Here is a 115,343-nt window from a genome sequence, read left to right as displayed (position 1 = left end):
CCGCCGTTCCCGTTTCCGGGCAGGGGCGGGAGGGTGAACCCGCCGGGGAAGCCGCCCGGCAGCCCGCCGGCCTGGCCCGGGTTGCCGCCCTGCTGCGGCGGCGGGGGGTTGCCGCCGGGCTGCGGGGCGTTCGGGTCGGCGGCGGGCGGGGCGGGCGGGGCAGGCGGGGTGCCGCCGGCCGCGGGGGTGCCCGGCGCGGGAGCGGCCGGCTGCGGGTCAGGGATGTTGGCGGTCTGGATCGGCTCCAGCGGGGTGCCCTTGAGCGCCTGGTTCATCGCCATCGCCCAGATCGGGCCGGGGCCGTCGGCGCCGAACACCTCGGTGAAGGGCTTGCCGCCGATGGTGATGTTCTTCATCTTGACGCCGCCGGCCGGGCCGCCGAGCCAGACCGCGGTGGCCAGCGACGGGGTGTAGCCGCTGAACCAGGCGGCCTTCTTCTCGTCGGTGGTACCGGTCTTGCCGGCGATCTTGCGGCCGTCGTCCATGGTCAGGGCGGCCGCGGTGCCCTTCTCGGTCACGTTCAGCAGGACGGCGTTGAGCGAGTCCGCGGTCTGCTCGGAGAAGGCCTGGCTGCACTGGGACTGCGGGACCGGGATGTCCTTGCCGTCCACCGTGGTGATCTTGTTGATCGCGATCGGGGTGCAGTACTTGCCGCGGGCGGCGAAGGTCGCGTAGACGTTCGCCATGGTCAGCGGCGAGAGCTCCAGGGTGCCGAGCACCATCGAGGGCACCTCCTGGAAGGCGTCGCCCTTGGCGGACTGGGTGATGCCCAGCTTGTTGGCCATCTGCTTCATCGCGCAGAGGCCGACCTGCTGCTCCATCTGCACGAAGTAGGTGTTGACCGAGCGGGCCATCGCCTCCTTCAGCTGGTACGGCCCGACCTCGCTGTCCTGCTCGTTCTTCACCGTCTCCTTGGGCTTGACGGTGTTCTTCCAGGTGCCCGAGCAGGTGGACATCTGCGGGTACTCGATCTTGTTCTCGGACGGGAACGCCTGGGTGTTCGACATGCCCGACTCCAGCGCGGCCGCGGCCAGGATCGGCTTGAAGGTCGAACCGGTCTGGAACCCGTTGCCGCCGCCCATCGCGGCGTCCACGTTGAGGTTGACGACGGTCTGGTTCTTGTTGGAGTCCAGGCCGTACGGGCGGGTCTGGGCCATCGCGAGGATCTTGCCGGTGCCCGGCTCCATCATGGTCGCGGCGGCCGACACCGTGTCGGTCACGTAGACCTTCTTGGTGACGGCGTTCTGGGCGGCGGCCTGCTTGTCCGGGTCCAGCGTGGTGTAGATGTTCAGACCGCCGGTGTTCCACACCTTCTTGCGCTCGTCGGCGCTCTTGCCGAACGCCGGGTCCTGCTTGACCACGTGGCGGACGTAGTCGCAGAAGAAGCCCATCCCGGCCTGGGCGGTGATGCAGCCGTTCTGCGGGTCCTTGTACTTCAGACCCAGCGGGGCGGCCTTCGCCTCCTTCGCCTGGTCGGCGGTGATGTGCTTGTTCTCCAGCATCTTGTCGATCACGACGTTGCGGCGCTTGACCGTGTTCTCGGGGTAGCGCACCGGGTCGTAGGACGACGGGTTCTGCACCATGCCGGCCAGGGTGGCGGCCTCGGCGATGGTCAGGTCCTTGTTGCTCTTGCTGAAGTAGCGCTGGGAGGCGGCCTCCACCCCGTAGGCCTGGTGGCCGTAGAAGGTGATGTTGAGGTAGTTGGTGAGGATCTGGTCCTTGGACAGGTCCTCCTCCAGCTTGATGGCGACCTTGAGCTCCTGGATCTTGCGGCCCAGGGTCTTGCGCTGGGCCTCCAGGACGGCCGCCTGGTCGTCGCCGGCCTTCTCCACGTTGACGTTCTTCACGTACTGCTGGGTCAGCGTCGAAGCGCCCTGCGCGGTGGTGCCGCTCTCCGCGTTCTTGCTGATCGCGCGGAGCACGCCCTTGAGGTCGACGGCGCCGTGCTCGTAGAAGCGGGCGTCCTCGATGTCGACCTGGGCGTGCCGCATGAACGGCGACATCTGGTCGGCGGTGATGACGGTGCGGTCGCGCTCGTAGACCTTGGCGATCAGGCCGCCCTTGGCGTCGAAGATCTGGGTCGCCTGGGTCAGCGGCGGCGTCTTGAAGTCGTCGGGGATGTTGGAGAAGCTCTCCGCCGTGTCCTTGGCGGTCAGCCCGATGGCGCCGACGGCGGGCAGGGCGAGGCCTGCCAGCAGGACTCCGGAGAGCACGCTGACGCCCAGGAACTTCACGCCGTTGCCGACGTGCTCCATCGGGGATCCGTCGGCCTTGCCGCGCGGAGCTCCGGTGTTGCCTGGGGGCTGGGATGCCTGAGGGCGCTTCGGTGCCATGAGGAGAACCCTACGTTGCGGATTCCCGCACACCGGGGCAGGTGTTCGCCTAGGCTTGTCACAAGCTTGCGACAGCTTCGGTGCGTCAACATCATTCACTCTTGTGGGCGAGGAGAGTTGCCCGGATTGCCCGCTGATGGCCGGGTTCTGAGGCGACTGTGGCCTGTTGTGCCCGTGTGGTCGGTCGCGCTCCGTGACGACTCCTGTGGCGAGCGTGGGGGTTCCGCTCTTGGCAAGGTGTGCGACCTGCGATCACTCCAACGAGTGAGCTGATCGCCACCCATAGTCCGATCGGGTCATTCGAGATTGAGCCCGAAGGGGCTGTTGCAAGCTCTCGTTCTTCCGTAACGTCCTCAACTGGCAACGGTGAATATGCCGTTGCCGCCGTGGGGGAGCCTCGAATACGGGAGAGGACGGCGCCAGCATGGGCTGGGTTGACGACTGGAGTGCGCAGGCCGCCTGTCGCACGAGTGATCCGGACGAACTGTTCGTCCAGGGGGCGGCACAGAACCGCGCGAAGGCGGTGTGCAGCGGTTGCCCCGTCCGGACGGAGTGCCTCGCGGACGCCCTGGACAACCGGGTGGAGTTCGGGGTGTGGGGCGGGATGACGGAGCGGGAGCGCCGGGCGCTGCTGCGCCGCCGCCCGACCGTCATCTCGTGGCGGAAGCTGCTGGAGACGGCGCGCACCGAGTACGAGGAGTCCCTCGCGACCGGGGTGATACTGACGGACTACGCCCAGGCGGGCTGAGCCCGGCCGCACCGCGCGGTCCGGGCCGGTCGGCCCTCGGGTGCGGACCACCGCGCACCGTCGGTCACACCCGTGCCGTCAGCCGGGCCGTGCCCACGGCGAGACCGTGCCCACGGCGAGACCGCGCTTTCGGCGAGACCGTGCCTCCGGTGAGAGGTCACACCGAACCGCCGGCTACTCGGCGCCGTTGAGCCGCTCCCCGATGGCCCTCAGGCCGTCCAGGTCGTGCACGTCCCCCGGCAGCGCCGGCACCTCCACGATCGGCACGTCCGGGTACACCGAGACGAAGCGGTCGCGGGTACGGCGTTCGCGCCCCATGATCTGCATCCGCTCGGCGTGCAGCCGCAGCAGCCCGGCCGCGAGCAGCTCGGCCTCCGGCGAGGCGTGCTCCGAACCGTTCTCCTCCAGTGCCTCGGCGGCCGCCAGCGCCCGTTCCGCGGTGAGCTGCGGTGCCCCGCTGTCGTGCACCCGGTTGAGCACCAGCCCGGCCAGCGGCATCCGGTCCGCGGCCAGCCGGTCCACGAAGTACGCCGCCTCGCGCAGCGCGTCCCGCTCCGGTGCGGCCACCACCAGGAACGCCGTGCCCGGCGCCTTGAGCAGCTGGTACGTGCGGTCCGCGCGCTCCCGGAAGCCGCCGAACATCGAGTCCATCGCGCTGACGAAGGTCTGCACGTCGGTGAGCAGCTGGGCGCCGAAGATCTTGCCGAGGGTGCCGGTGAGCAGGCCCATCCCGGCGTTCAGGAAGCGCATCGCGCTGCGCCCGCCGACCTTGGCCGGGGCGGTCAGGATCCGGATCACCCGGCCGTCCAGGAAGGACCCGAGCCGGTTGGGCGCGTCCAGGAAGTCCAGCGCCGAGCGGGACGGCGGGGTGTCCACGACGATCAGGTCCCACTCCTCGGCGGCGCGCAGCTGCCCGAGCTTCTCCATCGCCATGTACTCCTGCGTGCCCGCGAAGCCGGCCGACAGGGACTGGTAGAAGGGGTTCTCCATGATCGCCCGGGCCCGTTCGGGCTCGGCGTGGGCCAGCACGACCTCGTCGAAGGTCCGCTTCATGTCCAGCATCATGGCCTGGAGTTCGCCCTCACCGCTGACGCCCTTGACCACCCTGGGGGTGTTGTCGAGCTCGGTGAGGCCCATCGACTGGGCGAGCCGGCGGGCCGGGTCGATGGTCAGCACCACGACCTTGCGGCCGCGTTCGGCGGCCCGCAGGCCGAGCGCCGCCGCGGTGGTGGTCTTGCCGACGCCGCCGGAGCCGCAGCAGACGATGATCCTGGTCTTCGGGTTGTCGATCAGCTCGTCCACCGCGAGCCGCCGCCCGGTGCTCCGCACCCCGCTGTTCGAGGTCATGCCGCCCCCTGCCGCTTCAGTTCGCCCGCCAGCCGGTACAGCCCGCCGAGGTCCACGCCCTCGCCCAGCAGCGGAAGTTCGTACGTGGGGAGCCGCAGCTGCTGGATGTCGGCGCGCTGCGCGCGCTCCAGCTCGACCCGCTCGGCGTGCTCCCTGGCCTGGTCCAGCAGCGGGTCGAGCAGCGGCTCCACCGCCGCCCTGACCTTCTCCGCGGTGCGCGTGCGGCCGCCGAGCCCGGCCTCCCCGAGTGCCAGGGCGACCTCCTCGCGGTGGTCCCCGTCCACCGCGGCCACCGCCGCCGCGTCCAGCACCGGGGGCCGGACCATGTTGACCATCACCCCGCCCACCGGGAGCTTCGCCTCGCGCAGCTCCGCGATGCCGTCGACCGTCTCCTGCACCGGCATCTCCTCCAGCAGGGTGACCAGGTGCACCGCGGTCTCCGGCGACTTCAGCACCCGCATCACGGCCTGCGCCTGGGTGTGTATCGGCCCGATCCTGGCCAGCCCGGCGACCTCGGAGTTGACGTTCAGGAACCGGGTCAGCCGCCCGGTCGGCGGGGCGTCCATCACCACCGCGTCGTAGCGCCGCCGGCCGTCCTGGTCCTTGCGCCTGGTCGCCTCGCAGGCCTTGCCGGTGAGCAGGACGTCCCGCACGCCGGGCGCGATGGTGGTGGCGAAGTCGACGAAGCCGACCTTCTGGAGCGCCTTCCCGGCCCGGCCGAGCTTGTAGAACATCTCCAGGTACTCCAGCAGCGCCAGCTCGGTGTCGATCGCCAGCGCGAAGACCTCGCCGGGCCCGCCCTCCCCGGCCGGTAGCCCCAGCTGGGGGCGGGAGACCGAGGCGATCCGGCGCTCCTCGTACGGGAGTGCGGCGATCCCGAACAGCTCGGCGATGCCCTGCCGGCCCTCGACCTCGATCAGCAGCACGCGTCCGCCGTCCGCGGCGAGCGCCAGGGCCAGCGCTGCGGCCAGCGTGGTCTTCCCGGTGCCGCCCTTGCCGCTGACCACGTGCAGCCGGACGCCCTCCCAGTCGGGGTCGCGCCGGGCCGCCTGGCCGGGGGTGCGTGCCACGCTCCGTCTCCGTCCGTCTCCGTCCTACGGGCGTCCCCTCCTGACGAGGGTGCCCCTCACCAGGGTGCCCTCCCGCGAGGGTAACCAGGGAGCGCACCGGATGCCCGGAGCACCTGGGCCGTCAGGCCCGATCATGCCCTCTTTGTGCCCCACCTCACACGCTCGGGGGCGGGTGGCGCGGTTCGCCGCGACGGCTCGTCTAGAGTCTGGCCATGACCAAGTGGGAATACATGACGGCGCCCCTGCTGGTGCACGCGACCAAGCAGATCCTGGACAACTTCGGCGAGGACGGCTGGGAGCTCGTCCAGGTCGTGCCCGGCCCGAACCCGGAGCAGCTGGTGGCCTACTTCAAGCGGGAGAAGAACGCATGAGCAAGGTCGAGGAGAAGCTCGCCGAGCTGGGCCTGGCCCTGCCTCCGGTGGCCGCCCCGGTCGCCGCCTACGTGCCGGCCGTGGAGTCCGGCGACCTCGTGTTCACCTCCGGCCAGCTCCCGGTCGTCGGCGGCAAGCTGCCGACCACGGGCAAGGTCGGCGCCGAGGTCTCCCCGGAGGAGGCCAAGGAGCTCGCGCAGATCTGCGCGCTGAACGCCCTGGCCGCCGTGAAGTCGGTGATCGGTGACCTCGACCGGATCGAGCGGGTCGTCAAGGTCGTCGGCTTCGTCGCCGCCGCCCCCGACTTCATCGCCGTCCCGGCCGTCGTCAACGGTGCCAGCGAGCTGCTCGGCCAGGTGCTGGGCGACGCCGGCGTGCACGCCCGCAGCGCCGTCGGCGTCGCGGTGCTGCCGCTGGACGCCCCGGTCGAGGTCGAGCTCGTGGTGCGCGTCAAGGCCGCCTGAGCCTGATCGCGGAGGCGGGGCCGGACACGTTCCGGCCCCGCCTCCGTGTGGCCGGAGGGTGTCCGATCGACCGGTGAGCCTGGCGGGAATCGTCGGACACGCCCTAGCATCCGGGCATGGACCATCGAGCGACGACGCTCCCGATGCCGCCCGGCTGGCCCGCCCGGATCCGGGCGGTCGAATCCGGCGCGGTGACCCCGCCGGTGCCCAAGGCCGCCGCGACGGTCGTGCTGCTGCGCGACGCCGCCGACGGGCCCGAGGCCTACCTGCTGCGCAGGCGCACCTCGATGGCCTTCGCGGCCGGGATGTACGCCTACCCGGGCGGCGGGGTGGACCCGCGGGACGCCGAGGTCGAGCCGGGCTGGGCCGGGCCGGCGCCCGAGGAGTGGGCCAGGCGGCTCGGGGTGGACGCCCGGACGGCGCGGGCGGTGGTCTGCGCTGCGGTGCGCGAGACCTTCGAGGAGGCCGGCGTGCTGCTGGCCGGCCCGGACTCCGACAGCGTCGCCGCGCCGCGCGACTGGTCCGCCGAGCGGGCCGCGCTGGAGGCCCACGAGCTGTCCTTCGCCGAGTTCCTCCGCGACCACGGCCTGGTGCTGCGCAGCGACCTGCTGGGCGGCTGGGCTCGCTGGATCACCCCGGAGTTCGAGGAACGGCGTTACGACACCTGGTTCTTCGTCGCCGCGCTGCCGGCCGGCCAGCGCGCGGCCCTGGAGGTCGGCGAGGCCGACCGGGTCGCCTGGCTGACTCCGGCCGAAGCGGTGCGGGGCCACCGGGAGGGCCGGTTCGGCATGATGCCGCCGACCGTGACGGTGCTGCGCGAGCTGTCCTCGGCGCGGACCGCGGCCGAGGCGCTGGCCGCGGCGGCCGGCCGTCCGCTGGCGCCGGTCCTGGGCCGGGCCGAGGTCCGCGGCGACCGGCTGACGGTCCGCTGGCCCGGTTACGAGGAGTTGACCATCGACGGGGAGTTCCCGGAGGACTCCTGACCGTTCCACCCGTCGGGACCATCCGTACGACCCGCGGGACCTGTGGGGGCCGCGGGGCGCACGACCCCGCGAGGCCCGTACGACCGACGCGAGGCCCGTAGGACCGCGCGAGCCCGTGCTCGCGCACGACGACGCGACCGACCCGTACCCGACGCAGAGAAAGGACCGACGCCCGATGACCCACAACGACGTGGCTCGCCGGACGGCGCCAGAGATGCCCGCCCGCCGCCTGACTCCCCGTACCCCCGCCTGTGACAGCCAGGTCCCGTTCGTCGAGGTGGCGCAGCGCGCCCTCGCCCGGGCGCTGCCGCTGCGGGCCCTGCAGCGAGACGGCGGAGGCGGCCGGTGAGCGGACTCCTGCCGGGCGACCCCGCCGCCGTCGTCGGCGGCGAGGCCTCCCCTCGGGCGCTGTGCGTGCTGGCACCGAACCCGTCGCCGATGACGTTGGACGGCACCAACACCTGGCTGCTCTCCGAGCCCGGTTCGGACCTCGCGGTGGTGGTCGACCCGGGCCCGCTGCACGAGGGCCACCTGCGCCGGGTGATCGACCTCGCGGAGGAGCGGGGCAAGCGGGTCGCGCTGACCCTGCTCACCCACGGCCACCACGACCACTCCGAGGGCGCGGCCCGCTTCGCCGAGCTGACCGGCACCGAGGTGCGGGCCCTGGACCCGGCGCACCGGCTGGGCTCGGAGGGCCTGGTGGGCGGCCAGCGTCTGGACGTCGGCGGCCTGGACCTGCGGGTGGTGGCCACCCCGGGGCACACCTCGGACTCGCTGACCTTCCACCTGCCGGACGACGGCGCGGTGCTCACCGGAGACACCGTGCTCGGCCGCGGCACCACGATGGTCGCGCACCCCGACGGCCGGCTCGGCGACTACCTGGACTCGCTGCGCCGGCTGCACACCATGGCCTCGCACCACGGCGTGCGGACCGTGCTGCCGGGCCACGGCCCGGTGCTCGCGGACGCGCTCGGCGCCGTCGACTACTACCTGGCCCACCGGGCGGCCCGGCTCGCCCAGGTGGAGACGGCGGTCGAGACGGGCTGCCGGACCGCGCCCGAGGTGGTGGCCAGGGTCTACGCGGACGTGGACCGGGCGCTCTGGCCGGCCGCCGAGCTGTCGGTGCGGGCCCAGCTGGACTACCTGGAGGAGCACGGGCTGATCCCCGAGCTCGACTGACCCGCGAACGCCGAAGGGCCCGTCCGATCCGGACGGGCCCTTCGGCGTTCGCGGTCGTCAGCGCGAGCGGCGCGACAGCCGCTCGACGTCCAGCAGGACCACCGCGCGGGCCTCCAGCTTCAGCCAGCCGCGGCCGGCGAAGTCGGCGAGCGCCTTGTTGACCGTCTCGCGGGAGGCGCCGACCAGCTGGGCCAGCTCCTCCTGGGTGAGGTCGTGGGCGACGTGGATGCCCTCCTCGGACTGCACGCCGAACCGGCGGGAGAGGTCCAGCAGGGCCTTGGCGACGCGGCCGGGCACGTCGGAGAAGACCAGGTCGGACATCACGTCGTTGGTACGGCGCAGTCGGCGGGCGATGGCCCGCAGCAGCGCGATGGAGACCTCGGGGCGGGCGTGCAGCCAGGGCTGGAGGTCGCCGTGGCCGAGGCCCAGCAGCTTGACCTCGGTCAGCGCGCTGGCGGTCGCGGTGCGCGGGCCCGGGTCGAACAGCGACAGTTCGCCGATCATCTCGCTGGGGCCGAGCACGGCCAGCATGTTCTCGCGGCCGTCCGGCGAGGCGCGGTGCAGCTTGACCTTGCCCTCCGCCACGACGTACAGCCGGTCGCCCGGGTCGCCCTCGTGGAACAGCGACTCCCCACGGGCGAGGGTGACCTCGGTCATGGAAGCGCGCAGCTCGCCGGCCTGTTCGTCGTCGAGTGCCGCGAAGAGTGCGGCGCGCCGCAGAACGTCGTCCACGTGCTTCCTCCTTCTCGGCCGAGCGGCGGGTGGGCCGTCCGGCGCAAGTTCCGTTCAGTGTTCTGCGTCACCAAGCATGGCGCATGTCGCTCCGATCATATGAGGAGGGGGTGTGCCGAGGTGTGCCGTGCGGGGCCATTCGTACCGGCCGGTTACCGGGCGGGGCCGGTGGCGGGAGCCTGTGATCGAACCTCTGTGCGATTTGATCGAACGGACGGTCGCCCCGCGGCACCGGCCGTGCGTCAGGCGTAGAACGCCACCAGTTCCGGCGCCAGCACCTCGGCCACCACCTCGTGGGTCTGGCCGTCCAGCGTCCGGTGCTCGGCGCCCGGCACGGCCGCCGCCACCGCGCGGGCCGGGGCCCGCAGCATCTCCGGGCTGTCGCCGCCGTCCAGGGACAGGGTCGGTACGGTGACGGTGGCCAGCAGGTCGACCGGGACGGCCGAGTCGGTCCGGTCGCCGAGCGCCGCCGCGTCGTAGGCCAGGGTCGGTGCGACCGCCTCGAACAGCGACCACCCGGGCGCGCCGCGCATCCCCTCCACCGCCTTCGCCGGTGCCCCGGCGTAGGTCATGAGAGCCGCGACGGCGTCCCCGCGGCGCCCCTCGGCGAGCGCCGTCGTCAGCTCGGCGACGTACTCGCGGAAGCGCTCGCTCTGCGCCTCCTCGGTGCTGAACGGCGGCTCGTAGACGGCGAGCCGGGTGATGCCGATGTCCGTGGCGGCGGCCCGCAGGGCGAGCGCGGCGCCGGCGGAGTGGGCGAAGACGCGGGCCGAGCCGCCCGCCGCCGCGATGACGGCGGCCAGGTCCTCGATCTCGCGCTCCACCGCGAAGGACCCGTTGTCCCCGCTGTCGCCGCGGCCGCGCCGGTCGTAGGTCCACACGGTGTGGTGCGCCGCCAGCTGCTCGGCGATCGCGGCGCTCGGCCCCACGCCGCGGTGGCACAGCGCGCCGTCGACCAGGACGACGGCCGGGCCGGAGCCGGTCACGGAGCAGGCGAGGACGGTGCCGTCGGTGGAGACCACGGTGCTCATCGGGTGTTCCTTCTGTCGTGCGAGTCGGTCATGGGGATGGACCGGGGTTCGCCGCGCAACTCATCGGTCCGGCGGCAATCTACTGTCCGGGGCCGGGTGCGCGCGGGGTGTCCGAGAGGATGTCTTTTACAGATAAATTACCTGCTAATCTTTTCGTATGGTCACAACCGCCCAGTTCCGTCAGGCAGTTCGGGTCGGTCCGGCCGGAGACGGCTGGCACAAGCCCGCGCTCAGCGCCGTGGTCACCATGGGCGCGCTCAACCTCACCCTGCTCGGCCTCGGCCGGCTCGACCTCGCCCTCTACACCTCGGCCGGAGGCCTGGGCGCGCTGTACGGGCACGGCCTGCCCTACCGGGCCCGGGCCCGGACACTGGCCGGCGTGCTGCTCGGCACCGTGCTCAGCACCGGCGCCGCCCTCACCGCCGCCGCGCTGACCCGGGACGCCGCCGTCCTGGTCGCGGTGGCGGCGGCGCTCGCCGCCCTGCACAAGCTGCTCTGCGACGCCGCCAGGGTCGGCCCGCCCGGCAGCCTGATCATCACCTTCACCTCCGCCAGCTGCGCCTTCGTCCCGCAGCGGCTCGCCGAGGTGCCGCCGCACCTGGCACTCACCGTGCTCGGCGCCGCCCTGGCCTGGCTGGTCTGCATGGCCCCGGCCCTGGTGCGCCCGTACGGGCCGGAGCGGATCGCCACCGCCCGCGCGCTGGAGGCCGCCGCCCGGCTGCTGCGGACCGGGCCCGACGCGTCGGACGCCGCCGCCCGTACCGCCCTGGTCGGCGCGGTCGAGGCGGCCTGGCAGAGCCTCGCGCTCTCCACCCGGGACCGGCGGCGCGCCCTCGGCGACGCGCCCGAGCGGCTGCTGGTGCGCGCGGAGGCCGCACTGGCCGGACCGGCCCGGCCCGAGGACGCCGCGCGGTACCTCGGCTGGGCCCGCGACCTGCGGCGCGGCCGCCCACTGCCGTCGCCGGACCTCACCGAGGCGGAGGCCGCCGAGCCGGCCGCCCGCCGCCCCGGCCCCCGGCCACCGCTGCGGCGGGCGCTGCGGCCGGGGTCGGCGCTGCCGCCGATCGCGCTGCGCGTCGCGGTCGGCTGCGCCGCCGCCGGGTGGCTCTCGCTGGCGCTCGGCGTCGGCCGGCCGTACTGGGCGGTGGTCACCGCGGCCTCGGTGTTCCAGGCCAACAGCACGCTGTCCTGGCAGCGCGCCCTGCAGCGGGTGCTGGGCAACCTGCTCGGCCTGCTGCTGTTCACCGCCGCCCTGCCCGTCGCGCACTCGGCCCCGGTGGCGCTGATCGGGCTCGGGCTGGTCTGCCAGTTCGGCGCGGAGGCGACGATCGCCCGCAGCTACTGGCTGGCGACGGTCTTCGTGACCCCGATGGCGCTGCTGATGACGGAGTTCGCGGGCCCGCAGCCGGCCGGGGCGCTGGTCGCCGACCGCTGGCTGGACACCTGCGTCGGCGCGCTCACCGGCCTCGCGGCCTGCCTGCTGGTCACCAACCGCCGCACCGCCGCCCGGCTGGCCCGCGCCCTGGCCGGAGCCGAGGCCGCCGGACAACGGGCACTGGCCGCCGTCCGAGCCGGCCAGGCCGTGAGCGCCCCGGAGGCGCGCGCCGCCCGTACCGGCCTCGCCACCGCCCTGCTGGAACTGCGCGAGGCCACCGACACCGCCGCCGGCGAGTGGCGCCGCCCCGCCCTCCCGCACCAGCGCGCCACCGCCACCGAGCAGCAGGCCCACCACCTGCTGGCCGCCCTGCTGGAACGCCGCGGCCGCGGCCGCCTGCCGGACCCGGCCGGGCCCCTGCCGGACACGGCCTAGGATCGAAGCCGATCGGCCGGCCGCAGAACGGGAGCAGCACGCGTGGAGGACGTCGTCGCAGGTGTGCTGCGCCAGTGGGAGCGGGCCTACCCGGGGCTGGACACCGGGCCGATCGCCGTCCTCGGCCGGATCAACCGCTGCGCCGCGCTGCTCCAGCAGACCCCCGACCCGCTCACCCGGGCCGGCCTCACCCGCGCCGAGTTCGACATCCTCGGGGCCCTGCTCCGCCTCGACCGCGAGCTGACCCCCACCCAGCTGGCCAGGGAGAGCTTCGCCTCCGGCGCCGCCGTCACCAAGCGGCTGCGGCTGCTGGAGGAGCGCGGCCTGGTCAGCCGCCGCACCGACGACCGGGACCGCAGGGTCGCCCACCTCGCGCTCACCGAGCAGGGCCGGACGCTGGTGGACGGACTGATCCAGGAACTCGTCGCCCACGACCGCGCCCTGCTGTCCGGCCTCACCCCCGCCGAACAGGACCGGCTCGCCGAGGCCCTCAGCGGGCTGCTGACCAGCCTCGAGGGGACGATCGGCCGCACCCTGGGCTGAGCCGCCAGGGGATGACGAGGCGTCAACGGCGCCGCCCCGGCGCCGGCGGTGCCCGGATTCCTTGCCGAGGAGACCGAGCGTGCGGGCGGCGAACGCGGCGCGCGGGCGGGCGCGGCGCACCAGTCCGGCGAGGAGCGGCCTCCGGGCCGGCGACGGGCTCCGGGCCCGCCTCGTACGTGAGGAGGGCCGTCAACGCGCCGCGCACCATGCCCGGGCCCTCCACCGGCAGGACCCCGATCATCCGCGCCCTCCCCCTCTCAGGTGACGGTCGCGGGCGGAGTTCATCGGACAACAGGCCTTGCCAGGGCCGGTTTCCGTGCTTGATCGGCCACGAGCGGTCCGCCGGTCGGCGTAGCCTTCGTGCATGGCAGAGAGCAAGGTCCGGAAGGCCGCGGCGAAGAAGCCGGTGGCGAAGAAGGCGGCGGTGAAGCCGAGGAAGCCGGAATCGCACCTGGCGATGGTGCGTCGGGCCCGGAGGATCAACCGCGAACTGGCGGAGCTGTACCCGTACGCGCATCCGGAGCTGGACTTCGAGAACCCCTTCCAGCTGCTGGTGGCCACCGTGCTGTCGGCGCAGACCACCGACCTGCGGGTGAACCAGACCACCCCGGCGCTGTTCGCGAAGTACCCGACGCCGGAGGACATGGCGGCGGCGAACCCGGAGGAGCTGGAGGAGATCATCCGCCCGACCGGCTTCTTCAGGAACAAGGCGAAGTCGCTGCTGGGCCTCTCGATAGCGCTGCGCGACGAGTTCGGCGGCGAGGTCCCGGGCCGCCTGGCCGACCTGGTGACCTTGCCGGGCGTCGGCCGCAAGACCGCCAACGTCGTCCTGGGCAACGCCTTCGGTGTTCCCGGCATCACCGTGGACACCCACTTCGGGCGGCTGGCCCGACGGTTCGGCTGGACCACCGAGGAGGACCCGGTGAAGGTCGAGGCGGCCGTCGCCGAGATCTTCCCGAAGTCGGAGTGGACGATGCTCTCGCACCGGGTGGTCTTCCACGGCCGCCGGATCTGCCACTCCCAGAAGCCCGCCTGCGGCGCGTGCCCGATCGCGCCGCTCTGCCCCTCGTACGGCGAGGGGGAGACCGACCCGGAGAAGGCACGCAAACTGTTGAAGTACGAGATGGGCGGCCAGCCCGGGCAGCGGCTGCGGCCGCCGGCCGACTTCCCCGGTGAGGCGGCCGCCCGCGCGGACGCCGCCGTCCACCAGGGGCGGGTCGCGGACCTGGCGGTGGACGCGTGAGCGGGCGGTGCGGGCACCCCGGGCCGGAAGCCGGGGGAGTCGCGCGGGGCATCGAGCCGGACGGGCTGCCGGCCTGGCTGGAGCCGGTCCGGGTGGCGGCCGAGCGGGTGCTGCCGGAGCAGCTGAGCCGCTTCCTGCCGCCGGCCGAGGGCGGCCGTCCGGCGGCCGTGCTGATGCTGTTCGGCGAGGGACCCCAGGGGCCGGACCTGCTGTTGATCGAGCGGGCCCGTTCGCTGCGCTCGCACGCCGGGCAGCCGTCCTTCCCGGGCGGTGTGCTGGACCCGGAGGACGGCGATCCGAACGGCCCGGGCCCGATCGCGGCGGCGCTGCGCGAGGCCTGGGAGGAGACCGGCCTGGACCCGGCCGGGGTGCAGGTGTTCGCGGAGCTGCCCCGGCTGTACATCCCGGTGAGCAGCTTCGTGGTGACCCCGGTGCTCGGCTGGTGGCGCGAGGAGACGCCGGTGCGCCCGGTGGACACGGCCGAGACCGGCGCGGTGTTCCGGGTCCCCGTCACGGAGCTGGCCGACCCGGCGAACCGGGTGCGGCTGCGGCAGCCGTCCGGGCACCTCGGCCCGGCCTTCTCGGTCGCCGGGCGGCTGGTCTGGGGCTTCACCGCCGGGGTGATCGACCGGGTGCTGCACCACAGCGGCCTGGAGCTGCCCTGGGACCCGTCCCGGGTCGTCGACCTCCCGGACGACGCGCTGGCGCTGGTCCGGGGCGACCTCGAACACACCCGGGTGCTGCCGGGCGGCGACGCCGACGCTTCGTGACCGGCCGTCGGCGCGTCCGGCGCGCGGACCGTGGGAGGGTGTCCGAGTGAACGTCCTGGATGTGCTGCTGATCGCCGCGGCCGTGGCATTCGCCGTGTCGGGCTACCGGCAGGGCTTCGTGGTCGGCGTGCTCTCGCTGGTCGGTTTCCTCGGCGGCGGCCTGCTCGCCGTCGAGCTGCTGCCGCTGCTGGTGCTCGACCACATCGGCCCCGGCACCACGGCCTCGGTGGTGGCGGTCGTGGTGGTGATCGTCCTCGCCGCGATCGGCCAGGCGATCACCGCGCACTACGGCTGGAAGCTGCGCGGGCACATCGGGCGGCGCCCGGCCAGGGTGCTGGACGCGAGCGGCGGCGCGGTGGTGAACGTCGTCTCGATGCTGCTGGTGGCCTGGCTGATCGGCTCGGCGCTGGCCGGGGCGTCCCTCCCGACGGTCTCCCGGCAGGTCCGCTCCTCGGCGGTCCTCGGCGGGGTGCAGAACGCGCTGCCCGACGACGCGCCGAACTGGTTCTCGGACTTCTCCAAGGTGCTCGCCCGCAACGGCTTCCCGCAGGTCTTCAACCCCTTCGAGCACGAGCCGATCACCCAGGTCGACAGCCCCGACCCCGCGCTGGCCGCCAGCCCGGCGGTGGCGCGGGCCCGGCAGAGCCTGGTCAAGGTGGTCGGCACCGCGACCTCCTGCGGCAAGACCCTTGAGGGCAGCGGCTTCGTCTTCGCCCCGCACCGGGTGATGACCAACGCCCACGTGGTCGGCGGGGTCAACGAGCCGACCGTGCAGATCGGCGGCGTCGGGCAGCTGTACGACGCGACGGTGGTCCGCTACGACTGGCAGCGCGACATCGCCGTCCTGGACGTGCCCAAGCTGAACGCGCCCGCGCTGGCCTTCGCGGGCGAGGCGAAGACCAACGACAGCGCGATCGTGGCGGGCTTCCCGGAGAACGGCGCCTTCAACGTCCAGCCGGCCCGCATCCGCGGCCGGATCCAGGCCAACGGCCCGGACATCTACCACCGCGGCCAGGTGGTCCGCGACGTCTACTCGGTGCGCTCGGTGGTTCGGCAGGGCAACAGCGGTGGCCCGCTGCTCACCCCGGACGGCGAGGTGTACGGCGTGGTCTTCGCCAAGTCCCTGGACAGCGCGGACACCGGCTACGTGCTGACCGCTTCCGAGGTGCGCGAGGACGTCGAGCAGGGTGGCGCCGCGACCGCCCGGGTGGACACCCAGGGCTGCGCGCTCTGACCGGGCGGGGCCGGGGTCTGGGCCGAGGTTGGGTCCGAGGTTGGGTCCGGGGTTGGGGCCGAGGTTGGGTCCGGGGTCGGGCCGGAGAGGGTGCGGGCCCGGCTCCGGCTCCGGGAGCGGTCGGCGGGCGCGCCGGGCCGGACCGTCCGATATCCGTCGCTCCGTCAGGTGGCCCTGGTAGCGTCGGCCGCGCTCACCCGTTCGGCTCAACCGGGCGCCGTCCCGGCGTGGGCCGACGGGAGGGACCGGCAGTCCGATGATGGGTCATTCGCACGCGGTGAGCGGGGCGATGCTGTACGCCGCCTCGGCCCCCTTCCTGCCCCCGCTGCTGTTGCACACCACCCTGCAGCCGGCGGACATACTGATGGGCACGGTGCTGTGCGCGGGCGCGGCCCTGCTGCCCGACCTCGACCACCACGACGGCTCGATCGCCAACTTCCTCGGGCCGGTCTCCAAGGTGCTCTGCCGCTTCGTGGCCTGGATCTCCGGCGGCCACCGGCACGCCACCCACTCGCTGCTGTTCGTCGCGCTGATGGGCGGCGGCACCTGGGCCGGGGTCACCTACCTGGGCCGCAACTTCACCCTCGGGCTGACCTTCTTCCTGCTGGCGCTCGCGATCCGGGCCCTGCGGCTCTGCCCGCCGGGCGACGGCCCGGAGGCGTGGATCACCGTCATCGGCCTGGCCGCGCTCGGCACCTTCGGGATGAACACCTGGATGCCCACCTCGCCCGGCTGGCTGCCGTACGCGGTGGCCCTGGGCACGCTGGCGCACCTGCTCGGCGACTGCCTGACCAAGAAGGGCGCGCCGCTGCTCTGGCCGCACAAGGAGCGCTACGAGGTCGTGCTGATCAAGCGCAGCGGCAACAGCGTCGAGACCAAGGTGCTGGTGCCGATCATGTCGGTGGCGACCTTCGTCCTGCTCTGGTTCACCGCGCTGTCGCCGACGATCGTCAACTGAACGGGGTGCCGGGCGGGGCGCTCGGCCTGCGGGCGGCCGGTGCGTGTGGCCCGGTGTGCGTGGCCCGGCGTTTGTGGCCCGGCGTTTGTGGCCGGTGCGTTCCGGCCGGTGGATGGATGCGGCGCGAGGCCTCAGGTCTCGCGCCGCAGTCGTGCGCCCACCCAGCGGGCGCGCCGGCCGAGGATGCGGGGGATGCCGAGCTGCCGCCGCTCCGAACGCTGACGGCCGTCGGGGCCGTCGAAGCCGAGGTCGTCCGCCCGGTCGGGACGGTGGGCGGAGCGCTGGGGGCTGTTGTGACGTCGGCCGCGCGGGGCGCCGCCGCTTTCGGGCATCCAACTCATACCGGAATGGATGCCCCTGGGCCGGTGGGGGTAACCGCCCGGGCTTCGCCGAAATTGGCCTATGCGGTTGTCATATGAGCGACAAAGTAAGGGAGTTGGGGTCAAGGGCCCTTCCGCCCGACCGCGCGTACGGCCGTGTCGGGCCCCGTGCGGGGCCCCGTGCCGGGCGTTGCGCCGGGCGTTGCGCCGGGCGTTGCGCCGGGCCCGGTACCGGGCCCGGGCGGGTCACTCCTTGTGGCGGCCGACCCAGTCCAGCAGCTCGGCGGTGAACTCCTCCGGCGCCTCCTCGTGCGGGAAGTGCCCGACCCCCGGCAGCAGCCGCCAGCGGTACGGCGCCGCGACGTACTCGCCGCCGCCGAGCGCGGTGTGCGACAGCAGCACCGGGTCCGCCGCGCCCTGGACGTGCAGGGTCGGTGCGGTGATCGGCTTCTTCATCCGGCGGGCGAACTGGATGCCGTCCGGCCGGGCCATCGAGCGCAGCAGCCAGCGGTAAGGCTCGATCGAGCAGTGCGCGGTGCTGGGAATCTGGATCGCCTGCCGGTACGCGTGCAGCGCGGCATCGTCCAGGCCGTTCGGGCCGGTCCAGGACGTCAGGTAGTGGCCGACCAGCTCGGCGTCGTCGGCCACCAGGCGGCGTTCCGGTATCCACGGCCGCTGGAAGCCCAGCACGTGCTCGAAGGCGGCGAACTGCCGGCGGTCGGTCAGCAGCGCCCGGCGCAGGTCCCTCGGGTGCGCGGCGGAGACCACGGTGAGGCTCTGGATGACGGACGGTCGCATCACCGCCGCCACCCAGGCCAGGGTGCCGCCGGAGGCGTGCCCGACCAGGTGGGCCCGGCGCTCGCCGAGCGAGCGGATCACCCCGGTGATGTCCAGGGCGAGGTTGCCCGGGTCGTACCCGCGCGGGGTGCGGTCGCTGCCGCCGATGCCGCGCAGGTCGAGCGCCACCGCGCGGTAGCCGGCCTCGGCGAGCGCGGTCATCTGGTGCCGCCAGGCCCACCAGTACTCGGGCCAGCCGTGCACCAGCAGCACCAGCGGGCCGGAGCCCAGCTCGGCGATGTGGAAGCGGGCGCCGTTGGCCGCGAGGTCGCGGTGCGTCCACGGGCCGGGCTGCCGGATGCTCCAGGCCTCGTCGCCGTTCGCCGGGGACCCGGCGGATGCCGCCGCGCGGGGCTCCCGGTCGGGCTTCCGCGCGGGTGCCAGGCCGGTGCCCTCGGGGCCGGTGCCCTCGGGGGCGGCGCCGGGCTCGTCGGGGCCGACGGAGCCTTCGGGGGTGAGTCCGGCGCCGGAGTCGGGGCCGGAGTCGGCGGACGGCTGCGCGGGCACGGGCTTCTGGTCAAGCGGCATACCGAGAGCGTGTCACATCCGCGGGCCCGACACGTGCCCGGCACTCGCTGTCGGCGGGTTCGGTGCCTTCGGTGCTTGTCGACGCGGGGCCGCTGGGGGCGCTGGGGTCGCTGGGGCCGTCGGGACCATCGGGGTCGCCGGGGCCGTCGGGGTCGCCGGGGTCGCCGGGGTCGCAGGGCCGCCGGGCCGCCTCGGCAGGCCCGGGGCGTCCGGGGTGCCGAGGCCGACGCACCGACGGCCCGGCAGGTGCCGGGCCGTCGGTGTGCCGGTGCGCGCTTCGCCCTGTGCGTCAGTGGGCCGGGCTGGGCCGGGCCGGTTACGGGATGCGGCCGAAGGCCCGGTCGATCTCCTCCTGGGTGGCCGGGCGCGGCCGGGCGTTCTTCAGCACGTCGGCGGTCTTCTGAGCGCCCTCGATGGTGCGGACCGGCTTCTCGATCTTCTTGAACGAGCGCCAGGCCAGCATCCCGAGCAGCACCGCGAGCAGCAGGTAGGCGCCCGCCACGACCAGGAACGACCAGCCCAGCGACAGGCCGAGCGCGTGGATGCCGAAGGCCGCCGCGGCGCTCAGCATCGGGATGGAGAACAGCGCCACCACGCCGGCGACGATCAGCGAGACGCCGCCGGAGACGCCGCGCTTGACGTCCGCGCGGATCTCGGCCTTGGCGAGCGCGATCTCGTCGTGGACCAGCGCGGACAGGTCGGCGGTGGCCGCCGCGAACAGCTGCCCCACCGAACGCTCGCCCTCGTAGGGCACCCGGCCGTTGCTGGACGGGTCTGCGGCTCCTGTGGGCATCAGCTGTTCTCCTCTGCGGCTGTGCGGCGTGACGCCGCCGCGGGTAGCGGTTCCGGGGCCGGTGGGGGGTCCGGAGGCGTCTGTGGGTTGTCGACAGCTCAGAATCATGCCCCTACCGGTCAGTCGGACACCACTCCGGGGCCCCGCGGGAGGGATGTGTCCCGGCGGCGGAAGGCTTCCGGGTGCCTTCGCGGGGGGCCTGCGGGCGCCTCAGTCGGGCTGTCCGGGGCGGCCCCGGTAACCGGAGCCGGAACCGGAGCCCGGGTCGGCGCCGGAGCCCGGGCCGGAGCCGGAGCTCGGGTCGGACGCGTGGCCGGAGTCGGGGCTCGGGTCGGGGTCGGAGCCCTGTCCCTCGCCGGCCCGGTGGGCGAACTCGCCGACCCGCGCCCGCCAGGCCGGGTCGTCCTCCTGGTAGATGTCCGGGATGCCGTCCCCGTCCAGGTCGCGGTCCTCCTCCTCGCACAGTGCGCGGTAGTGCCGGTTGCGCAGCTTCAGCAGCACCGTGGCGACCACCGCGGAGAGCACCGAGCCGACCAGCACGGCCGTCTTGGCCCGGGCGGCGAGCGCCGGGTCGTCCGGGAAGGCCAGCTCGCTGATCAGCAGCGAGACGGTGAAACCTATGCCCGCGAGCACCGAGACCGCGACCATGTCGGCCCACTTGAGCTGCGGGTTCAGCTCGGCCCTGGTGAACCGGGCGGTCAGCCAGGCGCCTCCGAGCACGCCTATCGACTTGCCGACCAGCAGACCGATCACGATGCCGAGCGGGGCGGCCTGGGTGAACACCTCGCGCAGCTTCGGACCGGAGACGGCCACCCCGGCCGAGAACAGCGCGAACACCGGGACGGCCAGGCCGGCCGAGAGCGGGCGGACCAGGTGCTCGATGTGCTCGCCGGGGGAGTGCTGCTCGTCGCCCTCCCGGTGGCAGCGCAGCATCAGGCCCATCGCGACGCCCGCCACCGTGGCGTGGATGCCGCTCTCGTGCATCAGTGCCCAGGTCACGAAGGCCAGCGGTACGAAGAGGTACCAGCCGTGGACGCCGCGCCGGTGCAGGAACCAGAACAGCACCAGGCCGGCGAAGGCGAGGCCGAGCGCCCAGAACTTGATGCCGTGGCTGTAGAAGATCGCGATGATCAGGATCGCGATCAGGTCGTCGACCACCGCCAGGGTGAGCAGGAAGGCGCGCAGCGGGGAGGGCAGGTGGCTGCCGACCACGGCCAGTACCCCGAGTGCGAAGGCGATGTCGGTGGCGGTCGGGATCGCCCAGCCACTCGGGTGCCCGCCGCTGCCGGAGTTCACCAGGACGTAGAGGATCGCGGGCAGCGCCACCCCGCAGACGGCGGCGACGACGGGCAGCAGCGCGGCACTGGGCGTGCGCAGCTCACCCGCGACGAACTCGCGTTTGAGCTCGATCCCGGCGACGAAGAAGAAGATCGTCAGCAGGCCGTCCTTGGCCCAGGTGGCCAGGGAGAGGTCGAGGTGGAGCGGGGCGGAGGGGCCGACGGTGTAGTCGAGCACGCTCTGGTAGGCCTGCGGCCAGACGTTGGCCCAGATCAGTGCGACGACGGCGGCGCCCAGCAGCAGCATGCCGCCGACCGTCTCGGTGCGCAGGGCGTCGGTGATGAAGGTGCGCTCGGGTAGTGACAGCCGGCCGAGGAACTGCCGGCGGCGGGTCGTCGGCTCGTGGACGGGCGGCTGATCGGTCACGGGGACCTCCTGGGGCTGGGAGCGGCAACGGATGCACGGGTGGTGCAGTTGCCGACCAGACTTCCCGGCGCGCCCTGTGACGCCCGCGATTCCCGTCAAGGGCCTTGATGCGTCCTTAATAGTCTAGCGGGACGTTTGGGTGACATCCGGATAGTCCTACCAAAGGACTTAAACCCTGTGGACTGGTTCTGCACCCCGGGGGCGCAGCGGTCACAGGCGTGCTGATGTAACGGCTGTCGGATCCGGCTACGGGAAACGGCTGTGGGAAACGGCTGTGGGAAACGGCTGTGGGAAACGGCTGTGCCCCGGGCGGTGGTCGCCGCCCGGGGCACAGCCGTTCTCAAGGGGTTCGGCCGTCACCGGCCGGGTGGGTTCAGCCGTTGCCGTTGTCCGAGGACGGCAGCTGGGCCTGGATCTGGCTCATCACCGTGCTGTCGGCCAGGGTGGTGGTGTCACCGACCTCGCGGCCCTCGGCGATGTCGCGCAGCAGGCGGCGCATGATCTTGCCGGAGCGGGTCTTCGGCAGCTCGCCGACCACCTTGATCTGCTTCGGCTTGGCGATCGGTCCGAGCGTGCGGCCGACGTGCGCCCGCAGTTCCTCGACCAGCTCGGGGCTGTCGGCGACGCTGCCGCGCAGGATCACGAAGGCGACGATGGCCTGGCCAGTGGTGGCGTCGGTCGCGCCGACCACGGCGGACTCGGCCACGGACGGGTGGCCGACCAGGGCCGACTCGACCTCGGTGGTGGAGATGTTGTGGCCCGAGACGAGCATGACGTCGTCCACCCGGCCCAGCAGCCAGATGTCGCCGTCCTCGTCCTTCTTGGCGCCGTCACCGGCGAAGTAGCGGCCCTCGAAGCGCGACCAGTAGGTGTCGATGTAGCGCTGGTCGTCGCCCCAGATGGTGCGGAGCATGGACGGCCACGGCTCGGTGAGCACCAGGTAGCCGCCGGAGCCGTTCGGCACCTCGACGGCGTTGTCGTCCACCACGGTGGCCGCGATGCCCGGCAGGGCGCGCTGGGCCGAGCCCGGCTTGGTCTCGGTGACGCCCGGCAGCGGACTGATCATGATGGCGCCGGTCTCGGTCTGCCACCAGGTGTCCACGATCGGGCACCGGCCGCCGCCGATGTGCTCGCGGTACCAGACCCACGCCTCGGGGTTGATCGGCTCGCCGACGCTGCCCAGCACGCGCAGCGAGGACAGGTCGAACTTCGCGGGGATGTCGTCGCCCCACTTCATGAAGGTGCGGATCGCGGTCGGCGCGGTGTAGAGGATGGTCACGCCGTACTTCTGGACGATCTCCCAGAACCGGCCCTGGTGCGGGGTGTCCGGGGTGCCCTCGTAGATGACCTGGGTGGCGCCGTTGGAGAGCGGGCCGTAGACGATGTACGAGTGGCCGGTGACCCAGCCGATGTCGGCGGTGCACCAGTAGACGTCGGTCTCCGGCTTGAGGTCGAAGACCGCGTGGTGGGTGTAGCTGGCCTGGGTGAGGTAGCCGCCCGAGGTGTGCAGGATGCCCTTGGGCTTACCGGTGGTGCCCGAGGTGTAGAGGATGAACAGCGGGTGCTCGGCGTCGTGCGCCTCGGGGGTGTGCTCGGTGGACTGGCGCGCGGTGATCTCGTGCCACCAGACGTCGCGGCCCTCGGTCCACGGGATGTCCTGTCCGGTGCGGCGGACCACCAGGACGTGCTCGACGCCGTCGGCCTTGGTGAGCGCCTCGTCGATGGCCGGCTTGAGGGCGGAGGGCTTGCCGCGGCGGTAGCCGCCGTCGGCGGTGATGACGAGCTTGGCCTGGGCGTCCTGGATGCGGGAGGCGACGGCGTCGGAGGAGAAGCCGCCGAAGACCACCGAGTGGGTGGCGCCGATCCGGGCGCAGGCGAGCATCGCGATGACCGCCTCGGCGATCATCGGCAGGTAGACGGCGACCCGGTCGCCCTTGCGGACGCCGAGCTCCAGCAGCGCGTTGGCCGCCTGCGAGACCTCGTCCTTGAGCTGGGCGTAGGTGATCGAACGGCCGTCGCCGGGCTCGCCCTCGAAGTGGATGGCGACCCGGTCGCCCAGGCCGTTCTCCACGTGGCGGTCGACGCAGTTGTACGCGACGTTGAGCTTGCCGTCGGCGAACCACTTGGCGAAGGGCGGGTTGGACCAGTCGAGGGTCTCGGTCGGCTCGACGGCCCAGGTGAGGCGGCGGGCCTGCTCGGCCCAGAAGCCCAGACGGTCCTCGGAGGCCTGCGCGTACGCGGCCGCGGTGACGTTGGCGGCTGCGGCGAGCTCTGCCGGCGGGGCGAAGCGCCGCTCCTCCTTGAGCAGGTTGGCCAGGCTCTCGTTGCTCAACGCGCACTCCTCATCGAGTCATGATCGGGGGCGATCCCGTGCGTGGGGATTGTCCCGTGTGTCCCAGCGCACAGCTCACCAGGCGAACGGGGCAGTTGACAAGAGGCTCCTGGGAATTGGTGTAGACCTTTGATCGGCGGCCGACCGGCCTCCGGTGCGATCCGCCCGGGAGGACCGGACGACCGCGCGGGGGTGGGTGGGCCCGTGCCCCGGCCCGCCCGGCGGGGACACGGACCCGGCTCTCAGGCAGCCAGCCGGGGATCCCCCTCACTGCCCCCGGCCGGAACCCGATCGTCCTCATTCACCCGTTCGGCCGATGCCGCGTTCGGCCGGACGCCGGGGTCGGTTCCGACGGCTGCCTCGGCGTGGCGTTCGATCGCGTTCGGGTGCTTCCCGGGGCGGGCCTCGACCGGGCTGAACGTCCCGGCGGCCCGGTCCAGGACGTAGGCCTGGGCCGTCGCGAAGTCGAAGTACATCCCGACCAGCCGCAGGGTGCCCTCCTCGACCCGGCGCTCGACCGCCGGGTTCGCCATCAACTGGTCCAACTGCTGGACCACGTTGGTGATGCAGAGCTGCTCCACGACATCCACCACGGGCCGGGAGGCGAACTCCGCCGGGACGCGTCGGAGCCGGTCCAGCGAGCCGCGGCCGTTGCGCAGCCAGCGGGCCAGCGGGGTGGGTGGCCCGGGGCGCTCGTGCACGCCGTCCAGCAGGGCCTGCATCGCACCGCAGCCGGAGTGGCCGCAGACCGTGATCGACCGGACCTCCAGCACCTCGACTGCGTACTGCACCGCGGCGGCCACCGAGTCGTCCGCCGCGCCGGGTTCGTGCGGGGCCGGCACCAGGTTGCCCACGTTGCGCACGGTGAACAGGTCGCCCGGACCGCTGTTGGTGATCATGCTGGTGACCATCCGGGAGTCCGCGCAGGTCAGGAAGAGCTGGGAGGGCGTCTGCCCCTCGCGCGCCAGCCGGGCGAGTTCCGGCCGGATCAGCGGGGCGGTGTGCAGCTGGAACACCCGGACGCCGTCCAGCAGTCGGCCGTGCGGGTCCTCCTGCTGCTCGATGCAGTGGTGGCCGACCCAGGGCGTCCAGGCCCGGCAGCGGTGCGGGCCCGGTGAACTGCCCGCGCGCACGGTGCCGTCCGGGTCGAGCACCTCGTCGTCCTGGCGGCGCGTCACCAGTGAGACCCGGCCGCCCGTGTCCTGGTGCCCGGCCCGCCAGGTGTGCAGCGTCTCGTACGCGGCGTGGTCCAGGAAGGAGCCGTCGTGGACCACGGTGACCTCGGCCCCGGCCGGGATGCCGGCCAGCGCCCGGCCGAGCCTGGGCACGGTGGTGAAGGTGAGCGGGCCGTGGGTGTGGACGGTGAACGTGCCGCCGGGGCCGGTCTCCACGTCCACGTGGGCGCGGGTCAGCCGGTAGAGGGCGAGCAGCATGGCGGTGCCGGCGCCGATCGCGACGCCCCACAGCACGCCGGCGGCCACCACACCGAGCACGGTGACCAGGTAGACGGGGAACTCGCGGTGCCGGTGCACCTTGCGGATGTGCGCGAAGTTCACCATCTGCAGCCCGACCGCCAGCACCAGCGCGGCGAGCGCGGCCAGCGGGATCCGGCGCAGCCCGCCGGTCAGCGCCAGTGCGGCGGCCAGCACCCAGACGCCGTGCAGTACCGAGGCCCACCTGGTCTGGCCGCCGGCCCGTACGTTGGCGGTGCCGCGCACCGCGCCGCCGGCGACCGGCAGTCCGCCGACCAGGCCGCTCACCAGGTTGGCGAGGCCCTGGCCGCGCAGTTCGCGGTCGAGGTCGCCGGTGCGGCGGGACATCCGGTCGATCGCGACGGCGGACAGCAGCGACTCCACGCTGGCGACCGCGGTGACGGTGAGGACGGCGGCGAGCAGCCCCAGCGCCGGGCCGTGCGGCAGCGCGGGCAGGAACGCCTGCGGCCGCCAGGCGGGCAGTTCGATCCGGGCGAGCCGCAGGTCCAGGGCGAGCACGAGGGCGGTGGCCAGTGCGACCCCGGCCAGCGGACCGGGCACCTTGGCCAGTCGGGCGCCGAACTCGCCCGCGCGGCCCGGCAGTCGGCCGAGCCGGGGCCAGCCGAGCAGGACGGCCGCCGTCACCGCGCCGGCCAGCAGGGCCGGCGGGTGTGGGCCGGCCAACTGCCCGGGAAGGGCCCGGAGGTTGGCGATCGTGGAGCTCTGCGGCGAGCCGCCGAGGACGACGTGCAGCTGCGCGACGGCGATGGTGATCCCGACGCCGGCCAGCATGCCGTGCACGATCGCGGGCGAGACGGCGAGCGCCGTCCGGGCCACCCGGCGTGCGCCGAGCAGGAGTTGGAGCAGACCGACGGCGACGGTGACGGCGCAGGTGGCCTGCCAGCCGTACTGGGCGATCAGCCCGGCGGTGATCACCGTCAGCGCCGCGGAGGGGCCGCTGACCTGGAGCGGTGTGCCGCCGAACAGCCCGGCGACGATCCCGCCCACGGCCGCGGCGGCCAGTCCGGCGGTGAGCGGGGCGCCGGTGGCGAGCGCGATGCCGAGGGAGAACGGCACGGCGATGAGGAAGACCACGAGGGAGGCGGAGAGGTCCTGGGCCCAGCGGATCCGGGGGCCGGGGCCCGGCGGTGCGTGGTCGGTGGTGTCGGAGGCGATGGGGGCACTGGAGATGTCGAGGGTCATTGTCTTCCCGTCTGTCCGGGGGAGCGAACGCAGTCAGGTCCGGCGGTGGGTCCGGGGGTGGGGCTCCGGGGCGGATCGGCTGTCGTGGGCGCGACGGTGTGGCGGGATGGCGTGGGCGCGGCGGGGGAGTGCGGGCGCCACCGGCCGGCGTTGACCATCAGGCCCGCCAGGACTCCGGGCGAGGTGCGGGACGTCTCACCGGGGCCGCCGGACGAACCATCAAGACTCGGTAAACCGAGGGTAATGAAAGCTTTGCACAGCGTGGTTCCGGGAGGGAAGTGGAAAACCCCCTGGTTCACTCCAATGGGTGGTGGCCGAACGGTCGGGAATCTGCTGGTGGCGGTGGGTCGGCCGGTCGCGGGAGCGCGGCGGCGTGTGGACGCGGCCGGGTACAGGGGACGGGCCGCGGCCTCCCCGGGGTGGGGAGGCCGCGGCCCGTTCGGCTGCGGCGGTGCCGGTCAGACGTGGGCGCCCGCCGGGGCCGTGCGCTCGCCGTCGTCCGCGAGCCCGCCCAGGACGAAGTCCTCGTCCACCTGGGTCGCGAGGTCGATGCCGACCTTGGAGTTGGCCCAACTCTCCGCGTTGCGGCGGTGGAAGAGCACCGCCTGCTCGGTGTAGCGGCGGGCGTCCCGCCGTCCGTACGCCGCGTCGGCCTCGATCCGCAGCTCCTCCAGCACCGTCCGGTTGGCCGGCTCCAGGGACTTCAGCGGCGGTTCGGCGCCCTGCTCCAGGCGGCGCACCCAGTCCGACTGCCCGAAGGTGGCGAGCAGGTCGTCGCCGACCTCGCGGCGCAGGAAGGCCAGGTCGTCCGGGCCCTGCACCTTGTTGCCGATGACCTTCAGTCGCACGCCGAAGTCGCGGGCGTAGTCCCTGTACTGGCGGTAGACGGAGATGCCCTTGCGGGTCGGCTCGGCCACCAGGAAGGTCAGGTCGAAGCGGGTGAACAAGCCGGAGGCGAAGGAGTCCGAGCCCGCTGTCATGTCGGTCACCAGGTACTCGTCCGGGCCGTCCAGCAGGTGGTTGAGCAGCAGTTCCACCGCGCCGACCTTGGAGTGGTAGCAGGCCACCCCGAGGTCCTCCTCGGTGAACGCGCCGGTGGCCAGCAGCCGGACCGAGCCCTCGTCCAGTGCGATCGGGCGGGCGCAGGAGGCGTAGACCGGGTTCTCCTCGACGATCCGCAGCAGTCGCGAACCGCGCCCGGGCGGCGTGGTTTTGATCATCTCGTCGGAGGAGCGGATCAGCGGGTTGCTGCCGCGCAGGTACTCCTTGATCTCCGGCAGGTGACTGCCCAGCGAGGGCAGTTCGGCGGCCTGGTCGTCCGTCAGGCCGAGGGCCGGGCCCAGGTGCTGGTTGATGTCGGCGTCCACGGCGATGACCGGTCGGCCCATGGCCGCCAGGTGGCGGATGAACAGTGCGGACAGCGTGGTCTTCCCGCTGCCGCCCTTGCCGACGAAGGCGATCTTCATCTGGGGACTCCGGCTCTCGCTCAGGGCCCTCGGGGTGGGCCGCCTGCCCAGGGCGCGCGACGCGTTCCCCAGTTGGAAATCGTTATCGTCTCCGATAGTGGTCATGCTAGCCGGGGTTTGGGTTTCGCCGGGGGCGGGAAGTGAGGATTGCCTCTAACGGGTGATGCGGGGTTGCTGTTCCGGGAGGGGCGGCCCGTTCATTACTCTCGGGTAGGTGAGCACTGGAACTGATCCCCTCGCCCCGCTGGCCCAGCTCCCCGGGGTGCCCGACGCGGTGGCCGAGGTGCGCAAGGCCGTCGACCGGCTCTACGGCCACCGGGTGATGCGCCGCCGCGCGGCCGAGGTCACCTCCGAGTCCGCGCTGCGCGGCGCCCGCGCGTCGGCGGCCCTGGCCGGGGCCGACTGGCCGCTGGAGGAGGTCCGCCGCCGCAGCGACTTCGGCGCGGACCCCGAAGCCCGGACGGTCGGCGCGGCCCTGCGGATCGCCGCCGAGGCCGGCCAGCTGCTCAGCATCTGGCGGCACTCGCCGCTCCAGGTGCTGGCCCGGCTGCACCTGCTCGCGGTCGGCGACGGCGATCCGGCCGCCGGCCGTCCGCGGCGGGCCGGGGAGGGCGCCGACGAGCTGTTCCCGCTGGAACTGGAGCCGGTGGAGAGCGTCGAGGTCGACGCCGCGGACGGGCCGCTGCCCGTGCTGCCGCCGGCGCCCGGCGCGGAGGAGGTCGCGGCCCGGCTCGACCAGCTCTCCCGGCTGCTGGTGGCGCGTGCGGAGGGCCAGGGCGTGGGCACGCCGGCCCTCGTCGTGGCCTCCGTGGTGCACGGCGAACTGCTCGCGCTGCGGCCGTTCGGCACCCACAACGGGGTGATCGCGCGGGCCGCCCAGCGGATCGTGCTGATCGCCGAGGGGCTCGACCCGAAGTCGATCTGCCCGGCCGAGGTAGGCCTGGCGGAGCTCGGTACCGCCGCCTACCGCCGGGCCCTGGCCGGCTACCTGGCGGGCACCCCGGACGGGATGGCGGCCTGGATCGCCCACTGCGGCCGGGCGCTGCGGCTCGGCGTGCGGGAGAGCACGGCGGTCTGCGAGGCGATGCAGCGCGGGATGGTCTGAGCGGCCGGACGTCGAGCGGCGCGCACGCCCCGAGAGGGGCGTGCGGACGCCGGGAAGCGCGCGGAAACCGTGGAGGCGTGCGGAAACCGTGGAGGCGCGCGGGGATCGCGGAGGCGCGCGGAGACGGAGATGCGGCGGCACCTGATCCTGCCGGGTGCCGCCGCTGGTGCAGATACCGGGTGACCATGCATGCACCGGAAGTGCCGATCAGACGGGGATCCTGCCCGTTCGTCTGGTCCGGCGGCCCGACAGCGGGTCGGCTGCATGTGGGTGCCCGGATATCTGTACATGCGGTCCGTGGGGCCTGAACTGCGTTGTCGGTTTGACCTCTTAGGTCCTGACCGGGTCTCGCGGGCCGTGCTTCATTTGTATCGCGTTTCGGGCGAAAGGGGAACCCGAAACGAGAAGTCTGTCCCGATTGCCCGTTTTGGCCAAGGAATCCGGGGTGCGGGCCTCGGAGCCTCAGGCGAGCGGGCGCCGCCGGTGGGCCAGATACCAGATCACCCCGGCGGTCACCGCGGCCGTCCCGACCGCCACGGCGGTCAGCACCGAGCCGCTCGGAGCGGAGAACTCGGGCAGCCGCCGCCGCAGTTCCACCGGCTTGTCGAAGACCAGCACCGGCCACTCCCGGGCCTGCGCCTCCTTCCGCAGCGCGCGGTCGGGGTTGACCGCCGACGGGTGGCCGACCGCCTCCAGCAGCGGCAGGTCGGTGGAGGAGTCGCTGTACGCGTACGAGGCGGCCAGGTCGTAGCCCTCGGTCGCGGCCAACTCCCGGATGGCCGCGGCCTTGTTCTCGGCGTAGGCGTAGTACTCGATCTCGCCGGTGTAGCAGCCGTCCTCGACCTTCAACCGGGTGGCGATCACATGGTCCGCGCCGAGTAGCCGGCCGATCGGCTCGACCACCTCGGAGCCGGAGCTGCTGACGATCACCACGTCCCGGCCGGCCGCGTGGTGCTGCTCGATCAGCGAGGCCGCCTCGTCGTAGATGATCGGGTCGATCAGGTTGTGCAGCGTCTCGGCGACGATCTCGCGGACCTGCTGGACGTTCCAGCCCCGGGTGAGTGCGGAGAGGTACTCGCGCATCTTCTCCATCTGGTCGTGGTCGGCGCCGCCGACCAGGAAGACGAACTGGGCGTACGCGCTGCGCAGTACGGCCCGACGGTTGATCAGCCCGCCCTGGTAGAACGGGCGGCTGAAGGCCAGCGCGCTCGACTTGGCGATGATGGTCTTGTCGAGGTCGAAGAAGGCCGCCGTGCGTGGCCCGCCGGGCCTCGGGCGAACGGGCGGGCGGAGTTCTTGCGGGCGGAGCTCTTCGGGGCCGGTGGTGTCGCCCTGGGACTCGTCGGCGTGGTCGTCGGCGTTCTCGGTGGTGTCCACGGGAACCGAGGATAGAGGGAGCCGCAAAACACCCCGCCATTCGGCGTACTCGCGGGCGTGCGGGTTTGTGTTTCTGGCCGCTCGGGTACACCATGGAAGTCACGGATCGTTCGCGACCGTGCTAACCCGGTCCGGCTCCTCCCCCCCGAGCCGGGCTGTGGATAGACGACCCCCGCTCTCCCCCCCGGCGGGGGTCGTCGCACGTCCGGGGCCATTTTCAGGGCCTGAACGCCCCTCGCGACGGATCCGCCGTCGCGGCCTCGGCGGCCTACAGGGGGTGTCGACACCTCGGCCCGCCGATCGACTTCCGTCACTCTGCGTTGCCATTTGCTCATGTCCGTCGGGGATCGAACGGCTGGTTCCGATCGGTGCCGCGAGCCCGCCCGGAAGCGGTGTCCGGAAGGCGGCGGGTGGGGTCGGAGAGACCGGGCGAACGGGATGCGAGGGGCCGCCGGTTCATCTCGGTGACCCCCTTTCGTCAATTCTTCGCCGATTAGCCCCCCGCCCGGGTGAACGTTTTCATCCACAGCCCACGAGTTATCCACAGGCAATCGAATGCCGGATGACGAAATCCGGATCTCCCCCCACCGTGATGACCGGCGGCGGTCGCCGGGCAGGGCTCACCCCTTCCTCCCTCAGAGGCCTGTCGGGCGGCCGCCCGCCGGAATCGTCCGACGTGCGCCGCCGGCCTGGTGGCAGGCGGCGCAGAGGGGAGCATCCATGTCGACGCCGATCGCCGACCACATCACCGCCGAGGGCCCCGCGGTCGCCGGGCCGCTCATCGTCACCGAGGACGAGGGCCTGGCCGAGCACCTGCTGCGGGTCTGCGCGGCGGCGGGCACCGAGCCGAGGCTGGTCCGGGGCGCCCCGCCGACGCGGGCCCTCTGGGAAGGGGCCTCGCTGGTCCTGGTCGGGGACGACCAGGCCGTCCGCTGCTCCGCGTTGGGGCGGCGCGGCGGGGTGCTGCTGCTCGGGTTGGACCTGGATGACCCCGGGGTGTGGGTCAGGGCCGTCCAACTCGGGGCCGAACACGTGCTGTTCCTGCCCGACGCCGAGGCCTGGCTGCTCGACCGGATCGCCGACGCGGCCGAAGGCGTCGGCTGCCCGGCGGTCACCGTCGCGGTGCTCGGCGGCTCGGGCGGGGCCGGTGCCTCGACCCTGGCCTGCGCGCTGGCGGTCACGGCCGCGCGGGCGGGCCGGCGGACGATGCTGCTGGACGGCGATCCGCTGGGCGGGGGCCTCGACATCCTGCTCGGCGGCGAGCGGGTCAGCGGGCTGCGCTGGCCCGATCTGGCGGGCTCCCGCGGCCGGGTCAGCGGGGCCGAGCTGGCCCGGGCGCTGCCGGTGCTCAAGCGACTCTCCTCGCTGTCCTGCCTGTCCTGGGACCGCGGCGACACCCTGACGGTGCTGCCGGAGGCCATGCGCAGCGTGCTGGCCGCCTCCAGGCGGCGCGGCGGGCTGGTGGTTGTCGACGTGCCCCGACACCTCGACGCGGCCGCGGGGCAGGCGCTGGAGCAGTCCGACCTGGCGCTCCTGGTGGTGTCGGCCGAGCTGCGCGCGGTGGCCGCCGCCGACCGCGTCGCCGCGGCGGCCCGGATGCGGCTCGGGGACGTCCGGGCCGTGGTGCGGCCGGTGCGGGCCGGCGGGCTGCCGGCCCGGCAGATCGTCCGAGGGCTGCGGTTGCCGCTGGCGGGGGAGCTGGAGCCGGAACCGGGCCTGGCCCAGGACGTCGTGAAGGGCGTTCCGCCCGGAATCCGGGAGAGCGGCCCGCTCGCGCGCTTCTGCGCGAGCTTCCTGAACGAGGTGCTGCCGCCGGTGCCGGCGGTCGGGGGAGGCGTGTACTGATGGTCCGTCTGCGTGGAACGGTCCTCCGGGGCGGCTCGCCCGGCCAGGATGGCGGTGCACGGGAGCACCGGCCGCTGCGGAGCGTGCCGCTGCCCGGCGTGCCGCCGGAGCCCGGGCACGGGCCCTGCCCGTACGGCCGGACGGCCCGCGAGCAGCGGACGGCGGCCCTGGTGGACGCGGTCCGGCTGCGACTGGCCGAGTCGGGGGCCGCCCCGACGGCGGGCTCGGTCGCGGCCGCGCTGCGGGCCACCCGCCCGCCGCTTGGCGGGGACGAGGTCCTGGACACCGTGCGCTCGCTGCGCGCCGAGCTGGTGGGTGCGGGCCCGCTGGAGCGGCTGTTGGCGGCGCCCGACGTCACGGACGTCCTGGTGAACGGCCCGGAGGAGGTGTGGGTCGACCGTGGCGGCGGCCTGCAGCGAGCCACCGGTGTCCGCTTCGCCGACGCCGAGGCGGTGCGGCGGCTGGCCCACCGGCTGGCCACCGCGGCCGGCCGGCGGTTGGACGACGCCCGCCCCTGGGTGGACGCCCGGCTGCCGGACGGCACCAGGCTGCACGCGGTGCTGCCGCCGATCGCGGCCGGCTGCACGCACATCTCGCTGCGGGTCTGCCGCTCCCGGCCGTTCACGCTCGACGAGTTGGTGGCGGGCGGATCGCTTCCACCGGAGGGCGCGGAGCTGCTCGCGGGCATCGTGCGGGCCCGGCTGTCACTGCTGGTGTCCGGCGGGACGGGCTCGGGGAAGACCACGCTCCTGTCAGCCCTGCTCGGCCTGGTCGGGCCGGACGAGCGGATCGTGGTCGCCGAGGACTCCGCCGAGCTGCGACCGGCGCATCCGCACGTGGTCCGGCTCCAGGGCCGGCCGCCCAACCAGGAGGGGTTGGGCGAGTTCACCCTGCGCGACCTCGTCCGCCAGGCGCTGCGGATGCGCCCGGACCGGCTGGTGATCGGCGAGGTCCGCGGGCCCGAGGTGTCGGACCTGCTGGCCGCGCTGAACACCGGGCACGAGGGCGGCTGCGGCACGGTCCACGCCAACACGGCGGCGGACGTGCCGGTCCGACTGGAGGCCCTGGGCGCGCTCGCCGGTCTCGACCGCGCGGCGCTGCACAGCCAACTGCGGGCCGCGCTCGACGTGGTGGTGCACCTGGTTCGCGATCCGGGTTCGGGGCAGCGCCGGGTGGCGGAGATCCACACCTTGGCCGGGGCGGGGGACGGTTCGGCCGTGACCACACCCGCCGTGGCCTTCCCCGCGGCCGGTGGCATGCGTCCCGGCGCGGGCTGGGCGCGGCTGGTCGGACTGCTGGCGGCGCGCGGGGTGTCGCTCAGACCGGGGCGGCCGTGATCGCGGTGGCGAGGGCGGTCGGCGCGGACGTGCGGGTGGTGGAACTCGCCTTTGCCCTGCTGCTGGGCGGGTGCGCCGTGGGCGCCCTGGTGCTGCTCGGCGGCCGGGGCCGGAAGGGCTGGAGGCAACGGAGGTGATCGACATGACGCAGGGTCAGGTGGCGCTGTGCTGGACGGTGGTGCTGTGCCTGGTGGCCGCCGCCGCGTGGTGGGCGGTGCAGGAGCGGTTGCCGGGCGGGCGACGCTCCAGGCTGGTGTTGGCGGGCAGCGGGCCTCCGGTGCGGTGGCCGGGCCCGGAGGTCCTGGAGTGGGGTCAGGGGCAGAGGCGGATTCGGGGTCGGAACCGGGGCCGGTTGCCGGGGTTCCTGGTGCCCGAACTCCTGATCCTGCCGCTGGGGTTGGTTGCCGGGAAGGTCACCGCATCGGCGGTGCCGGCGCTCGCGGCGGTCCTGGCCGTCCTGCCGCTGCGAAGCTGGCGGCTACGGCGGCGCCTGGCGGTGGAGGCCGGGCACCGGGCCGCGGCCGTGGTGGACCTCTGTGCGGGCCTGGCAGGGGAGTTGCGTGGCGGGGCGACGCCGGAGCAGGCGCTGCACCTGGTCACCGCGCGGCTCGCCGCCGCCCCGGAGGCGCTGCGCAGGCTCGGCGAGGAGCCGGTGGCCCGGTTGGCGGCGGGCCGGTACGGCGGGGACGTGCCCGCCGCGCTGCACCTGCTGGCCGAACTGCCGGGCGGGCGTGGGGCCGCGGCCATCGCGGCCTGCTGGCGGGTGGCCGCGGACAGCGGGTCAGGGCTGGCCGCCGCCCTGGACCGGGTCGCGGAGGCGCTGCGCGGCGAGCGGGCACTCGCGGAGGAGATCGCCGGGGAACTGGCCGGGCCGCGTGCGACGATCGCCGTCCTGGCCGCCTTGCCGGGCGTCGGACTGTTCCTCGGCGCCGCGCTCGGGGCGCGCCCGCTGGAGGTCCTGTTGCACACCCCGTCCGGGCTGGGCTGTCTCGCGGCGGGGGCGGTCCTGGAGGGGCTGGGTGTGCTCTGGACGGCACGCATCGTCCGGGCTGCGGCCCGAGGCGCGCTGGAGGAGCCCCCGGAGCGGGGCGGGCGGCGTCGACTCGCCGACCGTGTCGCACCGGCTCCGCGGGCGGGCGAGCGGCACTGCGGGCTGTCCCGGGTGCGCGCACGAGTGCTCGGGGCGGGGGCGGGGTGATCCGGGGCATCGAGTGGGCGACAGTCGTCCTCCTGGCGGGTGCGGCTGTCCTGGGGTGGGTGTGGGCGCGTGGCCGGGTGAGGCGCCGAGGGGTGTTCACCCGGGCCCGCGAGCGCCAGGAGGCTCGGAACCGAACCAGGCTGACGGCCTTGGGGGTTGGGCGTCGACGGCAGGTGGTGGCGGCGGTCGTCGTCGGGCTCGCGGCGGCGGCACTGCTCGGTGGCGGCACCGGGCCGGCCGTCGGGGTGTTGCTGGCAGTGGGCGTCCACCGGTGGTCGGCTCGGGCGCCGTCGACGGGCGACCGCAAGGCGGCCCGCGAGGAGGAGCTTCTGACGAGGCAACTCCCCCTGGGTGCCGAGCTGTTGGCCGCCTGTCTCGGCTCGGCGGCGCTGCCCTCGGAAGCCGTGTCGGCGGTGGGCCGGAGCGTGGGGGCCCCACTGGGACCCCGGCTGGTGGCGATCGGGGCCGAACTGGCCCTGGGCGCCCCGCCGGAGCTGTGCTGGCATCGACTGGGAGAGCAGCACCCGTCGCTGGCGCCGCTGGCCCGTTGCCTGGAGCGCAGCAGCCTCGGCGGTGTCCCCGCCGCCGGCCCACTGATCGGGCTGGCCCAGGGGCAGCGCACGGCGGCCGCCCGGGCGGCCCACGCCCGGGTCCGTCGGGCCGCGGTGCTCGCCACCGCGCCGCTGGGGCTCTGCTTCCTCCCGGCCTTCGTGCTGATCGGTGTGGTGCCGGTGGTCGTCGGCCTCACCAGCCGCTTCGCCCAGGCGATGTGAACAAGAGCCGGGCGCGGGACAGCAGCAGACGACGACCGACAGCAACAGACAGCAATGGACATCGAGCGACAGGAGAGTTTCATGACCGCAGTGATCGCGACCGGGCCCGGTGCAGGGCGCCCGCTTCGCCCGTCGGCCGACACGTGGCGGCGGAGGAGGCGGCGGGTGGCCTGCCGGGTGCGCAGGGTGGCCCGGCTCCGGGGCCGGTCGGACGCCGGGATGACCACGGCCGAGTACGCCGTCGGGACGCTGGCCGCGTGCGCCCTCGCGGCCGTGCTGTACAAGGTGGTGACCGGCGAGGCCATCACGAGTGCGCTGACCGACATGCTGGTACGGGCGCTCCATGCGGCCTAGGGCCGGGAACCCTTGGGGCGCGGTTGGCGTCGGCCGTCAACTTCCGTTGGCCCGCCGGGCGATGGGCGGCCCCGCCGCCGCCGTGCGTGGCAGGCACCTCGACCCCGCCCCGCCCGCGCTCCGGACGGGTGGCGGGGGCCCGCACACAGGCCGGGGCCGGGCGGGGGAGCGCGGCGTCCGCCGGTCGTGGTCGCTGCGCCCGACGCGGCGCGGCGACGCGGGCTTCGTGACGGCGGAGACGGCGGTGGCACTGCCGGCACTCGTCCTGCTCGCGGCGATGCTGATCTGGGGCGTGCTCGCGGCGGCCGCACAGATCCGCTGCGTGGACGCCGCCCGGGTCGGTGCCAGGGCGGCCGCGCGCGGGGAGGCGGACGCCGCCGAACTCGCCCGCGCGGCGGCCCCACCGGGCGCACAGGTCCGGGTGGCCGTGGCGGCCGACACGGTCAGGGTCGACGTGGAGGCGCCGTGCGCGGGGCCGGGCAGGCTGGGCGAGTTGTTGGCCGTCCGGCTCGGTGCGGCGGCCGTGGCGGCGCGGGAGGACGTCCTGGTGGCGGCCACGGAGGGCGGTGGTGGTCCATGGCCGTCCTGACCGGGCTGCGGGAGACGGCGGAGCGGGTGCTGCGCACCCGTGTGGCCCGAGCGGCGGCGCTGGGCGGACGAGGGCCGGACGCCGGCTCGGCGACGGTCTGGCTGCTCGCCCTGGCGATGTCGGGCACGGCGGTGTTCGCCGGGACACTCGCGGTCGGCTCGGTGGTCGCCGCTCGGCACCGGGCCGAGTCGGCGGCCGACCTCGCGGCCCTCGCCGCGGCGGACCGGCTGCTGCTGGACCAGGACGGCGGCTGCGGCCGGGCCGCCGGGATCGCCGCCGCACAGGGCGCCGGGCTGGTGTCCTGCGCGGTCGACCGGTCGGCGGACGCCGTCGAGGTGGTGGCCGAGGCGGAGGTCCGTGGGCTCCCGGCCCGAGTGCCGGTCGGCCCGGCCCGGGCGAGGGCCCGAGCCGGGCCGGTACGGGCTCCGGTCACCGGCCCAGAGGACGCCCCGGGCGACGGGCCGGGCGGAGCCCCGGCCGGGGCCCCAGCCGGGGCTCCGAGCGCAGCGGCGGCGGCCTCATGAGCCGGTCCGCGCTCCACCGTCCGGTCCCGAGGGCGCCTCCGGCTGGTCCGTCGCGGGCTCCCGCCCGCCGGCCGGCTCCGGTCCGTCGTCCGGTGCCTCGGCTGCTCCGGGGGCTCCGGCCAGCAGGACGTCCAGGAGCCGGACGGCGGCGGCCTTGTCCAGCGGGTCGTTCCCGTTGCCGCACTTGGGCGACTGGACGCAGGACGGGCAGCCGCGCTCGCACTCGCAGGAGGCGATCGCCGTCCGGGTGGCCGTCAGCCACTCGACGGCCCGCTGGAAGCCGCGTTCGGCGAAGCCGGCCCCGCCCGGATGGCCGTCGTAGACGAACACGGTCGGCAGCCCGGTGTCCGGGTGCAGCGGGACGGAGACGCCGCCGATGTCCCACCGGTCACAGGTGGCGAACAGCGGCAGCAGGCCGATCGAGGCGTGCTCGGCGGCGTGGGCGGCGCCGGGCAGTTGGTCGGGCGGGATGTCCGCGTCGAGCAGCTGGTCCTCGGTGACGGTCCACCAGACCGCGCGGGTGCGCAGCGTGCGGGGCGGCAGATCGAGCTTGGTCTCGCCCATGATCTCCCCGGTGGAGATCCGCTTGCGGAGGTAGCCGACCACCTGGTTGACCACCTCCACCGAGCCGAAACAGAGCCGGCCCTCGCCCCAGTCCACGGTGGTGTCGGTGTCGAGGACGGAGACGGAGGTGATGTCGCGGGCGGCCGTGGTGTACGGAGGGTCGGCCGGTTCGACCAGCGCCACGGAGTTCCCCAGGTCGAACTCCCTGACCAGGTACGTGCGGCCCTGGTGCAGGTGGACGGCTCCGGTGTGGACGGTGGTGTGGGCGGCCGCGGCGTCCACCGTGCCGAGCAGCCGGCCGGTGTCGGCCTCGACGATCTGCACCGGGCTGCCGCCGCTGCCCCGCAGGTCCACCGCGTCGGCCGCGCGCTCGCGGCGGGTCCAGTACCAGGAGCCGTCGCCGCGCCGGCGCAGCAGGCCGCGCCGCTCCAGAACCGGCAGCAGCGGCTCGGCGGAAGGCCCGAAGAGCTCCAGGTCGTCCTCGGTGAGCGGGAGTTCGGCGGCGGCCGCGCACAGGTGCGGGGCGAGCACGTGCGGGTTGTCGGGGTCGAGCACGGTGGCCTCGACGGGGGCCGCGAACAGCGCCTCCGGGTGGTGCACCAGGTAGGTGTCCAGCGGGTCGTCCCGGGCGATCAGGACGGCGAGCGCGCCCTGGGCCTCCCGGCCCGCCCGGCCCGCCTGCTGCCAGAGCGAGGCCCGGGTGCCGGGGTAGCCGGCCATCAGGACGGCGTCGAGACCGGAGATGTCGACGCCGAGTTCGAGAGCGGAGGTGGAGGCGAGGCCGAGCAGTCGGCCGGTGTGCAAGTCGCGCTCCAGGGCCCGGCGTTCGTCGGCGAGGTAGCCGCCGCGATAGGCGGCCACCCGCCCGGCGAGCGGACGGCCGAGCTGGTCCTGGGCCTGGAGCGCGACGAGTTCGGCGGCCCGCCGGGAGCGCACGAAGACGACGGTGCGGGTCTCCCGCTCGACCAGGTCGGTCAGCAGGTGCGCGGCTTCGGCGGTCGCGGTGCGGCGCACGGGCGCGCCGTGCTCGCCGACGTTCTCGGTCAGCGGCGGTTCCCAGAGGCCGAAGACCATCGGCCCGCGCGGCGAGGCGTCCTCGGTGACGGCCTCGGCGGGCAGGCCGGTCAGCCGCCGGGCGGTCGCGGCCGGGTCGGCGGTGGTGGCGGAGGCCAGCAGGAAGGTGGGTGACGAACCGTAACGGGCGCAGATGCGGCGCAGCCGCCGCAGCACCTGGGCGACGTGTGAGCCGAACACGCCCCGGTAGCTGTGGCACTCGTCGACGACCACGTAGCGCAACGCCTTGAGGAAGGAGGACCAGCGGGCGTGGCCGGGCAGGATGCCCCGGTGCAGCATGTCCGGGTTGGTGAGCACGTAGGAGGCGTACTGGCGGACCCACTCGCGCTCCTCGGGCGGGGTGTCGCCGTCGTACAGGGCGGCGCGGACCCTCGGCGGGGCGAGTTCGGCGGCCCGGCGGCGCTGGTCGGCGGCGAGCGCCTTGGTCGGGGCCAGGTAGAGCGCGGTGGCGCCGCGGCCGTTGCGGGCCTCGGTGCCGTCCAGCAGGTCGCTGAGCAACGGGGCCAGGTAACCCAGCGACTTGCCCGAGGCGGTACCTGTGGCGATCACCACAGTCTGGTCGCTTTTGGCCAGGTTCATCGCTTCTGCCTGGTGCGCCCACGGCTGTTCCACCCCGACGGCGCGCGCCGCGGCCACCACCTCCGGACGGATCGAGTCGGGCCACGGTGAATAACGTGCGGGCCGGGCGGGAAGGTGCTCCGTATGGGTGAGCCGGTCGGACCGCCCCCGGCTGGTGGCCAGGGTCGTGAGCAGTGCCTCGGGCGGGCTGTGTCGGGGCGGCATGAGGACCCAGTGTGTCACCGGCGTGACGGAGAATCGTCGTAAGCCATCGTGCGGGCATGGTCGCAGGTGGTTGAATGTGGCCGTGACGGCCGTATGGCCGTGGGTCGCAGCGCTGAGGCTTGCCACGCGTTGGCTGGGCGCGCCCGGGCTCGCGACCATGCGGTGGCGGCCGTCCGGCCGAGGATCGCACATGACGTAGCAAGGCAAGGTGCTGGAGGTTCCGTGGACCTGTCCCTGTCGACCCGTTCAGTCGGCGATCGTACGGTCGTCGAGGTTGGCGGCGAGATCGATGTGTACACCGCCCCGAAGCTGCGGGAGCAGCTGGTCGAGCTCGTCAACGACGGCAAGTACCACCTCGTCGTCGACATGGAGGGCGTTGACTTCCTCGACTCGACCGGCCTCGGTGTGCTGGTGGGCGGTCTGAAGCGGGTGCGCGCTCACGAGGGCTCGCTGCGCCTCGTCTGCAACCAGGAGCGCATCCTGAAGATCTTCCGCATCACCGGCCTCACCAAGGTCTTCCCGATCCACACGTCGGTGGACGACGCGGTCCAGGCGACCGACTGACGCGGCCGGGCCGGCCCGTGCGGCCGGCCCAGCTCGTTACCTCGCGTCCGGGTGTCCGGGCCCGTGTGGCCCGGCGTCCCCCGGGCGCCCCTGGGTCGGTTCCGCCGGCCCGCAGGGGCCGGATCTCCGGCCCCGGTCGGAGCACCCCGAGGGGGAGAGATGGCAACCGTCGAACTTCGATTCAGCGCGCTTCCCGAGCACGTGCGGACGGCCAGGCTGGTCGCCGCGGCCGTCGCCAGACGGGCCGGGGTCGACGAGTCGGTGCTCGACGAGGTGCGGCTCGCGGTCGGTGAGGCCTGCTCCCGTGCGGTCGGGCTGCACCAGCGCGGAGGCATCGGTGGCGCGGTCCGGGTCGCGCTGATCGATCAGGAGAAGCGTTTCCTCATCGAGGTCGAGGACGAGGCCGGCCCCGCCGCCGTCCCGGCCTCCGGCGACGCCGAGGGCGGCGAGCCGGACGAGGACACCCTGGGCCTCGCGGTGATCACCGGCCTGGTCGAGGACCTGGAGGTCACCAACGGCACGGACGGTGGCCTGATCCGGATGAGCTGGCCGGTTTCGGTCGCTTCCGTCGCTGTCTGAGGCGCCTTTCCCGAGTTCGGCGTTTCACGTTTCCGCGTGCCCGTGTTTCCTCGCTCCCTCGTTCCCTCGCCGTGCCGGGGCTGGAGTCCGTTCGCCGGGCACGGGTGACGACTCGGTGATCCCGGCGATTCACCGCTTCCGGCAGGTCCGGTCCCGGTGCTCCGCCCACGCCCGTGGCCACCTCCGGTGCGTTGGACGAGGATGCCCGGGTGCCGCCGCGGACGCGGCTCGGTCGGGGCTCGGCCGACGGGCGGGCAGCGGGGGCAGGGAACCGGGGGACGGACACCGGCCGTGTAGGTTCGACGACCGATGACGACCGAAACCGAAAGGCCTCTCCCGGTGAACAAGCGACTGCTGGCCGTACCCGCCCTCGGCGTGCTGCTCGCGTTCGGCGCCGTCGGCTGCGGCGACGACAACAACAGCAAGCAGCTGGAGTCCTGGGCGTCGACCGTCTGCGGCGCGGCCAAGGACCCGATCGCCCAGGCACAGGCCGCGCTCGCCGACACCGGCCAGGTGAAGACCGGCGAGGCCCCGGCCGACCTCCAGAAGCGACTCTCCACGGACATCGGGCGGTTGGCCAAGACCAACCAGGACATAGCCGCCGCCATCGACGCGGCCGGGGCGCCCAAGGTGCAGGACGGTGCGGCCCTCCAGAAGGACACCGTCGACGAGCTGAAGAAGGCGGCCGACGGCTACGTGGAGGTCCAGAAGAAGCTGGACGCGCTGCCCAACGCCGACCAGGCCAAGTTCGCCGACGGGCTGCGCAGCGTGGCCGACCAGGTGCAGCAGCTGGCCTCGCTCTCCACCCAGGCGCAGAGCAAGCTCCAGCGCGGCGACCTCGGCGCGGCGATGGCCAAGCAGGAGGGCTGCAAGCCGTCCTCGACGACCGCCCCGACCGCTGGTGCCAGCGGCGGCGCGGGTGCCGGCGCGAGTGGCACCCCGGCGCCGGGCGGCGCGGCCACGACCCCGGCGGCCCCCGGTACCCCCGGTGCCACCGACACTCCTGCCGCCCCGGCCGCCACCCCGGCGCCCGGTGCGACCGACAGCGCGAACCCGGCCGCGCCCGGGGCGACCACCGCTCCCGCGGCGCCGCCCGCCACTGGGGCGAACCCCGCGCCCAGCGCGAGCTGAGTCCGGGCGGGCTGGACGATCCGACGCGTCCGTTCCGGCACCGGCCATGCCCGGTGCCGGGTGGCGCGTGTGCCACAGCGGGTGGCGCGGGCCCGTGGCCCGCGCGGAGGTGGTGTCCGTGGTGGGCCACCGCCCCGGAAACGCCGTTTCCGCGGGCCCCGGCGCCCGGTGCGACTGCCGCTCCTGCGATGCCGCCTGCCACTGCGGCGAATCCCGCCTCCCAGTGCGAGCTGAGCCTGGGCGGGGCGGGTTGGACGATCCGCCGCGTCCGCCCCGGGGCCGGGGGCACGTCCGGAGGCGAGCGGTGCGTCGGCGACGGTGGTGGTGCGGGTCGGTGGCCCGCGCGGAGGCGGTGTTCGCGGTGGGGCAGCCCGGAGCCGTCTTCCGCGGGCCCCGGCACCCGGCGCTACTGATGGTGCGAGCCCGGCCGCACCCGGGGCGACCACCGCTCCCGCACCGCCGCCCGCCACTGGGGCGAACCCCGCGCCCAGCGCGAGCTGAGTCCGGGCGGACTGGACGATCCGACGTGCCCGTTCCGGTACCGGGGCCATGTCCGGTGCCGGGCGGCGCGGGCCGGCGCCGTGGGAGGCGCGGTCCCCGAGAGTCGGCAGGCCCGGGGCAGTGGCGGAACGACTTGGTGTGCGCGGTGGGGCGGCGCGTGGGGGCTTTCGGGGGCGCGCGGGGTGGTGCGGGCTTCTGTTGGGTGGGCGCGGGGCGCAGGGGCGGCCGCGGGGTGGGCGGCGGGGGACAATGGCGGGGTGATCAGTAGCCCCGTTCTCGACCCGACCCGCCTCGCCAAGTTCCGTGAGGCGCTGCTCGCCGCCTCGTTCACCGCCGACGGGTGCCTGGACCTGCTCGGGCCCACCGGCTATTCGGCGTTGGCCCGCAGCGAGGCGGTCCCGGCGCTGCGGGCGACCCGTGGGGGCAGCCCGCTGGAGACGCTGGTGCGGCTGTTCCTGCTCCAGCAGCCGGTCCCGTACCGGGCGGCCGCCGCCGCGCTGCCGGTGGAGGACTGCCTGGCGGACGGCTGGCTGCGCTCCGACGGCGATCTGGTGCGCGCCACCGTCGACGTCCGTCCGTACGCCAACGAGGTGGCCGGGATGCCCAGTTCGGACGCCTGGGTGGTTTCCGACCTCGGCTGCGCGGTGGGCGGCGCCGGCGGCATCGGCTCCGGCGAGACCGCGCACGGGGTGGCCCGCAAGGACCTGGTGCTGGGCGTCGGCGGTGCCTCCACCACGCTGGCCAACATCACCGTGCGTCGCCCCGTCCGGGCCGCGCTGGACCTCGGTTCGGGCTCCGGCGTGCAGGCGCTGCACGCGGCCCGGCACGCCGGGACCGTCACCGCGACGGACCTCAACCCGCGTGCGCTGCGCTTCACCGAGCTGACCCTGGCACTGTCCGGCTTCGACAACACCGAGGCGTCCGCCGGAAGCCTCTTCGAGCCGGTCGGGGAGCGGAAGTTCGACCTGATCGTCTCCAACCCGCCGTTCGTCATCTCGCCGGCCGGCCGGTTCACCTACCGCGACGGCGGCATGGCCGGCGACGACCTGTGCCGCAGCCTGGTCCGCTCGGCCGCCGAGCACCTGGAGCCCGGCGGCTACTGCCAGCTGCTCGCCAACTGGCAGCACGTCAAGGGCGAGGACTGGCACGAGCGGCTGGCCGGCTGGGTCGCGGGCACCGGCCTGGACGCCTGGATCGTCCAGCGCGAGGTCCAGGACGTGGCCCAGTACGCCGAGTTGTGGCTGCGCGACGGTGGGGACCACCGCGGCCCCGGCGGCGACTACCAGGCCCGGTACGGCGAGTGGCTGGACGCCTTCGAGGCGGGCCGGGTCGAGGGCATCGGCATGGGCTGGATCACCCTGCGGGCGAGTGGCGCCGAGCGTCCGACCGTACGGGTCGAGGAGTGGCCGCACCCGGTGGAGCAGCCGCTCGGCCCGCACATCGAGGCCTGGTTCGACCGGCAGGACTTCCTCCGCTCGCACGACGACGCGGGCCTGCTCGCGGCCCGCTACGTGCTGGCCGACGAGGTGGTCCAGGAGCAGGTCGGCGCGCCGGGCGCGGAGGATCCGGAGCACGTGATCCTGCGTCACAACCGCGGCATGCGGCGGGCCACCAAGGTGGACACCGTGGGTGCCGGCTTCGTCGGGGTCTGCGACGGGACGCTGTCGGCGGGCGAGATCGTGGACGCCATCGCGCAGCTGCTCGGCGAGGACCGGGTGGTCCTGCGGGACCGGGTGCCGGAGTCGCTGCGTCTGCTGACCGAGCAGGGGTTCATCGACCCGGTCCGCTGATCCCGGGCGCGCTGATCCCGGGGCGTCGAGGCCGGTCCCGTCGAGGTGAGCCCTCGCCGGGGCCGGCCCTGCCGTTGCCAGGCCGGTTCACCCGCCCGTACCCCCTGGTTCGTCCGGTCGCCGCCGAGCGGCTGTCTCCCGTTGGCTCTCCGCTGTGAAGCTCTGTCCACAGGCTGTGGACAGAGTTGGGGAGCCGGGGGCCAGGGGTGGACACGACGACGGCGATGGTGGGCGGGTCGGTGCTCGCCCTCTTCGGTGGCGTGCTGCTGCTCTGGTGCGCCGCCGAAGTGAGCCTGCGCCTGCGGGTGCGCCGCCGGGGGACGCCGACGGTGGCCACCGTGGTCGCCAAGGACGACGTGCACGGCCGGCTGGACAGCGCGCCGCTGCTGTCCTTCTCGGTGCCGCCCTCGGTCGGGGAGCCCGGCGCGTTCGGGATCGCGGGGCTCGTGATCGCCCGTCCGCGCGGTCACACCCCGCTGCGCCGTCCGGACCGTTTCGCGCCCGGCGCCTCGGTGCGGATCTGTTACGACCCGCGGCACCCGAGCCGGGTGGTGCTGGCGGCGGAGGAGGTCGGCCGGGCGGTCGTCGTCGACCTGCTGTGGAGCGTCCTGGGCATGGGCTGCCTGGCGGCGGGCGCCGGGCTCCTGGCCGCGGCCGGCGGCTGAGCCTCCGGCCGCCCCTGAGCACGCCTTCGAGCGAACCCCTGCTCACAGCGCACAACCCCTGTTCACACCCCAGGAGCACATCCGGCCGCTGTGATCCCCGAGCACCACCCCCGAGCACCACCCCCGAGCGCGACCCCGGGTGCCCCGGGTATCCGCGGGCGATTCGCGGGCGAGTGCCCCGTGTCCGTCCGTCGATTTTCCGTTGACAGATCTTGAAATCCGTCATTCCATCCTCCGGAACCTGCCGAAGGCCCCCCTCCGCGGGGCGGGAACCTCCGTCATCGGGTTACCGTTCGAGTGGCGTCGGTGAGCCCGGCAAGTGAAAAAGCGGGATCCGTCCGTTTGACAAGGGTGGCCGGGGTACGGTCACACTCCGCTGGTGGGGGTGTCGTGCCGCGGCAGCCCCGGGACGGTGAGGGGGTCGGGCGGAGCGCAGCCCGTGCTGCCGCGCCGACCAGTCACATAAGGACCGGGAGAGAAGAGCGAAGGTGTCCCCGAGCAGCGAGACCGCGCACGGACAGCGACTCGTCATTGTCGAGTCGCCGGCCAAGGCGAAGACGATCAAGGGCTACCTGGGCCCCGGCTACATCGTCGAGGCGAGCGTCGGGCACATCCGCGACCTCCCCAGCACCGCGGCCGAGGTGCCGGACAAGTACACCGGCGAGGTGCGCCGCCTCGGGGTGGACGTCGACCACGACTTCGCGCCCATCTACGTGGTCAACGCGGACAAGAAGTCCCAGGTCAGCAAGTTGAAGTCGCTGCTCGCGGAGTCCGACGAGCTCTTCCTCGCCACCGATGAGGACCGCGAGGGCGAGGCCATCGCGTGGCACCTCCAGCAGGTGCTGAAGCCCAAGGTGCCGGTGCACCGCATGGTGTTCCACGAGATCACCAAGTCGGCGATCCAGGAGGCCGTGGCCAACCCGCGCGAGCTCAACCAGCGCCTGGTCGACGCCCAGGAGACCCGCCGCATCCTCGACCGGCTGTACGGCTTCGAGGTCTCGCCGGTGCTGTGGAAGAAGGTCATGCCGAAGCTGTCGGCGGGCCGCGTGCAGTCCGTCGCCACCCGTCTGGTGGTCGAGCGCGAGCGCGAGCGGATGGCCTTCCGCACCGCCTCGTACTGGGACCTGGTCGGCACCTTCGGCACCGGCCGCACCCCGGTCGACTCCGCCAACCCGGAGACCTTCGGCGCCCGGCTGGCCGCCGTCGACGGCAAGCGGATCGCCAGCGGTCGCGACTTCGGCCAGGACGGCCGGCTGAAGGCCGCCAGCGCGAACACCCTGCACCTGGACGAGCAGGCGGTCCGTCAGCTGGCCGCCGCCCTGGAGCAGACGGCGTTCGCCGTCCGCAGCGTCGAGTCCAAGCCGTACCGCCGCTCGCCGTACGCGCCGTTCCGCACCACGACGCTCCAGCAGGAGGCCAGCCGCAAGCTGGGCTTCGGCGCCAAGCGGACCATGCAGGTGGCCCAGAAGCTGTACGAGAACGGCTTCATCACCTATATGCGTACCGACTCCACCACGCTGTCGGACACCGCGATCAGCGCTGCCCGGGCCCAGGTCACCCAGCTGTACGGCGCCGACTACCTGCCGGACGCCCCGCGGACCTACGCCAGCAAGGTCAAGAACGCCCAGGAGGCGCACGAGGCCGTCCGCCCGTCCGGCGACCGCTTCCGCACCCCCGCCGAGACCGGTCTGACCGGTGACGACTTCAAGCTGTACGAGCTGATCTGGATGCGCACCGTCGCCTCCCAGATGAAGGACGCGGTCGGCCAGTCCGTCACCGTCCGGGTCGGCGGCACCTCGGCCGACGGCCGGGACGTCGAGTTCTCCGCCTCCGGCAAGATCATCACCTTCCACGGCTTCCTCAAGGCCTACGTCGAGGGCGCCGACGACCCGAACGCCGAGCTCGACGACCGCGAGCGCCGGCTGCCGCAGGTCGCCCAGGGCGACCCGCTGGCCGCCGAGCGGATCACCCCGGAGGGCCACGCCACCAAGCCGCCGGCCCGCTACACCGAGGCCTCGCTGGTCAAGGAGCTGGAGGACCGGGAGATCGGCCGCCCCTCCACCTACGCGTCGATCATCGACACGATCATCCAGCGCCGGTACGTCTTCAAGAAGGGGACGGCGCTCGTCCCGTCCTTCCTGTCCTTCGCCGTGGTCAACCTGCTGGAGAAGCACTTCGGCCGGCTGGTCGACTACGACTTCACCGCCAAGATGGAGGACGACCTCGACCGGATCGCCGCCGGCGAGGCGCAGTCCGTGCCGTGGCTGAAGCGCTTCTACTTCGGCGAGGGCGAGGGCCACGCCACGGGCGGGGCCGCCGAGGCCGGCAACGGTGACGGCGACCACCTGGGCGGCCTGAAGGAACTGGTCACCGACCTCGGCGCGATCGACGCCCGGGAGATCAGCTCGTTCAGGGTCAGCGACGACATCACCCTGCGGGTCGGCCGCTACGGCCCGTACGTCGAGCGCGCCTCGGCCGTCGAGGGCGAGCCCGGTCAGCGCGCCGACATTCCGGACGAGCTGCCGCCGGACGAGCTCACCGTCGAGCTGGCCGAGGAGCTGCTGGCCAAGCCCAGCGGCGACTTCGAGCTCGGTCCGGACCCGGTCAGCGGCAACATGCTGGTCGCCAAGGACGGCCGCTACGGCCCGTACGTGACCGAGATCCTGCCCGAGGGCACGCCGAAGACCGGCAAGAACGCGGTCAAGCCGCGCACCGCCTCGCTGTTCAAGACGATGTCGCTGGACACCGTCACGCTGGAGGACGCGCTGCGGCTGCTCTCGCTGCCGCGGGTGGTCGGCACCGACGCCGAGGGCGCGGAGATCACCGCGCAGAACGGCCGCTACGGCCCGTACCTCAAGCGCGGCACCGACTCCCGGTCGCTCACCAGTGAGGACCAGCTCTTCACGATCACCCTCGACGAGGCGCTGGCGATCTACGCCCAGCCCAAGCAGCGCGGCCGGGCCGCCGCCGCCCCGCCGCTCAAGGAGCTGGGCAACGACCCGGTCAGCGAGCGCCCGGTGGTGGTCAAGGACGGCCGCTTCGGCCCGTACGTGACCGACGGCGAGACCAACGCGACGCTCCGCAAGGACGACGACGTCGAGACCATCACGCCCGAGCGCGGGTACGAGCTGCTCGCCGAGAAGCGGGCGCGCGGACCGGTGAAGAAGGCCGCGAAGAAGGCCCCGGCGAAGAAGGCCGCGGCCAAGAAGACGACCACGGCCAAGACCGCGGCGACCAAGACCGCGGCGGCGAAGAAGACCGCCGCGAAGAAGACCACCGCCACCAAGACGGCGGCGGCGAAGAAGACGGCGGCCAAGAAGACCGCCACCGGCAAGACGGCCGCCAGCAAGACCACGGCCACCGACGAGGGCTGAGCCCAGGTCACGGCAGCCGGGCCCGTGCCCCCGATCCCGGGGGTGCGGGCCCGGGGTCGTCCGGGTCCGTGCGGGGTACGTCACAACCCGGTGATGGGCGGGATCCGGAAGCCCGTTCGTCTCATTCCGGCCAGGCCCCGCCCGCTACGCTGACCGTATGACGAGCGAGGAGCAGCCCACCCCCAGCGCCGCCCCGGCCGCCAGAGCCTGGGCGACCGACCTGCCCGAGGTCGCGCCCGCCGGGACTCCGATGGACCGTGCCCGGGCACTGCTGCGGACACGTGCCTACCGGCGCCTGTGGACCACCCAGCTGATCGGCGGCACCGCCGACCGGCTCGGTCTGCTGGTGCTGCTCGCGCTCACCGTGATCGCCGCCGCCCAGGGCGGCCAGTTCGGCAGCCTGCCGCGCAGCCTCGCCTTCGCCCTCGCCGCGGTCCTCGCCGTCCGGGTGCTGGCCACCGGGCTGGTCGGCGTCGCGTTGCTCGGCCCGGTGCACCGGCTGGTCGCGGGCCGACTGGACCGGCGCTGGACGATGTTCGGCGCCGACGTGCTGTGCGCCCTGCTGATCGGCCTCGCGCCCTGGTGGAGCGTCTGGCTGGGCTCCGCCGCCAAGCCCTCCGGGGCCGCCGCCTACGTCCTGCTCGCCACCGTGTTCGTGACCGGTGCCGCCGAGCGGGTCCGGGGGATCGCCAGGTCCGCCGTCGTCCCGGGCCTGCTGCCGTCCGCCAACCCCCACCTCCCGGTCGCCGAGCAGCGCCCCTCCGCCGCCAACCTGGAGAGCGTCCGGAGCATCGACCGCTTCACCGGCTGGGTGACGGTGCCGCTCGGTGCCGTCGGCCTGGTGGCCTTCACCCTGCTCAACAACATCGGCGCGGCGCTCGGCTCCGACTGGCTCCGGGCCCACCAGCTCACCTTCGCGGCGCTCGGCGCGGCCGGGCTGTTCGCCGCCTCGGCGGTCCGCGGCTACCTCCAGCAGCTGCCCGGCGGCCCGGTGTCCGTCGCGCCGGTCTCCCCGCTGCAGGGCCTGCGCGCCCCGACCGACGCGGCCCCCGGCCCCGCGCTGAGCAAGGGCCGCACCGGCAGCGCCCCGTACTTCACCTTCGCCGTCGCGGCCGGCTACGCCTCGATGGCGGGCGTCGCCGCGCTCGCCCTGCTCACCGCCGCCGAGCACCGCGCCGGGCCGATCGGCTACGGCCTGCTGGTGCTCGCCGCCACCGCGACGCCCGCCCTGGGCGCCCGGCTCACCCGGGCCACGCTGCCCTCGCTGTCCCGCCGCCGACTGCTCGCGCTGGCGCTGCTCACCCAGGGCGTCGCGCTGATCCTGGCCGGGCTGGTGCTCGACTTCGTGCTGGTCCTGCTGCTCACCGTGCTGGCCGGCCTGGCCACCGGGATCGTGGTCTCGGCCGGGCGCACCCTGCTCGCCCAGGAGGTCGAGGAGGCCCGGCTGCCGAAGGTCACCGAGCACCTGTTCGCGGTGCTCCGGGCCGTGGTCGCCGCCGCGCTGGTCGCCGTGCCGCTGATCGCCGCCGCCTACGGGGACGTCGAGTACGGCACCGTCGAGCCCGGCTCCTTCACCTTCATCCACGGCGGCGCGGCCCTGGCCGTCGCCACCGCGGGGCTGCTCACCCTGGTGCTCGCCGCGGTCGTGCTGCTGCGCACCGACGACCGCCGCGGCACCGCGCCGTTCGTCCGGGATCTGGTGGACTCGGTACGCGGACCGGGCGGCCCGGTGCCGCACCGGGGCACGGGCACCGGCTTCTTCATCGCGCTGGAGGGTGGCGACGGCGCCGGCAAGTCCACCCAGGCCCAGGCGCTCGCCGAGTGGATCCGCGGCAAGGGGCACGAGGTCGTGCTCACCCGCGAGCCCGGCGGCAGCCCGGTCGGCCAGCGGCTGCGCGGCCTCGTGCTGGACGTCGGCAACACCGGCCTGTCGCACCGCGCGGAGGCGCTGATCTACGCCGCCGACCGCGCCGAGCACGTCGAGAACGTCATCCGGCCGGCCCTCGCCCGCGGCGCCGTGGTGATCACCGACCGGTACATGGACTCCTCCATCGCCTACCAGGGCGCGGGCCGCGACCTGGCCGCGACCGAGGTCGCCCGGATCTCCCGCTGGGCCACCGGCGGGCTGCTGCCCGACCTGACCGTCGTCCTGGACGTCGACCCGACCCGGGCCCGCGAGCGCTTCACCGAGGCGCTGGACCGCCTGGAGTCCGAGCCCACCGAGTTCCACCAGCGGGTCCGGGCCGGCTTCCTCGCCCTCGCCGCCGCCGACCCGGCGCGCTACCTGGTCGTGGACGGCAGCCAGGCCCCCGGCTTCGTCACCACCGCCATCCGCCACCGGCTCGACCGCGAGCTGCCGCTCTCCGAGCAGGAGAAGGCCGCCCGCGCCGAGCGGGAGCGGCTGGCCAAGGAGGAGGCCGAGCGCCGCGCCGCCGAGGAGGCCCGCAAGAAGGCCGAGGAGGAGGCCGCCGAGCGCAAGCGGCAGGAGGTGCTGGCGCAGCTGCGGGCCGAGCAGGCGGAGCAGGAGCGGCTGGCCAAGGAGGAGGCCGAGCGGGCCGCCGCCGAGGCCCGGCGCAAGGCCGAGGAGGAGGCCCGCCGCCGGGCGGAGGAGGAGGCCGAGCGCCGCGCCGCCGAGGAGGCCGAACGCCGCAAGGCCGAGGAGGCCCGACTGGCCGCGGAGGCCGCCGAGCGCAAGCGGATCGCCGACGAGGCGGCCGCCCAGGCCGAGCTCCAGCGGCAGCGCGAGCTGGCCCGCGAGGAGCAGCGCCGCCGGGCGGAGGAGGCGCTCCAGCGGGCCGAGGAGGCACGGCTGGCGCAGGCCGCCGCGCTGGCGGCCGCGGCCGCGGCGGCGGAGTCGGCGGAGGGCCGGGCCGAGGGGCGGCCGGGTTCGGGGCCGGCTGCGGGTTCGGGTTCGGGTTCGGCTGAGGGTTCGGGACCGGCTGACGGTTCGGGCTCGGGCTCGGGTCTGGGCTCGGCGGCCGGGGAGACGACCACCGAGCTGCGGGCGGTCCGGGACGTCCCGAAGGAGGCTCCGAAGGACTCGGCTGAGCCGTCGGCTCAGGCGCCGTCGGGTGGCGGGCTCGGGGACGAGGCGACGCGTGAGCTGTCGCCGCGGGACCGGCAGGCGGCCGTCCGGGCGGCGGAGGCCGTCGAGGCGCGCAAGGCTGCCGAGGCGCGCCGGGCCGCGGGCGCGGACGCCGGCGCGAGCGCCGGTGCGGTCGACGAGACCGCCAAGCTGCCGGTGGTGCCGGCCTCGGCGGTGGACGAGACGGCCGTGCTGCCCAAGGTCCCGGCGGAGGCCGACCGCACCGCGGTGCTGCCGCGGATCGAGCCGGGGCGTACCGAAGGCCGTCCCGAGAGTCGTACCGACGAGGGCCGTCCCGAGGGCCGGCCGGGGCAGGGGCCGCGGCGCGCGGAGCCGGTGGACAGCACCCGCGAGCTGCCGGTGGTCGGCGCGGAGCAGGCGGCCGAGCCGCAGTCGCAGCAGCAGCCGGGCGCCGATCGGCCGCGGCCGGAGTGGGCCGAGGAGACGCCGCTGGACGACCTGCCGAGCCTCACCGACACCCTGCTCGGCTCGCACGACGAGTGGACGCGCTGGGAGCGCGGCGGCCCCGGCCAGGACGCTCCGTACGGCGGCCCGCAGGGCGGCGCGGAGCGGCCCGAGGGCCGTGGCGACGCCCGGGACAAGGGCGACGCCCGGGACAAGGGCGACGGCAAGGGCAAGGGCCGTCGCTGGGGCCGCCGGGGCTGACCGGACACGCGTGGGCGGCGCCGTCGGGACCGGTTCCCGGCGGCGCCGCCGCGTTCCGGGCGGGCCGCCTCCGGTGGGGTCGCCTCCGGCGGGGCCGCGCTCCGTCGGGCACCGGCCCGGCGTCCGTGAGCCGGTCCCCCCGCCCGGCGTGACCCGGACGGAGCAGTGGGTGTCGGAGCGGAGACGTATGCTCGACGGCGGGGAAGAGGCGCCACGAGCGCTGCCGTACGGAGCTTGGGAGCAGCAGTGGCCGTCTGGGACGACCTGGTGGGCCAGGAGCGGGTGGTCGAGCAGCTGACCGCCGCAGCCCGGGCGGCCGGGGCGACGGTCGAGGTCGGTCGCGGAGCCGCCCCGGTCGAGGGCGCGAACGCCTCCCTGATGACGCACGCCTGGCTGTTCACCGGCCCGCCCGGCGCCGGGCAGGTCACCGCCGCGCGTGCCTTCGCCGCCGCCCTCCAGTGCACCAGCCCCGACCTCGCGCTCGGCGGCACGCCCGGCTGCGGGTTCTGCGACGGCTGCCACACCGTGCTGGCCGGCAGCCACGCCGACGTGAAGTACGTCCGGACGGACGGCCTCTCCATCGGCGTCGGCGACATGCGCGACCTGGTGATGCGTGCCTCCAGCTACCCGACCGGCGGCCGCTGGTCGGTGATCCTGGTGGACGCCGCCCACCGGCTCACCGAGGCCGCCGCGAACGCGCTGCTCAAGGGCGTGGAGGAGCCCTCCCCGCGCACCGTCTGGCTGCTCTGCGCCCCCTCCGTCCAGGACGTGCTGCCGACCATCCGCTCACGCTGCCGCCTGCTGGTGCTGCGCACCCCCGCGGCCGAGGCGGTCGCCGACACCCTCGTCCGCCGGGACGGCGTCGACCCGGAGACCGCCCGCCTCGCCGCGCTCGCCGGGCAGGGCGACATCGAGCGCTCGCGCCGCCTCGCCGTCGACGAGCAGGCCCGGACGCGCCGGGCGGAGGTGCTGCGCATCCCGCTGGAGGTCGGCGACATCGGCGGCTGCCTGGCCGCCGCCCAGCGCCTGGTCGACACCGCCAAGGCCGACGCCGAGGCGCTCGCCGAGACCCAGGACGCCAAGGAGACGGACGACCTCAAGGCCGCGTACGGTGCCGCCGAGGGCAGCAAGGCGCCGCGCGGCATGGCCGGCGCGGTCAAGGAGCTGGAGAAGCGGCAGAAGAGCCGGGCCACCCGCACCCGCCGGGAGACCCTCGGCGTCGCCCTGCTCGACCTGCTCGGCTTCTACCGGGACGTGCTCGCCATCCAGCTCGACTCCACCGGCACGCTCGCCAACGAGGACCAGCGGCAGGCGCTGAACCGGGTGGCCCAGGCGGGGCCGGCGGAGAGCACGCTGCGGCGGATCGAGGCGGTGCTGGCCTGCCGTCAGGCGCTGGACCGCAACGTGGACCCGCTGCTCGCGGTCGAGGCGATGACGGTGGCGCTGCGCGCGGGCTGAGCCCGGGCCGAGCACGGGCCGAGCACGGGCCGAGCACGGGCCGCGGGCCTGGCGCCCGTACGCCTCCCGGAGGCGGTGCGCCGTCCCACCTTCGAGTGAACGAGCGACACTCGCCGGGAACACCGTCGTGTGACCGTCGGCCCGTTGTGCACGCTGGGGGCCGACTGCGCCCGCTGCCGGGGCGGTCGTCTCCCCTACGCGCCGGTTCCGGTTCGGCGCGGCCCCTCCAGAGGCGGTGCGTCCCGTGGTTCGTTCGCTCCTCGTCATCCCCTTGCTGGCCGCCGCCCTAGGCGGAATCTGGCTGGCCAGGGGTGCCCAACAGCGCTGGCGCGACCTACGCGCCGCCCAGACCTACGAACTGGCCGGCGACCGCTGGCCGATGCTGGCGCGGGCGGCCGGGGCGATGGTCTGCGGGGTGTGCGTCACCGCGCTGACGGTGCTCACCGCGCTCGGCGCCTTCGGCGGCCTCGGCCGGGGCAGCCAGGAGCCGGACCGGGCGGAGCCGGTCATGGACACCGCGGGCTCCGGCTCCGGGGTGGGTGAAAGTGCGGGCGCGGGTGCGGACCTCGGGTCGGGCGGCGAGTCGGGTGCGGGGGCGGCCGTCCGGCAGCAGCAGGCGGTGCCGCCCGCAGCCGCCGAGCCCGCCGCCGCTGCCGCGGCCGCGGCCACCGGAGGGGCCGCACCGGCCCCCGTTGCCGCCAGCCGCTTCGACAGCGTCGGCCACCCAGGCGGCGGCGAGCTGCTCCAGTCCGCCGTGCTCGGCCCGGACGGCCAGCCCCGCAACATCCGGGTCTGGCTCCCGCCGCAGTACGCCAAGGAACCGAACGCCCGCTTCCCGGTCGTCGTGATGCACGCGGCCACGCCCCAGAAGACCGCCGACTCCGAGGTCCCGGACGTCTTCGAGGGCGTCGGTTCGGCCCTCCAGAGCGGCAAGACCCACCCGTTCATCCTGGTCGCCCCCGAGGCGCCGAACGGCACCGCGCACCCCTGCGAACTGGTCGCCGCCGCCCCGGCCGCCGTCGCCGACGACGCGGTGCTGCGCACCACCGTCGCGACCTCCTTCCGCACCCTGCCGCCCGGCCCGGCCTCCTGGGGCGTCCTCGGCGTCGAGGGCGGCGCGCCCTGCGCGGCCGCCGCCGGACTGTCCCGGCCCGACCTGTACGGCGTGGCCGCGGCGGTCTCCGGCCGCTACGACGCCCTCGCGCTCGCCCAGACCGGCGCCGAGGCCCCGGCCGGCAGCACGGCCAGGCTGCTGCTGGCCGCCGCCAAGGGCGACTCCGCCGGGCTGGACGCCGCCCGCAAGCTCCAGGCCGCGCTGAAGGCCGGGCCCGGAGCGGCGGCCAGGGCGGAGGTGCGGATCTCGGACAACGTGCAGGACTTCACCCCCGACCGGGAGCGGCTGCGGCTGGTCCGGCAGGCGGCGCAGTTCCTGGCCGAGGCGCTGGCCAAGGCGTCCTGAGCGCGGGTTCGGCGGCGCTACGCTGCCCGGTACCCCGGGGCGGGGTGCCGGGCAGCGGCGTTTCCCCAACGGGGCTTCCCCGGTTGTTCCACGTGCTGGTCGATGGCGGAGAGGTGGCGGATGAGGACCTTCGAGCGGGCCCGGGTACCGGTACGGGCGCGAGCGCGAGCACGGGCGCGGGGATCGGCCGCGGCGCTGGTCGTCGCCGGGCTGCTGGCGGGCGGGTGCAGCCCGGACCCGTCCGGGGCGCCGACGGCGTCCGCCTCGGGCTCGGCGACCCCGGCGGACCCGGCGGCCGTCGCGGGCTCGGCGACCCCGCTGGAGCCGCTGCCCGCCGCCGTCCCGGCCGCGCTCGCGCCGTACTACGCGCAGCGCCCGGTCTGGCAGCCCTGCGACAGCGGGTTCGAGTGCACGACGTTCCGGGTGCCGTTGGACTACGACCGCCCGGGCGAGGGCGACCTCACGCTCGCGGCCGCCCGCGCGGCGGCGGAACCGTCGGGCTCCGCCTCCGCCGCTCCCGCTCCGTCCGGCTCCTCGTCGGCCTCTCCGGGTGGCACACGGCTCGGCTCCCTGCTGCTCAACCCGGGCGGGCCGGGCGGCTCGGCGATCGAGTACCTGGAGACCGCCGCCCGGACGTACGACCGCGGCGTGCGGGCCCAGTACGACCTGGTCGGCCTCGACCCGCGCGGGGTGGGCCGCAGCAACCCCGTCAGCTGCCTGAGCGGCGACCGGATGGACGCCTACACCGCCGTCGGCCTGACCCCCGGCGACCAGCCCGGGATCGACGCGCTGATCGCGGCCGACCGGGAGTTCGCCGAGGGCTGCCGGAAGCAGGCCGGGGCGGCGCTCGGCCACCTCAGCACCGTGGAGGCCGCCCGCGACATGGACGTGCTGCGCGCCCTGCTCGGCGACGAGAAGCTGAACTACGTCGGCAAGTCCTACGGCACCTTCCTCGGGGCCACCTACGCCGGGCTGTTCCCGAGCCGGGTCGGGCGGCTGGTGCTGGACGGCGCGATGGACCCGGCGCTCGACTCCGTCACCGGCAACCGCACCCAGGCGGGCGGCTTCGAGACCGCCTGGGCCGCCTTCGCCCAGGACTGCGCCAGGCGCGAGGGCTGCCCGCTCGGCCGTACCGAGCAGCAGGTCGGCGAGCGGCTCTCCGCCCTGCTCGCGGGCGTCCGCGCCGCCCCGCTCCCCACCACCGCCGGCGGCCGCCGACTCACCGAGTCCCAGGCGACCACCGGCGTCATCCAGGCCATGTACGCCGACTTCCTCTGGCCCGAGCTGCGCACCGCGCTCGCCGACGCCGAGGCCGGCGACGGCACCGGGCTGCTGAGGCTCTCCGACGACTACTACGGGCGCGAGGCCGACGGCTCGTACCCCAACCTGATGTTCGCCAACACCGCGGTGAACTGCCTCGACCTGCCCGCCCCGTTCCGCGGGCCGGAGGACGTCCAGCGGGCGGTGCCGGAGTTCGAGCGGGTCTCGCCGCACTTCGGGCGCGACATGGCCTGGATGGCGCTGACCTGCGCCTACTGGCCGGTCCGGGCCACCGGCGCGGCGCACACCATCCGGGCCGTCGGCGCCGCCCCGATCGTCGTCATCGGTACCACCCGCGACCCGGCCACCCCGTACGCCTGGGCGCAGTCGCTGGCCGGCCAGCTGGAGTCCGGCCGTCTGCTCACCTTCGACGGGGACGGCCACACCGCGTACGGGCGGCACAGCGCCTGCGTGGACGGCGCGGTGAACCGCTTCCTGCTGGCCGGGGAGGCCCCCGAGCCGGACAAGCGCTGCGAGCGGTAGGGCGGGCCCGGCGCGGGCCGTCCGACAGGTGGTTTCCCCTTCAACCGATTGCCGGTACGACGTTACGATGAGCGCCCCCTGCCACCCTCCCCTGCACCGGAGCTCATCGTGCTCGGAGTCAACGACCTGGCGACCTACGTCCTCGGCGCCCTCGTCATCATCCTGCTGCCCGGCCCCAACTCCTTGTACGTCCTGTCCGTCGCGGCCCGCAAGGGCATCCGCACCGGCTACCGGGCCGCGGCCGGCGTCTTCATCGGCGACCTCACCCTGATCAGCCTCACCTCGCTGGGCGCGGCCTCCCTGCTCAAGGCCAACCCGGCCGTCTTCGCGGTGGTCAAGTTCGGCGGCGCCGCCTACCTGCTCTGGATCGGCTACGGCATGCTCCGCGCCGCCCGCCAGCTCTGGCGTGAACGCCGGGCCGCGGCCGACCCCAGCGCCGAACCGGCCCCCGAGAGCACCGAGAACCCCTTCCGCCGGGCCCTGGTGATCAGCCTCCTCAACCCGAAGGCCATCCTCTTCCTGCTCTCGTTCTTCACCCAGTTCGTCGACGCCTCCTACGGTCAGCCCGCCCTCTCCTTCGCCCTCCTCGGCGGCATCCTCCAGACCTTCAGCTTCCTCTACCTCTCCCTGCTGATCTTCGCGGGAACCACGCTCGCCGCCGCCTTCCGCCGCCGCAAGCGCCTCTCCGCCACCCTCACCAGCGGCGTCGCCGTCCTCTTCGCCGGCTTCGCCGTCAAGCTCGCCGTCTCCTCCGCCTGACCCCGCCCCGGGAAACCCGGGTACGGATCACCCGCGAACCTGTGTAGACTGGCCCGCGTTGCCGCCACACACGGCAGCGGCGCCGCCTTAGCTCAGTTGGCCAGAGCAACGCACTCGTAATGCGTAGGTCGCGGGTTCGAATCCCGCAGGCGGCTCCATGGTGAAACCCCAGGTCGGATCTCTGACCTGGGGTTTTCTCGTTCCGCGGGCCCGGCGGGTGTCAGGGGGCGGCGAGGACGGAGACGTTGCCGACGTCGGAGTGCAGGTTCAGGTGGTTGGCCGCGGACGGGTCGTTGGTGACCCGTACGGTGCGGTCGCCGACGTCCGTCGAGGCTTCCACGGCGTAGTGGCCGTTCGGGACGCGGAGGGTGACGTCGCCCGCGGAGCTGGTGGCCTTCACGTTGCCCGGGGCCGCGGCGAAGGTCAGGTCGATGTCGCCGCCGTCGGTGCTCGCCGTCAGCGCGCCCGACACGCCGTCGGCCTTGATGTCGCCCGCCTCGCTGTGGAGTTCGCCGCCGCCGGTCGTTCCGGTCAGGGTGACGTCGCCGGCCGAGCCGCGGAGGTTGACCTTGGCCCCCTTGGGCACCTCGACGGTGTAGTCCACCGAGCAGGTGGCGTTCGCGCCCAGGACGGAGCCGCAGCCGCCGGCCGACAGGGTGAGGGTGCCGCCGTTCCGGGTGCGGGTGGTGGTCGGCTTCGTCGACCGGTAGCGCACCGTCTCGGTGACCTTGGTGGTGCTGCCGCCGGCGGGACGGGTGACGATGTTCCCGTGGTTGGTGGTCACCACCAGCTCGGTGACCTGCTCGGTGAACTCGAACTCCGCCACGTGGGCGGGCCCGTCGCCGACGCCGGTCACGTCGCCGGCGTCGCAGCCGGCCGGTCCGGTGACCGCGATGACCGCGACGGCGGAGGCGACGGCGGTGCGCCGGACGCGCCGCGGCAGGGTCACTGTCGGCCTTCCGTGGGCGCCGGATCCGTGAGTGTCCGGCCGTAGCGGTCGGTGTCGTGGAAGAAGTCGGGCACGGTCCGGAGTTCTCCGGCGGCGTCGACCGTGTCGTAGACGTGCTTGGCGACCACCAGGTCGAGCACGCCGAGGCCGAACGGGGAGAACACCACGGGCCGGTCCGCGGGCGGCGCGATCCGCCCGGCGAGCACGTCGTCGAGTGTTCCCGCGATGAACTCACGGTTGCCGACGGCCTGTTCGGTCAGGTGCGGGGAGGTGCCGGCCTTGAGGCAGTGCTCGACGTCGTCCACCGCGTTCCAGGCCGAGAGGATCACCTCGGTCGACAGGTCGCGCAGCGACAGGTGCAGCACCAGCGGAGCGTGGTCGAACCAGGCCGGGTCGTGGACGTGCGGCTCGCCCGCGACGGTGGCGAAGACCACCAGGTCGCTGGACCGGATCAGGTCCTCGGCCGTGTCGTGAACCGTGACCTCCGAGGGCTGCGCTCCGCGCAGGTGGTCGGAGAGGCCCGCGGCGTGCTCGGCGGACAGGTCGTGCACGCCGATCCCGTCGAAGCCGAACCCGGCCGCCGCGAGGTAGGTGTGCACGTAGCGGGCGATGAGCCCGGCCCCGACGAAGCCGAGACGGCGCGGCTTGGTGCCGCGTGCCTCACCGAGCGCGCGGGCGGCCAGGGCGGCCGACGCGGCGGTCCTGGCCGCGCTGATGATCGAACTCTCCAGCAGGGCGAACGGGTAGCCGGTCTCGGCGTCGTTCAGCACCAGGACCGCGGAGGCGCGCGGGATGCCGGCGGCCACGTTCTCCGGGAAGCTGGCGATCCACTTCAGGCCGTGCACGCCCACCTCCCCGCCCACCGAGGCGGGCAGGGCGATGATCCGGGACGAGGGCCGGTCGGGGAAGCGCAGGAAGTAGGAGTCGGGGTTGACGGTCTCACCGGCGCCGTGCAGCCGGTACGCCTTCTCGACCGCCGTGATGACGGCCTGCTCCTGGCCGGCGGTGGCGTGGTGCACTTGGGCGCCGGAGATCACGGCGAAACTGGGAATCCGGGACATGGTCACTTCTCCACGGGCTAGGGGTGGGTGGGTCAGATGGTGAGGCCGCCGTGCACCTCGAACACCGATCCGGTCACGTAGGCGGCGCGGTCGGAGGCGAGGAAGCCGACCAGTTCGGCGACCTCCTCGGGACGGCCCAGTCGCCGCAGCGGCACGTTCTGCAGGATCCGCCCGATCGCGGCCTCGGAGGCACCGCCCACCATGTCGGTGTCGATCAGGCCCGGCGCGACGGCGTTGGCCCGCACGCCGCGCGGACCGAGTTCCTTCGCCAGGCTCTTGGTGAAGGCGATGATCCCGGCCTTGGAGGCGGCGTAGTTGGCCTGCCCGGCGTTGCCGGAGATCCCGGAGACCGAGGAGAGGTTGACCACACACCCGCGGCCGCGCTTGGCCATGCCGGGCACCGCCGCCCGGCACAGGTGGTAGACCCCGTCCAGGTTGACGCTCAGCACCTGCCGCCAGTCCTCGTCGCCCATCAGCACCAGCGGACGGTCCCGGGTGATGCCGGCCGACGCCACCACGGTGTCCGCCGGCCCCAGTTCGCGTTCCGCCTCGCGCACCCAGGCCCGTACGGCGGCACCGTCCGAGGTGTCGCAGCGGGCCGCGACGACCCGGGTGCCCAGCTCCGCCGTCTCCTTCAGCAGCGACTCGGCGGCGGCCTCGTCGGACCGGTAGCAGAAGGCCACGTCGTGACCGTCCCGGGCGAGCCGCAGTACGACCGCCCGTCCGATGCCCCGCGAACCTCCGGTCACCAACGCGGTCATGACGTCACCTCGGGGAGTCGCAGTACGGCGACGGCGACGGTGCCGTCCCGGTCCACCGCCGAGACCAGCGCCGCGCGGCCGGCGGCCGTCGGGTCGGCCCCGGCGATCACGAGCAGCGCCGCGATCTGCAGGGTCGCGGACGCGGCGCCGGTGTCGCCGAGCAGCGCCATCGACGGGATCCGGTCCAGTGCCTCCGGCGGCACCAGCCCGGCCAGTGCGGCGTGCTCCGCCGCGCCCTCCGGGGTCGGCGCGGCCGTGGGGACGGCGGCCCACACCTCCTCCGGTGCGACGCCCGCCCGGTCGAGGGCGCGGCGCGCGCAGGAGGCGACGGCCGCCTGTGGGTCGTCGTCCACGTCGATGCCGGTGGAGATGTCCAACACGACGGCGAGCGGCGGCAGTTCGCCGGCGCCGGCCGGTTCCAGCAGCAGCAGCCCACAGCCCTCGCCGAGCAGCGGGGCGGGCTCCCCGGGGGTGCCGGCGGCCTGTTCCAGCCAGGCCTGGGTGGGGGCGAACTCCTCGGCGGAACCGACCAGGCAGTTGTCGGCGCGGCCCTGGTCGAGCAGGCGGCGCGCGTAGTTGAGGGCGAGCAGGCCGCTCACCCGGCCGCCGCCGACCGTGGCGTTGGGGCCGCGCAGGTCGTGCCGGATCGCGGCGGCCCCGGCGGAGTGGTTCATCACGCAGCCCGGGATCAGGCCGACGTCGACGTAGAAGGGCCGCGCGTTGGTCAGCGAGCCCCGGATGACCGCGGCCATGGTCTCCTTGCCGCCCATGGTGGTCCCCATGACCAGGCCGGTGCGTTCGTCGGTGTGCGGTACGGGCCCGCCCTCAGGGTCGGCCAGCAGCTGGTCCGTGGCGAGCAGGGCCATGACGGCCAGCCGGTCGAGGGTGTAGCTGTACTCCTGGCCGAGCAGACCGGGACGGTCGAGGTCGGGCACCAGACAGGCGTCGGGGCGGGGCAGTCGCGGGCCGTCGGGCTCGGTGCGGGCCGCGGCCAGGCCCGAGCGCACCCCGTCGGCGAAGTCCCGCCGGGAGAGGCCGTGCGCCGAGACCGCCGACCAGCCGGTGATGACGGGACCGTCGGCCGGCACGGGGACTGCTACCGGGGGCGCGGACATCAGACACGCTCCTTGAGGGAACCGAGGATCAGGACGGCGTTGTTGCCGCCGAAGGCGCTGGAGTTGTTCTGGACGATCCGCACGTCGGCCGTGACCGCGTGGTTGGGGACGCAGTCCACCGGGCACTGCGGGTCGGTCTCCTGGTGGTTGATCGTCGGCGGGATGAACCCGTTGTGGATCGACAGCGCGCAGGCGGCGGCGGCCAGGGCGCTGGCCGCGCCCATCGAGTGGCCCAGCATCGACTTCAACCCGATGGTGCGGGGCGGGTGTTCACCGTAGACGTCGACGATGGCGCCGGCCTCGGCGGCGTCGTTGGCGCGGGTGCCGGTGGCGTGCGCCGAGATGTAGTCCACCTGGTCCTTCTTGACTCCCGCGTCGGCCAGGGCGAGTTCCATGGCCCGGGCGACCCCGTCCCGGCTGGGCGCGGTGGGGTGCTGCGCGTCGCAGGAGAGCCCGTAGCCCAGGACCTCGGCGTAGACGCGGGCGCCGCGGGCGAGGGCGGACTCCAGGGACTCCAGCACCAGGACGCCGCCGCCCTCGCCGGTGAGGATGCCCTTGCGGTTCACGTCGAACGGCCGCACCACGTCGGGGGTGATGGCGCCGAGCCGCTGGAAGGTGGCGAAGGTCTTGCGGCACACGGCGTCGGCGCCGCCGCACAGCGCGATGTCGGCCTCGCCGGAGCGGATGACGTCCAGGCCGTAGCCGATGGAGTAGTTGCCGGCCGCGCAGGCCGTGGTGAGGGTGACCGCCTCCGCGTCGCGGAGCCGCAGTTCGCGGGCGACCGCGGTGGACAGCCGGCCCGAGCCCAGGCGCCGGGCCAGCACCGGGTCCAGCGCGTCGGGGCCGCCGTCCGCGAGCTCCTGCTCGACCAGGGTGCCGAGGTCGTGGGACTCGCCGTCGGTCGTGCCGATGCTGATCAGCACGTGCCGTGCCGCGAGTTCCTCGTCCGTCAGCCCGGCGTCCTCGACGGCCTGACGGGCCGCGGCGACGGCGAAGTGTCCGGCGCGACCGGTGTGGTCGAGCGGGATGTTGCGGATCCAGCGGGCCGGCTCGAAGTCCTCGACCTCGGCGGCGTTCTTCCGCAGGAATCCGGTGGTGTCGATCCGGGTGAGCGGGCGGGCTCCGGAACGGCCCTCCCGCAGCGCCACGGCGTACTCGTCGGCACCCGTGCCGATGCTGCTGATGACGCCGATGCCGGTGACGACGACGGTGCGGCGGCTCCGGGCCGCCGGCCGGGAAGCAGTGGACAAGGGACTCCCTACCATCCCGCCGCGCGCGCGGTGACCCGGTGGATCGCCTCGACGTTGACCATCTCGGGCAGCTCCTCCATGTCGATGACGATGGTGAACTCCATCTCGATCGCGCTGAGGACGTCGATGAGCTTCAGCGAGTCCACGCCCAACTCGTCGACCAGGTGCGTCGAGTCGCCGAGGGCGGAGAACTCGACGCCGATCTGCTTCGCGACGATCTCCTTGATCCGGGTGTAGTGCTCAGGGGTGACGGTGGACATGGTTCTCCTTTGAGCTCGACGCTTCAGGCCCCGGTGGTTCCGGACGCCAACCTAGGAGGCTCCGATGATTGGCAACTGACATCCCGCTGACGTTGGTTCACCGCCCGACGGCGCGCCGGAAGCCGCGCAGCGCGGCGGGTACGGCGGCCAGCAGCACGACTCCGAGCGAGCAGGCGACGACGACCCCGGGGTGGGTCGCCGGGAACCCGGCGGCCGCCGGTCCGGTCGGCTCGTTGCCCCACAGGTGGCGGCAGACGGTGATGACGGAACTGACCGGGTTCCACTCGGCCGCGGGGCGGAGCCAGCCCGGCAGCCCGGTCACCGAGACGTAGGCGTTGGACAGGAAGGAGAGCACGACCAGGATCAGCGCCCCGGTGCCGTCGATCGCCTCCACGTTCCGCATGGTGGTGCCGAGCAGGATGCCGACCCACAGCATGACGAAGGAGAAGGCGAGCAGCACCGCGAAGCCCGCCGCGATCCGCCCCGGTCCTCCGTGCGGGCGCCAGCCGAGCAGGAGGCCGAGACCGGAGACGGCCGCCAGCCCGGCCGCCGCGGTGAGCATGTCCGACAGGGCGCGGCCGACGAGCACGCTGCTGGCCGATATCGGCAGCGAGCGGTAGCGGTCGACCAGTCCGTCGCGCAGGTCGACGGCCACGCCCAGGGCGGTCGGCCCCACCCCGGCCAGGGCGACCTGGGCGGCGATCCCGGCCATGATGTAGTCCTCGTAGGAGGCCACGCCCGGGATGGCGATCGAGTCGCGGAACAGGTAGCCGATGGCGATCAGCATGACGGCGGGGGTCATGGTGACCAGCAGCAGCCTGCCCGGCGACCGGCGCAGATGACGCAGGTGGCGGCCGGTCAGGACTGCGGTGTCGGCCAGATAGGCGGCCAGCGCCGTCATGGCTGATCGGTTCCTTCCGAGGAGGGGGTCCCGGCCGGGGCGGCGGCCCCGGTGAGGGCGAAGAACACGTCGTCGAGCGAGGGCCTGCGGACCTGGAAGTCCGCGGCGGTGATGCCGCGGTCGCGCAGCTCGGAGGCGGCCAACGCGACGTCGTCCAGCCCGTGTTCGAGCGGGACGCTGACCCGGCAGCCGGCCTCGTGGACGGTGGGGGCGCGGCCGCCGAGCGCGGCGAGCGCGGCGGCCGCCGCCCGCAGCTGTCCGGGCTGGGCCACGGTCACCTCCAGGCTGTCCGTGCCGACCTTGCGCTTCAGCTCGTCGGGGCTGCCCTCGGCGACGACCCGGCCGGTGTCGATGACCACGACCCGGTCGGCCAGCTCGTCCGCCTCCTCCAGGTACTGGGTGGTCAGCAGGACGGTGACGCCGCCGGCGACCAGGCCGCGCACCTCGTTCCACAGCACGTTCCGGCTGACCGGGTCGAGGCCGGTGGTCGGCTCGTCGAGGAACAGCACCTCGGGCTCTCCGACGACGCAGGCGGCCAGGTCGAGCCGGCGGCGCATACCGCCGGAGTAGGTGCCGACCGTCCGCTCCGCGGCGTCCAGCAGCCCGAAGCGGTCGAGCAGTTCCTGGGCGCGCGCCGCCGCGCCGCGCCGCCCGAGCCGCAGGAGCCGGCCCAGCAGCACCAGGTTCTCCCGGCCGGTCAGCAGCGCGTCCACGGCGGCGTACTGCCCGGCCAGGCCGATCCGGCGGCGCACCGCGCGGGGGTCGCGGGCGACGTCGTGGCCGGCCACCACGGCACGGCCGCCGTCCGGTCGCAGGAGGGTGGCGAGGATCCGGACGGTGGTGGTCTTGCCGGCGCCGTTCGGGCCGAGCACGCCCAGCACCGTCCCGGTGGGCACGGCCAGGTCGATGCCGTGCAGGGCGGTGTGGGTGGCGTAGCGCTTGCTCAGCCCCTCGGCGAGGATCGCCTTGTCGGTGGCCACCGGCTAGCCCCGGTTCCGCAGGCTGAGCGGTCGCATGTCGGTCCAGTGCCGCTCGATGTGCTCGACGGCGCCGGCCCGGTCGGTCTCGGCGAGCGCGACGGTCCAACCGTCCGGCAGGTCCGCGAAGGCGGGCCACAGCGAGTGCTGGTCCTCCTCGTTGACCAGCACGAGGAAGCGGCCCTCGGGGTTGTCGAAGGGGTTGCTCATGAGTTGTCTCCCAGGTCGTCGGAGGTCGTGCGGTGGGTGGCGGCGGGGGAGTGCAGGGCGGCCAGCCGGTGTTCGACCAACCGGCCGATCGCGGCGGCCGGGCCCGGGCCCAGCATGTCCGCGTGGGCGCAGGGCACCGGGTGGACGTCGACCCCACCGGTCACGTACCGCTCCCAGGTCTTGGCGCGGACCCGTACGTCCTGCCCGTCCAGGGACCCGGTGGCGACCAGCAGGGTCATCCCGCCGTCGAAGGTCTCCGGGGTGTGGCCGCGGAACAGGTCGACGTTGGCGCGCATGACCGTGAGCAGCCGGGCCAGGGCGGCCTGGTCGAAGGCCGCGAGCGGGCCGCCGGTCCGGGCGAGCAGGGCGGCGACGGCCTCGGCGGTCGGCCGGGGCGGCACGTCGGCGCGGAGGCCCGCCTCGGTGAGGAAGTCGGTGAGGAACTCCTCGTCCGTGGGCTGCGACTCGGGGGCGGAGTCCGGGTAGGCGTCGAGGTTGGCGAGGAAGGCGACCTCCTCGCCCTCGGCGCGAAGCCGCACGGCCATCGCCTGCGCCACGATGCCTCCGTAGGACCAGCCGAGCAGGTGGTAGGGGCCGCTGGGCCGGACGGTCCGGATCCGGGCGACGTAGTCCTCGGCGACGGCGGCGAGGTCCCCCGGCGGGGTCTGCTCGCGGGCGAGGCCGGGCGCCTGGAGGGCGTGGAGCGGCTGCTCCGGGTCGAGGTGACGGGCGAGTTCGGCGAAGGGCAGGCCGAAGCCCAGACCGCCGTGCACGCAGAACAGCGGTGCCCGGGATCCGCCGGAGCGGATCGGCAGCAGCGGGGCGAGCAGGTCGACCGGATCGTCGTCGACGGACGGCCGGCCGGACTCGTCGGGGCGGCCCGCCACGGCCAGTTCCGCCAGGGTGCGGTACTGGAAGACGGCGGCGAGGTCCAGCCGCAGCCCGGCCCGCCCGGCGGCGTTCACCAGGCGGATGGCCTTGAGGCTGTCGCCGCCGAGCGCGAAGAACCCGTCGTCGGGGCCGACCGCCGCCCGCCCCAGCACCTCGGCCGCCGCCTCGCAGATCACGCGTTCGGCCGGTGTGCGGGGCAGCGCGGGGGCCGCGTCCACCGGCGCCGGGGCGGGCAGCGCCGCGGTGTCCAGCTTTCCGTTGGGCGTCAGTGGCAGTTCCGGGAGCAGCACGAACGCGCCGGGGACCGCGTGGGCGGGCAGGGTCCGGCCCAGGTCCCGCCGGAGGTCCGCCGGTTCGGGGGCGGCGCCGTTCGACGCGGGCACCAGGTAGGCGACCAGCAGGCGGTCCCCGGAGCCGTCGTCCCGGACGGTGACCGCGGCCCGGGAGACCGACGGGTGCGCTGCCAGGGCCCGTTCGACCTCGCCGGTCTCGATGCGGTAGCCGCGGACCTTCACCTGGTGGTCGCTGCGGCCCACGAAGTCCAGACGGCCGTCCACGTCCCAGCGGACCAGGTCGCCCGTGCGGTACATCCGGGTTCCGGGCGGGCCGAAGGGGTTCGCGACGAAGTGCCCGGCGGTCAGCCCGGGGCGGCCGAGGTAGCCGCGGGCCAGTCCGGGGCCGGCCACGTGGAGTTCGCCGACGGCACCATACGGGACGGGGCGCAGGGCCTCGTCGAGGACGTGCACCGAGGTGTCGCCGATCGGCAGGCCGATGGGGACGGAGGAGGCCTCGGGCGCCAGCTCGTGCACCTGGTGGACGGTGGCGATGACGGCGGCCTCGGTCGGCCCGTAGGCGTCCACCACCGCCGTGCCGGGCAGTGCCTGGCGCAGTCGGCGCACGTGCTCCGCCGAGACGGCCTCGCCGCCGGTGAGCAGCAGCCGCAGCGGGGCGAGGCAGGCCGGGGCGAGGTCGGCGATGACGTTGACCAGCCGGGGGGTGAGCAGGGAGACCGTGACACCGCTGTCCCGCAGCAGCGCGCCGAGCCGTCCGGGGTCGGTCGGCCCCGGCGGGTTCACCGCCAGCCGGGCGCCGTGCGCCAGGGCCGTCCACACCTCGAACACCGAGGCGTCGAAGGCCGGCGAGGCGTTCCACAGGAAGGTGTCCGCGCGGGCGAAGCCCAGCTCGGGCATGCCGTGCACCAGCCGGGCGGCGGCCCGGTGGGAGACGCCGACGCCCTTGGGGGTGCCGGTCGAGCCGGAGGTGTAGATGACGTAGAGCAGGTCGTCCGGGTCGGGCCCGCCCGCCGGCGCGGTCTCGGGAAGGGCGTCGATCTCCCGGCGGGTGCGCGGGTCGTCCAGGCAGACGGTGGTGCGGCGGCCGTCCGGGTCGGCGCCCGCCGCCTCGGCGGCCAGGGAGCGCTGGGTGAGCAGCACCTTGGCGCCGCTGTCGGTGATCATGTGCCGCAGCCGGGCCGCCGGGTAGGCCGGGTCGAGCGGCAGGTAGGCGGCGCCGAGCCGGGCCGCCGCCAGCATGGCGACGACCGCGTCCGGCCCGCGTTCCAGGCACAGCGCCACGATGTCGCCCCGGCCGATGCCGCGGGACGCGAGATGGCGCGCGGTCCGGCCTGCGGCGGCGTCGAGTCGACGGTAGGTCACGGCGCCGTCGAGGCCGGTCCCCGCTCCGGTGGCGAACAGCAGTGCGGTCGCCTCGGGCGCGGTGGCCAGGTGGGCGTCGAACAGGGCGGTGACCGTGGTGCGGGGTGTGCCCGCCGGCCCTTCTCCCAGGGCGCGCAGGTCGCCGCGCGCCTCGGGGGTGAGGACCTCCAGGCGGGAGAGCGGGCGGGTGGGCGCACCGGTGGCCGAGGTCAGCAGTCGCAGCAGCGCGGCGGCGAGGCGCCGCACGGTGCGCTCCTCGAACAGGTCGCTCGCGTACTCGACCGCCAGGTCCATCCGGTCGGCCTCGGGGCCCGCGGTCAGCTGGACGAACAGGTCCCACTTGGCGGTGCTGCCCGCGGTCGGCACCGGCTCCATCGTGAGGTCCGGGCCGGTGTCGGGGACGGGGTCGGCGTCCCGGCAGTCCAGGATGACCTGGAACAGCGGATTGCGGGACAACGACCGCTCCGGATTGAGCGCCTCCACCAGGCGCTCGAACGGCAGGTCCTGGTTCTCGTAGGCGGCCAGGTCGAACTCCCGGACCCTGGAGAGGAGTTCGGTGAACGACGGGTCGCCGGAGGTGTCGGTGCGCAGCACCAGGGTGTTGACGAACATCCCGACCAGGCCGTGCAGTCGGGCGTCGCCGCGCCCCGCCACCGGGCTGCCGAGGGGGATGTCGGTGCCGGCGCCGTAGCGGGTGAGCAGGGCGGCGAGCCCGGCCTGCGCCACCATGAACAGGCTGGTGCCGGAGTCGCGTGCCAACGTCCTTAGCGCGCGGACGAGTTCGGCGGGCAGGGGCAGGTGCACCGTGCCGCCCCGGTGGGTGGCGAGGGCCTGCCGGGGCCGGTCGAAGGGCAGGCCGATCTCGACCGGCAGTCCGTCCAGCGCCCGGTTCCAGTGGGCGAGTTGGCGGGACAGCTCGCTGTGCGGGTCGTGCTCCGAGCCGAGCAGCTGCCGCTGCCACAGCGTGAAGTCGGCGTACTGGACGGGGAGTCGGGCGAAGGCGGGGGCCCGCCCGGCGAGCCGGGACCGGTACGCCTCGGCCAGGTCGTTCGCCAGCGGGCCCAGGGACCAGCCGTCGGCCGCGATGTGGTGCAGCACCAGCGCGAACACGTGGTCGTCGGGGGTCAGGGCGAACAGCGTGGCCCGCAGCGGGGGCCGGACGGCGAGGTCGAAGCCGCGGGCGGCCTCGGCGGCGAGCGCCCGCGGCAGCTCCTCCTCGGTGCAGTCCACCAGGGGCAGCGGCAGGTCGACGGCCTCCGGGGCGAGCACGCGCTGCTCGGCGCCGGTGCCGTCGCCGCCGACGGCCGGGAAGACGGTTCGCAGCGACTCGTGGCGGGTGACCAGGTCGCGCAGCGCCGCCCGCAGCGCGTCGGCGTCCAGCGCCCCGCGCATCCGCACCGCGAAGGGGACGGCGTACAGCCCGTCGGGCACCCCGAGCCGCTGCAGGAACCACAGCCGCTCCTGCGCGTGGGAGAGCGGGACGGACGCCGGCCGCTCCCCGGCGACGAGTTCGGGGCGCCCGCGGGGCTCCGCGCCGTCCGCGTCGGAGCGGTCCGGGCGGGCGGCCAGCAGGGCGGCCAGGGCGGCGGCGCTGGGGGCCTCGAACACCTCCCGCACCGACAGCGGGCTCCCGAGCCTGGCCCGTACCAGGTTGGCCACCCGCGCGGCCAGCAGCGAGTGCCCGCCGAGGGCGAAGAAGTCGTCGTCCGCGCCGACCACGTCGAGGCCGAGCGCCTCGCCGAGGATCGCGCACAGCTCCCGCTCCTCGGCGGTCTCGGGCGGCCGGCCGGCGGCGGTGTGCTCGGGGGCGGGCAGCGCCCGGACGTCCACCTTGCCGTTCGGGGTGACCGGCAGCGCCGCGAGCACGACCAGGGCGGCGGGCACCATGTGGGCCGGGAGGGCCGCGGCGGCGTGCGCCCGCAGCTCCTCCACGTCCAGCGCGGCGCGGCCGGAGGGCACCGCGTAGCCGACCAGGCGGCGGTCCCCGGGCCGGTCCTCCCGGACCGTCACCGCGACCTGGGCGACGGCCGGGTGGCCCCCGAGGACGGCCTCGATCTCGCCCGGTTCGATGCGAAAGCCCCGCAGCTTGACCTGCTGGTCGGCGCGGCCGACGTAGTCCAGCGCGCCGTCCTCCAGCCGGCGCACCACGTCGCCGGTGCGGTACATCCGGGCGCCGGGCGGCCCGAACGGGCAGGCGGTGAACCGGGCGGCGGTCAGACCGGGACGGTCGTGGTAGCCGCCGGCCAGCCCGGGGCCGGCCACGTACAACTCGCCGGCCACACCGGTCGGCACCGGCCGCAGGGCCGAGTCGAGGACGAACAGCCGGAAGGCCGAGACCGGTGAGCCGATCGGCGGCCTGCCCTCGCCGTGCAGTGGTTCGCTGACACTCGCGCAGACCGAGGTCTCGCTCGGACCGTAGGCGTTGCGCAGCTCGACGCGGGCCGACCAGCGTTCGGCCAGGGCCGCGGGCAGTGCCTCACCGGCGGTGAACAGGCGCAGGTCGGACGGCAGTTCGGCGTCCTCGGGCAGGCCGGCCAGTACGGTCGGCGGCAGCACCGCGTGGTTGATCCGGTGCGCGAGGAACAGGCGTGTCAGCGCTTCCCCCGACATCCGGCTCTCCGCCGTGGCCAGCACCAGGGCGCCGCCGGTGTAGAGCGAGGCGCACAGCTCCCACACCGTGGCGTCGAAGCTGAACGACGCGAACTGCAGGGCCCTGGCCCCCGGCCCCGCGCCCAGCCGGGCGGCGTGGTGGGCGGCCAGGTTGACGGCACCCTCGTGCGGGACCACGACGCCCTTGGGGCGGCCGGTCGACCCGGAGGTGTAGACGACGTAGGCGGGGCTGCCCGGTGCGGCGCCGGCCGGGCGCGCCGGGGCCTCCGGGCCCGGCGCCGGCCGGGAGCCCGGCAGGTCGAGGTCGACGCGCGGCGCGGCGCAGCCGTCCGGCAGCCGGGTCGCCGAGGTGGTGACCACCAGGGCGGGGGCCGCGTCGGCGAGCATGTAGGCGATCCGCTCGGGCGGATAGGCCAGGTCGACCGGCAGGTACGCGGCCCCGGCCTTGAGCACCGCGAGCAGCGCGACGACCATGTCGGCGCCGCGCGGCAGGGCCAGGGCCACGAAGGTCCCGGGGCGCGCGCCGGACGCCGCCAGCCGCTCGGCCAGCCGGTCCGAGGCGGTGTCGAGCTGCCCGTAGTCCAGGGTCCGTGCCGCGGCCGGGTCGTCCGGCCGGTCCTCGTCCGGGACGATCAGGGCGGGTGACCCGGGGTTCCGCTCCGCGTGCCACCGGAACAGCTCGTGCAGGGTGGCGCCGCGGGTGCGGTCGTCGCGCAGGTCGGGGCCGGCGCCCGGCCCCTCGGGGGCCTCACCGCCGCCGACGATCCGGGCCAGCGGGGTGTCGGGGGCCGCGGCCGTCCGCTCCAGGGCGTCGACGAACAGGTCGAGCGCGCGGGCGGCCGTGCGGGCGCCGTCGCCGTCGAACGCGCCGGGCGCGTGGGCGAGGGAGAAGTCGAGCCCGTCGCCCGGGGTCACGGTCAGGCCCAGGGCGAAGTGGGTGGCGGTGCGCACCCGGATGTCGTCGAGCACCAGGCCGCGGTCGTCGGAGGGCGCCGTCCGCGCCATGGGGTAGCTCTGGAAGGCGACCGCGGTGTCGAACAGTTCGCCGCGCAGGCCGGCCGCGGCCTGCACCTCGGCGAGCGGCAGGTGGGTGTGCGGCAGCAGGTGCACCTGCTGCCGGGCCAGGGCGCGGACCAGCTCGGCGACGGTCCGGTCGGGGCGCAGCTCGGCGCGCACCGGCACCGTGTTGGCGAACAGCCCGATCATCGTCTCGACGCCCGGAAGCTCGGCCGGACGGCCGGAGGTGACGGTGCCGAAGACCACGTCCTGGCGGCCGGACAGATAGCCGATCGCCACCGCCCAGCAGGCCTGCACGGCCGAGTTGAGGGTGACGCCCTCGGCCGCGCACCAGGCGGAGAGCGCCCGGGTCGGCGCGGGGGAGAGGACGGCCGAGCGGACCTCGGGCAGCGCCCCGGCGTCCTGTCCGACGGAGTGCGGCGCGAGGCGCAGCGGGCCCTCGAGGCCGGCCAGGGTCTCGGCCCAGGCGGCGCGGGCGGCCTCCCGGTCCTGCCCCGCCAGCCAGCGCAGGTACGTCCGGTACGGGGCGGGCTCGGGCAGCGGCTCGGCCCCGGTGAGGCCCGCCAGGGCGAGCAGCTCCCGCGCGGCGAGCGGCATCGACCAGCCGTCCAGCAGCAGGTGGTGCACCGACCACAGCAGCCGGTAGCGGCGCCGGCCGAGCCGGATCGCGGTGAACCGCATCAGCGGCGGCCGGGCCGGGTCGAAGCGCTCCAGCCGGTCCGCGTCGGCGATCCGGTCGGACTCGGCGCGGCGCCTGCGGTACGGGAGGCCCGCCAGGTCCACCTCCCGCCAGGGGACGTGGACCGAGCCCTCGTCCAGGACCACCTGGACGATCTCGCCGTTGCGGCGGGGCCGGAAGCAGCTCCGCAGGTGCGGGTGGCGGCCCAGCAGCGCCGCCGCCGCCTCCCGGAGGCGGTCGACGGGCAGCTCGCCCTCGACCCGCACCGACAGCTGGAGGACGTACGGGTCGGGTCCGCTTCCCTCGGCGGCGAGGTAGTGCAGCCCCTGCTGGAGCGGGGAGAGCGGCAGTGCTTCGACGATCCTCGGCTTGCCCGTCACAGCATGTCCTCGTTCAAGTCGTTCTCCATCAGGGCCAGTTCGTCGTCGTCGAGGGCCAGCAGGGGCTCCTCCGGCGCGGCGGGCGGCTCGGGCCGGTGCGCCTCGGCGACCTCGGCCAGGGCCGCGACCGTCCGGCCGGCGAACACGTCCCGCACGGCGAAGACCAGGCCCTCGACGTGTGCCCGGCTGACCACCTGGATCGCCCGGATGCTGTCGCCGCCGAGGGTGAAGAAGTCGTCGTCCGCGCCCACCCGTTCGACGCCCAGCACCTGCGCGAAGACGGCGCACAGGGCCTCCTCGCGGGTGGTCCGGGGCGCGCGCGGCGCGGCGGCGGGGCCGCCCGGTGCGGCGGTCGGCGCCGGGGCGGCCGCCGCACCGGCCCGCGGCCGCAGCGGCGAGCCCGTGCGGGCCAGCGTGGTGCCGGGGGCGGTGGCGGCGAGGTGCAGCAGCGCGGTGAACCGCTCGGCGACCGCCGCCACCCGGTCGGGCCGGAAGGCGGCTGGCAGGTAGTCCAGCCGAAGCCGCAGCCGGTCGCCGTCCGGCAGCACCGCCATGCTCAGCGGGTGGTGCCGGGCGTCGCGGGCCTCGGCGCGCAGCACCCGCACCCGGTCCGTGCCGGTGCCGGCCCGGGCCGCACCGGAGCCGATCGGGAAGTTCTCGAACAGCAGCACGGTGTCGAAGGCCTCGCCGACGAGCCCGGCGGCCCGGTGGATCTCGGCCAGCCCGAGGTGCTCGTGCGGCAGGAGCTCGGCGCGCTCGTCCTGCAGGGTGCGCAGCAGGCCGCCGAGCGTGGCGTCGGGGTGCAGCCGGACCCGTACGGGCACCGTGGTGAGGAACATGCCCACCATCGACTCGATCCCGGGGACCTCCGCGGGCCGGCCGGCCGTGATCGCGCCGAACACCACGTCCTGGGAGCCGGTCAGTTCGCCGAGCAGCAGGGCCCAGCAGCCCTGCACCACGGTGTTGACGGTCAGGCCGGCGGTGCGGGAGGTGGCGAGGAGCCGGGCGGTGAGCTCCGGGTCGAGGTCGAGGTGCAGCGACTCCGGGAGGGAGAGCGCCGCCGCGTCCGCGGCCGGGGCGACCAGGGTCGGGCCGGGGAGCTCGGCGAGCGAGCGCCGCCAGGCCTCGCGCGCCGCCTCGCGGTCGCGGGCGGCGAGCCAGGCGTGGTACGGGCGGTGCGGGGCGGGCCCCGGCAGCTCGGCCTTCTCGGTGACGGTGGCGCCCTCGCCGCCCTCGCGGTACTCGCCGCCCTCGCTGTACTCGGCGAGCAGGGCGAGCAGTTCCTCGACCAGGATCGGCATCGACCAGCCGTCGACCAGCAGGTGGTGGCTGGTCCACAGGAACCGGTACCGCTGCGGCCCGGTCCTGAGCAGGGTGAAGCGCAGCAGCGGCGGGGCCGCCAGGTCGAACCGGCGGGTGCGCTCCTGGTCGGTCAGGCGCTCCGTCTCGGCCGCCCGCTCCGACTCCGGAAGACGCGTCAGATCGACGGTTTCCCAAGGGAGTTCGGCGTCCGAGGGGATCAGCTGGACGGGGTCCCCGGAGGCGCGGTGGAGGAAGGCGGCCCGCAGCGCCGGGTGGCGCCGCAGCAGCGTCCGGCCCGCGGCCCGCAGCGCCGCGGGGTCGAGCTCGCCTTCCAGGTCGGCGGCGATCTGCAGGGTGTAGACGTCCACCCCGTCCTGCTCGGCCTCGTGGTGGAACAGCAGCCCGCGCTGCAGCGGGGTGAGCGGCAGCACGTCGGAGAGCGCCTGCCCCGGGGCGAGCGCGGGGGTCGATGCGGCCAGCTCGGCCTCGTACCGTTCGATCTCCTCCTGGTCGAGGGCGACCAGCGGGAAGTCGGCCGGGGTGGCGCCGCCCGCGTCCGGCGACGCGGCGTACTCGGCCAGGGCGCGCAGCGCCCGGAACCAGGCGTCGGCCAGTTCCGCGACGGACTCCCGGTCGAGGATGCCGTCGGCGAAGGTCCAGTTGGCGACCAGGTGCGGGCCGTCGGCGCGGTCCTCGGTGGCCGGGGTGAGCGCGAGGACGTGCTCCAGCGGCATGGCCGGCTGGGTGCCGGTGCCGACGATGCCGTCGCCGGTGACCGGCGACCAGAGCACGTCCTCCCGGGCGTCGAAGCGGCCCATGTAGTTGAAGCCGATCTGCGGCCGGGGGTATCGGGAGAGCAGCCGCGCGGCCTGCGGGTTGAGGTGGCGCAGCAGGCCGTGGCCGATCCCGTGCTCGGGCACCTCCCGCAGCTGCTCCTTGACCAGCTTGACCGCCCGGCCGAGCGCCTCGTGGGGCCGGGGGCCCGGGTCGAGCCGGACCGGGTGGATGCTGGTGAACCAGCCGACGGTGCGGGACAGGTCCAGGCCGTCCGCGATCTCCTCGCGGCCGTGGCCCTCCAGTTCGATCAGCGTGGCGCTCGTGCCGTCGCCGCGGTGCCGGTGCCGCCACTCGGCGACGGCGACCGCCAGGGCGGTCAGCAGGACGTCGTTGACCTCGGCCCGCAGGGCCGCGGGGACGGTGCTCAGCAGCAGCCCGGTGACCTCGGGCGGGAGTTCGGTGCGCAGGGTGCCGGCGGTGGCCCTGACGTCCCGCGCCGGGTCCAGCCGGCGGGGGCCGAGCAGCGGGTCGGGGCCGGTCAGGATGCGCTGCCACACGGCCAGTTCGGCGCCGCGCAGCTCGGTGCGGGCCCGGTCGGTCAGCAGCCTGCTCCAGGCCCGGAAGGACGTGCCGACCGCCTGGGGCTCGGGCCGGCGGCCCTCGGCGAGGGCGGCGCAGGCGGCCGACAGGTCGGTCAGCAGGATGCGCCAGGACACTCCGTCGACGGCCAGGTGGTGCCCGACCAGGAGCAGGACCTGCTCGTCCGGCTCCGCGGCGGGGCCGGGGATCAGGACGGCGCGGATCATCCGGGCCGCCGCGGGGTCGAGCCGGCCGCGGGCGGCCGCGGCCTGCCGGTCGATCAGCCGGAGCAGCGCCGACCGGTCCTCGGGCGGCCGCTCGTCCGACAGGGCGAGGACCAGGCCTTCGTCGGCGGGGACGGCGCCGCGCGGCAGCACCTCCGTCTGCCACAGGCCGGGGGCCGGCTCGGTCAGCCGGGTCCTGAGGGCGTCGTGGTGGTCGATCAGGGACCGCAGCGCGGCGGTCAGCCGGTCGGCGTCCAGCCCGGCGGGCACCCGGACGGCGATGTGCTGGCTGAAGGCGGCGGCGGGGCCGGTCGTCGAGCCGGTGTCCTCCTGGAGGCGGGCGGCGATGGGGGTGAGGTCGAGGACGCCCACCGGCTCCACCTGCCCGCCGTCCTGCCCGGCGCCGGTGGCCGGTCGGGCGGTCCTGGCGAGGACGCGGGCGGTGCGCCCGGTGAAGACGTCGCGGGTGCTGAGCACCAGGCCCGCGCGGCGGGCCGCGCCGACCACCTCGATGGCGCGGATGCTGTCGCCGCCGAGGGCGAAGAAGTCGTCGTCCGCGCCGACCCCGGGCAGGCCCAGGACCTGGGCGAACACCGCGCCCAGGGTCTGCTCGGCACCGTTGTGCGGCCCGTGCGCCGGGTCCGTGGGGGTGGCGTTCCTGACGTCGCCCACGGCCGGGCCGCTCGGTGCCGAAACGTTTCCGCCTGGCGCGGGCAGCGCCTTGCGGTCGACCTTGCCGTTCGCGGTCAGCGGCAGCGCGTCCAGCACCACCCACCAGCCCGGCACCATCCAGGCAGGCAGGACGGCGCCGACCCGGTCCCGCAGCAGGGCCGCGTCGACGCCGCTCGGGGCGGCCACGTAGCCGGCCAGTCCGGAGCCGTGCGCGACCACGACGGCGTCCAGGACGCCCGGCACCGCGCGCACGGCCGCCTCGATCTCGCCCAGCTCGACGCGCCGGCCGCGGACCTTCACCTGGAAGTCGCGCCGTTCGACGAACTCCAGCTGTCCGTCCGGACGCAGCACCACGCGGTCCCCGGTGCGGTACATCCGGGTGCCGCCGCCGGCGAACGGGTCGGCCGGGAAGACGGAGGCCGTGCGGACCGGGTCGCCCACGTAGCCGCGGCCCACCCCGACACCGCCCACCCAGAGCTCCCCCGGCACGCCGACGGGCATCGGGCGCAGCCCGTCCCCGAGCACGTACAGCCGGGTGCCGCGCACCGGGCGCCCGATCGGCACCCGCCCGGCGGCCGCGTCCTGCGGGGTGACGAAGGCGTGCGTCACGTCGTCGGAGCACTCCGTCGGCCCGTAGGCGTTGACCATGCCGATCCCCGGGAAGCGGGCGTACCAGCGGGAGCACAGGTCGGCCGGCAGGGCCTCCCCGGTGACCATCAGCCGGCGCAGGCCCGGAAGCCGGGGGGCCTGCCCACGGGCGTCCCACAGGTCGAGCGCGGCGCGCAGCAGGGAGGGCACCACCTCCAGCACGGCGACGTCCTCGTCGACGGCCAGGGCGAACAGGGCGTCGGGGTCGGCGGCCGTCTCCGGGTCGGCGACCACGGTGCACCCGCCGACCAGCAGCGGCGACAGCAGCTGCCAGACGTGCACGTCGAAGGTGAGCGGGGCGTTGGCGACGACCCCCTCGCCGGGGAGCAGCGCCAGGTCGTCCACCTTGGCCCGCAGGTGGTTCAGCATGCCGTCCCGGTGCACCATCGCGCCCTTGGGCCGGCCGGTGGAGCCCGAGGTGAACATCACGTAGGCGAGGTCCTGGCCCGATCCGACCGGGGGCACGGCCGGGCCCCGCGCCGCCCGGCCGTCCGAGGCCGGTTCCAGCGGCAGGACCGGGACGCCTCCGGCCAGCTCGGCGGCCTCCCGGCCCTGCTCGTCGAAGCCGTCGCCGGTGAGCAGCACGGTGACCCCGGCGTCGCCCAGCAGCGAGGCGGTGCGGGTGGCGGGCGCGGCGACCTCCAGCGGCAGCCAGGCCGCCCCCACCGTCTGACAGGCGAGGATCGCGGCGAGGTAGCCCGCGCCGGGCCGGGTCAGCAGGGCGACCACCGTGTCCGGGCCGCAGCCCGCGGCGCGCAGCCGGGTGGCCACGCCCTCGACGCGGCGCTGCAGTTCGGCGTGGGTCAGCCGGCGGGCGCCGTCGACCACGGCGACGGCGTCGGGCGTACGGGCGGCGGCGGCCCGCACCAGCGCGATGGTGTCCTCCGTGGCGGCCCCGGCGGCGGGGCCGGTGAGCAGCCCGCCCGGTTCCCCGGGCAGGACCACGTCCAGACGGTCGACGACCGTGTCCGGCGGGCAGCTCGCGAAGGCGCGCAGGAAGGCCCCGAACCGGGCGGCGTGCGCGGCCAGTTCGTCGCCGTCGTACAGCTCGCTGTTGCCGTCCAGGTGCAGTTCCAGGGAGCCGTCGCCGGTGTTGAGGACGGTCAGGATCAGGTCGTTGACGATGCCGGTGGACAGGTTCACCACCTGGCCGCGGCACGGGCCGTACTCCAGCACCGGCTCCTGGTCCAGGACGTTGACGAAGGGCCCGAAGGGGCGCCGGTCGTCCGTGCGCAGGCCGAGGTCGCGGCGGATCCGCTCGCCCCGGTAGCGCTGGTGCCGCAGCGCGTTGGCGATCTCGACCCAGGCGGCGCGCAGCAGTTCGTCGCGGGTCGCGCCGTGGCGGACCGGTACGGCCAGCGGGAGGTAGTTGGCGACCATCCCGGGGACGCCGCGGGCGGCCGCACCGACCCGGGCGGTGACCGGCAGGGTGAGCAGCGGCTCCTCCAGGCCGGTCATCCGCTGCACGTAGGCGGCCATCGCCGCGGCCACCAGGACGGCCGGGGTGGCCCCGGCCCCGGTGGCGGCGGCGCGCAGCCGGTCCGCGTCGGCGGCGTCCAGCACCTCGGTGCGGCGCAGCGCGACGAGACCGGGGGCGGGCTCGCGGGTGGAGAGCGAGGACGGCTCGGGCGAGCCGGTGGTGAGCCGGGCGGTCCAGTAGGCGCGGTCCTTGGCGAGGCGCGGCGACTCCCGGTAGGCGGCCTCCGCGTCCAGCAGCAGCCGGAACGGCGGCGGTGCCGACGGGGCGAGACCCGCCTCGTCGCCGCCGGCCGCGAGATGGCCGTAGATCGCCGCGAGGCGCGGGTGGACCAGGTTGCGGCTGTACCCGTCGGACAGGATGTGGTGCATGCACAGGTAGAGCCGGTGGTGCTCGGGGCCGAGGCGGAGCAGCGCGCTGCGCAGCAGCGGCGGTTCGGCGGCCTTCATCGGCAGGTCCAGGTCGCGGAGCATCCACGCCTCGGAGGCGGCCACCGGGTCCGGTTCGGAGCCGAGGTCGACCAGCGCGAGGGAGTCGTCCGCCGGCGGTGCGACGGACTGGCCGACCACTCCGTCGTCCTCGGTGAAGCGCACCCGCAGGCCCTCGGCCTCCACCGACAGCCGTCGCAGGGCGCGTTCCAGCAGCGCCGGGTCGAGGGGGCCGCGCAGGTCGATGTAGTCGCCCATGGCGTAGCCGAGCGGCCCGGTCGTGAACTGCTCGTCGTACCAGATCTCGGACTGCGCCGCGGTGAGCGGCAGGTTGCCGCCAGGGGACACGGTCAACGCGCTGCCCGCCCTTCGTTCCGCTCCTCGCCGGCGGCCAGCGCCGCGTCGCCGAAGGTGCCGCGGACCCAGTTGTCGTCGTAGAGGGTGTCGAGGTAGCGCTCACCCAGGTCGGGGGCGATGGTGACGGCCGTGGTGCCGCGGTCGGCGCCGTTCTCCCGCAGCCAGGCGAGTGCGCCGCCGACCGCGGTCCCGGTCGAACCGCCGAAGTGGTAGCCGTGCGCGGCCAGTCGGCGGCAGATCCGCACCGTCTCCTCCTCGTCGACGTGGACGACGGAGTCGACGAAGGACTCGTCCAGGAGCGCCGGCCGGATGCTGGTGCCGAGACCGGGGATGTGCCGCGGGCCCGGGACCCCGCCGAAGGTCACGGAGCCGACCGAGTCGACGGCGACCACCTTCACGTCGGGCCGGTGCTCGTGGAAGTAGCGGGCGCAGCCCATCAGGGTGCCGGTGGTGCCGGCGCCGATCACCAGGACGTCGAGCCCGGGGAAGCGGTCGGCGATGGCGGGCGCGGTGGTGCGGTAGTGGGCCATCCAGTTGCCCGGCGCCTCGTACTGGTTGAGCCACACGACCTTCTCGTCGGCGGCGCACATCTCCTGGACGTAGCGGATCCGGGCGCCGAGGTAGCCCTCGGTGGGGTGCGCCTCGGTGATGACGTGGACGTCGGCGCCGAACGCCTTCATGGTGCGGCGGGTGGCCGCGTTGCAGCGGGAGTCCGTCACGCACACGAAGCGGTAACCGCGGTCGGCGGCGAGCATGCTGAGCGCGACGCCCATGTTCCCCGAGGAGGACTCGACCAGGGTCGAGCCGGGGCCGAGGACCCCTGCCGCCTCGGCCTGGGCCACGATCTCGCGGGCGGCCTTCAGCTTGATCGATCCGGCGAAGTTGAACCCCTCCACCTTGAGGTAGAGCTGTCGGGCGAAGATCGGATGCAGATCGACGAACAGATCGCTGACGTCGAATTCGTGCGGCGCAGATATGACAGGCATGGCAAGCTCCCGGCCGTCGGCGGTACGTCGTGACGTCGACAGCCTCGAGCTTCCATCCGGACTCTGACCGGGCTCTGACCGGGCGCTGACACGATGCTGACGCGACGTCGCCGGGGCCTCCGGGGCGGCCCGGACGTCCACTGTCCGCGCGCCCGGAGGCGGTGCCCCCACCGGGTGCGCGGCGTGTTCCTCGGAGGCTCACACCGGCACGGGTGACGGGAACCGCCTCCGCTTCGGGCGTTCGGTCATCGACGTTCGGACCGCCGTGAGGGGCCGGGGGCTCCGTCCGCCCCGGCATCCGGCCGTCCCAGCAACTCCGCCGCGGCCGAGTCGAGTTGGCGGGCCACCCATTCCCCCAGCGTCACCTGGGAGCGCTCGGCCGCCCGCTGCCACTGGCCCAGGCGGTCGCGGTCCACCACCATCCGGGGCAGCGAAGCCGTCTCGCGCGGTTCGGGAACGGCCCGGCGGCCGCCCTTGATCTCCGAACGCAGCCGGTTCCTCGACCACTGGTGGTACTCGGCGAGGGCCATCCAGAGGTCCTGCTCGTAGTCCGGGAGGGCGGCCACCTCGGCGTGGTGCCCGAAGCTGAGGCCTTCCCGGCGCCGTGGCGGCTCGAACCGCCGCGCCACCCAGACGTAGTTGCGGATGGTCTGGTAGTCCAGCCCCGCCGCCTCCATGGCCCGGCGGTAGCGATCGGGAAAGCGGTTCCGGCCGAAGATCACCCAGTCGCCGAGGCACCAGGCGGAGGAGTCGGCCATTCGCGCGAGGCCGACGCCGGCCCGCTCCCAGTCCTCGAACGACACCGCCCCGGGAACCCGTAGTCCCACCTTCGTCATCAGGATCCGAGAGCCCGCGTTCCATTTCTCGATTGCAGTCAATTTCGCTTCCCCGCCCCTCGTAGGCCCGGCTCTCCACCAGGCGGTTTCCGCTACCGCGCGTTCCCGTTCACCGATTGGCAGGGTGAATGCCGCCATTCCAAGATCCACGATCTTGGAATGGCCGTGACATTCCGCCCGATCGGCCAATATCGCTCGATCGGCGGCGGGCGAAGTCGCCCGCCGCCGTGAATACTCGCCAGTAGGCATGCCTAAAAGCGGCCATACGGTCCTATACGCCCTTCGCTGTCGTGGTGGCGGCCGCCCCGCCCTGTCCCGCCGGCGGGACAGGGCGCCCCCTGCGCTGCTTCCGTGCGCCATGGAAATCGCACAGGTGCCTTGGCGTCCCATCTGATTTCGGCTGTAATGTTCGCGATCAGGCCGCCCATTGATTCGGCCCCTCCAAGGTGCCGCTGGGACACGGGGGAATTTCATGTACATCACAATGCTGGGACCGCTGCGCGCCGCAAGCGGAATCGGATCTGCCGCTTTGGACGCCAAGAAGGTCCGCATGGCGTTGGCCGTGCTGGCCCTGCGCGCGGGCCAGGTCGTCAGTTTCGACGAACTCATTGACGAACTGTGGGGGGAGGCCCCGCTCAAGAACACGAGGAACTCACTCCAGGGCATTGTGGCCCGGATGAGAAGATCGCTCGGGCGCATCGAACTCGACCCGACCGACCAGGGCGTCGTGCGCACCGTGGGCAACGGCTACGTGCTGGACATGCCCGCGGACCAGCTCGACGCCGACCGCTTCCTGCGGCAGGCCGCGGAGGGCCGCAGCCTGATCGGACGGTCGCCGCAGAAGGCCGCCGAGCTGCTCCGCGGCGCGCTCACCATGTGGTACGGACCGGCGCTGGTCGACGTCGGCGACGGGCAGCGCTGCCGCGCCGCCGCACTGCGCCTCGACGAACAGCGCAGACTTGTCCAGGAGGACCTGATCTCCGCCCAGCTGGAGGCCGGCGAGGCCGGGGCGGTCGTACCGGAGCTGAAGCAGTTGCACGCCGAACACCCCGAGCGGGAGCGGTTCAGCGAGCAGCTGATGCTCGCGCTGTACCGGACGGGCCGGCAGTCCGAGGCGATCGCCACCTTCCACCGCACCCGCAAGCAACTCGACGACGAGATGGGGCTGTTGCCGAGCCGCCAACTGCAGCGGCTCTACCAGGCGATCATCAGCCAGGACGCGTCGCTCTCGCGCTGACCGTACGTGGGGCGGGTACCGGACCAGGTCCGGTACCCGCCCCACGCGAGGTTTCACACCGATTCCCCTGCGGCTGCCAGGGCGGAGGCGCCGACCGGCTCGCCGTCTCCCGCGACCGGGCCGGCCGGGGTCTCGGGCCGCCGCCCCAGCCGGGCCGGCCACCAGACCCACCGGCCCAGCAGGGCGATCACCGAGGGCAGCACCACGATCCGGATCAGCGTCGCGTCCAGCAGTACGGCGCAGGCCATGCCCACGCCCAGTTGCTTCATCTCGATGAAGGTCAGCGAGGCGAACAGGGCGAACACCGAGATCATCACCAGGGCGGCGCCGGTGACCACGCCCGCGGAGCGGGTGATGCCCTGCTCGACGGCTGCCCGGACGGACAGCCCGGAGGCGGCCGCCTCGCGGATCCGGCCGACGACGAACACGTGGTAGTCCATCGACAGCCCGAGCAGGATGACGAACAGGGTGAGCGGCAGCCAGGCCACCACCTTGCCCGTGGACTGGAAGTGCAGCAGCCCGTCGGCCCAGGTGTGCTGGAAGACCAGCTCCAGCACACCGAACGAGGCCGCCGCGGAGAGCACGTTGAGCACGACCGTCACCACGGCCAGCACGATCGACCGGAACGCCAGCGCCGTGACCACGAAGGTCAGGGCCAGGGCGAAGCCCAGGACCCACGGCATCTTGTCCACCACCTGGGCCCGGTAGTCCACGTCGTAGGCCACGTCGCTGCCGCCGACCGCCCACTTCACACCGGGCACCTGTCCCACCGTGGCGGGCACGAGGTCGTTCCGCAGCCGGCTGAGGGACTCCCTGGCCTCCGCGGAACCGCTGCTGAGGCGGGTGCCGATGCCGACGGAGGCGTACCGGCCGCCGTGCGAGGTGATGATCTCGGGGGCGGGGGTGGAGGTGAACAGCGGGTCCTGGCCGGTGCGTTGCACCAGGTTCTCGAGCGCGGTGCGGAGCTGCCCGACGCCGGCCTCCGGCACCTGGGCCACCACCAGCTGGGTGTCGGACTGGATCGGGAAGAACTGCGTCAGCCGCGCCTCGGCCTGCATGGCGGGCATGCTCCGGGGCAGGTCGTCCACGCCCGTGGCCTTCAGCTTCAGGTCGAGGGCGGGAGCCGCCAGCGCCAGCAGCGCCACGGCGGACAGCAGCAGGCTGATCAGCGGGTGCCGCAGCGCCGGACGGAGCAGCGCCGACCACACCCTGCCGCGGTCCCCACGGCCCTGCAGCCGCCAGATCAGCGGCACCCGCGGCCGCTCCAGCGCCCTGCCGAACAGCATCAACAGGGCCGGCAGCACGGTGAGCGAGGCGGACATCGCGATGGCCACCACCAGGATGCTGCCGGTCGCCATCGCCGTGAAGGCCAGGTTCCCGCCCAGGTAGAGCGCCGCCATGGAGAGCATCACGACGGTGCCGGAGACCACCACGGAGTGGCCGGAGGTGGCGGCGGCCAGCTCCACGGAGTCGACCTTGCCCAGGCCCCGCGCACGCTCCTCACGGAAGCGCTTGAGGTAGAACAGCGAGTAGTCCACGCCCACGGCCATGCCCATCAGCACGATGAGCTCGCTCACCGCTCCCGGGTCCGGGACGAGTTGGGAGGCGGCGCCCCACAGGCCGAGGCCGGCCAGCACCGCGGACAGGCCGAGCACCACGGGGACGCCGGCCGCGACGATGGCGCCGCAGACGAACATCATCACCAGCAGGGTGATCGGCAGGCTCAGCACGGTCGCCTGCTGCACCTGCTCACCCAGCATCGTGTTGAGGGCGGCCCGGACGGTGTCGGGGCCGACCAGTTCGACCCGTACCGCGGGATTGTCGCGCTGTGCGGCCTGCACCGCGTCGACCAGCGGCTGCACCCGGTCCGGAGCGGTGTCCTGGTCGCCGGTCATGACCACCGGCACCAGCAGCGCCTGCCCGTTCGAGGCCGGCACCTGCTCGCCCGTCGAGGCCACGTCGGGCAGGCCCTTGAGCCGGCTCGCCGCGTCCGTGGCGGCGCGGTCGGCGGCCTGCCGGTCGAGCTCGCCGTGGAGGGCGGTCACCAGTAGCGCCTCGGTCGGAGGCTGCGCCAGACCACCGCTCTTGGCGATCGCGGTGGCCTGCGCGGACTGCCCGATCGAGAGGTCCGTGTTGGTGGCGACCTTCGTCCCGGTGCTGCCGCCGACGGCCAGCGCGACCACCACGAAGACGACCCAGATCACCAGCGCCCACCATGGGTGGTTCGCACTCCACCGCGCCGACCTCGTCAGCACATTTCGGTTTCCCACGTCCCTCTCCTCATTCTCGCGGGCTCCCGCGAAGAGATCTGCGTCCAGAAGTGATCCGCATCCAGGCGGTGGAGAAGCAGAACGAGACCAGGTGCTTCACGTGCCGGCCGTGCGGTGTCCCGGCTTCCGCCCTCGTGTCATCACGCTATCGACGGACCGTCAGGTGATCGCGGGGGAAAGTTCCATGATGGTGGTGGACTTTTCTCCCCCACCGACGCCGACCGGCGGCTGCCAGCATCGGGAAACGACCCGGAACGGCCCTGATCCGGACAGGGCCACGGCGCCGGCGTAACCCGGCGCGGGGGCCAGGTCCGCGACGCGCCAGGGGCCGGTCAGGGCCCCGCCGCGGCCGTGGACCGTCAGCGGGCCGGGGCCGCCCAGCACCCACAGGCCGAGGCCCTGGCCGAGCCGGCCGCCCTCCGCCTTGACGCAGGCCTCCTTGCGCGTCCACAGGCGGGCGAAGACCGCCGCCCGCCCGTCCGGCCCGCGGCCCGCGGGAGCGGCCGCCACCGCCCTGAACTCGTCCGGCGGGAAGCAGCGTTCGGCGATCCGGGTGGCGACGGAAGCGCCGGCCGGCAGTTCCACGTCCACTCCGACGGGCCGCGCCGCCAGCGCCACCAACGCGATCCCGTGCGAGTGCGACAGGCTGACGAACAGCCCGTTCCCGTAGGCGGGTTCGGGCTTCCCGTTCGGCCCCCTGGTGAACCGCACGGCTTCGGGCGGGCGGCCGACCCGCGAGCCCACGACGGTGCGCAGCGCCGCGTGCGCGGTGACGAAGCGGGACCTGCGGATCGGGTCCGGCAGCCGACGGGCGCGGGCGCGCTCCTCGTCGTCGAGGAGCGCGCCGAGCACGGGCGGGGCGGGGCCCGGTGCCGTGTCCAGGGGCACGGTCCACACCTCCACGTCCTCGGGGACGGGCGGCGTCAGCACGCCTCGGCTCGTCCCACCCGGCCGGTGTGCAGGCCCTGGAACAGGTTGAGCCGCTGCATGGTGCCGGTGCCCTCCATGAACTCCACGCCCCGGGCGTCGCGGGCGTACTTGTCCAGCAGCGGATGCTCCAGGCGGGCCGCCGGGCCGAAGAACGAGAGCGCCGACAGGGTGGCGTCCTCCGCGAGTTCGCAGGCCCGGGCCTTCGCGGCGGAGGCGAGGTGGCCGTCCGCCGGGCGCCGGTCCACGGCGACGGCGGCGCGGTGGGTGAGCAGCCGGGTCGCGTGGATCCGCCGGTCCAGCTCCTCGAACAGCGCCAGCTCCGTGCCCCGCAACTCCCGTCGGTGCTCGGCCACGTAGTCGTGTGCGGCACCCGCGATCCCGAGGGCGATGGCGGCCACACTGGGCCGGAGCCGGTTGAAGACCGCGAGTACGCCCCACATGCCGCGGCGGGTCGGCGGCAGATGGTGTCCCAGCACCCGGTCCGCCGGGACGCGCACGCCGTCCAGCGCGATCGCCCCCAGCCGGACGCCGCGCAGGCCGAGGGTCGGCAGCGGTTCGGCCGTCCAACCGGGGTCGGCGGTGTCCACCAGGACGGCGCGCACCCCGAGCCGCTCGGCGCCGGCGACCCGGGCGAAGACCGCCGCGACCGACGCCCGGGTGGCGTTTCCGACGTAGCGCTTGGCGCCGTCGAGCCGGAAGGACCCGTCGCCCAGCGGGGTGAGCGAGGTGCTCATCTCGCCGATGGCCGAGCCTCGTTCGGGCTCGGTGAGGGCGAAGCAGGTCCAGGTCGGCCGCTGGGTGAGCCGGTCGCGGAACCAGTCCTGCTGCTCGGGACTGCCCAGCACGTCCACCAGCACACCGGTCATCGACGGACCGGGTGACGCCAGCATCAGGGCGGCGTCGCCGCGAGCGAGCTCCTCGACCAGCACCGCCCGTTCCAGGGTGTCGCCGGAGTCCGCCGACCGGACCCGGGCGGCCAGGTGCCGTACGGCCGGCAGGTGAAGCAGGTCGTGGACGGCCTCCGGGTCGCGGTCCAGCTCCAGGGCCGCCGCACGCAGGTCCCCGGCCCAGCCGCGCGCGAGGTGGCGCAGCTCCTCCAGGTGCGTGGGGAGCCGGGTCATGATTCCTCCGGGGGCGTGGTGGAGCGGGGTTCCCGGTGCACGTCGGCGAGGAGTTCCGAGAGGTGGGCGTCCCATCCGGGGCCGGGGACGGTGAAGCCGTGCGCGCCGAGAAGACGCAGCAGCGCCCGGTCGGCCAGGGTGATCCGGTCGTGCAGGCGCCCCATCGCGGCGGCGTCCGGCGGTGCGTCGGACTCGGAGAGCACGCACTGTGCCTCCAGCTGCTCCGTCAGCACGTCGGCCAGGGCGCCCTGGACCAGCTGCTTCATCAGGAGGGGGGTGCCGTCGGTGGTGCGCTTCGCGAGTCTGGCGACGACCGCGTCCCGGAGGCCCTCCGACGCGCCGAGCCGTACCCACACCAGTCCGGCCTGCCACTCCACCGAGGCCCTGGCACCGGCGGCGGTCGCGGGGCCGGTGGTCGCGGGTTCGGCAGCCGCAGCTACGAGGCCCGGACCGTCCTGGCCCCCCGGCAGCGGCACGGCGTCGGCCGGGACGAGGGCGTGGCCGCCGGGGCCCCGGGGCGGGGCGTCCGGGGACAGGGCCGTGTTCAGTCCGCGCACGGCCTCGACGATGCCGTCGCGGCGGGCACGGGCGCGGCACTCCCGCCAGCAGCGGTTGACGTCGACCGGCGCCGTCATCGGACTCCGCCCTCTCCGGCCGGCAACTCCAGGGTGCAGTGGGCCAGGCGGTCCAGTTCGTGGTCGTAGTCGGCGATCACCGCCGGCCCGCCCGGCGCCTCCCGCAGTGCCGCCCAGACCCCGGTGCACGGCAGCCCCGGCTCCGCGTCCCGGCGCCGGGTGCCGGGGGACGGCGCGAGCCCGGGGCCGGCGGCCAGCCCGGTGCCCGCCGCGAGCAGGGCGGCTCCGGAGAGGTCCGCGCGCAGCCCGGGCAGCGCCCGGTCGGCCCGGCCCTGTCCCATTCCGGCGACGGGCGAGGCCCCGCCGTCCCAGGCGAGCAGCAGTGCCACCGCCGAGTCGTGCTCGGCGGCGTACTGGCCGGACGCGGGCCCGGGGTACGGCTGCGAGCTCTGGTCGACGACGACCAGCAGCAGCCGGTCCCAGTGCGACCGGCGGGCGTACTCGACGGCGATCCGCAGCGCGGTGAACGGGGCCAGCACCCCCTGGTCGGAGACCGCGAAGCAGAGCGGCTCCCCGGGCAGCCGGTGCTGCAGCAGTGACGCGGTGAGCGTGGTGTGCTCGAAGTCCGGTGTGGTGTAGGCGAGTACGGCCACCTGCGGCGCCTCGGCCGGCGTGAGCGGACCGAGCGCGTCGAGGGCTCCGGCGGCCAGCCGGGGCGTCGGCCGCAGCGGGGAGTCCGTGAACCCCTCGCGCAGCACCCGCGTCCCGTACAGCTCGGCCGTCCGCCGGTGCACCTCCTGGACCGCGGGACGTGGCGCACCGCGGAGTCCCCTCTGGTCGGTGGGCCGGTACCAGCCCGCCCGCAGCAGGCGTGGGACCGTGCCCGCGACCGCGTCGGCGGTGGCGGGCACGGTTCGGGAAGGCGGCGCGGTGGCGCGGAACACGGCTACGAGCCCGCCTCGTTCACGACGAAGTCCACCAGGGTGCCCACCGTCGCGAAGTCGCCCATGTCCAGGCTCTCCACGTCGAACTGCAGGCCGAGTTCGTCCTCGATGACGATGAGCATCTCCAGGGCGCTGCTGGAGTCCAGGCCGAGGTCGTCGAAGATCCGGGCCTCCTCGCCGATCTCCGCGGTGTCCTGGTTGAGCACCTGTGCCAGGGCCTCGCGCACGGCGGCGAGACAGGCCGCCCGCTTCTCCGGGGCGGACACGGTTGCGGTGTCGTCGGTCATTGGTTCCTCTCCGGGGTCGGTCCCGCGGCGTCCGCGGGCAGGTGGAGGTGCTGGCGCGCGAGCATCGACTCGGTGTCGTCGCGTTCCCGGACCAGGTGCGGCCGTCCTCCGAGCATCAGCACCTCGGCCGGATAGCCGTGGCTGAGGAAGTGCACGGGGGAGGCGGTCGGGCCGTACGCGCCGGACCGTTCCACGCCCAGCAGGTCGCCGGGGCGCAGCTCGGGCAGCGACACCTTCTTGCCCAGCAGGTCGTTGGGCGTGCACAGCGGGCCGGTGATGTTCCACGGGCCGCCGTCCGGTTCGTCGAGCTTCTGGAGCGCCGTGATGGGGAAGTTGCGCTTGACGAACGAGCCGATGCCGACCGCCGCCATGTGGTGGTTGGTGCCGCCGTCGGCGACCGCGAAGCGCTCGCCCATGGAGCTCTTGGTGTAGCGGACCCGCACCACGTAGGTGCCGTGCACCGCGACGAGGTAGCGGCCCAGCTCCATGATCAGCCGGGTGCCGGGGTGCCGGTCGGCGAAGTCCGCGACCAGCGGGTTGAGCAGTTCGGCCAGCACCGCCGGGTCGGGGTCCTGCTCGTTGTCGAAGTAGGCCACCCCCAGGCCCCCGCCGATGTCCACCAGCTCCAGCGGGAAGCCCAGCTTGGCGGACAGCAGCTCGGCCAGCTCGAAGATGCGGCGGGCGTTGTCCGCGACGACGGCGGGGTCCAGGATGCGGGTGCCGAGGTAGACCTGCACGCCGTGCACCCGGACCGCACCGCAGCGGTCCAGCACCTCCTGCGCGGAGAGCAGCTGCCCCTCGTCGATGCCGAACTGCCGGGGCTTGCCGCCCATGGTCAGGCCCGAGCCCTTGACGGTGAACTCCGGATTGACCCGCAGCACCACGGGGGCCGGCACGCCGCGCTCCCGGGCCAGTTCGTCGATCAGCTCCAGCTCGTCCAGCGACTCGCAGACGATGGCGGCGACGCCCTCGTCCAGGCAGGCGGCGAGCTCCGCCCGGCTCTTTCCCGGGCCGAGGAAGAGGATGTCGTGCGGCGGGACACCGGCCCGGAGCGCGGTGACCAGCTCGGTCAGCGAGGAGACCTCCGCGCGGGCGCCGGCCGAGTGCAGCAGCCCGCAGACGGAGATGTTCGGGTTGGCCTTGAGGGAGTAGAAGATCTCCAGCGCCGGATGGAGCAGCGACTTGAGCTCCCGGAACCGGTCCGCGATCCCGTCGCCGTCGTAGAGGTACAGCGGGGTGCCGAACTCCTCGGCCAGGGCGGTGATCCCCACGCCCTGCACAGTGAACTCCCGGCTCATGCCGGACTCCCTTCCACGGTGTGCAGCAGCCCCGCCAGCCGGCGGGACACTTCCTCGTCGAGGGCCGCGGCCGCGTCGTCGTCGCCGGCGACCACCACGCCGTACAGGCGCCCCTCGAACGGCCCCTCGCCGCCCGCCGCGGCGGCGGCGTTGACCGTGGCGAAGTTGTTGACGAACAGCCCGGTGCCGCCGCGCTCCGTCAGCAGCAGTCCGTCGAGCGCGTCCCGCAGCTCGGCGAACGACAACGGCCGGGCGACGCGCAGCGGGTACTGGCGGGCGACGGCGATGCCGTCCGGTGCCATCAGTCCCTCGGTCAGCACGGCCTGGTAGGTCGACATGTTGTGGCGCGCGTTGATCTCGACCACGGGGTAGAGGCCGCCGTCCGGGTCGACCATGGCGTCGATGCCGACGACGCCGAACCAGCCGTCGGCGGCGAGCTTCCCGCCCAGCCGCGCCGCCGCCTCGCGCACCTCGCCGTTCTGTGCGGCGGTGAGCCTGGCCGGCATCCGGTGGCCCTTGTGCACGCCGCGCTCGGTCAGCGCCTCCTTGACGAAGTCGAACCGCACCGAGCCGTCGCGGCCCACGGTGAACTGGTAGTTGAGGTCGGCGGCCTTGGCGACCCACTCCTCCAGCACCAGGGCGAGGCGGTCGCCGCCGGCCCGCGCGGCCTGCCCCGCGGCCATCCGCCGCAGCCGCTCCAGCCGCCGCGGGTCGTCGAGCACCACGATGCCCTTGCCGGACACCCCGTAGGCGTCCTTGACCGCGATCCGGCGGCCCTCGGCCAGCCGTCCGCCGGCCCACTCCACCGCCTCCGCCAGCTCCGCGGTCGTCTCGCAGGTACGGCCCGGGGCCTGGCGCAGCCCCAGCTCGTCGGCCAGCTTCCGGCTGTAGACCTTGCTGTTCACGCGCTTGCACAGGGCGGCGGGCGGCGCGGCGAGCCGCAGTGAGGTGCGCGCGGCGAGCCGCTCCTCGGCCTCGGAGACGCCGTGTGCGACGATCCGGACGCCGAGCGGTGCCAGCCGGTCCCGCAGCGCGTCCAGCAGGACGTCGTCGGCGAGTACGTCCTCGGTGACCGCGCGCAGCGGGTCCTGCCGGGCCGGGACGTGCACGGTGGGCGTGCCGATGCCGAGCCCGCGGAGCTGGTCGAGGTAGTCCGGATCGGGCGCCGCCTTCAGCACGACGTGGTCCTGCTCGCCGCCCAGCAGCAGGGCGAACTCGTCCATCCGGTTCACCACCGCGCTCCCGGCGTGGGAGGCGACCCGGGGCAGCGCGGGCTCGCCCTCGGCCCAGTTGTTCTCGACCTCGAAGTTGCCGAGGAACAGCAGGGGGGTGTCCGCGGAGCCGGTGACCGCCCGCCCGAGTCGGGAGCGGAAGCCGCTGTCGGTCTCGTCCAAGGCTCGACCTTGCCTTTCTTGCGTGGGTGGACGGCTGTCGGGAGGACTGTCGGTGCTGGAGGGGCCGGTGCCGGGGCGGCGCCGGAGGGGGCGGTGTGCCGGGGGTGTCGGAGCGCTCAGTGCTCGAGGACCATGGCCGCGAAGGTCGCTCCCAGTCCCACGCTGGTCATCACGTAGCGGTCGCCGGTGGCCAACCGGCCGTCCAGGGTGGCCTGTTGCAGGTTGACGAAGGGGTCCGCGCAGAAGCAGTGCCCGGTCCGGGCGACCAGGTCGAGGTACACCCGGGCCATCGGGATGCCGAGCATCCGGCACACCGCCACCCACGAGAGCCGGTTGACGTTGTGCGGCAGCACCAGCGCCACCTCGTCCAGCGTGCACCCGGCCCGGTCGAGGGCGGCGCGCACCACCTCGCACAGTGCCGGTGCGTACAGCGCCTGGAACTCCTTCGCGGCCTGCGGGTCCTCCATCAGGAACTGGTCGTGGAAGCGGCTGTGGGTGCGGGCCGCATAGCCGAGCAGCCGGTCACCGGTTCCGCCCGCACTCAGCAGCACCGCGGCGGTGGCCTCGCCCATCACCGTGACGCCCGGGATGGACTGCGACTGCCTGGACCCGACCTTCTCGCCGGCCAGGACCAGGGCGAGGGCGTCCGGGTCGCCGTCCGCCGTCAGCAGTGTCCCGGCCATGTCGAGAGCGAGCAGGCCGGATGCGCAGGCGTGCTGCGAGACCACGAAGCCGGTGGCGTGCCGCAGGCCCAGCTCCTCCAGCAGCGGGGCCGTCGAGGTGTGCGGGTAGGGCATCGGGGACGGCATGGTCCGGGCCTGCAGCACGTAGCGGACGTCGGACTCCCGCCCGCGCAGCTCCGGGAGCGCCGCCACGGCCCGTCGCAGCAGTTGCGTCTCGCCCTCGCCGGGCTCGCGGCAGATCTCCGCGAGGCCGTAGTACCGCTCGTACTGGCGCAGTTGGCCGTCGGACATGCCGACGTCCCGCTGCAGCCGGGCGAGCGGCACCGTGGTGGGGCGGTGGCTGGCAACCGCCGATATCGCCGTCATGGGAACACGTTCCACCGGCCTGCTGACACGGCGCTGATCCCGCGCTGATCCCGCGCTGACCGCCCGCCGCGGACGCTTGCCCCGCCCGGGACGGCCCATGAGGATGTGCGCCGTGACAGCCTTCCCGAATGTCGAAGCGTTCGCCGCCGCCGCCGGCCGGCACCTGGGCCGGAGCGACTGGATCCCGGTCACCCAGGACCTGGTCGACCGGTACGCCGCCGTCGTCGGCGACGAGCAGTGGATCCACACCGACCCCGAGCGCGCCGCCGAGGGCCCCTTCGGGGCGACGGTCGCCCACGGCTATCTGACGCTCGGTCTGCTGACCGCCATGACGGACAGCGTCCTGTCCGTCGGCGGGACCCGGCACATCCTCAACGTGGGGCTGGACTCCGTGCGCTTCCACCGGCCGGTGCGGGTCGGCCGGCGGATCAGGGCGGACGCCACCCTGCTGACCGCGAGGCGACTGCCGTCCGGCTGCCTGTTCGGGCTCCGGATGGAGGTCGAGGTGGAGGGTGAGTCCGGTGTGGCCTGTGTGGCGGAAACCCGTTCGCTGGCCGTCCCTTGGCCATAAAGTGGATATTCCTCCCCTGTGGCGGACGGTCGCCGTTCCAATAATGGAGGGCGGCGCATCAATCAGGGATGCGGAACCCCAGGGGGCACCGGATGAACAGCAGGCAGCAGGGCGCATCGATGACCGCACACACGCCGGCGCCCCCACCGCCGGGCGGCTCCTTCACCGGCCTGCGACGCTCCCTCGTGCTGTTCGGCCTCTCCATGCGGGCGCTGGTGCTCGGCCTGTGGCTGACGAGCCTGTACGTCTTCCTGCCCGTCGGCCTGGGTGTGTCGCTGCTGCCGGGCACCCAGCGCGCCGTCCGCCGACTGGTCGACCGGCAACGTGAGTTGGCGGCGCAGTGGTCCGGGGTGTCGGTGCCCGCGCGCTATCCGCCGCTCCCGGACACCCGGCAGGGCCAGGCGCTCCACGCCCTCCTCGTCGCGCGGGACAACCAGGTGTGGCGGGACTGGCGGTTCGTCGTCATCGACCCGCTGCTCGGCGGCGTGATCGCGTTCATTCCGGCGGCACTGCTGCTCAGCAGCCTGTGGGGGCTGACGACGGCGGTGTTCGGCGCCCGGCTGTCGCACGACCTGGGCAGCATCTGGTACCTGTTCATCCCGGTCGACGGCCCCGTCACCGCGGTGCTCGCCGGACTGCTGGCCGTCGTGGTCGCGCTGTTCGCGCTGTGGGACGCCCCGCGCACCGCGCCGCGCCACGCCCGGTACGTGTTCCGGCTGCTGGCGCCGGGGGCGGACGAGGCGATGGCCGAGCGCATCGAGCACCTGACCACCACGCGCTCCGACGCGATGGACACCCAGATGGCCGAGATCCGCCGCATCGAGCGCGATCTGCACGACGGCGCCCAGGCCCGCCTGGTCGCGATGGGCATGACCCTCAACGCGGCCGAACGGCTGCTCAAGACCAACCCGGACGCGGTGGCGGCCCTGCTCGCCGAGGCCCGCGAGTCCTCGACCAAGGCGCTGGACGAACTGCGGGACCTGGTCCGGGGCATCCACCCGCCGGTGCTGGCCGACCGCGGCCTGGGCGACGCGATCCGCTCCCTCGCCCTGCTCTGCCCGCTGTCCACGGAGGTCGGCATCGACCTGGACGGCCGGCCGGAGCCTCCCGTCGAGTCCGCCGCCTACTTCGCCGTCTCGGAGATCCTCACCAACGCCGCCAAGCACTCCGGTGCCGAGCGCGCCTGGATCGACGTCCGGCACGAGGGCGGCATGCTCCGCATCGACATCACCGATGACGGGCGCGGCGGTGCCGACCCGGCCGGGGGGACCGGACTGCGTGGGATCGAACGTCGGCTGGCGGCCTTCGACGGCATCCTGGCCGTCAGCAGCCCGCCGGAAGGACCCACCCTGATCACCATGGAGCTGCCGTGCGAATTGTCCTGGCCGAAGACCACTTCCTCCTGAGGAACGGGTTGGTGCAACTGCTCACCGCCTACGGTCACGAGGTGGTCGAGGCGGTCGACAACGGCCCCATGCTGCTGCGCGCGCTCACCGGGAAGCGTCCGGACGTCGCGGTGGTGGACGTCCGGCTGCCGCCGGGCCTCAGTGACGAGGGACTGCGCGCGGCGGTCGAGGCCCGCACCCGGATCCCCGACCTGCCGGTGCTGCTGCTGTCGCAGTACGTCGAACCGCTCTACGCCCACGAGCTGTTGGCCACCGGCTCCGCGGGCGTCGGGTACCTGCTCAAGAGCCGGGTCACCAACGGCGACCAGTTCATCGACGCCGTCGAGCGGGTGGCCGCGGGCGGCACGGCGATGGACCCGGAGGTCATCCAGCAACTGCTCACCCGCAAGGTGCGCGACGAGCGCCTGACCGCGCTCTCCGCGCGCGAGCGGGAGGTGCTGGAGTGCCTGGCGCAGGGCCGCTCGAACGCCGGGACGGCGGAGGAGCTCCACATCTCCGAGAAGGCGGTGGCCAAGCACATCGGCAACATCTTCACCAAGCTCGGCCTGCCGCCCTCGGAGACCGACAACCGCCGGGTCCTGGCCGTCCTCGCCTACCTCGACCACTGAGCCCGGATCCACCGGGCCGATTTCCCGGGTGATCCCCTTCGGCTCGTCGGGATCCGGGAGCAGGCCTCCGGGGGGGGGAGTCTCGGGGAGAGGGGGCTTTCCGGGCGGGCGGGGGCGGGCCCGTGGTCATGGGGGTGGGGTGCCCCGGGGTGCGGGGGCGTGGGGGCGACGGGGCGCCGACTGCCGGGGGCGCCGCGGAGTCGACTCCAACTCCACCTCCGGGGGCGGGTATTGGCGGCCACCCTGGCTGGATCGACACGCCGTGGCGGGGTGGTTCGACGCCTTCGAGAGCAAGATTTTTGACCATTGACCATGTCCACCTCAGCGCATAGCCTGACGAGGCAGCACCGAAATCGGGCACCGGGCCTCCGGCGGCGGGTGCTCGCGCAGCGGCTGAGGGGCGTCATCGAACCGCGGATGTCCGCGCACGTTCGGGTGCAATTCTTTTTGCCATGGGGGACACGGGTATGACTGGCTTGTCAGTTGGTGTACGAATTGATGGAAATGGCTCTGTCGCCGACTCTCTCTCAGGCCTCGTCGAGTGGCATGCGGCGCGGGATCCCGAGGCGCCGGCCGTGGATTATCCGGACACCGGAATCGTCCTGAGCTACGGCGAGTTGAGCCGTCGGGCGAACCGCTTGGCGGCGTACCTGGGCTCGCGGGGCGTGGGGATCGGCGACCACGTGGTCACCTGTCTGCCGGCCGGCCCCGAGCTGGTGGTCGCCCTGCTCGCGATCGTCCGGTCCGGCGCCGCCTACGTGCCGCTGGACCCTTCGCACCCGGTGGAGCGCCGGCGGCTGATCCTGGCGGACTGCGCCGCGCGGGCCGTGGTGACCCGGGACGACTACGCGGCGGACTGCGAGGGCCTGGGCGCGGACGTGGTCGCGGTGGACGCCCTCGCCGGGGAGATCGCCGCGCTGTCGGCCGACCTGCCGGACGTGACGCCCGGCCCCGAGGACGCCGCCTACGTCTGCTACACCTCCGGAACCACCGGCACTCCCAAGGGAGTCGTGGTCCCGCACCGCGCCGTACTGGACCTGCTGAGGTCCACCGACTACGTGCAGCTGACCTCGCGGGACGTCATGGCCCAGGCCGCCAACCCCGCCTTCGACGCGGTCACCTTCGAGATCTGGGGCGCCCTCACCGCCGGAGCCCGGCTGGTCGGGCTGCCCAAGGAGGCGGTGGTGGACCCGGCCGCGTTCGAGCAGGCCGTCAAGGAGCACGGGCTGACCGTGCTGTTCCTGACCACCGCGCTGTTCAACCAGATCGCCCGGGACCGGCCGTGGGCCTTCGGGCCGCTGCGGGTGCTGCTGTTCGGCGGCGAGGCGAGCAACCCCCGGCGGGTGCGCCAGGTGCTGGCGGCCGAGCCGCCGGAGCACCTGCTGCACGTGTACGGACCCACCGAGACCACGACCTTCGCCACCTGGTACGAGATCACCGAGGTCGCGGAGGACACCAGGACGATCCCGATCGGCCGGCCGATCGGCGCCACCGTCGCCCTGGTCCTCGGCGAGGACCTCCGGCCGGTGGCCCCCGGCGGCTCCGGCGAGCTGTACCTGGGCGGGCCCTGCGTCGCGCTCGGCTACCTCAACCGCCCCGAGCTCACCGCCGAGCGCTTCGTCGACGACCCGGTCGGGCCCGGAACGAGCCGGCTCTACCGCACCGGTGACCACGTCCTGCTGCGCGAGGACGGCGCGATCGAGTTCCTCGACCGGGTCGACAACCAGGTCAAGCTGCGCGGGTTCCGGATCGAGCTGGGCGAGATCGAGGCGGTGCTCACCGCGCACCCGTCCGTCTCCGAGGCCGTGGTCTCGGTGTACCAGCAGGCCGAGGACGACCGGCGGCTGGTCGCCCACGTGGTGCCGGCGGCGGCCGCCGCCGCGGAGTCGGACAGTCAGGTCACCGAGTGGCGGGAGATCTACGAGACCCTCTACGACGACGCCGGGTCCACCGACCTCGGCGAGAACTTCGTGGGCTGGAACAGCAGTTACGACGACCTGCCGATCCCGCTCGACCAGATGCGGGAATGGCGCGCGGCGACGGTGGACCGCATCCGCGAGCTCCGGCCGCGCCGGGTGCTGGAGATCGGCGTGGGCAGCGGCCTGCTGATGTCCGAACTCGCCCCGGACTGCGAGGAGTACTGGGGCAGCGACTTCTCCCCGGCGGCGATCGAGGCGCTGCGCGCCCAGACCGAGGCGGACCCCCGCCTGCGCGGCCGGGTCAAGCTGCTCTGCCGGGCCGCGGACGTCGTGGACGAGCTGCCGGCCGGCCACTTCGACACGGTCGTGATCAACTCGGTCGTGCAGTACTTCCCCAACGTCGAGTACCTGCGGACCGTCGTCGAGCGGGTGCTGCCGCTGCTCGCCCCCGGCGGCTCGTTCTTCCTCGGCGACCTGCGGAACCTGGACCTGCTGCGCTGCATGCAGACCGGCGTCGAGCTGGCCCGCTCCGCCGCCGCCGGGCACGACCGGGACGTCGAGAGCACCCGCCGGTCGATCGGCCAGCGGATCGAGCTGGAGACCGAACTCCTGCTCTCCCCCTCGCTGTTCACCGTGCTGGCCCGCGAGCTGCCGGCGATCCGCGCGGTGGACGTCCGGATCAAGCGCGGCACCCACCACAACGAGCTCAGCCGCTACCGCTACGAGGCCGTGCTGAGCACCGGCGAGCCGGTCGCGGACCTCCGGGACGCGCCGCGGCTCGACTGGGGCACGGACCTGCGCTCCACCGCCGAGCTCGAGGCGCACCTGCGGGCCGAGGCGCCCGCCGCCCTGCGGATCGCCGGGGTGCCCAACGCCCGGATCCACCGGGAGTGGACCGTGATGCGGGGCCTCGACTCCGGCGCCGGCCTCGCCGAGGCCGCCGAGCGGGCGGCGCGGACGGACACCGCACCCGACCCGGAGGAGCTGTGCGCCCTCGGCGAGCGCGCCGGCTACCGGGCGTTCGCGACCTGGTCGGCCGACACGGCCGAGGCCGTCGACGTCCTCCTGCTCGCCCCCGGCACCGAGGCCGGCCCGCTGACGGACGGCTACGCCCCGGACGCCGCCGCGACCCCCGCGGTCGGCGACTGCGCCAACACCCCCACCGCCTTCGACAGCACCGTCGACCTGGCGGTGACCCTGCGCGGTTACCTCCAGCGGCAACTGCCGGACTACATGGTCCCGGCCGCGCTGATGACGGTCGAGGCCCTGCCGCTCACCCCGAACGGCAAGGTCGACCGGCGCGCCCTGCCGGCCCCGACCCTCGCGGCCGCCATGCCCGGCACCCTGCCGGGGACGCCGATCGAGGAGATCGTCCGCGACCTGTTCGCGGAGGTCCTCGGGCTGCCGAAGCGCGCGGTGTACGCGGACTCCGACTTCTTCGCCCTCGGCGGGCACTCGCTGATCGCCGCGCGCCTGGTCGCCCGGCTGCGGGCCACCCTCAAGGTCGACCCCGGCACCCGGGCGCTCTACGAGGCGCCCACGGTACGGGGGCTGGCCGCCCTGGCCGGCGACCCGGACCGTTCCGGCGGTCCGGGCGGGGCCGGCGACCCGGACCGTTCAGGCGGTCCGGGCGGGGCCGGGGGCGGGACCGGCAACCTCGTGCTGCCCGTGCGCTTCGAGCGGGCCCTGGACGTCAGGGCGCTGGAAGCCGCGCTGAAGGACCTGGCCCACCGGCACCTGCCGCTGGCCGGCCTGCGGGTCGACGCGCTGACGGCCGAGCCGCCGGGGAAGGCCGGCCAGGACGAGCTGGTGGCGGACGCCGCCCGGCGCCCGATAGGCGCCGAACTCCCCGGCACCGCACGGCTGTTCGCCTTCGCGCCGGACGACCACCTGCTGCTGCTCACGCTCCGCCCCGAACTGGTCGACGTCTCCTCGTACCTGCCGCTCGCCGCGGACCTGGTCCGGGCGTACGAGGCGCGCTCGGTGGACGAGGCGCCGCGCTGGCCGACCGCCGCCCTCCCCGGCGGCGCCGCGAGGCCCGAGCCGGCGGCGGACGCCCCCGAGCCGACCCCGCTGCCGACGGCCGCGCTCGGCGGCGCGCAGGCGGGCACCGCAGCGGCGGGCGCGACGCGGGAGGCCGCCGACCACGCCCCGGTCGGCCGGGCGGAAACCGTCATCGACGCCGAACTGCACCGCAGGCTGGACCTCTTCACGGCCGAGCGGGGCGCCACCGTCCTGATGGTGGCGCACGCCGCCCTGGCGGCCCTGCTCACCCGGCTCGACGCGGGCACCGACCTCGTGCTGGCCACCCCCGTCCCGGTGCGCGGCGGCGACGACCTGCGGCACGCCGTCGGCCGGTACACCCGGACCGTGCCGCTGCGGACGGACACCTCGGGCGACCCCTCGTTCGGCGCACTGCTCCAGCGGGTCCACGCGGCCCAGCTGGCGGCGTTCCGCCAGGAGCCCGTCCCGGCCCGTCCCGGCGGTGTGGTCCTCTCCGTCGCCCCGCAGGCCGGTGCGACCTTCGAGACCGCCGGCCTGGTGGTCCGCGCCGAACAGCCCCGCCGGCCGCACCCGGACGCCGAGCTGGCGCTGGTGCTGACCGAGCGGCAGAGCGCGACCGGCGAGCCGCTGGGGATCGAGGTCGAGGCCTCGTACCGCTCGGACCTGATCGGTGCCGGGGCGGTCGCGGCGCTGCTCGACGGCCTGGTGACGCTGCTCGGTTCGGCCCTCGACCAGCCGGGGCAGGGCATCGGCGCGCTGCGGCTGCTCTCGGACGAGGCCCTGGAACGCTCCCGGCCGGCCTGGGCCGGGGAACGACGGGCCGTCCCGCTCCGTACGGTGCCCGAGCTGTTCGCGGACCGGGTCCGGGAGCAGGCCGACGCCGTCGCCCTCGACGACGGCTCCCGGGCGCTGACGTACGCGGAGCTGGACCATCGCTCCGACCGGCTCGCCCGCACGCTCGCCGGGCACCGGGCCGGGCCGGGCGCGGTGGTGGCCACCGCGATCGCCTCCCCGCTCGGGTTCGCGACGGCGGTGCTGGCCGTCGCGAAGGCGGGCGCCGTCTGCTGGCCCGTCGACCCGGCGGCGCTCCCGGCGGCGCTCGCGGAGCGGGTCGGGGTGCTCCTCCTCGACGCCGACGCCGAGCGGGCCGTGCCGGAGCTGGGCGCCCCGGCCGTCCGACTGATGCTCGGCGGAACGTCCGGCGACGCCCTCGACGACGGCCGCCCGGACCGGGCCGCCGAGCCGGTCGGGACGCCAATCGGGGCGCCGGCCCCGCAGCGCCCGGTACTGCTGGCCGGCACCGACACCCCGCAGGTCGGCGAGGTGCTGATCGGCGCCGAGGGCATCGCCACCGCCGCCGCCTGGCGCGCGGCCGAGCAGCCGGGCACGCGCGGCGCCTGGCTGCACCCGGGCTACCCCGGCCCCGCCGCAGCGCTCGACCTGCTGGAGGCGCTCGCCGCCGGAGCCACGGTCCTGGTGCCGGACGCGAAGCGGTACGACGACCCGTCCGGCCTGGCCGACTGGCTGCGGGACGGCGGCGCCGACCACGTCGTGTCCACCGACCCGCTGCCGGCCGTACTGGCCGAGGCGTACGCCGAACCCGGGCGCGCCGCAGGCTCGCCGGCCTTCCTCACGGTGTCCACCGACCGGGACGAGGCGAGCCCCGGGACGCACGCCCTCGCCGACGCCCACGGCCTCACGCTGACCGTCCGGGCCGGCCGCCCCGAGGCCCGTACGGTGGTCGTCCACCGGCCCGGCGCCGTCGCGCGACCGGCCTGGAACCAGCGGGTCCACGTGCTCGACGCCCAGCTGCGCCCGGTGCCCCCGGGCGGGACGGGCGCACTGTACCTGGCGGGCGCGAGCCTCGCGCTCGGGTACGCCGGCCGGCCCGACGCGACCGGGGACCGCTTCGTCCCCGACCCCTTCGAGGCCTCCGGCGAGCGCATGTGGCGCGCCGCCCGTGCCGCCCGGCACGGCTCGGACGGAAGCCTGGAGATCCTCGACGAGCCGTGGTCCGAGGACCCCTTCGAGGACGAGTACGGGACCTTCGTCGTCCTCGCCGACGACCGTGACCTTCCGGCCCTGTGGCCCAACTCCGTTCCGGTGCCCACCGGTTGGCGGGTGGTGCACCCCGAGGACCTGCGCGACCTGTGTCTTGACTTCCTCAACGAGCACGCGGCGGCCGGCCTCCGGCCCGGCGGTTGATCCCGCCTCCCGCCTTCCGCCTTCCGCCTCCCGCGCTCCAAACCCCTCACGAACACAAGGTTCATCCATGACTGCGATGGCACACATCCCTGCAGCTGACGGACAGGCCGACACCCAGGGCCGGTTCCACCACATCCTCGAACTGACCGAGCAGGACGCCCGCGCGGCCCACGAGCTGGCCGCGGACTGCGTCAGGACCTTCAAGGCCGCCAACGACCTGCGCTTCCTGGACGAGGCCCCGGTGCTCGCCCAGGAGCTGCCGCTCGCGGTGCGCCGCCACCTCAACGACGCGCGCCGGGACGAGCGGACGCACGTGACCGTGATCAGCGGCAACATCGTCGACCAGCGCGCGCTGGGCCGCACCCCCGCCCACTGGAGCGAGGCCGACACCGAGCCGAGCCACGTCTACGGCGCCCTGCTGGTGCTGTACTCCGCCCTGCTCGGCGACGTCATCGGCTGGGCCACCCAGCAGTCCGGCCGGCTGGTCACCGACGTGCTGCCCAGCCGCGGCTACGAGCAGAGCCTGATCTCCGCCTCCAGCGAACTCGAGCTGGGCTGGCACACCGAGGACGCCTTCTCCCCCCACCGCGCCGACTGGGTGGGCCTGTTCGCGCTGCGCAACAGCACCGAGGTGGCCACCACCGTCTCGCACGTCGACGTCCGGCGGATGCCCGCGGACGTGGCGCGGGTGCTCGCCCAGCCCAGGTTCGTCGCGATCCCCGACTCCTCGCACGAGTTCGCCGAGGGCGAGACGCCGATGGACCCGGTCGCCATCCTCAGCGGCCACGCCGACGCCCCCGTGCTGCGCATCGACCGCGACTTCTTCCGGGCCCGGGCGGACGACACCGAGGCCGCGCGGGCCCTGGACTGGGTGGTCGCGCACCTGGACGCCAACCTGACGGACGTCTTCATCCGCACCGGCGACGTCTGCTTCGTCGACAACCGCAACGTGGTGCACGGCCGCCGCGCGTTCCGGGCCGACTACGACGGCGAGGACCGGTGGCTCAAGCGCGTCAACGTCGTCCGCGACCTGCGGCGCACCCGCCCCGGGCGCCTGGACGGCTCGACCCGCGTCATCGGCTGACCGGCCCGCCGTCCCCCGACTCCCCTCCCCAGCAACGCTCCAGCGAGGAAGCCATATGACCACGTCCCAGCGCCCCGTCGTCCTTCTGGTCGAGAGCCGTCGAGCGACCTTCACCGACAGCGTGCTCAGCCGCGACGACGTCTCGGTCGTGCTGCTGCGGTTCGACTCCGTCCAGCTCACCCCGGAGTACGTCGAGCGCACCGCCGACGTGCCGACCTTCACCCTGGCGACCGCCGCCCCGCTCGAGGAGGAGGCCGCCCGCTACCTGGCCTGGATCGAGACCGTCGGCGAGCGCCCGCAGTACTTCTGCAACCCGAACGAGGCCCTCCAGGCGTCCGCCCAGCGCTTCGCCGCCCTCGTCGGCCTGCCGCACCTGAGCGAGGAGCAGGTCGCCTGGGTGCGGAACAAGAAGACCATGAAGGACCGGTACGCCGAACTGGGCATCCCGCACGCGGCCTACCGTCCGGTCACCGTCCTGGCGGACGTCGAGGCCTTCGGCGCCGACCACGGCTGGCCGGTCATCCTCAAGCCGATCGACTCCGACTCCTGCATCGGCACCTACCGGATCGACTCGCCGGCCGGGCTCGCGGACGTCCCTCCGCTGGACCCGCAGCTGGAGTGGATGGTCGAACAGTACATCTCCGGCCGGGAGTTCCAGCTCTGCGCGGTGATCGCCCGCGGCCGGGTCGTGGACGCCTACCTGTCCAAGAACCCCCGCCCGATCATCGAGGTCCTGGACGGGGCGATCAACGCCAACATCACCTACGCGCCGAGCGAGCAACTCCCGGTCGACGCCAAGGAGCTGGCCCAGCAGCTGACCGACGGGCTGGGCATCCCGTACGGCTACCTGCACGGCGAGTTCTTCCTCACCGAGGAGGGCGAGTTCCACATGAGCGAGGTCGCGGCCCGCCTCAGCGGCTGCGAGGTGCCGATGAACCACGGGCTCGCGTACGGCTTCGACTTCCTGCGCGTCATCCTCGACACCTACGTCGACCGGGTCCCGGTGCCCGACTACACCCTGGACCGCGCGGTCGGCGACCTGCTGCTGCCCACCCGGCCCGGCCTCCTGGTGGGCATCAGCACCGAGGAGGAGCTGCTCCGGCTGCCCGGAGTCATCGGCGCCCACCTCACCGCCCAGCCGGGCGACCTGCTCGACCCGCCGCGCGCCTCGCACGCCAGCACCGGCTACGTCCACGTCGAGGGCGCCACCGCCGACGAGGTCGAGCAGCGCATGCAGGCCGTGCTCGACCACTTCGAGCTCAAGGTGGTGGACGCGTGACCGAGCCGGGACAGGAATCCCCGTTCGTCGCCCACGAGGCGCTGCCGGGCTACGCCGAGGCCGTCACGGCGTGGCTGGCCGACGGCACCGGCACCGCCGCGATCCCGGTGTGGACCGGCGCGCGGCGCGACCTGCTCGACGGGATCGCGCTGGCCCGGCCGGTCTACGCCGGCCGGCGCGCCCCCGAGCCCGCCGCAACCGGCGTGGTGGTCGGCGCCTCGCTGCCCGAGGAGGTCCGCCGCCTCGCCGGGCCGCTGGCCCGCACCTGGGTCACGAAGGTGTCGGACCTCCCCGACACCGGCTCCGTCCTCGTCCTCGGCAGCTACGCCGACCTGCGCGCGGACGACGTCCAGGAGGTCGTCGAGCAGACCTACGCCCAGAGCAGGGACCTGTTCCTGCTCACCGGCCGGGACGCCCACACCGTCAGCTGGGTCGTCGCCAAGCAGTACGCGGACGCCTCGCCGCACGGCGGGATCGGCGTGATCTCGGAACTGGACGCCCTGCCGGCGGCGCCCGGCACCGTCTGGTTCGGCGCCGAGGACGTCCGGCACAAGGACATCCAGGGCATCGCCCTGGACCGGGTCTGGCGCCGGGTGCTGTTCCACGGGAACGGCAAGGACGACCAGCTCAACCTCGGGCAGTTCACCCTCTGCGGGCTGAGCCCGGTCGGCGAGCGGGACCCGAACCTGGCGGGCCCCAAGTGCGCCTACGGGCTGGGCTGCACCAAGCCCGAGGAGAAGCTGATCCCCGCCCGGCGGATCAAGGCCGCGGAACTGGTGCTCGCCAACTGCTTCAGCGGCCCGCTCACCGACCACGCGATGTACGACCCGAAGTACGTGATCCTGCTCGACGCGCTGGACGGCCCGGCCCAGACCGTCGTCGCCACCCTGACGGCCTGCGACGGCGCGCGCCCGGAGAACCTCGCCTGGCTCACCGAGAGCTCCGGCGAGCGGAACGCGGCCAGGGCGATCAACGAACGGCTGAAGGACATCAACCCCTACCCGTCCTTCGTGCAGATCGGGCTGCGGTCCGGCGGGGCCGCCGAGTGGGCGGAGTCGGCCGCCGGCGACGCGTCCGTCTCCGCCGCCGCCTTGGCCGTGGACTCGGCCGCCTTGGCGGGGGTCTCCGCGGGGGTCTCCGCGGGGGTCTCCGCAGTGGCCTCCGCGGTGGCCTCCGCAGTGGCCGACTTCCCGCTGCACACCGTCGGGGCCCGGCTGTCCGGCCTGCTCGACAGCGGCCTGCTGGGCGAGGACTACCCGCTGCGCCCGCGGCTGCGGCAGCTCTCCGACGGCGTGCTGCGCTACGCGTCGCGCATCGTCGCGCTGTCGCCCCAGGACGGCCCGCCCGCGCTGGCCGCGATCGCCGAGGAGACGAAGTCCCTCGACCTCGCACTGGCCCACCGGATCGCCAAGCACCACGACGACGCCGTGCTGCAGTTCCCGACCTACTTCGGCGAGCGCAGCCTCGCGGAGGAGCCCGTCGACCTCGACTGGCTATGCAACTGCGGCCGACCGCTGCGCAGTTACACCCGACGGGGGCTGGTCCCGGTCATCGCCGACACGGTGCAGGGGCTGTGCGCGCGGTGCGGCGACGTGATCAACTCCCCGGTGGACGGCACGGAACTGCGGGTGTCGGCGCCCGACACGGTCGAGGCCGGGACGACCCTGCGGGTCTCGATCACCGTCGCTCCGCACCGGGCGGGCACCGTCAACACGGGTATCGTGCTGCCCATGTACCTGAACGCCCGTGCGCGTCCGGCCTTGAGCCGCAAGGAAGTTCGGGCCGGGGAGAGTGCCCGGTGCGACTTCGAGGTCGAGATCTCCGCCGAGGCCACGCCGCAGGCGTACTACTTCACCCCGTACGCGGTGCACGACCTCGGCATCTCCACCCGGCGCGTGCACTTCACCGTTTCCCCGCCCTCCCCGCCGGCTCCGGCCGGCACCGGCCGAAGCCCTGGGAGCCCGACCGCATGAGTCTGTCCCCGGCAGACAGTCAGACGTTCCTGCCGCTCCGGCACCGGGCGTTCCGGCAGCTCGCCGGCGGGCGGCTGCTGATCTACTTCGCCAACGCGATGGCACCCGTGGTGCTCGGCTTCGCGGTCCTCGACCTCACCGGGTCGACGACCGACCTCGGGTTCGTCGTGGGCGCGCGCTCGCTGGCCAACGTCGTGCTGCTGCTCCTCGGCGGCGTCGTCGCCGACCGGTTCTCCCGGACCCTGATCCTCCAGGGTTCGGCGGTCGGCGCCGCCCTGGTGCAGGCCGTCGTCGCGCTGAGCGTCCTGGCCGGCTGGACCTCGATCCCGCTGCTGGTCGTCCTCAGCGTGGCGAACGGCGCCCTGTCCGCGCTCTCGCTGCCGGCCTCGGCGGCGCTGACCCCGCAGACCGTGCCCGCGGACGTGCTGCGCCCGGCCAACGCGCTGATGCGGATGGCCACCAACCTCGGCATGATCGTGGGCGCCTCGCTGGGCGGTGTGATCGCCGCGCTGATCGGTCCGGGGTGGGGGCTCGCCGGCAACGCGCTCTGCCTGTTCCTCGCCGCGCTGTGCTTCCGCGGCGTCCGGATCACGGCGAGCGGCACCGACTCCGCCGAGCCCGCCGATGCCGCCGAGCCCGCCGAACGCTCCCGTCCGCTGCACGAACTGAAGGAGGGCTGGCGGGAGTTCACCGCCCGCACCTGGGTGGTGGCGGTGGTGCTCCAGTTCACCGTGGTGAACGCCGTCGTGGCCGGCGGCGTCCAGGTGCTCGGACTCGGCGTCGCCGACGACACCTTCGGACGCGGCCTGTGGGGCGCGGTGCTGGCCGCGCAGATGGCGGGCGCCGTCGCGGGCGGCTTCCTCGCGGCGCGCTCGCGCGCCCGGCACGCGCTGTTCCTGGGCGTGGCCCTGGTCGTGCTGGAGGCCGCGCCGCTGGTCGTGCTCGCCGAGGCGCCGGGGGCGCTGCTGCTCGGGGTGGCGATGTTCGTGAACGGTGTGGCGCTGGAGCAGTTCGGCGTGGCCTGGGACGTGTCGCTCCAGGAGAACATCCCGGCCGACCGGCTCGCCCGGGTGTACTCCTACGACGCGCTCGGGTCGTTCATCGCGCTGCCGATCGGCGAGATGGTCGCGGGGCCGGTGGCGAGCCGGATCGGGGTGCGGGCCGCGCTGCTCTGGGGCGCCGTGCTGGTGGTGCTGGCCACCGGGGCGGCGTTGCTCAGCCGCGACCTGCGGCGGCTCACCGTCGCCTCGGCGGCGGAGGAGCGGCCGGCCGAGCAGCCCGCCGGGGCCGCGTAGCGGGGCGGCTCCCGCGTGGTCGGGCGGTTCCCCGCGTGGTCGGGTGGTTGGGCGAGGCCCGGGTCGGATGTCATCCGACCCGGGCCGTCTGCTGTTCCCCCGGGCCGTCTGCTGTTCCCCCGGGCCGTCCGCTGTTCCCCCGGGCGTCCGCTGTTCTCGGCGGGTCAAACTCCCCCTTTCAGCACAACGGACCGCCTTCGCCCTCACCGGATATCTGCCGAACGGCAGATGGCAGGAGCCCGTGGATCGGCCAGGCTTGCGAGCGTGCTCACCTGCCCAGGGAGCGCGCCCCGAAGCCGAATCCGGCCGCAAGGAGGTCCCGGTGGATCGACGCCCGTCCGCACCAGCCCTGCTCGCCCTCGCGGTGGCCGCCCTCGTCCCGCTCGCCGGGTGCGCCGACGCCATGGACGCCACGCCCGAGGACAGGACCTTCGCGTTCGCCGGCACCAGCCTGAACGTCAAGTCGCACGGCGCGCCGGCCGACCTCGTCACGGCCGACCGCCAGGACGTCAAGGTCACCCGCTGGTTCGACACGAGCGGCAAGGTCGGCAGCGCCAAGGAGTCCTGGACGCTGCGGGACGGCGTCCTCGAACTCCGGGCGGGCTGTTCCGGGCTCGCGAACTGCGACACCAAGTACCGGGTCGAGGTCCCCAAGGGCGTCGCGGTCCTGCGGGACGGGCGCGAGACGGACCTCAAGGGCTGAAGCCGACGAGCCCTTCCGCGGGGAAGGCCGGGAAGACGGAGACCATGCTCGAACTGATCGACATCACCAAGGACTACAAGGGCGGCAAGCGGGCCGTCGACGGCATCACCATGCACCTCGGCCCCGGGATGCTGGGCCTGTTGGGGCCGAACGGCGCCGGGAAGTCCTCGCTCATGCGCATCGTGGCGACGGTCACCCGGCCCACGGCCGGCCGGGTCCGCTACCTGGGCGCCGACGCGGTGGCCGAACCGGACCGGCTGCGCCGGGAACTCGGCTACCTCCCACAGGACTTCGGGGTCTACCCGAACCTGACGTCGCGGGAGTTCCTGTCCTACCTGGCGGCCGCCAAGGGGATCGGCTCCCGCTCGGCCAGGGCGCGGATCGACGAGCTGCTCCAGCTGGTCAACCTGACCGAGGCGGTCAAGCGTCCGCTCGGCGCGTACTCCGGCGGCATGCTCCGCCGGGTCGGCATCGCACAGGCCCTGCTGGCCGACCCTCGGGTGATCGTGGTCGACGAGCCGACCGCCGGCCTGGACCCGGAGGAGCGGGTGCGCTTCCGCAACCTGCTCAGCGAGCTCGCGGCGGACCGGGTCGTGATGCTGTCGACCCACATCGTCTCCGACGTCGAGTCCGTCGCCTCCGACATCGCCGTGGTCGCGCGGGGCCGACTGCTGCGCCGCGGCGCGCCCGACGAACTGCTCCGGGAGATCGACGGGCAGGTCTGGGAGGCCGTGGTCGCCCCCGCGGACCTCCTGGAGGTACAGGCCCGCCACGTGGTCAGCCGGATGGTGCGGACGGGGAACGGCGTACGGCTGCGGCTGCTCGCCGCCGAGCAGCCCCGGCCCGACGCGGTCCGGGTGCCGCCCGACCTGGAGGACGCCTACCTGGGCGTCATCCACGGGGCGGGGGAGCGGGGCGGTGCCGGGTGGCCGGCCGGTCGGCGGGCGGTGCGGCGATGAGCGCGGCCGTGAACGCTCCCAGGAGGGCGGTGCCCGGGTCGTTGCTCGCCGCACTGGCGGTCGGCGACTTCCGCGACCGGGTGCGCCGGCCGGTGTACGCCGTGACGCTGCTCGCCGCGGTCGGGCTCGGCTACCTGGCCGTGCCGGAGGCCGGCGGCCACTGGACGATCATGGACGTGGGCGGCAACCGGGGCGTCTACAACAGCGCCTACGTCGGCGTCGTCACCGCCCTGGCCGGCGCGCTCTGGCTCACCTTCGGAGGCTTCTACGTGGTGCGCAGCGGCATCGCGCGGGACGGATCGACCGGGGTCGGCCAGATCCTCGCCGCGACACCGTTGCGCACCTCGCGCTACCTGCTGGCCAAGTTCCTGAGCAACCTGCTGGTGCTCGCCTCCATGGTCGGCGTGCTGGCCGTCACCGCGCTGCTGATGCAGCTCGCCCGCGGCGAGGACCGTACGGTCGACCCGATACGCCTGCTCGAGCCGTTCCTGCTGCTCTCGCTGCCCCTGATGGCGCTCACCGCGGCGGCGGCGCTGCTGTTCGAGACGGTGCCGCTGCTGCGGGGCGGCTTCGGGAACGTCGTCTGGTTCGTGCTGGCCATGGTGCTCGCGATCGGCGGGCAGTCGGCCTCCGCGCCGCTGGACGGCCTCGGGGTGCACCAGGTCGCGCGGTCGATGGGCGCGGCGCTGGAGGCCCAGCACGGGACGGCCGACCCGGGCGGGTTCAGCCTCGGCCTGACCAAGGTCGACAGCCCGCTGGGCACCTTCCGCTGGGACGGCTTCGACCCGTCCCCCGGCTTCGTCGTCGCCCGGCTGGCGCTGCTCCTGGCGGCGGTCGCGGTGGCGCTGCTGCCGGCCCTGTGGTTCGGCAGGTTCGACCCGGCGCGCGGGTCGGCCGGTAGGGCCGCGGTGCCGACGGGCGCCGAGGCCGCCGAGGCGGTGGGCGGGCCGGCCGTGCCCGACGGGCCGGAGCCCGTGGGGGCGCGCTGGGCGGCCGCGCCGGGCGCCCTGCCGCGGACGGAACCGCGGCGGGCGGGGGCTTTCGGCCGGCTGCTCGCGGGCGAGGTGCGCATCCTGGTGCAGGGTGTCTCCCGCTGGTGGTGGCTCGTCGCGGCCGGGCTGACGGTGGCCGGGTTCGCGCTGCCGCTGAACGCCGTCACCGGTCTGCTCCTGCCACTGGTGTGGCTGTGGCCGGTCCTGCTCTGGTCCCGGCTCGGCAGCCAGCAGGTCGAGAACGGACTGGAGGTGCTGCTCGGCGCCTACCCGTCGGCCCGGCGCCGGCTGCTCGCCGAATGGGCGTCCGGGCTGGTGCTCACCGCGGTGACGGGCGTGGCCCCGCTGATCCGCATGCTGGTGGCGGGCGACGCCGTAGGGGCGGCCTGCTGGCTCGGTGGCGCGCTGTTCGTCCCCTCGCTGGCCATGGCGCTCGGCGTGGTGAGCCGCGGCCACCGGCTCTTCCAGGCGGTCTACCTGCCGCTCTGGTGGATGCTCGTCAACAACGTCTCCGCCGTCGACTTCATGGGCGCCATACGCGTGGACGGCGGTCCGGCGGGGCCTGGGCCGCTGCTGGTCGGGGCGCTGTCCGCGGCGCTGCTCGCGGTGGTGTTCCTGGTCGGTTCCGTCCGACGGAACGTCAAGGGCTGAAGGACCGGCCGAAGCCGGGAGCCCGGCGCGTCGGCGGACGGACCGGGCTCCCCACGCGCTTCGGGTGGTCACCCGGCCGCGCGACTCGTCTTGTTCGGCTGCTCGCTACTCGCTACTCGCTACTCGTTCGCTGCTCGCCGCTCGTCGGCTGCTCGCTACTCGTCGTCGCCGAGGTCGCCCGCGAGGTCACCGTCCGGGGTGCCGCTGATCGCGTAGCCTTGCCGGCGCGCCTCGTAGCAGGCCACCGTCGCGGCCGCCGAGACGTTCAGCGAGCCGACCCGGCCCAGCTGCGGCACGAACACCACCTGGTCGCACAGCGCCAGCGCCTCGGGCGTGATCCCGCGGTCCTCGTGTCCGAGCACGAAGGCCACCGCCGGGGTCAGCTCGGCGGCGAACATCGGCACCGCCTCGTCCGCCAGCTCCAGGCCGACGACCTTGTAGCCGTCCGCCTTGGCCGCCGCCACGGCCTCGGCGACGGTCGGGACGTGCTCCACCTTCAGGTACTTGTCGGTGCCCATCGCGGCCTTCTGCGCGCCGGACGAGCGCACCGACGGGGTGTCCCCGACCAGGTACAGCTTCTCGGCGCCCATCGCCGCGCCGGTGCGGACCACCGAGCCGACGTTGAACGGCGACTGGAGGTTCTCCAGGATCATCGCGAGCCGGAACTCGTTGCTGCGCCGCCACGAGCGGTGCAGACGCTTCAGTTCGGTCCCGCGCAGCTGCTTCACGTCGTCGTACCTCGTCCACTCTCGGAGCCCTCGCCCACCTCGGGGCGGGGCCGCGCTTCCAGGATCCGCACCCCGTTGACCGATGTGACCCGGGTGGTCGGGTAGCCCTGCTCGTTCAGCCACTTCTGGAGCGAGTCCGAACCCAGGTGCTTCTGCACCACCAGGAACGCCGAGCCGTCCGGGGTCAGCCGGTCGAGCCAGTGCGTGAGCAGGCGGCGCAGCGCGGCCTTGCCGATCCGGATCGGCGGGTTGGAGTAGATGGTGGCGAAGCGGACGTCCTCCGGGACGTCGTCGGGCAGGGAGGCCTGGACGTTGCCGAGCCCCAGCGCTTCGGCGTTCAGCCGGACCAGCTCCAGGGCGCGCTCGTTGACGTCCACCGCCCAGACCGGGAGGCGCTTGCGGCGGCTCGCCCAGGTCAGCGCGATCGGCCCGTAGCCGCAGCCGATGTCCAGGATCGGGCCGCGCACCCGCGGCTGCGGGGCGTGCTCCAGCAGGATCCGGGTGCACGGGTCGAGCCGGCTGCGGGAGAACACCCCGGTGTCCGTGGTCAGTTCCAGGGTGAGGTCCGGGAGGGAGACCGTGATCGGCCGGCGGTCGCTGGCGACCTCGGGTGCACCGGTGAAGTAGTGCGAGCCGGACATGATTTCCCCGTCGTTCGTATGGGCCTCGGGGCCACCGGGTGGGTGTGGGTTAGCCCTTTGTACGGCACCGATCGTACCCCCGGTGGCCCGGACGGCGTTCCGGCCGCCGCCCTGCTCGCCGCCCTGCTCGCCGCCCTGCCCGCCGCTCCGGCCGCTGCCCCGCGGCGGTGCGGCCGGGTGGCGCGGTCAGACGGTGCCGGGGGTCTTGCGAGTGGCCACGTTGATGCGGTTCCAGGCGTTGATGGTGAAGCAGACCGAGATCAGCTGCGCCAGCTCGGCCTCCCCGAAGTGCGCGGCGGCCCGGGCGTACACCGCGTCCGAGACGCCGCCGCCGATCCGGGTGATCTCCTCGGCCAGCGCCAGGGCGGCCCGCTCGCGTTCGGTGTACACCCCGGCCGGGGCCTCCGGCCAGACCGGCAGCAGGTAGATCCGCTCGTCGGTCTCGTCGGCCTTGCGGGCGTCCTTGGCGTGCATGTCCAGGCAGTACGCGCAGCCGTTCAACTGGGAGGTGCGCATCTGGACGAGCTCGACCAGGGCGGGGTCCAGGCCCTCGCGGGCGGCGGCGTCCAGGGCGATCATCGCGCGGAACACCTTGGGGGCGGTGCGGGCGTATTCGAGGCGGGCGGGGGCCTCGGTGATCTCGGCGGCCAGGATGGTCACGGCGCTCTCGTTCGTCGTCATGGCTACGACCCTAGGCGCGGAATGAACCCCGTTCCTGGGTCATTCGGGAGGCGGTTTCATGGGTCAATCCACCGGTCGGCCGGGGGAATCCCGCACGTCCCGGCAACACGCCGGAGCGGAGTCGGCACGTCGCGTCCGGGCGCCGGACGGCGGATACTGCCAGTACCGCCAGCCGGGCCCGTGAAGGCCTCCGAACAGTGAGGACGGATGCCATGCCGCAGGAACAGCACGAGGAATACCTGATCGAGGAGACCGCCGAGACCGTCGAGCCCGACGAGAAGGCCCCCGAGGAGGACACCTACGACGAGGTGGCCGAACGCCGGGCCCTCGGCGCGGACCCGGCGACCAACGTCGCGGACGTCGTGGAACAGACCCGGCCGGTGCGGCACGACGAGGAGGAGTACCGGGAGTAGCGGGCGGGAGTACCCCTGCGGTTACAGGGCCCGGCGGCTACAGGGCCCGGCGGCGTTGCAGCCAGACGAAGGCCGCCCAACCCGGCAGCACCGGCAGGATCAGCGTCAGCAGGCGGTACAGCGCCACCGCGGCCAGCGCACCGCCCCGCTCCATCGACGCGGTCTGCTGGAGCAGCCCGAGCAGCATCCCGTCCACCGCGCCGGCCCCGCCCGGGGTCGGCGCCGCACTGCCCACCGCGTTGCCCACCAGGAACACCACCGCGACCGCGGCGAAGGACGGCTCCCGGCCGATCGCCCGGACACTGCAGTACAGGCAGGCGATCAGGCAGAGCGACACCAGCAGCTGGCCGGTCACCCCCACCGCCAGCCGGGAAGGGCTGCGCAGCAGGTCCAGCAGTCGCGGCAGCACCTCGGCCGTCAGCGGCCGCAGCCGCGTCGCCAGCCACCGCCGGGCCACCGGGATCGCCGACACCACCGCGAGCAGCGCGACCGCGCCAGCCAGCCCGCCGACCACCGCGGGCAGCGCGTCCAGTTCGGAGCTGCCCGGCGCGAAGTCCACCAGGTAGACGAAGGCGCCGAGCTGCAGCAGGTGCAGCGCAAGCCCGATCAGGTTCCCCACACCGACGCTGGACAGCGCCTGGGCCGTCGGGATCCCGGCCTGCTGCAGCAACCGGGTGTTCAGCGCGATCCCGCCGACGCCGCCCGGCGACACCAGCTTCACGAACGACCCGGCCACCTGCGCCAGCACCGCGTTGCGGAAGTCCAGCCGCTCCGGAACGAAACCGACGAAGCCCATGGCCGCCGCGACGTGGCTGGTCGCGGCGGCCAGCACCGCCAGCAGCAGCCACCAGGGATCGGCGTCCGCCAGGGCGGAGACCGGGTTGTCCTCCGCGGCGAACAACTGGGGGAGCAACAGCCACCCGGCCATCACCCCGCCCACCACGACCAGCAGCGTCCGCGGCCGCAACCGCTCCAGCCGCACCGGTCGGCCCACCACCTGCGGGCGGGTACGCAGGACCTCCGCGCGGATCTCGTCGAGCAGACCACCGGCCACGGCGGCGGGGGCGATGGGCCCGTCGCCCGCCGGAGGCGCGGCCGCGCGGGCGACGGCTGACCCCGGCACCGTGGACCGACCGCCCCCGGCCGCACCAGCGCCCCCGGCTGCGCCCCCGCGCGGGACGGCGACGATGCCCCCGGCCGCGTCGCCGGCCGTGTGGGCGTCGTGGTCCGTCGTGCCCGCGTCGTCGCGCCCGGCCCCGACGGCGGCTGTTCCCGCGTCGCTCGCCTCGCGCTCGCGCGGGACGGCGACGGTGACCGTGCCGGCGGCCCCGGCCGCGTCCCCTGCCGTGCCTGCGTCCTTCACCCCGCCCCCGCCCCCGCCCCCGCGCGTGCCCACGCCGGCTCCCGAGCCCCCGGCCGCCCCCGCGGCAGCGTGCTTCGCGTGCTGCTTGAGGGCGCGGCGGGTGGTGTGGGTGAGGGCGATGGGCTGGAGGAGCGGGAGGGCGGCGCCGACGGGGTCAGGGCCGAGGACGGCGGTGGCCGTGCGGACGGAGCGGGCGGCACCGGCGCGCAGGGCGAGGGTGGTGAGGAGTTGGGCGAGGTCGCAGCAGAGGACGAGTTCGGTGGCGGCGATGTCGCCGTCGGCGAAGTCGACCAGGTGTACCGCGCCGGAGTCGTCGATCAGCAGGGAGGAGGGGACGAGGGCGCGGTGGGCGATCTCGCGGCGCTGGAGCAGGGCGAGCTGCCGCCAGGCGTCGGTGAGCAGCTCGTCGGTGATCTCCTCGTCGGCGAGTTCGTCCAGGGTGCGCCCGGCCAGCCGCTCGTACGCGATGAGGGCGGTGTCCTGGCCGAGGCCGGCGGTGGCCGCGATGCGGCGGGTGCGGACGCCGGCCGCGAGGGCCGCGTAGGTGACGAGTGCCTCGTGCTCCAGCCCGGTGCGCGGGGAGCGCAGGACGCGCGGGTCGGGGGCGGTGCGCAGGCGCAGTCGGCGCCAGGCGCGCTGGACGGCGGCCGCGGTGACGGCCTGCCGGTCGAGGAGCTGGACGTCGAGCTCGGGGAGGCCGTCGGCCTGCCGGACCCGGTAGCGGTCGGGCCCGGCCGGCTTGGCCTCGACCGGGCGCAGGCCGCTGTCCCGCAGGGCGCGCAGGACCTCGCCGGGCAGTGGGCAGGGGTCGGGGGTGCCGACGGCGTACAGGGTGCCGTGGGCGCCGGTCCAGCCGATCAGCAGCCCGAGCAGGAGCGCGGTGGGGGTGGCGTACCCGCCGGTCAGCCCGGCGAGGCCGGAGAGGGCCAGGACGGTCCAGGAGAGGCGGCGTTCCCGGCTGCCGGAGGCGGTCATGAAGGCGAGGACGGGCGCGAGGTAGCCGTAGACGGGCTCGGTGTGCCCCAGCCCGCCGCCGGGCGGTGGCTGGGTGAGCGCGGTGAGCAGCGAGACCGGGGCGAGGCCGTCGGCCCACAGGTCGAGGCCGAGGGTGGCGCCGTAGGCGAGGACGGCGGCGAGCAGCCCGTCGGAGACCTGCTGGAGGGCGCGCCGCCGGTCGTGGCCCAGCAGGCGGCGGACGGCGAGGCCGACCGGGAGCAGCAGGACGGCGGCGGTGGTGAGCCCGTCGGCCAGGCCCGACAGCGGGCGCGGCACCAGTGCGGCCGCCTCGGCGACGTCGGCGGCGATGCCGCTGGTGGTGGCGCGGGCGTAGTCGGCGAGCAGCAGGGTGAGGGCGATGGCGAACAGGCCGCCGAGCAGCCGGATCAGGGCGACGGGCTGCCGGACCCGGTTGGTGGCGGGCAGCGGGCGGGTCCGGAACCGGCCGCTGCCGGTCTGCCCGGGTATCCGGGTGGTGGCCCGTGCGGTGCTGCCGCCGACCGGGGCCCCGGTGGCCCGGCCGTCGCTGCCGACGTCGGTGCCGCTGTTGTCGCCGTCCCGCGTCCCCGCGCCGCGCTGCCGCGCGGGCGCACCGCCGGGGTCGCCGCCGGTGTCGCCGTTCGTTCTCCCCGTCACGATCGCCACGGATGGCATGCTCCCATGCCGTCCGTGGGCGCGGAGCGGGGATTCGGTACTCCCCCGGGACGGGCGCCACGCCTGCCGGGCCGGTGACGTCGGTGGTGGGGGAGGGGCGGATCGTCGGGGGCAGGGGGATCGGCGGGATCGCCCCCGGGACGCCTCTCCGTGACCGTCGCCGGTCCGCGTCGGGAGGGCCCGGCCCCGGGCGCGCCCCGGTGGGCGAACTGCCGCCGGGTGGCGCGGATTTCGGCCGGTGCCGTAGCCACCGGCCGTCGTCACCGGCCGTCGCCGTCGGCCGTCTCCCCGGGCGGGGCGCCGCACCCCTCGCCCAGAGCGGGCGCCCCGCACCGGGGCGGCATAGCCTTCAGTCATGAGCGCCTGCGAAGACCTCGCTCTGGCCCCTCGGAACATCGAGCCCCGGCCGCCCGCGGACGGCTGCGCCGACTGCCTGGCGCAGGGCCGCCGGGACTGGGTGCACCTGCGGATCTGTCTGGACTGCGGGCATGTCGGCTGCTGCGACTTCTCGCCGCAGCGGCACGCCACCGCGCACTTCCACAACACCTCCCACCCGGTGATCCGCTCGTACGAGCCGGGGGAGGACTGGCGCTGGTGCTTCGTCCACGAGCTCATGGGCTGAAGCGGCTGAAGCGGCTGAGGTGCTCTCCCCTCTCCGCACGGCCTCTCCGCGGTGGCGCGGTCCCGCAACCCGGATAAAATCCGGACATAACGCCCGTGTGGCCTCTCCGGCCGGCACCCGTCCGGCCGGTGGCCGACGAAGGGAGGTCGACGATGACCAAGCGAATGCCCGGCAGTACCGCCAAGTTCCGCCAGGGAACGCAGGAACTGCTGGAGCGCCGGGGCATGGCGAGCCCGCCCACCCGGCTGGCGCCGGAGCCGAGCGCCGGCACGATGACCCACGCCGCCGCCGGATACGGCGCCGGCGAGGCCTTCCGGCACGGCGGAAGGAGCGCGCCGGGCACGACGATGCACGCGGCCCCGGCGATGCACGCCGAGCTCAAGGGGCACCGGCACCGCGGCGCGGAGAAGCACTCCGCCCACTGAGTCGCGGTACACCGCGGGGCGGGTGGCCGGACCGCGGCCGCCCGCCCCTGACGCGTGCTCAGGGGCCTTGCCGGGTCGGGCCGCGAGGAGGACCGCCCCCGCCACCCCCGCCCCGCCGGGCCGCGGGTGCCGGAGGGGCAGTGATGCTCCTATGGGCTGTCAAGCGGCGGTGAGCCAGTCGCGGTAGGCATTGGCGAGGTCGTCGTCTCGGCGGATTCCGCGTTCGAGGGTGGAGA

The 115,343-nt window shown here is 74.5% G+C and carries 87 protein-coding genes and 1 tRNA gene (1 of these 88 running past the window's edge); 48 read left to right on the top strand and 40 right to left on the bottom strand.

Features of this window, described 5'->3' with window-relative positions; genetic code table 11:
* Nucleotides 1-2,255, bottom strand: partial view of a transglycosylase domain-containing protein gene (locus tag ACIQ87_RS22660; protein ID WP_402409509.1) — the 5' portion only. It extends 31 nt beyond the left edge of the window; only the first 2,255 of its 2,286 coding nucleotides appear in the window; the start codon lies at nucleotides 2,253-2,255; its stop codon lies beyond the left edge, outside the window.
* A 502-nt stretch (nucleotides 2,256-2,757) separates the two neighbouring features.
* Between ACIQ87_RS22660 and ACIQ87_RS22655 the strand changes: the two genes are divergently transcribed.
* Nucleotides 2,758-3,081 carry a WhiB family transcriptional regulator gene (locus tag ACIQ87_RS22655; RefSeq protein ID WP_195911063.1) on the top strand — a complete coding sequence of 108 codons (324 nt, stop codon included), beginning with the start codon at nucleotides 2,758-2,760 and terminating at the stop codon, nucleotides 3,079-3,081.
* Between the two features lie 174 nt (nucleotides 3,082-3,255).
* Here ACIQ87_RS22655 and ACIQ87_RS22650 read toward each other — a convergent pair whose 3' ends face one another.
* Nucleotides 3,256-4,428, bottom strand: a complete 1,173-nt coding sequence (locus ACIQ87_RS22650) for an ArsA family ATPase (protein ID WP_402409508.1) — start codon at nucleotides 4,426-4,428, stop codon at nucleotides 3,256-3,258.
* Entirely contained in the window at nucleotides 4,425-5,498 is a 1,074-nt protein-coding gene (locus tag ACIQ87_RS22645) for an ArsA-related P-loop ATPase (protein ID WP_402409507.1), read from the bottom strand. The genes ACIQ87_RS22650 and ACIQ87_RS22645 overlap by 4 nt, the downstream gene beginning before the upstream one ends.
* Nucleotides 5,499-5,710: 212 nt before the next feature.
* Here ACIQ87_RS22645 and ACIQ87_RS22640 point away from each other — a divergent pair, with 212 nt between their 5' ends.
* The 5 genes from ACIQ87_RS22640 (at nucleotide 5,711) to ACIQ87_RS22620 (ending at nucleotide 8,495) form a co-directional block, all read left to right on the top strand.
* Entirely contained in the window at nucleotides 5,711-5,869 is a 159-nt protein-coding gene (locus ACIQ87_RS22640) for a DUF4177 domain-containing protein (protein ID WP_094743074.1), read from the top strand.
* Entirely contained in the window at nucleotides 5,866-6,333 is a 468-nt protein-coding gene (locus ACIQ87_RS22635) for a RidA family protein (RefSeq protein WP_402409505.1), read from the top strand. The genes ACIQ87_RS22640 and ACIQ87_RS22635 overlap by 4 nt, the downstream gene beginning before the upstream one ends.
* Nucleotides 6,334-6,449: 116 nt before the next feature.
* The gene (locus ACIQ87_RS22630; protein ID WP_402409503.1) at nucleotides 6,450-7,316 is read left to right on the top strand and encodes an NUDIX hydrolase; all 867 of its coding nucleotides are present in this window, start codon (nucleotides 6,450-6,452) and stop codon (nucleotides 7,314-7,316) included.
* A 175-nt stretch (nucleotides 7,317-7,491) separates the two neighbouring features.
* Nucleotides 7,492-7,665, top strand: a complete 174-nt coding sequence (locus ACIQ87_RS22625; RefSeq protein WP_392868249.1) for a hypothetical protein — start codon at nucleotides 7,492-7,494, stop codon at nucleotides 7,663-7,665.
* Nucleotides 7,662-8,495 carry an MBL fold metallo-hydrolase gene (locus tag ACIQ87_RS22620; protein WP_402409501.1) on the top strand — a complete coding sequence of 278 codons (834 nt, stop codon included), beginning with the start codon at nucleotides 7,662-7,664 and terminating at the stop codon, nucleotides 8,493-8,495. Before ACIQ87_RS22625 ends, ACIQ87_RS22620 begins: the two co-directional genes overlap by 4 nt.
* Nucleotides 8,496-8,552: 57 nt before the next feature.
* Here ACIQ87_RS22620 and ACIQ87_RS22615 read toward each other — a convergent pair whose 3' ends face one another.
* Nucleotides 8,553-9,227, bottom strand: coding sequence for a Crp/Fnr family transcriptional regulator (locus ACIQ87_RS22615; protein WP_030288117.1), 675 nt, complete (start codon nucleotides 9,225-9,227; stop codon nucleotides 8,553-8,555).
* Nucleotides 9,228-9,469: 242 nt separating this feature from the next.
* Nucleotides 9,470-10,258, bottom strand: a complete 789-nt coding sequence (locus ACIQ87_RS22610) for an alpha/beta fold hydrolase (RefSeq protein ID WP_402409500.1) — start codon at nucleotides 10,256-10,258, stop codon at nucleotides 9,470-9,472.
* Nucleotides 10,259-10,415: 157 nt separating this feature from the next.
* On the opposite strand from ACIQ87_RS22610, the gene ACIQ87_RS22605 reads away from it, so the two are divergent.
* The 6 genes from ACIQ87_RS22605 to ACIQ87_RS22580 all read left to right on the top strand — a co-directional run bounded on the left by ACIQ87_RS22605 (nucleotide 10,416) and on the right by ACIQ87_RS22580 (nucleotide 16,816).
* Nucleotides 10,416-12,068, top strand: coding sequence for an FUSC family protein (locus ACIQ87_RS22605; protein WP_402409498.1), 1,653 nt, complete (start codon nucleotides 10,416-10,418; stop codon nucleotides 12,066-12,068).
* Nucleotides 12,069-12,110: 42 nt separating this feature from the next.
* Nucleotides 12,111-12,611 (top strand): MarR family winged helix-turn-helix transcriptional regulator, encoded by a 501-nt coding sequence (locus tag ACIQ87_RS22600; protein ID WP_402409496.1) that lies wholly within the window; start codon nucleotides 12,111-12,113, stop codon nucleotides 12,609-12,611.
* A gap of 364 nt (nucleotides 12,612-12,975) precedes the next feature.
* Nucleotides 12,976-13,854 carry an endonuclease III gene (nth, locus tag ACIQ87_RS22595; protein ID WP_392868237.1) on the top strand — a complete coding sequence of 293 codons (879 nt, stop codon included), beginning with the start codon at nucleotides 12,976-12,978 and terminating at the stop codon, nucleotides 13,852-13,854.
* A complete protein-coding gene (locus ACIQ87_RS22590) occupies nucleotides 13,851-14,624 on the top strand; it encodes an NUDIX hydrolase (protein ID WP_402409494.1) in 774 nt (257 codons plus the stop codon). Before nth ends, ACIQ87_RS22590 begins: the two co-directional genes overlap by 4 nt.
* Nucleotides 14,625-14,670: 46 nt before the next feature.
* On the top strand, nucleotides 14,671-15,858 hold the full coding sequence (locus ACIQ87_RS22585) for a MarP family serine protease (RefSeq protein ID WP_392914276.1): 1,188 nt from the start codon (nucleotides 14,671-14,673) through the stop codon (nucleotides 15,856-15,858).
* 256 nt (nucleotides 15,859-16,114) lie between these two features.
* Nucleotides 16,115-16,816, top strand: a complete 702-nt coding sequence (locus ACIQ87_RS22580; protein WP_402409491.1) for a metal-dependent hydrolase — start codon at nucleotides 16,115-16,117, stop codon at nucleotides 16,814-16,816.
* Between the two features lie 131 nt (nucleotides 16,817-16,947).
* Here the strand turns inward: ACIQ87_RS22580 and ACIQ87_RS22575 are convergent, their stop codons facing one another.
* The 7 genes from ACIQ87_RS22575 to ACIQ87_RS22545 form a co-directional block, all read right to left on the bottom strand.
* A complete protein-coding gene (locus tag ACIQ87_RS22575) occupies nucleotides 16,948-17,157 on the bottom strand; it encodes a hypothetical protein (RefSeq protein WP_392868227.1) in 210 nt (69 codons plus the stop codon).
* A 225-nt stretch (nucleotides 17,158-17,382) separates the two neighbouring features.
* A complete protein-coding gene (locus tag ACIQ87_RS22570; RefSeq protein ID WP_402409489.1) occupies nucleotides 17,383-18,501 on the bottom strand; it encodes an alpha/beta fold hydrolase in 1,119 nt (372 codons plus the stop codon).
* A gap of 316 nt (nucleotides 18,502-18,817) precedes the next feature.
* Nucleotides 18,818-19,294, bottom strand: a complete 477-nt coding sequence (locus ACIQ87_RS22565; RefSeq protein WP_402409487.1) for a phage holin family protein — start codon at nucleotides 19,292-19,294, stop codon at nucleotides 18,818-18,820.
* Between the two features lie 210 nt (nucleotides 19,295-19,504).
* Nucleotides 19,505-20,998: a Na+/H+ antiporter NhaA gene (gene nhaA / locus ACIQ87_RS22560; RefSeq protein WP_402409485.1), complete on the bottom strand. Its 1,494-nt coding sequence runs from the start codon at nucleotides 20,996-20,998 to the stop codon at nucleotides 19,505-19,507.
* Between the two features lie 373 nt (nucleotides 20,999-21,371).
* Nucleotides 21,372-23,330, bottom strand: coding sequence for an acetate--CoA ligase (gene acs, locus ACIQ87_RS22555; RefSeq protein ID WP_392868217.1), 1,959 nt, complete (start codon nucleotides 23,328-23,330; stop codon nucleotides 21,372-21,374).
* Nucleotides 23,331-23,572: 242 nt separating this feature from the next.
* Nucleotides 23,573-26,005: a SulP family inorganic anion transporter gene (locus ACIQ87_RS22550; protein WP_402409483.1), complete on the bottom strand. Its 2,433-nt coding sequence runs from the start codon at nucleotides 26,003-26,005 to the stop codon at nucleotides 23,573-23,575.
* Between the two features lie 458 nt (nucleotides 26,006-26,463).
* Complete coding sequence (locus ACIQ87_RS22545; protein ID WP_402409481.1) at nucleotides 26,464-27,471, bottom strand: ATP-binding protein; 1,008 nt, start codon at nucleotides 27,469-27,471, stop codon at nucleotides 26,464-26,466.
* A gap of 214 nt (nucleotides 27,472-27,685) precedes the next feature.
* Here ACIQ87_RS22545 and ACIQ87_RS22540 point away from each other — a divergent pair, with 214 nt between their 5' ends.
* Nucleotides 27,686-28,576, top strand: coding sequence for an oxidoreductase (locus ACIQ87_RS22540; protein WP_402409480.1), 891 nt, complete (start codon nucleotides 27,686-27,688; stop codon nucleotides 28,574-28,576).
* A 462-nt stretch (nucleotides 28,577-29,038) separates the two neighbouring features.
* On the opposite strand, the gene ACIQ87_RS22535 is transcribed toward ACIQ87_RS22540, so the two are convergent.
* On the bottom strand, nucleotides 29,039-29,953 hold the full coding sequence (locus ACIQ87_RS22535; RefSeq protein ID WP_392868206.1) for an HAD family hydrolase: 915 nt from the start codon (nucleotides 29,951-29,953) through the stop codon (nucleotides 29,039-29,041).
* A gap of 720 nt (nucleotides 29,954-30,673) precedes the next feature.
* Here ACIQ87_RS22535 and ssd point away from each other — a divergent pair.
* The 8 genes from ssd (at nucleotide 30,674) to ACIQ87_RS22495 (ending at nucleotide 36,573) form a co-directional block, all read left to right on the top strand.
* Entirely contained in the window at nucleotides 30,674-31,798 is a 1,125-nt protein-coding gene (gene ssd, locus ACIQ87_RS22530) for a septum site-determining protein Ssd (RefSeq protein ID WP_402409477.1), read from the top strand.
* The gene (locus ACIQ87_RS22525) at nucleotides 31,798-33,135 is read left to right on the top strand and encodes a TadA family conjugal transfer-associated ATPase (protein WP_402409476.1); all 1,338 of its coding nucleotides are present in this window, start codon (nucleotides 31,798-31,800) and stop codon (nucleotides 33,133-33,135) included. Before ssd ends, ACIQ87_RS22525 begins: the two co-directional genes overlap by 1 nt.
* Nucleotides 33,132-33,272, top strand: a complete 141-nt coding sequence (locus tag ACIQ87_RS22520) for a hypothetical protein (RefSeq protein ID WP_402409474.1) — start codon at nucleotides 33,132-33,134, stop codon at nucleotides 33,270-33,272. Before ACIQ87_RS22525 ends, ACIQ87_RS22520 begins: the two co-directional genes overlap by 4 nt.
* Nucleotides 33,273-33,277: 5 nt before the next feature.
* Complete coding sequence (locus ACIQ87_RS22515) at nucleotides 33,278-34,333, top strand: type II secretion system F family protein (RefSeq protein ID WP_402409473.1); 1,056 nt, start codon at nucleotides 33,278-33,280, stop codon at nucleotides 34,331-34,333.
* 149 nt (nucleotides 34,334-34,482) lie between these two features.
* On the top strand, nucleotides 34,483-35,106 hold the full coding sequence (locus ACIQ87_RS22510; protein ID WP_402409472.1) for a hypothetical protein: 624 nt from the start codon (nucleotides 34,483-34,485) through the stop codon (nucleotides 35,104-35,106).
* Between the two features lie 54 nt (nucleotides 35,107-35,160).
* Nucleotides 35,161-35,460 (top strand): DUF4244 domain-containing protein, encoded by a 300-nt coding sequence (locus ACIQ87_RS22505; RefSeq protein ID WP_402409470.1) that lies wholly within the window; start codon nucleotides 35,161-35,163, stop codon nucleotides 35,458-35,460.
* 244 nt (nucleotides 35,461-35,704) lie between these two features.
* Nucleotides 35,705-36,049: a TadE family type IV pilus minor pilin gene (locus ACIQ87_RS22500; protein ID WP_402409468.1), complete on the top strand. Its 345-nt coding sequence runs from the start codon at nucleotides 35,705-35,707 to the stop codon at nucleotides 36,047-36,049.
* A complete protein-coding gene (locus ACIQ87_RS22495; RefSeq protein WP_402409466.1) occupies nucleotides 36,037-36,573 on the top strand; it encodes an Rv3654c family TadE-like protein in 537 nt (178 codons plus the stop codon). The genes ACIQ87_RS22500 and ACIQ87_RS22495 overlap by 13 nt, the downstream gene beginning before the upstream one ends.
* Here the strand turns inward: ACIQ87_RS22495 and ACIQ87_RS22490 are convergent.
* Entirely contained in the window at nucleotides 36,568-38,994 is a 2,427-nt protein-coding gene (locus ACIQ87_RS22490; protein WP_402409465.1) for a DEAD/DEAH box helicase, read from the bottom strand. The two genes, ACIQ87_RS22495 and ACIQ87_RS22490, sit on opposite strands and share 6 nt — an antisense overlap.
* A 222-nt stretch (nucleotides 38,995-39,216) precedes the next feature.
* On the opposite strand from ACIQ87_RS22490, the gene bldG reads away from it, so the two are divergent.
* The 12 genes from bldG (at nucleotide 39,217) to ACIQ87_RS22430 (ending at nucleotide 56,986) form a co-directional block, all read left to right on the top strand.
* Nucleotides 39,217-39,558, top strand: coding sequence for an anti-sigma factor antagonist BldG (gene bldG / locus ACIQ87_RS22485; RefSeq protein ID WP_316522720.1), 342 nt, complete (start codon nucleotides 39,217-39,219; stop codon nucleotides 39,556-39,558).
* A gap of 159 nt (nucleotides 39,559-39,717) precedes the next feature.
* Nucleotides 39,718-40,137, top strand: a complete 420-nt coding sequence (locus tag ACIQ87_RS22480; protein ID WP_402409463.1) for an ATP-binding protein — start codon at nucleotides 39,718-39,720, stop codon at nucleotides 40,135-40,137.
* 339 nt (nucleotides 40,138-40,476) lie between these two features.
* Nucleotides 40,477-41,268, top strand: coding sequence for a hypothetical protein (locus ACIQ87_RS22475; protein WP_402409461.1), 792 nt, complete (start codon nucleotides 40,477-40,479; stop codon nucleotides 41,266-41,268).
* A gap of 758 nt (nucleotides 41,269-42,026) precedes the next feature.
* A complete protein-coding gene (locus ACIQ87_RS22470) occupies nucleotides 42,027-43,559 on the top strand; it encodes a methyltransferase (RefSeq protein WP_402409459.1) in 1,533 nt (510 codons plus the stop codon).
* A 206-nt stretch (nucleotides 43,560-43,765) separates the two neighbouring features.
* Nucleotides 43,766-44,224: a DUF3592 domain-containing protein gene (locus ACIQ87_RS22465; protein WP_402409457.1), complete on the top strand. Its 459-nt coding sequence runs from the start codon at nucleotides 43,766-43,768 to the stop codon at nucleotides 44,222-44,224.
* Between the two features lie 488 nt (nucleotides 44,225-44,712).
* A complete protein-coding gene (topA, locus tag ACIQ87_RS22460) occupies nucleotides 44,713-47,598 on the top strand; it encodes a type I DNA topoisomerase (RefSeq protein WP_402409456.1) in 2,886 nt (961 codons plus the stop codon).
* A 157-nt stretch (nucleotides 47,599-47,755) separates the two neighbouring features.
* Entirely contained in the window at nucleotides 47,756-51,349 is a 3,594-nt protein-coding gene (tmk, locus tag ACIQ87_RS22455; RefSeq protein ID WP_402409454.1) for a dTMP kinase, read from the top strand.
* A 246-nt stretch (nucleotides 51,350-51,595) separates the two neighbouring features.
* Nucleotides 51,596-52,807 carry a DNA polymerase III subunit delta' gene (locus ACIQ87_RS22450; protein WP_402409588.1) on the top strand — a complete coding sequence of 404 codons (1,212 nt, stop codon included), beginning with the start codon at nucleotides 51,596-51,598 and terminating at the stop codon, nucleotides 52,805-52,807.
* Between the two features lie 244 nt (nucleotides 52,808-53,051).
* Complete coding sequence (locus ACIQ87_RS22445; RefSeq protein ID WP_402409452.1) at nucleotides 53,052-54,266, top strand: hypothetical protein; 1,215 nt, start codon at nucleotides 53,052-53,054, stop codon at nucleotides 54,264-54,266.
* A 120-nt stretch (nucleotides 54,267-54,386) separates the two neighbouring features.
* On the top strand, nucleotides 54,387-56,069 hold the full coding sequence (locus tag ACIQ87_RS22440; protein ID WP_402409451.1) for an alpha/beta hydrolase: 1,683 nt from the start codon (nucleotides 54,387-54,389) through the stop codon (nucleotides 56,067-56,069).
* A gap of 108 nt (nucleotides 56,070-56,177) precedes the next feature.
* Nucleotides 56,178-56,828 (top strand): leucine efflux protein LeuE, encoded by a 651-nt coding sequence (gene leuE / locus ACIQ87_RS22435; protein WP_402409449.1) that lies wholly within the window; start codon nucleotides 56,178-56,180, stop codon nucleotides 56,826-56,828.
* An 81-nt stretch (nucleotides 56,829-56,909) separates the two neighbouring features.
* Nucleotides 56,910-56,986: transfer RNA gene (locus tag ACIQ87_RS22430), tRNA-Thr, on the top strand.
* A 62-nt stretch (nucleotides 56,987-57,048) separates the two neighbouring features.
* Here ACIQ87_RS22430 and ACIQ87_RS22425 read toward each other — a convergent pair.
* The 13 genes from ACIQ87_RS22425 to ACIQ87_RS22365 all read right to left on the bottom strand — a co-directional run bounded on the left by ACIQ87_RS22425 (nucleotide 57,049) and on the right by ACIQ87_RS22365 (nucleotide 79,830).
* Nucleotides 57,049-57,777 carry a DUF4097 family beta strand repeat-containing protein gene (locus ACIQ87_RS22425; RefSeq protein WP_402409448.1) on the bottom strand — a complete coding sequence of 243 codons (729 nt, stop codon included), beginning with the start codon at nucleotides 57,775-57,777 and terminating at the stop codon, nucleotides 57,049-57,051.
* Nucleotides 57,774-58,838 carry a 2,3-diaminopropionate biosynthesis protein SbnB gene (gene sbnB / locus ACIQ87_RS22420; protein ID WP_402409447.1) on the bottom strand — a complete coding sequence of 355 codons (1,065 nt, stop codon included), beginning with the start codon at nucleotides 58,836-58,838 and terminating at the stop codon, nucleotides 57,774-57,776. The genes ACIQ87_RS22425 and sbnB overlap by 4 nt, the downstream gene beginning before the upstream one ends.
* Nucleotides 58,839-58,870: 32 nt before the next feature.
* On the bottom strand, nucleotides 58,871-59,599 hold the full coding sequence (fabG, locus tag ACIQ87_RS22415; RefSeq protein ID WP_402409446.1) for a 3-oxoacyl-ACP reductase FabG: 729 nt from the start codon (nucleotides 59,597-59,599) through the stop codon (nucleotides 58,871-58,873).
* Nucleotides 59,596-60,714 carry a beta-ketoacyl synthase N-terminal-like domain-containing protein gene (locus tag ACIQ87_RS22410; RefSeq protein WP_402409445.1) on the bottom strand — a complete coding sequence of 373 codons (1,119 nt, stop codon included), beginning with the start codon at nucleotides 60,712-60,714 and terminating at the stop codon, nucleotides 59,596-59,598. The genes fabG and ACIQ87_RS22410 overlap by 4 nt, the downstream gene beginning before the upstream one ends.
* Nucleotides 60,714-61,979, bottom strand: coding sequence for a beta-ketoacyl-[acyl-carrier-protein] synthase family protein (locus tag ACIQ87_RS22405; protein WP_402409444.1), 1,266 nt, complete (start codon nucleotides 61,977-61,979; stop codon nucleotides 60,714-60,716). Before ACIQ87_RS22405 ends, ACIQ87_RS22410 begins: the two co-directional genes overlap by 1 nt.
* Nucleotides 61,973-62,224 carry an acyl carrier protein gene (locus ACIQ87_RS22400; protein ID WP_392868112.1) on the bottom strand — a complete coding sequence of 84 codons (252 nt, stop codon included), beginning with the start codon at nucleotides 62,222-62,224 and terminating at the stop codon, nucleotides 61,973-61,975. Before ACIQ87_RS22400 ends, ACIQ87_RS22405 begins: the two co-directional genes overlap by 7 nt.
* Before the next feature lie 97 nt (nucleotides 62,225-62,321).
* Entirely contained in the window at nucleotides 62,322-63,125 is an 804-nt protein-coding gene (locus tag ACIQ87_RS22395) for an ABC transporter permease (RefSeq protein WP_402409443.1), read from the bottom strand.
* A complete protein-coding gene (locus tag ACIQ87_RS22390; RefSeq protein WP_402409442.1) occupies nucleotides 63,122-64,105 on the bottom strand; it encodes an ATP-binding cassette domain-containing protein in 984 nt (327 codons plus the stop codon). The genes ACIQ87_RS22395 and ACIQ87_RS22390 overlap by 4 nt, the downstream gene beginning before the upstream one ends.
* A gap of 3 nt (nucleotides 64,106-64,108) precedes the next feature.
* Entirely contained in the window at nucleotides 64,109-64,312 is a 204-nt protein-coding gene (locus ACIQ87_RS22385; RefSeq protein WP_402409440.1) for an MbtH family protein, read from the bottom strand.
* A complete protein-coding gene (locus tag ACIQ87_RS22380; protein ID WP_402409438.1) occupies nucleotides 64,309-71,544 on the bottom strand; it encodes an amino acid adenylation domain-containing protein in 7,236 nt (2,411 codons plus the stop codon). The genes ACIQ87_RS22385 and ACIQ87_RS22380 overlap by 4 nt, the downstream gene beginning before the upstream one ends.
* On the bottom strand, nucleotides 71,541-77,999 hold the full coding sequence (locus tag ACIQ87_RS22375; protein ID WP_402409587.1) for an amino acid adenylation domain-containing protein: 6,459 nt from the start codon (nucleotides 77,997-77,999) through the stop codon (nucleotides 71,541-71,543). Before ACIQ87_RS22375 ends, ACIQ87_RS22380 begins: the two co-directional genes overlap by 4 nt.
* A gap of 2 nt (nucleotides 78,000-78,001) precedes the next feature.
* Nucleotides 78,002-78,994 (bottom strand): 2,3-diaminopropionate biosynthesis protein SbnA, encoded by a 993-nt coding sequence (sbnA, locus tag ACIQ87_RS22370; protein ID WP_402409437.1) that lies wholly within the window; start codon nucleotides 78,992-78,994, stop codon nucleotides 78,002-78,004.
* A 245-nt stretch (nucleotides 78,995-79,239) separates the two neighbouring features.
* Complete coding sequence (locus ACIQ87_RS22365; protein ID WP_402409436.1) at nucleotides 79,240-79,830, bottom strand: LmbU family transcriptional regulator; 591 nt, start codon at nucleotides 79,828-79,830, stop codon at nucleotides 79,240-79,242.
* Between the two features lie 550 nt (nucleotides 79,831-80,380).
* Here ACIQ87_RS22365 and ACIQ87_RS22360 point away from each other — a divergent pair.
* Complete coding sequence (locus tag ACIQ87_RS22360) at nucleotides 80,381-81,067, top strand: BTAD domain-containing putative transcriptional regulator (protein WP_402409434.1); 687 nt, start codon at nucleotides 80,381-80,383, stop codon at nucleotides 81,065-81,067.
* Nucleotides 81,068-81,120: 53 nt separating this feature from the next.
* Here the strand turns inward: ACIQ87_RS22360 and ACIQ87_RS22355 are convergent, their stop codons facing one another.
* From ACIQ87_RS22355 to ACIQ87_RS22315, 9 genes are all read right to left on the bottom strand, one after another.
* The gene (locus ACIQ87_RS22355) at nucleotides 81,121-83,271 is read right to left on the bottom strand and encodes an MMPL family transporter (protein ID WP_402409432.1); all 2,151 of its coding nucleotides are present in this window, start codon (nucleotides 83,269-83,271) and stop codon (nucleotides 81,121-81,123) included.
* A gap of 225 nt (nucleotides 83,272-83,496) precedes the next feature.
* The gene (locus ACIQ87_RS22350) at nucleotides 83,497-84,267 is read right to left on the bottom strand and encodes a 4'-phosphopantetheinyl transferase family protein (protein ID WP_402409430.1); all 771 of its coding nucleotides are present in this window, start codon (nucleotides 84,265-84,267) and stop codon (nucleotides 83,497-83,499) included.
* Entirely contained in the window at nucleotides 84,261-85,388 is a 1,128-nt protein-coding gene (locus ACIQ87_RS22345) for an acyl-CoA dehydrogenase family protein (protein WP_402409428.1), read from the bottom strand. Before ACIQ87_RS22345 ends, ACIQ87_RS22350 begins: the two co-directional genes overlap by 7 nt.
* A complete protein-coding gene (locus tag ACIQ87_RS22340; protein WP_402409426.1) occupies nucleotides 85,385-86,023 on the bottom strand; it encodes a hypothetical protein in 639 nt (212 codons plus the stop codon). The genes ACIQ87_RS22345 and ACIQ87_RS22340 overlap by 4 nt, the downstream gene beginning before the upstream one ends.
* Nucleotides 86,020-86,874 carry a hypothetical protein gene (locus ACIQ87_RS22335; RefSeq protein WP_402409424.1) on the bottom strand — a complete coding sequence of 285 codons (855 nt, stop codon included), beginning with the start codon at nucleotides 86,872-86,874 and terminating at the stop codon, nucleotides 86,020-86,022. The genes ACIQ87_RS22340 and ACIQ87_RS22335 overlap by 4 nt, the downstream gene beginning before the upstream one ends.
* A gap of 35 nt (nucleotides 86,875-86,909) precedes the next feature.
* Complete coding sequence (locus ACIQ87_RS22330; RefSeq protein ID WP_402409423.1) at nucleotides 86,910-87,194, bottom strand: acyl carrier protein; 285 nt, start codon at nucleotides 87,192-87,194, stop codon at nucleotides 86,910-86,912.
* Nucleotides 87,191-88,492 carry a type III PLP-dependent enzyme gene (locus tag ACIQ87_RS22325; protein ID WP_402409421.1) on the bottom strand — a complete coding sequence of 434 codons (1,302 nt, stop codon included), beginning with the start codon at nucleotides 88,490-88,492 and terminating at the stop codon, nucleotides 87,191-87,193. The genes ACIQ87_RS22330 and ACIQ87_RS22325 overlap by 4 nt, the downstream gene beginning before the upstream one ends.
* Nucleotides 88,489-89,886 carry a hypothetical protein gene (locus ACIQ87_RS22320; RefSeq protein WP_402409420.1) on the bottom strand — a complete coding sequence of 466 codons (1,398 nt, stop codon included), beginning with the start codon at nucleotides 89,884-89,886 and terminating at the stop codon, nucleotides 88,489-88,491. Before ACIQ87_RS22320 ends, ACIQ87_RS22325 begins: the two co-directional genes overlap by 4 nt.
* Nucleotides 89,887-90,002: 116 nt before the next feature.
* Entirely contained in the window at nucleotides 90,003-90,935 is a 933-nt protein-coding gene (locus tag ACIQ87_RS22315) for a 3-oxoacyl-[acyl-carrier-protein] synthase III C-terminal domain-containing protein (RefSeq protein ID WP_402409419.1), read from the bottom strand.
* A 112-nt stretch (nucleotides 90,936-91,047) separates the two neighbouring features.
* Here ACIQ87_RS22315 and ACIQ87_RS22310 point away from each other — a divergent pair, with 112 nt between their 5' ends.
* The 11 genes from ACIQ87_RS22310 to ACIQ87_RS22260 all read left to right on the top strand — a co-directional run bounded on the left by ACIQ87_RS22310 (nucleotide 91,048) and on the right by ACIQ87_RS22260 (nucleotide 108,584).
* Nucleotides 91,048-91,506: a MaoC family dehydratase gene (locus tag ACIQ87_RS22310; RefSeq protein WP_402409417.1), complete on the top strand. Its 459-nt coding sequence runs from the start codon at nucleotides 91,048-91,050 to the stop codon at nucleotides 91,504-91,506.
* Between the two features lie 119 nt (nucleotides 91,507-91,625).
* The gene (locus ACIQ87_RS22305; RefSeq protein ID WP_402409415.1) at nucleotides 91,626-92,912 is read left to right on the top strand and encodes a sensor histidine kinase; all 1,287 of its coding nucleotides are present in this window, start codon (nucleotides 91,626-91,628) and stop codon (nucleotides 92,910-92,912) included.
* Entirely contained in the window at nucleotides 92,876-93,520 is a 645-nt protein-coding gene (locus ACIQ87_RS22300; RefSeq protein ID WP_402409414.1) for a LuxR C-terminal-related transcriptional regulator, read from the top strand. The genes ACIQ87_RS22305 and ACIQ87_RS22300 overlap by 37 nt, the downstream gene beginning before the upstream one ends.
* Before the next feature lie 452 nt (nucleotides 93,521-93,972).
* On the top strand, nucleotides 93,973-99,648 hold the full coding sequence (locus ACIQ87_RS22295) for an amino acid adenylation domain-containing protein (RefSeq protein ID WP_402409412.1): 5,676 nt from the start codon (nucleotides 93,973-93,975) through the stop codon (nucleotides 99,646-99,648).
* Nucleotides 99,649-99,715: 67 nt separating this feature from the next.
* Nucleotides 99,716-100,732 (top strand): guanitoxin biosynthesis L-enduracididine beta-hydroxylase GntD, encoded by a 1,017-nt coding sequence (gene gntD / locus ACIQ87_RS22290; RefSeq protein ID WP_402409410.1) that lies wholly within the window; start codon nucleotides 99,716-99,718, stop codon nucleotides 100,730-100,732.
* Nucleotides 100,733-100,787: 55 nt separating this feature from the next.
* Entirely contained in the window at nucleotides 100,788-102,011 is a 1,224-nt protein-coding gene (locus ACIQ87_RS22285) for an ATP-grasp domain-containing protein (RefSeq protein ID WP_402409408.1), read from the top strand.
* Entirely contained in the window at nucleotides 102,008-103,984 is a 1,977-nt protein-coding gene (locus tag ACIQ87_RS22280; RefSeq protein ID WP_402409406.1) for a hypothetical protein, read from the top strand. Before ACIQ87_RS22285 ends, ACIQ87_RS22280 begins: the two co-directional genes overlap by 4 nt.
* A complete protein-coding gene (locus ACIQ87_RS22275) occupies nucleotides 103,981-105,279 on the top strand; it encodes an MFS transporter (protein WP_402409404.1) in 1,299 nt (432 codons plus the stop codon). The genes ACIQ87_RS22280 and ACIQ87_RS22275 overlap by 4 nt, the downstream gene beginning before the upstream one ends.
* A 322-nt stretch (nucleotides 105,280-105,601) precedes the next feature.
* Nucleotides 105,602-105,982, top strand: coding sequence for a hypothetical protein (locus ACIQ87_RS22270; RefSeq protein ID WP_402409402.1), 381 nt, complete (start codon nucleotides 105,602-105,604; stop codon nucleotides 105,980-105,982).
* 44 nt (nucleotides 105,983-106,026) lie between these two features.
* On the top strand, nucleotides 106,027-106,941 hold the full coding sequence (locus ACIQ87_RS22265) for an ABC transporter ATP-binding protein (RefSeq protein WP_402409400.1): 915 nt from the start codon (nucleotides 106,027-106,029) through the stop codon (nucleotides 106,939-106,941).
* A complete protein-coding gene (locus ACIQ87_RS22260; protein WP_402409398.1) occupies nucleotides 106,938-108,584 on the top strand; it encodes a hypothetical protein in 1,647 nt (548 codons plus the stop codon). Before ACIQ87_RS22265 ends, ACIQ87_RS22260 begins: the two co-directional genes overlap by 4 nt.
* A 155-nt stretch (nucleotides 108,585-108,739) precedes the next feature.
* On the opposite strand, the gene ACIQ87_RS22255 is transcribed toward ACIQ87_RS22260, so the two are convergent.
* From ACIQ87_RS22255 to ACIQ87_RS22245, 3 genes are all read right to left on the bottom strand, one after another.
* Nucleotides 108,740-109,312, bottom strand: coding sequence for a TrmH family RNA methyltransferase (locus ACIQ87_RS22255; protein ID WP_402409397.1), 573 nt, complete (start codon nucleotides 109,310-109,312; stop codon nucleotides 108,740-108,742).
* The gene (locus ACIQ87_RS22250) at nucleotides 109,309-109,953 is read right to left on the bottom strand and encodes a class I SAM-dependent methyltransferase (protein ID WP_392868040.1); all 645 of its coding nucleotides are present in this window, start codon (nucleotides 109,951-109,953) and stop codon (nucleotides 109,309-109,311) included. Before ACIQ87_RS22250 ends, ACIQ87_RS22255 begins: the two co-directional genes overlap by 4 nt.
* 186 nt (nucleotides 109,954-110,139) lie before the next feature.
* A complete protein-coding gene (locus ACIQ87_RS22245; RefSeq protein ID WP_402409395.1) occupies nucleotides 110,140-110,634 on the bottom strand; it encodes a carboxymuconolactone decarboxylase family protein in 495 nt (164 codons plus the stop codon).
* Nucleotides 110,635-110,846: 212 nt separating this feature from the next.
* On the opposite strand from ACIQ87_RS22245, the gene ACIQ87_RS22240 reads away from it, so the two are divergent.
* Entirely contained in the window at nucleotides 110,847-111,047 is a 201-nt protein-coding gene (locus ACIQ87_RS22240; RefSeq protein WP_402409393.1) for a hypothetical protein, read from the top strand.
* Between the two features lie 37 nt (nucleotides 111,048-111,084).
* Here the strand turns inward: ACIQ87_RS22240 and ACIQ87_RS22235 are convergent, their stop codons facing one another.
* The gene (locus ACIQ87_RS22235; protein WP_402409391.1) at nucleotides 111,085-114,051 is read right to left on the bottom strand and encodes a lysylphosphatidylglycerol synthase domain-containing protein; all 2,967 of its coding nucleotides are present in this window, start codon (nucleotides 114,049-114,051) and stop codon (nucleotides 111,085-111,087) included.
* 364 nt (nucleotides 114,052-114,415) lie between these two features.
* Here ACIQ87_RS22235 and ACIQ87_RS22230 point away from each other — a divergent pair, with 364 nt between their 5' ends.
* Both ACIQ87_RS22230 and ACIQ87_RS22225 read left to right on the top strand, forming a co-directional pair.
* Nucleotides 114,416-114,682, top strand: a complete 267-nt coding sequence (locus ACIQ87_RS22230) for a UBP-type zinc finger domain-containing protein (RefSeq protein ID WP_392868030.1) — start codon at nucleotides 114,416-114,418, stop codon at nucleotides 114,680-114,682.
* Nucleotides 114,683-114,834: 152 nt separating this feature from the next.
* Nucleotides 114,835-115,107, top strand: a complete 273-nt coding sequence (locus ACIQ87_RS22225) for a hypothetical protein (RefSeq protein ID WP_402409389.1) — start codon at nucleotides 114,835-114,837, stop codon at nucleotides 115,105-115,107.
* The last annotated feature ends 236 nt before the right edge of the window (nucleotides 115,108-115,343 follow it).

The sequence above is a fragment of the Kitasatospora sp. NPDC096204 genome (assembly GCF_044763205.1).
GTDB lineage: Bacteria > Actinomycetota > Actinomycetes > Streptomycetales > Streptomycetaceae > Kitasatospora.
This window is presented reverse-complemented; position numbering and strand designations above follow the sequence as displayed.

Excerpts from the sequence above, each read along its gene's own strand:
- ACIQ87_RS22655 (WP_195911063.1), top strand. The coding sequence starts at position 2,758 with ATGGGCTGGGTTGACGACTGGAGTGCGCAGGCCGCCTGTCGCACGAGT.
- ACIQ87_RS22650 (WP_402409508.1), bottom strand. The coding sequence starts at position 4,428 with ATGACCTCGAACAGCGGGGTGCGGAGCACCGGGCGGCGGCTCGCGGTG.
- ACIQ87_RS22640 (WP_094743074.1), top strand. The coding sequence starts at position 5,711 with ATGACCAAGTGGGAATACATGACGGCGCCCCTGCTGGTGCACGCGACC.
- ACIQ87_RS22635 (WP_402409505.1), top strand. The coding sequence starts at position 5,866 with ATGAGCAAGGTCGAGGAGAAGCTCGCCGAGCTGGGCCTGGCCCTGCCT.
- ACIQ87_RS22630 (WP_402409503.1), top strand. The coding sequence starts at position 6,450 with ATGGACCATCGAGCGACGACGCTCCCGATGCCGCCCGGCTGGCCCGCC.
- ACIQ87_RS22625 (WP_392868249.1), top strand. The coding sequence starts at position 7,492 with ATGACCCACAACGACGTGGCTCGCCGGACGGCGCCAGAGATGCCCGCC.
- ACIQ87_RS22610 (WP_402409500.1), bottom strand. The coding sequence starts at position 10,258 with ATGAGCACCGTGGTCTCCACCGACGGCACCGTCCTCGCCTGCTCCGTG.
- ACIQ87_RS22605 (WP_402409498.1), top strand. The coding sequence starts at position 10,416 with ATGGTCACAACCGCCCAGTTCCGTCAGGCAGTTCGGGTCGGTCCGGCC.
- nth (WP_392868237.1), top strand. The coding sequence starts at position 12,976 with ATGGCAGAGAGCAAGGTCCGGAAGGCCGCGGCGAAGAAGCCGGTGGCG.
- ACIQ87_RS22580 (WP_402409491.1), top strand. The coding sequence starts at position 16,115 with ATGATGGGTCATTCGCACGCGGTGAGCGGGGCGATGCTGTACGCCGCC.
- ACIQ87_RS22575 (WP_392868227.1), bottom strand. The coding sequence starts at position 17,157 with ATGAGTTGGATGCCCGAAAGCGGCGGCGCCCCGCGCGGCCGACGTCAC.
- ACIQ87_RS22570 (WP_402409489.1), bottom strand. The coding sequence starts at position 18,501 with ATGCCGCTTGACCAGAAGCCCGTGCCCGCGCAGCCGTCCGCCGACTCC.
- ACIQ87_RS22565 (WP_402409487.1), bottom strand. The coding sequence starts at position 19,294 with ATGCCCACAGGAGCCGCAGACCCGTCCAGCAACGGCCGGGTGCCCTAC.
- ACIQ87_RS22550 (WP_402409483.1), bottom strand. The coding sequence starts at position 26,005 with ATGACCCTCGACATCTCCAGTGCCCCCATCGCCTCCGACACCACCGAC.
- ACIQ87_RS22545 (WP_402409481.1), bottom strand. The coding sequence starts at position 27,471 with ATGAAGATCGCCTTCGTCGGCAAGGGCGGCAGCGGGAAGACCACGCTG.
- ssd (WP_402409477.1), top strand. The coding sequence starts at position 30,674 with ATGTCGACGCCGATCGCCGACCACATCACCGCCGAGGGCCCCGCGGTC.
- ACIQ87_RS22525 (WP_402409476.1), top strand. The coding sequence starts at position 31,798 with ATGGTCCGTCTGCGTGGAACGGTCCTCCGGGGCGGCTCGCCCGGCCAG.
- ACIQ87_RS22515 (WP_402409473.1), top strand. The coding sequence starts at position 33,278 with ATGACGCAGGGTCAGGTGGCGCTGTGCTGGACGGTGGTGCTGTGCCTG.
- ACIQ87_RS22505 (WP_402409470.1), top strand. The coding sequence starts at position 35,161 with ATGGACATCGAGCGACAGGAGAGTTTCATGACCGCAGTGATCGCGACC.
- ACIQ87_RS22495 (WP_402409466.1), top strand. The coding sequence starts at position 36,037 with ATGGCCGTCCTGACCGGGCTGCGGGAGACGGCGGAGCGGGTGCTGCGC.
- ACIQ87_RS22490 (WP_402409465.1), bottom strand. The coding sequence starts at position 38,994 with ATGCCGCCCCGACACAGCCCGCCCGAGGCACTGCTCACGACCCTGGCC.
- ACIQ87_RS22480 (WP_402409463.1), top strand. The coding sequence starts at position 39,718 with ATGGCAACCGTCGAACTTCGATTCAGCGCGCTTCCCGAGCACGTGCGG.
- tmk (WP_402409454.1), top strand. The coding sequence starts at position 47,756 with ATGACGAGCGAGGAGCAGCCCACCCCCAGCGCCGCCCCGGCCGCCAGA.
- ACIQ87_RS22440 (WP_402409451.1), top strand. The coding sequence starts at position 54,387 with ATGAGGACCTTCGAGCGGGCCCGGGTACCGGTACGGGCGCGAGCGCGA.
- sbnB (WP_402409447.1), bottom strand. The coding sequence starts at position 58,838 with ATGTCCCGGATTCCCAGTTTCGCCGTGATCTCCGGCGCCCAAGTGCAC.
- fabG (WP_402409446.1), bottom strand. The coding sequence starts at position 59,599 with ATGACCGCGTTGGTGACCGGAGGTTCGCGGGGCATCGGACGGGCGGTC.
- ACIQ87_RS22410 (WP_402409445.1), bottom strand. The coding sequence starts at position 60,714 with ATGTCCGCGCCCCCGGTAGCAGTCCCCGTGCCGGCCGACGGTCCCGTC.
- ACIQ87_RS22405 (WP_402409444.1), bottom strand. The coding sequence starts at position 61,979 with ATGGTAGGGAGTCCCTTGTCCACTGCTTCCCGGCCGGCGGCCCGGAGC.
- ACIQ87_RS22400 (WP_392868112.1), bottom strand. The coding sequence starts at position 62,224 with ATGTCCACCGTCACCCCTGAGCACTACACCCGGATCAAGGAGATCGTC.
- ACIQ87_RS22395 (WP_402409443.1), bottom strand. The coding sequence starts at position 63,125 with ATGACGGCGCTGGCCGCCTATCTGGCCGACACCGCAGTCCTGACCGGC.
- ACIQ87_RS22385 (WP_402409440.1), bottom strand. The coding sequence starts at position 64,312 with ATGAGCAACCCCTTCGACAACCCCGAGGGCCGCTTCCTCGTGCTGGTC.
- sbnA (WP_402409437.1), bottom strand. The coding sequence starts at position 78,994 with ATGCCTGTCATATCTGCGCCGCACGAATTCGACGTCAGCGATCTGTTC.
- ACIQ87_RS22365 (WP_402409436.1), bottom strand. The coding sequence starts at position 79,830 with ATGACGAAGGTGGGACTACGGGTTCCCGGGGCGGTGTCGTTCGAGGAC.
- ACIQ87_RS22360 (WP_402409434.1), top strand. The coding sequence starts at position 80,381 with ATGGCGTTGGCCGTGCTGGCCCTGCGCGCGGGCCAGGTCGTCAGTTTC.
- ACIQ87_RS22345 (WP_402409428.1), bottom strand. The coding sequence starts at position 85,388 with ATGACCCGGCTCCCCACGCACCTGGAGGAGCTGCGCCACCTCGCGCGC.
- ACIQ87_RS22340 (WP_402409426.1), bottom strand. The coding sequence starts at position 86,023 with ATGACGGCGCCGGTCGACGTCAACCGCTGCTGGCGGGAGTGCCGCGCC.
- ACIQ87_RS22330 (WP_402409423.1), bottom strand. The coding sequence starts at position 87,194 with ATGACCGACGACACCGCAACCGTGTCCGCCCCGGAGAAGCGGGCGGCC.
- ACIQ87_RS22325 (WP_402409421.1), bottom strand. The coding sequence starts at position 88,492 with ATGAGCCGGGAGTTCACTGTGCAGGGCGTGGGGATCACCGCCCTGGCC.
- ACIQ87_RS22315 (WP_402409419.1), bottom strand. The coding sequence starts at position 90,935 with ATGACGGCGATATCGGCGGTTGCCAGCCACCGCCCCACCACGGTGCCG.
- ACIQ87_RS22305 (WP_402409415.1), top strand. The coding sequence starts at position 91,626 with ATGACCGCACACACGCCGGCGCCCCCACCGCCGGGCGGCTCCTTCACC.
- ACIQ87_RS22295 (WP_402409412.1), top strand. The coding sequence starts at position 93,973 with ATGGGGGACACGGGTATGACTGGCTTGTCAGTTGGTGTACGAATTGAT.
- gntD (WP_402409410.1), top strand. The coding sequence starts at position 99,716 with ATGACTGCGATGGCACACATCCCTGCAGCTGACGGACAGGCCGACACC.
- ACIQ87_RS22285 (WP_402409408.1), top strand. The coding sequence starts at position 100,788 with ATGACCACGTCCCAGCGCCCCGTCGTCCTTCTGGTCGAGAGCCGTCGA.
- ACIQ87_RS22275 (WP_402409404.1), top strand. The coding sequence starts at position 103,981 with ATGAGTCTGTCCCCGGCAGACAGTCAGACGTTCCTGCCGCTCCGGCAC.
- ACIQ87_RS22265 (WP_402409400.1), top strand. The coding sequence starts at position 106,027 with ATGCTCGAACTGATCGACATCACCAAGGACTACAAGGGCGGCAAGCGG.
- ACIQ87_RS22260 (WP_402409398.1), top strand. The coding sequence starts at position 106,938 with ATGAGCGCGGCCGTGAACGCTCCCAGGAGGGCGGTGCCCGGGTCGTTG.
- ACIQ87_RS22250 (WP_392868040.1), bottom strand. The coding sequence starts at position 109,953 with ATGTCCGGCTCGCACTACTTCACCGGTGCACCCGAGGTCGCCAGCGAC.
- ACIQ87_RS22245 (WP_402409395.1), bottom strand. The coding sequence starts at position 110,634 with ATGACGACGAACGAGAGCGCCGTGACCATCCTGGCCGCCGAGATCACC.
- ACIQ87_RS22240 (WP_402409393.1), top strand. The coding sequence starts at position 110,847 with ATGCCGCAGGAACAGCACGAGGAATACCTGATCGAGGAGACCGCCGAG.
- ACIQ87_RS22230 (WP_392868030.1), top strand. The coding sequence starts at position 114,416 with ATGAGCGCCTGCGAAGACCTCGCTCTGGCCCCTCGGAACATCGAGCCC.
- ACIQ87_RS22225 (WP_402409389.1), top strand. The coding sequence starts at position 114,835 with ATGACCAAGCGAATGCCCGGCAGTACCGCCAAGTTCCGCCAGGGAACG.